Origin of the sequence: Burkholderia sp. A2 (assembly GCF_001729305.1) — a bacterium.
GTDB lineage: Bacteria > Pseudomonadota > Gammaproteobacteria > Burkholderiales > Burkholderiaceae > Burkholderia > Burkholderia sola.
Window position 1 is genome coordinate 124899 of the sequence record NZ_LZXX01000086.1, and the last position, 101003, is coordinate 225901.

Annotated in this window: 85 protein-coding genes and 1 pseudogene (1 of these 86 only partly in view); 45 read left to right on the plus strand and 41 right to left on the minus strand. The window is 65.9% G+C overall.

Features of this window, described 5'->3' with window-relative positions; translation table 11 throughout:
* A protein-coding gene (gene mgtA, locus A9Z05_RS10150; protein WP_084044185.1) for a magnesium-translocating P-type ATPase crosses the window boundary here: on the plus strand, window positions 1-1495 show its 3' portion. The gene continues 1271 nt to the left of window position 1, outside the view; the window shows 1495 of its 2766 coding nt (coding positions 1272-2766); the start codon falls outside the window, past its left edge; the stop codon is at window positions 1493-1495.
* A gap of 114 nt (window positions 1496-1609) precedes the next feature.
* On the opposite strand, the gene A9Z05_RS10155 is transcribed toward mgtA, so the two are convergent.
* Together A9Z05_RS10155 and A9Z05_RS10160 are read right to left on the minus strand one after the other, a co-directional pair.
* Window positions 1610-1894: a transcriptional regulator gene (locus A9Z05_RS10155; protein ID WP_141723395.1), complete on the minus strand. Its 285-nt coding sequence runs from the start codon at window positions 1892-1894 to the stop codon at window positions 1610-1612.
* A 71-nt stretch (window positions 1895-1965) separates the two neighbouring features.
* On the minus strand, window positions 1966-2841 hold the full coding sequence (locus tag A9Z05_RS10160) for a LysR family transcriptional regulator (protein WP_069617970.1): 876 nt from the start codon (window positions 2839-2841) through the stop codon (window positions 1966-1968).
* Between the two features lie 51 nt (window positions 2842-2892).
* Here A9Z05_RS10160 and A9Z05_RS10165 point away from each other — a divergent pair, with 51 nt between their 5' ends.
* The 6 genes from A9Z05_RS10165 (at window position 2893) to A9Z05_RS10190 (ending at window position 7335) form a co-directional block, all read left to right on the plus strand.
* On the plus strand, window positions 2893-3171 hold the full coding sequence (locus tag A9Z05_RS10165) for a hypothetical protein (RefSeq protein WP_069617971.1): 279 nt from the start codon (window positions 2893-2895) through the stop codon (window positions 3169-3171).
* 188 nt (window positions 3172-3359) lie between these two features.
* Window positions 3360-4442 carry a serine hydrolase gene (locus tag A9Z05_RS10170; RefSeq protein WP_069617972.1) on the plus strand — a complete coding sequence of 361 codons (1083 nt, stop codon included), beginning with the start codon at window positions 3360-3362 and terminating at the stop codon, window positions 4440-4442.
* A gap of 44 nt (window positions 4443-4486) precedes the next feature.
* Window positions 4487-4720, plus strand: coding sequence for a hypothetical protein (locus A9Z05_RS10175; protein WP_069617973.1), 234 nt, complete (start codon window positions 4487-4489; stop codon window positions 4718-4720).
* Between the two features lie 86 nt (window positions 4721-4806).
* Entirely contained in the window at window positions 4807-5250 is a 444-nt protein-coding gene (locus A9Z05_RS10180; RefSeq protein WP_069617974.1) for a MarR family winged helix-turn-helix transcriptional regulator, read from the plus strand.
* 67 nt (window positions 5251-5317) lie between these two features.
* Window positions 5318-5881, plus strand: coding sequence for an isochorismatase family protein (locus A9Z05_RS10185; protein WP_069617975.1), 564 nt, complete (start codon window positions 5318-5320; stop codon window positions 5879-5881).
* Complete coding sequence (locus A9Z05_RS10190) at window positions 5878-7335, plus strand: DHA2 family efflux MFS transporter permease subunit (RefSeq protein WP_069617976.1); 1458 nt, start codon at window positions 5878-5880, stop codon at window positions 7333-7335. Before A9Z05_RS10185 ends, A9Z05_RS10190 begins: the two co-directional genes overlap by 4 nt.
* Before the next feature lie 142 nt (window positions 7336-7477).
* Here the strand turns inward: A9Z05_RS10190 and A9Z05_RS10195 are convergent, their stop codons facing one another.
* Complete coding sequence (locus A9Z05_RS10195) at window positions 7478-9535, minus strand: SulP family inorganic anion transporter (protein WP_371090846.1); 2058 nt, start codon at window positions 9533-9535, stop codon at window positions 7478-7480.
* 104 nt (window positions 9536-9639) lie between these two features.
* Here A9Z05_RS10195 and A9Z05_RS10200 point away from each other — a divergent pair, with 104 nt between their 5' ends.
* On the plus strand, window positions 9640-10881 hold the full coding sequence (locus tag A9Z05_RS10200; protein WP_069617978.1) for a mechanosensitive ion channel family protein: 1242 nt from the start codon (window positions 9640-9642) through the stop codon (window positions 10879-10881).
* Window positions 10882-10939: 58 nt separating this feature from the next.
* Here the strand turns inward: A9Z05_RS10200 and A9Z05_RS10205 are convergent, their stop codons facing one another.
* A complete protein-coding gene (locus A9Z05_RS10205) occupies window positions 10940-12361 on the minus strand; it encodes a PLP-dependent aminotransferase family protein (RefSeq protein ID WP_069617979.1) in 1422 nt (473 codons plus the stop codon).
* 152 nt (window positions 12362-12513) lie between these two features.
* On the opposite strand from A9Z05_RS10205, the gene A9Z05_RS10210 reads away from it, so the two are divergent.
* The 4 genes from A9Z05_RS10210 (at window position 12514) to A9Z05_RS10225 (ending at window position 18223) form a co-directional block, all read left to right on the plus strand.
* The gene (locus A9Z05_RS10210) at window positions 12514-14838 is read left to right on the plus strand and encodes an FdhF/YdeP family oxidoreductase (RefSeq protein ID WP_069617980.1); all 2325 of its coding nucleotides are present in this window, start codon (window positions 12514-12516) and stop codon (window positions 14836-14838) included.
* A 12-nt stretch (window positions 14839-14850) separates the two neighbouring features.
* Window positions 14851-15771, plus strand: coding sequence for a bestrophin family protein (locus A9Z05_RS10215; RefSeq protein ID WP_069617981.1), 921 nt, complete (start codon window positions 14851-14853; stop codon window positions 15769-15771).
* A 405-nt stretch (window positions 15772-16176) separates the two neighbouring features.
* The gene (locus tag A9Z05_RS10220; RefSeq protein ID WP_050012816.1) at window positions 16177-16509 is read left to right on the plus strand and encodes a sugar ABC transporter ATPase; all 333 of its coding nucleotides are present in this window, start codon (window positions 16177-16179) and stop codon (window positions 16507-16509) included.
* 124 nt (window positions 16510-16633) lie between these two features.
* Window positions 16634-18223 (plus strand): ABC transporter substrate-binding protein, encoded by a 1590-nt coding sequence (locus A9Z05_RS10225; protein ID WP_069617982.1) that lies wholly within the window; start codon window positions 16634-16636, stop codon window positions 18221-18223.
* A gap of 205 nt (window positions 18224-18428) precedes the next feature.
* On the opposite strand, the gene A9Z05_RS10230 is transcribed toward A9Z05_RS10225, so the two are convergent.
* Together A9Z05_RS10230 and A9Z05_RS10235 are read right to left on the minus strand one after the other, a co-directional pair.
* Window positions 18429-19736 (minus strand): Nramp family divalent metal transporter, encoded by a 1308-nt coding sequence (locus A9Z05_RS10230; RefSeq protein ID WP_069617983.1) that lies wholly within the window; start codon window positions 19734-19736, stop codon window positions 18429-18431.
* A 93-nt stretch (window positions 19737-19829) separates the two neighbouring features.
* Entirely contained in the window at window positions 19830-21062 is a 1233-nt protein-coding gene (locus tag A9Z05_RS10235; RefSeq protein WP_256121949.1) for an oxalate decarboxylase family bicupin, read from the minus strand.
* Here A9Z05_RS10235 and A9Z05_RS37725 point away from each other — a divergent pair.
* Window positions 20950-21201, plus strand: a complete 252-nt coding sequence (locus A9Z05_RS37725) for a hypothetical protein (protein WP_256121950.1) — start codon at window positions 20950-20952, stop codon at window positions 21199-21201. The two genes, A9Z05_RS10235 and A9Z05_RS37725, sit on opposite strands and share 113 nt — an antisense overlap.
* Before the next feature lie 206 nt (window positions 21202-21407).
* On the opposite strand, the gene A9Z05_RS10240 is transcribed toward A9Z05_RS37725, so the two are convergent.
* Together A9Z05_RS10240 and A9Z05_RS10245 are read right to left on the minus strand one after the other, a co-directional pair.
* Window positions 21408-22742 carry a type II toxin-antitoxin system HipA family toxin gene (locus tag A9Z05_RS10240; protein ID WP_069617985.1) on the minus strand — a complete coding sequence of 445 codons (1335 nt, stop codon included), beginning with the start codon at window positions 22740-22742 and terminating at the stop codon, window positions 21408-21410.
* 3 nt (window positions 22743-22745) lie between these two features.
* Window positions 22746-22994 carry a helix-turn-helix transcriptional regulator gene (locus A9Z05_RS10245; RefSeq protein WP_011882387.1) on the minus strand — a complete coding sequence of 83 codons (249 nt, stop codon included), beginning with the start codon at window positions 22992-22994 and terminating at the stop codon, window positions 22746-22748.
* A gap of 258 nt (window positions 22995-23252) precedes the next feature.
* On the opposite strand from A9Z05_RS10245, the gene sapR reads away from it, so the two are divergent.
* The 3 genes from sapR (at window position 23253) to A9Z05_RS10260 (ending at window position 26392) form a co-directional block, all read left to right on the plus strand.
* A complete protein-coding gene (gene sapR / locus A9Z05_RS10250) occupies window positions 23253-24140 on the plus strand; it encodes a sap1 transcriptional regulator SapR (RefSeq protein WP_069617986.1) in 888 nt (295 codons plus the stop codon).
* A gap of 16 nt (window positions 24141-24156) precedes the next feature.
* Window positions 24157-24720 carry a D-alanyl-D-alanine dipeptidase gene (gene ddpX / locus A9Z05_RS10255; RefSeq protein WP_069617987.1) on the plus strand — a complete coding sequence of 188 codons (564 nt, stop codon included), beginning with the start codon at window positions 24157-24159 and terminating at the stop codon, window positions 24718-24720.
* A 70-nt stretch (window positions 24721-24790) separates the two neighbouring features.
* Window positions 24791-26392 carry an ABC transporter substrate-binding protein gene (locus A9Z05_RS10260; protein WP_069617988.1) on the plus strand — a complete coding sequence of 534 codons (1602 nt, stop codon included), beginning with the start codon at window positions 24791-24793 and terminating at the stop codon, window positions 26390-26392.
* Between the two features lie 159 nt (window positions 26393-26551).
* On the opposite strand, the gene A9Z05_RS10265 is transcribed toward A9Z05_RS10260, so the two are convergent.
* The 7 genes from A9Z05_RS10265 to A9Z05_RS38415 all read right to left on the minus strand — a co-directional run bounded on the left by A9Z05_RS10265 (window position 26552) and on the right by A9Z05_RS38415 (window position 37526).
* Window positions 26552-30130 carry an ImcF-related family protein gene (locus tag A9Z05_RS10265; protein ID WP_069617989.1) on the minus strand — a complete coding sequence of 1193 codons (3579 nt, stop codon included), beginning with the start codon at window positions 30128-30130 and terminating at the stop codon, window positions 26552-26554.
* Entirely contained in the window at window positions 30111-31277 is a 1167-nt protein-coding gene (locus A9Z05_RS10270) for a hypothetical protein (RefSeq protein WP_256121945.1), read from the minus strand. Before A9Z05_RS10270 ends, A9Z05_RS10265 begins: the two co-directional genes overlap by 20 nt.
* Window positions 31278-31387: 110 nt before the next feature.
* Entirely contained in the window at window positions 31388-31648 is a 261-nt protein-coding gene (locus A9Z05_RS34470) for a PAAR domain-containing protein (protein ID WP_084044186.1), read from the minus strand.
* Window positions 31649-32001: 353 nt separating this feature from the next.
* Complete coding sequence (locus A9Z05_RS36080) at window positions 32002-32655, minus strand: hypothetical protein (RefSeq protein WP_141723397.1); 654 nt, start codon at window positions 32653-32655, stop codon at window positions 32002-32004.
* A gap of 2 nt (window positions 32656-32657) precedes the next feature.
* The gene (locus A9Z05_RS10275; RefSeq protein ID WP_069617991.1) at window positions 32658-35150 is read right to left on the minus strand and encodes a M23 family metallopeptidase; all 2493 of its coding nucleotides are present in this window, start codon (window positions 35148-35150) and stop codon (window positions 32658-32660) included.
* A gap of 4 nt (window positions 35151-35154) precedes the next feature.
* Window positions 35155-36606, minus strand: coding sequence for a DUF2345 domain-containing protein (locus tag A9Z05_RS38410; protein ID WP_371090850.1), 1452 nt, complete (start codon window positions 36604-36606; stop codon window positions 35155-35157).
* The gene (locus tag A9Z05_RS38415; RefSeq protein ID WP_371090852.1) at window positions 36543-37526 is read right to left on the minus strand and encodes a contractile injection system protein, VgrG/Pvc8 family; all 984 of its coding nucleotides are present in this window, start codon (window positions 37524-37526) and stop codon (window positions 36543-36545) included. The genes A9Z05_RS38410 and A9Z05_RS38415 overlap by 64 nt, the downstream gene beginning before the upstream one ends.
* 333 nt (window positions 37527-37859) lie before the next feature.
* On the opposite strand from A9Z05_RS38415, the gene A9Z05_RS10285 reads away from it, so the two are divergent.
* The 6 genes from A9Z05_RS10285 to A9Z05_RS10310 all read left to right on the plus strand — a co-directional run bounded on the left by A9Z05_RS10285 (window position 37860) and on the right by A9Z05_RS10310 (window position 42683).
* On the plus strand, window positions 37860-38930 hold the full coding sequence (locus tag A9Z05_RS10285) for an ABC transporter permease (RefSeq protein WP_069617992.1): 1071 nt from the start codon (window positions 37860-37862) through the stop codon (window positions 38928-38930).
* A 66-nt stretch (window positions 38931-38996) separates the two neighbouring features.
* Window positions 38997-39911 (plus strand): nickel transporter permease, encoded by a 915-nt coding sequence (gene nikC, locus A9Z05_RS10290; RefSeq protein WP_069617993.1) that lies wholly within the window; start codon window positions 38997-38999, stop codon window positions 39909-39911.
* A gap of 1 nt (window position 39912) precedes the next feature.
* A complete protein-coding gene (locus tag A9Z05_RS10295) occupies window positions 39913-40827 on the plus strand; it encodes an ABC transporter ATP-binding protein (RefSeq protein WP_069617994.1) in 915 nt (304 codons plus the stop codon).
* Window positions 40824-41600 (plus strand): ABC transporter ATP-binding protein, encoded by a 777-nt coding sequence (locus A9Z05_RS10300; RefSeq protein ID WP_069617995.1) that lies wholly within the window; start codon window positions 40824-40826, stop codon window positions 41598-41600. The genes A9Z05_RS10295 and A9Z05_RS10300 overlap by 4 nt, the downstream gene beginning before the upstream one ends.
* 129 nt (window positions 41601-41729) lie before the next feature.
* The gene (locus A9Z05_RS10305) at window positions 41730-41984 is read left to right on the plus strand and encodes a GlsB/YeaQ/YmgE family stress response membrane protein (protein ID WP_069617996.1); all 255 of its coding nucleotides are present in this window, start codon (window positions 41730-41732) and stop codon (window positions 41982-41984) included.
* Window positions 41985-42347: 363 nt separating this feature from the next.
* The gene (locus A9Z05_RS10310) at window positions 42348-42683 is read left to right on the plus strand and encodes a hypothetical protein (protein WP_069617997.1); all 336 of its coding nucleotides are present in this window, start codon (window positions 42348-42350) and stop codon (window positions 42681-42683) included.
* Window positions 42684-42709: 26 nt separating this feature from the next.
* Here A9Z05_RS10310 and A9Z05_RS10315 read toward each other — a convergent pair whose 3' ends face one another.
* The 3 genes from A9Z05_RS10315 to A9Z05_RS10325 all read right to left on the minus strand — a co-directional run bounded on the left by A9Z05_RS10315 (window position 42710) and on the right by A9Z05_RS10325 (window position 45687).
* Window positions 42710-43582, minus strand: a complete 873-nt coding sequence (locus A9Z05_RS10315) for a LysR substrate-binding domain-containing protein (protein WP_069618049.1) — start codon at window positions 43580-43582, stop codon at window positions 42710-42712.
* Between the two features lie 112 nt (window positions 43583-43694).
* A complete protein-coding gene (gene bla / locus A9Z05_RS10320) occupies window positions 43695-44594 on the minus strand; it encodes a class A beta-lactamase (protein WP_069617998.1) in 900 nt (299 codons plus the stop codon).
* Between the two features lie 208 nt (window positions 44595-44802).
* A complete protein-coding gene (locus A9Z05_RS10325) occupies window positions 44803-45687 on the minus strand; it encodes a peptidoglycan DD-metalloendopeptidase family protein (RefSeq protein WP_069617999.1) in 885 nt (294 codons plus the stop codon).
* 501 nt (window positions 45688-46188) lie between these two features.
* Between A9Z05_RS10325 and A9Z05_RS10330 the strand changes: the two genes are divergently transcribed.
* The 3 genes from A9Z05_RS10330 (at window position 46189) to A9Z05_RS10340 (ending at window position 50181) form a co-directional block, all read left to right on the plus strand.
* Window positions 46189-47085, plus strand: a complete 897-nt coding sequence (locus A9Z05_RS10330; protein ID WP_069618000.1) for a LysR substrate-binding domain-containing protein — start codon at window positions 46189-46191, stop codon at window positions 47083-47085.
* Between the two features lie 46 nt (window positions 47086-47131).
* A complete protein-coding gene (locus A9Z05_RS10335) occupies window positions 47132-47518 on the plus strand; it encodes an ester cyclase (protein WP_069618001.1) in 387 nt (128 codons plus the stop codon).
* 500 nt (window positions 47519-48018) lie between these two features.
* On the plus strand, window positions 48019-50181 hold the full coding sequence (locus A9Z05_RS10340; RefSeq protein WP_069618002.1) for a hypothetical protein: 2163 nt from the start codon (window positions 48019-48021) through the stop codon (window positions 50179-50181).
* Between the two features lie 84 nt (window positions 50182-50265).
* On the opposite strand, the gene A9Z05_RS10345 is transcribed toward A9Z05_RS10340, so the two are convergent.
* Window positions 50266-51006 carry a sulfite exporter TauE/SafE family protein gene (locus A9Z05_RS10345; RefSeq protein WP_069618003.1) on the minus strand — a complete coding sequence of 247 codons (741 nt, stop codon included), beginning with the start codon at window positions 51004-51006 and terminating at the stop codon, window positions 50266-50268.
* Window positions 51007-51134: 128 nt separating this feature from the next.
* Entirely contained in the window at window positions 51135-52136 is a 1002-nt protein-coding gene (locus A9Z05_RS10350; protein WP_069618004.1) for an aldo/keto reductase, read from the minus strand.
* 142 nt (window positions 52137-52278) lie between these two features.
* Here A9Z05_RS10350 and A9Z05_RS10355 point away from each other — a divergent pair, with 142 nt between their 5' ends.
* Window positions 52279-53190 (plus strand): LysR family transcriptional regulator, encoded by a 912-nt coding sequence (locus A9Z05_RS10355; protein WP_069618005.1) that lies wholly within the window; start codon window positions 52279-52281, stop codon window positions 53188-53190.
* Between the two features lie 43 nt (window positions 53191-53233).
* Here the strand turns inward: A9Z05_RS10355 and A9Z05_RS10360 are convergent, their stop codons facing one another.
* Complete coding sequence (locus A9Z05_RS10360; RefSeq protein ID WP_069618006.1) at window positions 53234-54388, minus strand: porin; 1155 nt, start codon at window positions 54386-54388, stop codon at window positions 53234-53236.
* Between the two features lie 379 nt (window positions 54389-54767).
* Between A9Z05_RS10360 and A9Z05_RS10365 the strand changes: the two genes are divergently transcribed.
* Both A9Z05_RS10365 and A9Z05_RS10370 read left to right on the plus strand, forming a co-directional pair.
* Window positions 54768-55865 (plus strand): OpgC domain-containing protein, encoded by a 1098-nt coding sequence (locus A9Z05_RS10365; RefSeq protein ID WP_069618007.1) that lies wholly within the window; start codon window positions 54768-54770, stop codon window positions 55863-55865.
* 61 nt (window positions 55866-55926) lie between these two features.
* Complete coding sequence (locus A9Z05_RS10370) at window positions 55927-56874, plus strand: esterase family protein (protein ID WP_069618008.1); 948 nt, start codon at window positions 55927-55929, stop codon at window positions 56872-56874.
* Between the two features lie 84 nt (window positions 56875-56958).
* Here the strand turns inward: A9Z05_RS10370 and A9Z05_RS10375 are convergent, their stop codons facing one another.
* Entirely contained in the window at window positions 56959-58173 is a 1215-nt protein-coding gene (locus A9Z05_RS10375) for an FAD-dependent monooxygenase (protein WP_069618009.1), read from the minus strand.
* Between the two features lie 166 nt (window positions 58174-58339).
* Here A9Z05_RS10375 and A9Z05_RS10380 point away from each other — a divergent pair, with 166 nt between their 5' ends.
* Window positions 58340-59284 carry a LysR family transcriptional regulator gene (locus A9Z05_RS10380; protein WP_069618010.1) on the plus strand — a complete coding sequence of 315 codons (945 nt, stop codon included), beginning with the start codon at window positions 58340-58342 and terminating at the stop codon, window positions 59282-59284.
* Between the two features lie 135 nt (window positions 59285-59419).
* Complete coding sequence (locus tag A9Z05_RS10385; RefSeq protein WP_069618011.1) at window positions 59420-60178, plus strand: SDR family oxidoreductase; 759 nt, start codon at window positions 59420-59422, stop codon at window positions 60176-60178.
* A 102-nt stretch (window positions 60179-60280) separates the two neighbouring features.
* On the opposite strand, the gene A9Z05_RS10390 is transcribed toward A9Z05_RS10385, so the two are convergent.
* Window positions 60281-60655 carry a hypothetical protein gene (locus A9Z05_RS10390; protein WP_069618012.1) on the minus strand — a complete coding sequence of 125 codons (375 nt, stop codon included), beginning with the start codon at window positions 60653-60655 and terminating at the stop codon, window positions 60281-60283.
* Window positions 60656-60706: 51 nt separating this feature from the next.
* On the opposite strand from A9Z05_RS10390, the gene A9Z05_RS36085 reads away from it, so the two are divergent.
* From A9Z05_RS36085 to A9Z05_RS10415, 6 genes are all read left to right on the plus strand, one after another.
* Entirely contained in the window at window positions 60707-60895 is a 189-nt protein-coding gene (locus tag A9Z05_RS36085; RefSeq protein ID WP_141723398.1) for a hypothetical protein, read from the plus strand.
* Window positions 60896-60998: 103 nt separating this feature from the next.
* Complete coding sequence (locus tag A9Z05_RS10395) at window positions 60999-64253, plus strand: efflux RND transporter permease subunit (protein WP_069618013.1); 3255 nt, start codon at window positions 60999-61001, stop codon at window positions 64251-64253.
* Complete coding sequence (locus A9Z05_RS10400) at window positions 64243-65448, plus strand: efflux RND transporter periplasmic adaptor subunit (protein ID WP_069618014.1); 1206 nt, start codon at window positions 64243-64245, stop codon at window positions 65446-65448. Before A9Z05_RS10395 ends, A9Z05_RS10400 begins: the two co-directional genes overlap by 11 nt.
* Window positions 65441-66907, plus strand: a complete 1467-nt coding sequence (locus A9Z05_RS10405) for an efflux transporter outer membrane subunit (RefSeq protein WP_069618015.1) — start codon at window positions 65441-65443, stop codon at window positions 66905-66907. The genes A9Z05_RS10400 and A9Z05_RS10405 overlap by 8 nt, the downstream gene beginning before the upstream one ends.
* A 23-nt stretch (window positions 66908-66930) precedes the next feature.
* The gene (locus A9Z05_RS36870) at window positions 66931-67134 is read left to right on the plus strand and encodes a hypothetical protein (protein ID WP_069618016.1); all 204 of its coding nucleotides are present in this window, start codon (window positions 66931-66933) and stop codon (window positions 67132-67134) included.
* A gap of 92 nt (window positions 67135-67226) precedes the next feature.
* Complete coding sequence (locus A9Z05_RS10415) at window positions 67227-67499, plus strand: DUF4148 domain-containing protein (RefSeq protein ID WP_069618017.1); 273 nt, start codon at window positions 67227-67229, stop codon at window positions 67497-67499.
* 35 nt (window positions 67500-67534) lie between these two features.
* Here A9Z05_RS10415 and A9Z05_RS36875 read toward each other — a convergent pair whose 3' ends face one another.
* Window positions 67535-67810, minus strand: coding sequence for a hypothetical protein (locus A9Z05_RS36875; RefSeq protein ID WP_176730190.1), 276 nt, complete (start codon window positions 67808-67810; stop codon window positions 67535-67537).
* A gap of 101 nt (window positions 67811-67911) precedes the next feature.
* Here A9Z05_RS36875 and A9Z05_RS37730 point away from each other — a divergent pair, with 101 nt between their 5' ends.
* Both A9Z05_RS37730 and A9Z05_RS10430 read left to right on the plus strand, forming a co-directional pair.
* A complete protein-coding gene (locus A9Z05_RS37730; protein WP_256121947.1) occupies window positions 67912-68037 on the plus strand; it encodes a hypothetical protein in 126 nt (41 codons plus the stop codon).
* Between the two features lie 322 nt (window positions 68038-68359).
* Window positions 68360-68665: a DUF4148 domain-containing protein gene (locus tag A9Z05_RS10430; RefSeq protein ID WP_069618019.1), complete on the plus strand. Its 306-nt coding sequence runs from the start codon at window positions 68360-68362 to the stop codon at window positions 68663-68665.
* Between the two features lie 73 nt (window positions 68666-68738).
* Here A9Z05_RS10430 and A9Z05_RS10435 read toward each other — a convergent pair whose 3' ends face one another.
* Window positions 68739-69740 carry a zinc-binding dehydrogenase gene (locus A9Z05_RS10435; RefSeq protein ID WP_069618020.1) on the minus strand — a complete coding sequence of 334 codons (1002 nt, stop codon included), beginning with the start codon at window positions 69738-69740 and terminating at the stop codon, window positions 68739-68741.
* Between the two features lie 135 nt (window positions 69741-69875).
* Between A9Z05_RS10435 and A9Z05_RS10440 the strand changes: the two genes are divergently transcribed.
* Window positions 69876-70769 carry a LysR family transcriptional regulator gene (locus A9Z05_RS10440; protein ID WP_069618021.1) on the plus strand — a complete coding sequence of 298 codons (894 nt, stop codon included), beginning with the start codon at window positions 69876-69878 and terminating at the stop codon, window positions 70767-70769.
* Between the two features lie 39 nt (window positions 70770-70808).
* Here A9Z05_RS10440 and A9Z05_RS37735 read toward each other — a convergent pair.
* From A9Z05_RS37735 to urtA, 9 genes and pseudogenes are all read right to left on the minus strand, one after another.
* Window positions 70809-70979, minus strand: a pseudogene (locus A9Z05_RS37735) (LysR family transcriptional regulator); the annotation flags it as partial.
* Between the two features lie 59 nt (window positions 70980-71038).
* Window positions 71039-72064 carry an aliphatic amidase gene (locus tag A9Z05_RS10445; RefSeq protein WP_069618022.1) on the minus strand — a complete coding sequence of 342 codons (1026 nt, stop codon included), beginning with the start codon at window positions 72062-72064 and terminating at the stop codon, window positions 71039-71041.
* Between the two features lie 77 nt (window positions 72065-72141).
* Window positions 72142-72477: an FmdB family zinc ribbon protein gene (locus A9Z05_RS10450; protein WP_069618023.1), complete on the minus strand. Its 336-nt coding sequence runs from the start codon at window positions 72475-72477 to the stop codon at window positions 72142-72144.
* A 37-nt stretch (window positions 72478-72514) separates the two neighbouring features.
* A complete protein-coding gene (gene fmdA / locus A9Z05_RS10455; protein ID WP_069618024.1) occupies window positions 72515-73753 on the minus strand; it encodes a formamidase in 1239 nt (412 codons plus the stop codon).
* Between the two features lie 60 nt (window positions 73754-73813).
* A complete protein-coding gene (urtE, locus tag A9Z05_RS10460) occupies window positions 73814-74503 on the minus strand; it encodes an urea ABC transporter ATP-binding subunit UrtE (RefSeq protein WP_069618025.1) in 690 nt (229 codons plus the stop codon).
* Between the two features lie 34 nt (window positions 74504-74537).
* Complete coding sequence (urtD, locus tag A9Z05_RS10465) at window positions 74538-75281, minus strand: urea ABC transporter ATP-binding protein UrtD (RefSeq protein WP_069618026.1); 744 nt, start codon at window positions 75279-75281, stop codon at window positions 74538-74540.
* A gap of 3 nt (window positions 75282-75284) precedes the next feature.
* Window positions 75285-76454 (minus strand): urea ABC transporter permease subunit UrtC, encoded by a 1170-nt coding sequence (urtC, locus tag A9Z05_RS10470; RefSeq protein WP_069618027.1) that lies wholly within the window; start codon window positions 76452-76454, stop codon window positions 75285-75287.
* A gap of 55 nt (window positions 76455-76509) precedes the next feature.
* Window positions 76510-77427, minus strand: a complete 918-nt coding sequence (gene urtB / locus A9Z05_RS10475; protein WP_069618050.1) for an urea ABC transporter permease subunit UrtB — start codon at window positions 77425-77427, stop codon at window positions 76510-76512.
* Window positions 77428-77482: 55 nt separating this feature from the next.
* On the minus strand, window positions 77483-78757 hold the full coding sequence (urtA, locus tag A9Z05_RS10480; RefSeq protein WP_069618028.1) for an urea ABC transporter substrate-binding protein: 1275 nt from the start codon (window positions 78755-78757) through the stop codon (window positions 77483-77485).
* Between the two features lie 224 nt (window positions 78758-78981).
* Here urtA and A9Z05_RS10485 point away from each other — a divergent pair, with 224 nt between their 5' ends.
* The 5 genes from A9Z05_RS10485 to A9Z05_RS10505 all read left to right on the plus strand — a co-directional run bounded on the left by A9Z05_RS10485 (window position 78982) and on the right by A9Z05_RS10505 (window position 87800).
* Window positions 78982-82401, plus strand: coding sequence for an ATP-binding protein (locus tag A9Z05_RS10485; protein WP_069618029.1), 3420 nt, complete (start codon window positions 78982-78984; stop codon window positions 82399-82401).
* Between the two features lie 67 nt (window positions 82402-82468).
* Entirely contained in the window at window positions 82469-83404 is a 936-nt protein-coding gene (locus A9Z05_RS10490; RefSeq protein WP_069618051.1) for a response regulator, read from the plus strand.
* A gap of 649 nt (window positions 83405-84053) precedes the next feature.
* Window positions 84054-85469 carry a sugar porter family MFS transporter gene (locus A9Z05_RS10495; protein ID WP_069618030.1) on the plus strand — a complete coding sequence of 472 codons (1416 nt, stop codon included), beginning with the start codon at window positions 84054-84056 and terminating at the stop codon, window positions 85467-85469.
* 57 nt (window positions 85470-85526) lie between these two features.
* The gene (locus A9Z05_RS10500) at window positions 85527-86255 is read left to right on the plus strand and encodes an HAD family phosphatase (RefSeq protein WP_069618031.1); all 729 of its coding nucleotides are present in this window, start codon (window positions 85527-85529) and stop codon (window positions 86253-86255) included.
* A 30-nt stretch (window positions 86256-86285) separates the two neighbouring features.
* Window positions 86286-87800, plus strand: a complete 1515-nt coding sequence (locus A9Z05_RS10505; protein ID WP_069618032.1) for a mannitol dehydrogenase family protein — start codon at window positions 86286-86288, stop codon at window positions 87798-87800.
* On the opposite strand, the gene A9Z05_RS10510 is transcribed toward A9Z05_RS10505, so the two are convergent.
* Together A9Z05_RS10510 and A9Z05_RS10515 are read right to left on the minus strand one after the other, a co-directional pair.
* On the minus strand, window positions 87789-89741 hold the full coding sequence (locus tag A9Z05_RS10510; protein WP_069618033.1) for an FUSC family protein: 1953 nt from the start codon (window positions 89739-89741) through the stop codon (window positions 87789-87791). The two genes, A9Z05_RS10505 and A9Z05_RS10510, sit on opposite strands and share 12 nt — an antisense overlap.
* Before the next feature lie 91 nt (window positions 89742-89832).
* Window positions 89833-90930: a branched-chain amino acid aminotransferase gene (locus A9Z05_RS10515; RefSeq protein ID WP_069618034.1), complete on the minus strand. Its 1098-nt coding sequence runs from the start codon at window positions 90928-90930 to the stop codon at window positions 89833-89835.
* Between the two features lie 183 nt (window positions 90931-91113).
* On the opposite strand from A9Z05_RS10515, the gene A9Z05_RS10520 reads away from it, so the two are divergent.
* Window positions 91114-91572, plus strand: coding sequence for an Lrp/AsnC family transcriptional regulator (locus A9Z05_RS10520; RefSeq protein WP_069618052.1), 459 nt, complete (start codon window positions 91114-91116; stop codon window positions 91570-91572).
* Between the two features lie 150 nt (window positions 91573-91722).
* On the opposite strand, the gene A9Z05_RS10525 is transcribed toward A9Z05_RS10520, so the two are convergent.
* The 5 genes from A9Z05_RS10525 to A9Z05_RS10545 all read right to left on the minus strand — a co-directional run.
* Entirely contained in the window at window positions 91723-92871 is a 1149-nt protein-coding gene (locus tag A9Z05_RS10525; protein WP_069618035.1) for a porin, read from the minus strand.
* A gap of 561 nt (window positions 92872-93432) precedes the next feature.
* Entirely contained in the window at window positions 93433-94668 is a 1236-nt protein-coding gene (locus A9Z05_RS10530; protein WP_069618036.1) for a S53 family peptidase, read from the minus strand.
* A gap of 33 nt (window positions 94669-94701) precedes the next feature.
* Window positions 94702-96834, minus strand: coding sequence for a polysaccharide deacetylase family protein (locus A9Z05_RS10535; protein WP_069618037.1), 2133 nt, complete (start codon window positions 96832-96834; stop codon window positions 94702-94704).
* Between the two features lie 628 nt (window positions 96835-97462).
* Window positions 97463-98110 carry a hypothetical protein gene (locus A9Z05_RS10540; protein ID WP_069618038.1) on the minus strand — a complete coding sequence of 216 codons (648 nt, stop codon included), beginning with the start codon at window positions 98108-98110 and terminating at the stop codon, window positions 97463-97465.
* A gap of 128 nt (window positions 98111-98238) precedes the next feature.
* On the minus strand, window positions 98239-101003 hold a 2765-nt coding region (locus A9Z05_RS10545), incomplete at its 5' end, for an autotransporter domain-containing protein (protein ID WP_141723399.1).

Here is a 101003-nt window from a genome sequence, read left to right on the forward strand (position 1 = left end):
CGGCCAGAAGAACCTGATCGACATCGCGATCGTCGCGCGCGCCGACGAGATCGGCGAACGCGTGAAGCCGCAGGGCTACAAGAAGATCGACGAACTGCCGTTCGACTTCGTGCGGCGCCGCCTGTCGGTCGTCGTCGAGGATACGCGCGGCACGCATCTGCTGATCTGCAAGGGCGCGGTCGAGGAAATGCTGGCGGTATCCACGCACGTGCAGGATGAGGACGGCGTGCGCCCGCTCGACTTCGTGGCCCGCAAGCGGCTGCTCGAACAGGCCACCGCGTACAACGAGGACGGCTTCCGCGTGCTCGTGCTCGCCACGCGCACGATCCCGCGCGGCGACGAACGCGCGCAATACCGCACCGCCGACGAACACGATCTCGTCGTTCGCGGCTTCCTGACCTTTCTCGATCCGCCGAAGGAATCGGCCGCGCCGGCACTCGCCGCGCTGCGCGAGAACGGTGTCGCGGTGAAGGTGCTGACGGGCGACAACCCGACCGTCACGGTGAAGGTGTGCCGCCAGGTCGGCCTCGAACCCGGCAAGCCGATCCTCGGCGCCGAAATCGAGACGCTCGACGACGCAACGCTCGCGCAGGTGGTCGAACGCACGACCGTGTTCGCGAAGCTCACGCCGCTGCAGAAGGCGCGCATCGTCAAGGCGCTGCAGGCGAACGGCCACACGGTCGGCTTCCTCGGCGACGGCATCAACGACGCGCCCGCGCTGCGCGACGCGGACGTCGGCATCTCGGTCGACAGCGGCGCCGACATCGCGAAGGAAACCGCCGACATCATCCTGCTCGAGAAGAGCCTGATGGTGCTCGAGGAAGGCGTGATCAAGGGCCGCGAGACGTTCGGCAACATCCTGAAGTACCTGAACATGACCGCCAGCTCGAACTTCGGCAACGTGTTCTCGGTGCTCGTCGCGAGCGCGTTCCTGCCGTGGGAGCCGATGCTCGCGACGCAGCTGCTCGTGCTGAACCTGATCTACGACACGTCTCAGATGCTGCTGCCGTGGGACAAGATGGACCGCGAGTTCCTGAAGAAGCCGCGCAAGTGGGAGGCCGGCAACATCGGCCGCTTCATGCTGTGGGTCGGGCCGACGTCGTCGGTATTCGACATCACGACGTACGTCCTGATGTGGACCGTGTTCGGTGCGGGCGCGCTGTATCACCTGAACGGCGGTGCGAGCGGCCAGATCGTGATGAATTCGGGCTGGTTCATCGAGAGCCTCGTGTCGCAGACGCTCGTCGTGCATCTGCTGCGCACGCAGAAGATCCCGTTCCTGCAGAGCACGGCGTCGCTGCCGGTGCTGCTGTCGACCTTCACCGCGATCGCGATCGGCTGCTGGCTGCCGTTCTCGCCGTTCGCGCAAGCGCTCGGCTTCATGCACCTGCCAAGCACCTACTGGCTGTGGCTCGCCGCGACGATGGTCGGCTACATCGTGCTCGCGCAGATCGTCAAGACGATCTACGTGCGTCGCTACAAGCAGTGGTTTTGATGGCGCGCGGATGACGATGCGCCGGCCCGTGCTCGCGAGCGACGAACGGGCCGGCGCGACGTCCGCGTCGAGCCACCCCTATGCCTCGGGCCGCATCAGCGGCCCGTTTTTCGTTCATTGGGCATCGTTCGCGCCGAACAGCTGCGCGCACACCGCGCGCCCTTCGTCGGTCAGCACGGCGCTGCCGGTACCGTCCTCGTTCAGCGTCGTCGCGCTCAGGCCCGCGGCGTCCAGCTGCGTCAGCACGCGCCGCAGCGTGCTCATGGGCAATTGCGTGCGCTTTGCGATCTTCGGCAGCGACCACGGCTTTCCGGCCGGATCGCTCGCGGCTTCGTTCAGCGTCGCGAGCGTGGCGACGAGTGCGGGATCGAGCGGGGATTCGTCGGATTCTGAAGTCATCGGTTCGGGTTCGTCGGCCGGCGTCGGGCCGGCATGCATGGAGACAACCATCGCGAGCACTATACGCCGCGTCACGCGCCCTTGAGTGCGGCGCGCATGAACGACACGAAACGCGTGGTGACGGGATCGTCGCGCTCGGCCCGCCATGCGAGCCCCACGCGCCACTTCGCGTCCCGGCCGTCGAGCGGCAGCACCGTCGCGTCGCGCAGCAGGTACTGCGCGCTCGACGGGATGAACGCGACGCCGACGCCGGCCGCGACCGACGTCAGCACCGACTGCACGTCCTCCGCCTGCTGCATCACGTGCGGCACGAAGCGGCGCTCGACGCACCACCGGTCGATCTGCGCGGCCAGCCCGGGGCCGCGCGCCCGCTGCAGCGCGATGAAGCCGATCTCGTTGAGCACGTCGAGGTTGGCCGGCACGCGCTTGAAGCCGAGATGCGGCGGCACCGCGAGCGCGAGCGCTTCGTCGGTCACCTTGAACGACGACAAGCCTTCGTCGGCAGGCAGACGCAGGAAACCGGCGTCGAGCTTGCCGGCGTGCAGCCGGCGCGTCTGTTCGGAGGACGACAGGTCGCTCAGCGTCACCGCAATACCCGGATTGCGACGACGGAATTCGGCGATCAGTTTCGGCACGAGCGTGAGCACGGACAGGCAGATGCCGAGCCGCAAATGCCCGCGCTGGCCGCTCGTCGCTTCCCGCGCACGCGCCAGGATTTCGTCGGCATCGCGTACGAGCGCCTGCGCGTCGGGCAGGAAGCGTTCGCCGAACGGCGTCAGTTCCGCGCCATGCCGGCCGCGCTCGAACAGCTTGCCGCCGAGGCTCGCCTCGAGCGCGCCGATCTGCTTGCTGAGCGCGGGCTGGCTCATGTGCAGCGCGTCGGCCGCACGGCTGAAATGGCACAACTCGGTCACCGTCAGGAACGTGCGAAGCAGCTTCAGTTCCATTCTTTAACGGAATCGTAATGATCGAAAGATTCATTTTACCGATCGAATGCAATGGCGTTCAATACGGACATGCCCTTCCCGGAACGCACTTTCATGTCCCTCGATCCAGCGGCCGACTGCGTGGCCGAGCCGTCATCCGATGTCCCTGATGCAAGCGAATGCGCCGCTGCTGTCGATACCCGCGCACGGAAGCGTCGTGCCGAACGTACCGACGGGCGCAGTCGTCGCTTTCGCTTCGGCGATGCGCTGGAAGACGCGACGCCGCGTGCGATGACCGGTTCGATCGCGATCAGTTTCGCGGTCGTGTCGCGGCGGAACTGGCCGCGCTGAACCGCGTATCTGCCCGCCTTTCACGCCACGCCCACCGCTTGCCCGGCAGCGCAAAAGCGACCGGAACCCTCCCGTATCGCGCGTCATCCAATCGTCATCGCCCCGCGATCGACCGTATAATTTCCCGCACCCGCTGACCGCCCACGCATTGCGCGCAGCCGCATCGCGCGTGAAAAGGAGACTTTCGCTTGACCGGCCTCATCGCGCGCCTGCCTCGCGCCCGGACCACCCTGATCCTCGCCCTGTCGTTCCTGCTGCTCGCATTCGCCGCGAATGCGTCCGCGCAACGCGTGCAGCCGCATCGCACCGCCCATGCGCAACCGCATGCCCATGCGAAGGCCGTCAAGAAGACACCCCATCGCAAGAAAAAGGCCGTCAAGCGTCGTCGCTCGCGCGTGACGCATCAAGCGGCCCAACGCCACGCGGCACCCGCATCGCAGCAGCGGCGCGCGAAACGCACGACCGCCGTGCGACCGCGCGCGCCCGCGAAACCGAAATTGCTCGCCCGTTGCGGCTACACCCCGCGCGCGGTCGGGTCGCTGCATTCACGCGCGGCCTATGTGCTCGACGTCGATTCCGGCACCCCGCTGCTCGCGCGCAACGCACGCACCGTACGGCCGATCGCATCGATCTCGAAACTGATGACGGCCGTCGTCGCGCGCGACGCCGATCGTCCGCTGAACGGCGTGCTGCGCGTGACCGCGCGCGATCGCGACACGATCAAGTTCACCGGCTCGCGCCTGCAGGTCGGCTCGGAACTGTCGCGCCGCGACATGTTCCATATCGCGTTGATGTCGTCGGAGAACCGCGCGGCCGCCGCGCTTAGCCGCGACTATCCGGGCGGGCGCGCGGCGTTCGTGCAGGCGATGAACCGCGAAGCGCGCCGGCTCGGCATGCGGCATACGCACTTTCGCGAGCCGACCGGCCTGTCGCCGCACAACGTGTCGACGGCGGAAGATCTCGCGCGGCTCGTCGGCGCAGCCGCGCAGGATCCGCTGATCCGCTATTTCTCGACCGATCTGTCGACCACCGTGCGCCCCGGCGACGGCGAACTCGTATACGTGAATTCCGACCCGCTCGTGCGCTACCGCCGCCTGCCGATCCGGCTGCAGAAAACCGGCTTCATCAACGAATCGGGGCACGGCGTCGTGATGCGCATGCGCGTGAAAGGCCGCCGCGAAACGGTCGTGCTGCTCGGCGCACCGACGCGTGCCGGCGTATCGAGCGACGCAATCAGAATCCATCGCTGGCTGTCCTGCTCGATCCAGTAAACGCACACGGGCAGCCGGCGCATTCACGCCACGGGAGCGACGCGATGCAGCACGAATACCGCTTCAACGCCTTCGGCCGGCTGCTCGCCGTCGTGCGCACCGACGGCCGCTGGGCCGTGTTCGATCTCGGCGCCGAAGGCAAGCGGCGCCCGGCCAATCTGCAGATTCCGTCGGCGCTCACCGCCGACGAACTCGGCCAGTACCTCGGCGATCTGCTGCACGAAAACGCAACCCCGCGATACAACGAAGTCGTACCGGTCGCGCATCGACGCGCATAGTCGCGCGCCGGACGGTGCGGCCGGGCCGGCGGCTAATTCGACAGTTAAACTTGCAAGTCTAACTGTCTTGTTCTAAGATTCGCCGCATGAACCCGCCACGCAAACCCGGCGTTTCCGCCGAAACCGTCGCCGCCGACCTGACCCTCGCGGTCGGCCAACTCATCCGCCGGCTGCGCTCCGAAATCGATTCCGGTGGACTCGGCATGTCCCAGACGAGCGCGCTCGCGCGGCTCGATCGGCACGGGCCGATGACGACCGCCGATCTCGCGCGCGCCGAAGCGATGAAGCCGCAGTCGATGAAGGCGATCCTCGCAAGCCTCGAGGAAGACGCGCTCGTCGAGCGCGAACCGCATCCGACCGACGGCCGCCAGATCCTGTTCAAACTCACCGCCGCCGGCGTCGACGCGCGGCGCAAGCGCAATGCCGCAAAACACAAGTGGCTCGGCGCGGCGATCGAACAACTCGATCCGGAAGACATCGACACGCTTGCCGCGGCCATCCCGCTGATCCGCCGCATCGGCGAGCAATGAACCCGGCCGGTGCGCCGCGCAGCATGCGCGCGCCCGGCTTTCTTCGCCCTTTCCCCCGGAGCCCATCATGAGCGTAACCCGTCTCGACACGAACACGGCGCTGGTCGTCATCGACCTGCAGAAAGGCATCGTCGCCCTGCCCACCGCGCACCCGGTCGCACCGGTGATCGCCCACGCCCGCGAACTGCTCGACGCATTCCGCGGCCGCGGCCTGCCGGTCGTGCTGGTCAACGTCGCGGGCGGCGCGCCGGGCCGCACCGAGCAGGCGCCGCGCACGGCGCAGCTTCCCGCCGACTGGACCGAACTCGTGCCCGAACTGAACCGCCAGCCAGGCGACCACGTCGTGACGAAGCGGACCTGGGGCGCGTTCACCGGCACCGGTCTCGACGCGCATCTGAAGGCAGCCGGCGTCACGCAGATCGTGCTGACCGGCGTCGCGACGAGCATCGGCGTCGAATCGACCGCGCGACAGGCGCACGAACTCGGCTACAACGTGACGCTCGCCATCGACGCGATGACCGACCTCAACGCGGATGCGCACGTCAACAGCGTCGAGCGGCTGTTCCCGCGCCTCGGCGAGACGGGCACGACGCAGGACATCGTCGCGCTGCTCGACCGGCGCGGCGCGTGAGCGACGAACGCAGACGGCCGGCGCCGGGCCACGCAGCCGGGCGGCTCGATCCGTCGATCTGGAAAGTCAGCGCGGTCGCGACGCTCGGCTCGCTGCTGTCGCAGCTCGATGCGACGATCGTCAACGTGTCGCTGTCGAGCCTCGCGACCGACCTGCATGCGAGCCTGTCGACGATCCAGTGGGTGACGAGCGGCTACCTGCTCGCGCTGACGCTGGTGCTGCCGCTGAGCGGCTGGCTCGTCGATCGCATTGGCGCGAAGGCGCTGTACCTGTGGTGCTTCTCGGCGTTCACGCTTACATCGGCGCTGTGCGGGCTCGCGTGGTCCGCGCCGTCGCTGATTGCGTTCCGCGTGTTGCAAGGCGTCAGCGGCGGCTTGCTCGCGCCGATGGCACAGATGATGATCGCGCGTGTCGCCGGCCAGCAGATGGCGCGCGTGATCGGCTACGCGGCGGTACCGGTGCTGCTCGCGCCGATCCTCGGCCCGGTCGTGGCCGGCGCGATCCTGCAGCACACGTCGTGGCGCTGGCTGTTTCTGGTGAACCTGCCCGTCGGCGCGCTCGCGCTCGCACTGGCCGCGCGGTTCCTGCCCGGCGACCGGGACGATGCGCCGCGGCGCGAACTCGACTGGATCGGCCTCGCGTTGCTGTCGCCGGGCCTCGTGCTGTTCCTGTACGGCGTCGAGCGGATCGGCTCGTTGCCCGGCATCGCGGCGGTCGCAGGCTCCGCGCTATTGCTCGTCGCGTTCCTGTGCTTCGAGCGCCGCCAGGGCGAACGTGCGCTGATCGATCTCGCGCTGTTTCGCTCGCGCGTGTTCGGCGCGGCAGCCGGCACGCAATTCCTGTCGAACGGCGCGCTGTATGCGGGCCAGATGCTGATTCCCGTGTTCCTGATCCAGGCGTGCGGGCGCTCGCCGGGCGAAATGGGCTGGCTGCTCGCGCCGCTCGGCCTCGGCATGCTCGTCACCTATCCGTCGATGGGCGCACTGACGAGCCGGTTCGGCGTACGCCGGCTGGCCGCCGCCGGCGCACTGCTTGCACTCGCCGCCACGCTGCCGTTCGTGTTCGTCGCGCTGACCGGCTACGATCCGCTCGTGCTCGTACCGGCGCTGTTTCTGCGCGGCATGGGCCAGAGTGCGATCGGCGCGCCGTCGATCGCCGCCGCGTATGCATCGGTCGAGCGCCGCGACCTGCCGATGGCGACCACGTCGCTCAATATCGTGCAGCGGCTCGGCGGCCCGACGTTCACGACGCTATGCACGCTGTTTCTTGCGTGGCGGCTGCAGGCCGAAGCGACGTCGGCGGGCGGCACGCAGGCCGTTGCATATGCATGGGCGTTCGGCCTGCTATGCGCGCTGCATGCGGCGAGCTTCGTGACGACGCTGCGGCTACCGTTGCGGTCAGCCGGTGCAGGCGGCGACGGACGGGCCGGCAACGCGCCGGCCGGCTCGCGCTGACTACAGGCCGCGCCGCACCGCACGCGCGGCCCCCCGCTACGGCAGTCACATCCACACGATCGACGCCGCGAGCGGACGGCACTGACCCGCTGCCTGCGCAACGGTTTCGCGCGCGTGCGCGCTCGCGTAGCGCCGCTTCGCGCTACACCGCGCCCGGCTCCTGCGGCGCGGGCGTCGCGCCCGCCGCCTCCAGCGCCTGATGCAGCGTGGCGAAGATGCACGACGCGCCGACCGCCTCGGTGATCCCGTGACGATCCATGTCCGCGCGCAGATAGCGGTTCACGCGCCCGAACAGCACGCCGATTCCGCGCGCATGCAGCGCCCTGACGAGATCGACCAAGGTCCGCGCGGCCGAATAGTCGACGTCGGTAATCGCGCCCGCATCGACGACGAACCAGCGCGGCGGCAGCGGTGCCGCATCGACGAGTTCGGTTACTTCGGCCGCGAACAGGTGATCGTTCGCAAAGAACAGGTCGGCGCCAAACCGGTAGACGATCAGCCCGGGCGCCGTCATCGCGCCTCGCCGGGCGGGCACCGGCTGCCACCGTCCGTTGCCGGCGACGGGTTCGAGCACCATCGTGTGCGGCTGGTAGCTGTGGCGCACGTGCCGCATCAGCGACAACGCGACGGCCAGCAGGATGCCCTGCTCGACGCCGACCGCCACGACGGCCGCGGCCGTGACCAGCGCGAGCATGAATTCACCGGGGCTTTCCCGCCGGATCGCCGCGAGACCACGCATGTTGATCAGCCCGAGCGCGATCGTGAACACGATGCCGGCCAGCACCGCATGCGGCAGATACTGCAGATACGGGCTGAAGAACAGCAGCACGACGGCGACGACCGCGGCGAACGCGAGATGCCCGATCTGGCTGCGCACGCCCGCGCCGTCGGCCATCGCCGTCTGCGTCGGGCTACCGTTGACGACGAACGCGCCGCCGAGCGCCGCCGCCGCGTTCGCGGCCGCGAGGCCGAGGATGTCGGCATTGGTGTCGACGTCCTCGCCGTACTGCTGCGCGAACACGCGCGCGGCGGCCGCGCTCTGCGCGATGATCATCACGAAGCACGAAGCGGCGACCGGCACGAGGTCGAGGAACTGCTGCCACGTGACCGACGGCCAGCGCAGCGTCGGCAACCCGCCCGCCACGGGCCCGAGCACCGCGATGCCGTGCGCGGCGAAACCGAACGCTGCACTCGCGGCGATGCTGCCCGCGACCGCGATCATCGGCATCGGCACGCGCGGCAGGAACCGCTTGCACGCGAGAATCGCGACGACGACGAGCGCCGCGAGCGCGAGCGTCGGCCGGTGCGCGTGAACCACGTGCGTGACGACGTAGTCGAGTTGCGCGAGGCTGCGCGACGCCGGGTACGGCACGGCCAGGCCGAGCATGTCGCCGAGCATCGCGATCGACACCTGCACGCCGACGCCGGCGAGAAAGCCGACCAGCACCGTGCGCGACAGGAAATCGGCGAGAAAGCCGAGCTTGAAGATGCGCGCGAGCAGCAGCATCGCGGCGGTCAGCAACGCGACCATGCCGGCGAGCGCCGCATAGTCGGCGCTGCCGGCCGGCGCCATCGACGACAGCCGGCTCGCGAAAATCGTTGCGGTCGCGGAATCGGCGGCGACCACGAGATGGCGCGACGCGCCGAAGCATACGAACGCAACGAGCGGCAGGAACACCGTGTAGAGCCCCGTGACGGCCGGCATGCCGGCGATGCGCGCGTAGCCGAGCACCTGCGGGATGTCCATCGACGCGAGCGACATGCCCGCGAAGATGTCGCGGACGGCGCCCGCGCGACGAATCGGAAGGAGGCCTTTCAGCAGGCGTACGCGCGACGGACGGCTTTCGTTGGAATCTTGCATGCGTGAAATGCGCGAAGTCGAAGTGACGGGCCACGAACGGGTGCGCGACGAGGTCGCGTGTCGCTCACCGTCGCCGGAGGAGCCGCACGCCAACGCGCGCGGCACACCGACGACGCCTGCATGATTGCATGGATCGCCGACCGCGCGCATCGAAACGCGAGGGCCTGCCGTCATGGCTTCGAGCCGACCGCGTTCCTGTGGACGCCGCATCCGGCAACCGGCTCGCACGCCGGCTTGCGGTGATGCGGATTCCCCCTCTGCCGTCACCTCGATGCAGAGGATACCTGCACAAAGGTGAGCCGATTCGGGAGCCGATCGACCCGCGTTTACGGCACGCATCCGGAACCCGATGGCACAATCACGGTCCCTTTCATGCGCCCTTCACCGGGCGCGCGCCGCGTCGCGGCGCCGATTCAACGCACGAGAAGGCCCCCGTCTGCCCTATGACCCTGAACGAATCCTGGTTGACGCCGCTCGTCGGCATCCTCGTCCTGCTCGCCGCCGCCGGCGCGATCACCGCCGTCGTCCATTTCCTGCTGTTTCGCGTGATCGCGCAGCTCGCGCGGCTGTCCGCCACGCGCATCGACGACGCGCTGTTCGAATTCGGCGCGTTCAAATGGTTGAACCGCATCGTCCCGTTCGTCGTGATCAAGCTCGGGCTCGGCGCAGTACCGGGCATGCCCGGCCTGGTCGCGCAGGTCGCCGACAAGGTGCTGTTCGCGCTGATCGTGTTCCTCGTGACGATGACCATCAGCGCGACGCTGTCCGCACTTGAGCACACGCACCGCACCGCCCAACGCGACCAGCCGCGCCTGTCGCTGAAAGGCGCGATGCAGCTCGTCAAGCTGGTGATGTTCATCACGGCCGCGCTCGTCGTGATCGGCGATGCGACCGGCAAGCAGATCGGCCTGCTGCTGTCCGGCATCGGCGCGATGTCGGCGGTGCTGATGCTGATCTTCAAGGACACGCTGCTCGGCCTCGTCGCCGGCGTGCAACTGTCGTCGAACGACATGCTGCGGATCGGCGACTGGATCACGATGCCGTCGGCCGGCGCGGACGGCACGGTCATCGACATCACGCTGAACACCGTCAAGGTCGCGAACTTCGATCACACGATCATCACGGTGCCGACGTGGAAGCTGATCACCGAGAGCTACCAGAACTGGCGCGGGATGACCGAAGCGGGCGGCCGCCGCATCAAGCGCGCGCTGTTCGTCGATGCGACGAGCGTGCGCTTTCTCACCCATGCCGAGATCGAGCGGCTCGAACGCCTGACGCTGCTGAAGGACTATCTCGAGGACAAGGTCGACGCGATCGAGCAATGGAACGGCATGCTCGGCGCGGCCGGCGACTGCCCGGCGAACCGCCGCCAGTTGACGAATCTCGGCACGTTCCGCGCGTACGTCGCGCACTACCTGAAGAGCCATCCGCGCATCCGCCGCGACATGACGAACATGGCGCGACAACTGCCGCTCACGGCCGAAGGCATTCCGCTCGAACTGTACTGCTTCACCGATACGACGACGTGGGTCGACTATGAGGCCATCCAGGCCGACCTGTTCGACCACCTGATCGCGGTACTGCCGGAGTTCGGGCTACGCGTGTACCAGCATCCGTCGGGCTTCGACATGCGGCAGATGGTCGACGCCGCGCAAGCCGGGCTCCACGCGCCGCGCGCGGCTTGATACCGGCCAGGGCGGCCGACCGCCGGCCGCCGCCTGCCCTGCCGTCGGGCGCCCGCGCTCACCGCGCCGCGCACTCCGACGCGAGCCGCCCCAGCACCTTCAGCGCGTCCTCGATCTGCCGCGACCACGGGTAGCTGTAGTTGAGCCGGATGAAATGCCGGTAATCGGTGCCGGCCGAGAACATATGCCCGGGGCCAACCGTGATCCGCTGCGCGAGCGCGAGCGTATACAGCTTCATCGCATCGACCCGCGGCGGCAGCTCGACCCACAGCACATACCCGCCCTGCGGCTGCGACAGCCGCGTGCCTTCCGGGAAGAAACGCCGCACCATCGCACTCATCAGGCTCGCCTGCTGCGCATACAGCTTGCGCATGCGCCGCAGATGAAAATCGTAGCCGTCGTGTTTCAGGTACTCGGCGATCGCGAGTTGCTCGATCGCGGGCGTCGCGAGCGTGTTCAGGAATTTCAGCTTCTCGACCTGGTCGCGGTAACGGCCCGGCATCGCCCAGCCGATCCGGTAGCGCGGCGACAGGCTCTTCGTGAACGACGCGCAATGCAGCACCAGCCCGTCGCGATCGAACGACTTCAGCGCACTCGGCGCCGTGTCGCCGAAGTGCAGTTCGTGATAAACGTCGCTCTCGATCGCCGGCACGCCGTGCTTCGCGAGCAGTTCGACCAGCGCCCGCTTGCGCGCATCGGGCATCTGGAAGCCGAGCGGATTCTGGAAATTCGGCATCACCATGCACGCGGCGATGCGCTCGCGCGCGAGAACCCGCTCGAGCGCATCGAGATCGATGCCGTCGCCCGGGTGCGTCGCGACTTCCAGTGCACGCATGCCCATTCGCTCGATCGCATGCAGCATCGCGTAGAACGTCGGCGATTCCACCGCGATCGTATCGCCCGGTTTCGCGACAGCCTGCAGGCACAGGTTGATCGCCTCGGTCGCGCCGATCGTCATCACGATCTCGCCCGGCTCGACCGCGACCCCGCGCTCCGCATAGCGCCGCGCGATCTGGCGGATCAGCTCCTGGTTGCCGGGCGGCAGGTCGTCGATCACGCCCCAGCGCGTGCGCCGCCGCCCGATCGCCTGCGCATAGCGCGCGAGGCGCTGCACCGGAAACTGCGATGCGTCGGGATACGGGGAGCCGAGCGGCACCGCGTCGTCGCGCGCGATCGAGCGCAGCGTCGACAGCACGAGCCGGCTCACGTCCACGGCCGACGGCTCGGCGGCCGGTGCGGAAATATGCAGCTCGGCCTCGGCCGGCGCCGCCGCGCGCGCGCGCACGAAGTAGCCCGACTGCGGCCGGCTTTCGATCAGGCCGCGGCTTTCCAGCACGAGGTATGCGCGCAGCACGGTCGTGACGCTGAGCTGCTGTTGCCGGCTCGCGTGCCGCACCGACGGAATCCGCTCGCCGGGCCGGTACACGCCGCGCTCGATCTGCGCCTGGAGATCGTCGGCCAGTTGTTCGTAACGCTTCACGCGCCTCCCTTTCAACTTCCCTTCATCAACACAGTTGCGATCCGCACGGGATGAATGGCCGAAACTGTACTCTTTTTTGAAGTGAACAGGTGTACACACAGCCGCACGGGTGCCGCGCGTACTCTGCACGCATCGACCCCGACATCCGCATCATGAAAAAGAAATCCGCGACCGCGCGCATCGAACCGTACACCCACCCGGCCGCCGGCTGGGGCGCGCTGAAAGCCGTCACGATCAACCTGATCAAGGAAAAGGTCGCCGGCGGCAACTACCGCACGCTGTTGCGCCAGAACCAGCCGGACGGCTTCGACTGCCCGGGCTGTGCGTGGCCGGACCGACAGCACGCGTCGACGTTCGAATTCTGCGAGAACGGCGTGAAGGCGGTGGCCGCGGAAGCGACGAGCAAGCGCGTGACGCCCGAATTCTTCGCCGCGCACACGGTAACCGAGCTGCTCGAACAATCGGATTTCGAGCTCGAACAGCACGGCCGGCTCACCGACCCGATGATCTACGACGCGCGGACCGACCGCTACGTGCCGATCGCGTGGGACGATGCCTTCGCGCTGATCGCGCGCCATCTGCGCGCGCTGCCCGACCCGAACCAGGCCGCGTTCTACACGTCCGGCCGCGCGAGCAACGAAGCGGCGTTCCTCTATCAATTGTTCGTGCGCCTGTACGGCACCAACAACTTCCCCGATTGCTCGAACATGTGCCACGAGGCGACGAGCCGCGGGCTGCCGGCGTCGGTCGGCGTGGGCAAGGGCACGGTCACGCTCGACGATTTCGAGCATGCGGACATGCTGCTGATCTTCGGCCAGAACCCCGCGACCAATCACCCGCGGATGATGGGCGAGCTGCGCGAGTGCGCGAAGCGCGGCGCGACGATCGTGTCGATCAACCCGCTGAAGGAGCGCGGCCTCGAACGCTTCGCCGATCCGCAAAGCCCGCTCGACATGCTGACGATGTCGGGCACGAAGATCGCGTCGACGTTCATCCAGCCGACCATCGGCGGCGATTTCGCGCTGATCAAGGGGATGGCCAAGCGCGTGCTCGAACTCGACGACGCCGCGCGCGCCGCCGGTGCGCCGCGCGTGCTCGACACCGCGTTCATCGACGAGCACACGGCGGGCTTCGACGCGTTCGCCGACGATCTGCGCGCCGAAAGCTGGTCCGCGCTGACGGCCGAAAGCGGCGTGCCGTACGAGCAGATCGACGCGCTCGCCGAGCGCTATGCGCGCAGCGAACGCGTGATCGCGACGTGGGGCATGGGCATCACGCAGCACAAGCATTCGGTTGCCACGGTGCAGATGCTGACCAACCTGATGCTGATGCGCGGCAACATCGGCCGCCCCGGCGCCGGCCTGTGCCCGGTGCGCGGCCACTCGAACGTGCAGGGCAACCGCACGGTCGGCATCGAGGAAAAGCCGTCGCAGGCGTTCCTCGACCGGCTCGGCCACGTGTTCGATTTCGAACCGCCGCGCGATCACGGCTACGACGTCGTCGAGACGATCGAAGGCATGCTCGACGGCCGCGTGAAGGTGCTGATCGGTCTCGGCGGCAACTTCGCGATGGCGACGCCGGACACGCCGCGCACGTGGGAAGGGATGCGCCGCTGCGCGCTTTCCGTGCACATCACGACGAAACTGAACCGCAGCCATCTGATCCACGGCCGCGACGCGCTGATCCTGCCGACGCTCGGCCGCACCGAGATCGACCTGCAGGACAACGTCGCGCAGGGCGTGACGGTCGAGGATTCGATGAGCATGGTCCACGTGTCGTACGGGATGAACAAGCCGGCGTCCGCGAACCTGATGTCGGAACCGGCGATCGTCGCGCACATGGGCCATGCGCTGTTCGGCAGCGGCAAGATCGACTGGCTCGCGTACAAGGACGACTACGCGAAGATCCGCGATGCGATCGAGGCGACGCTCGACGGCTTCTACGACTACAACACGCGGATCGCGCGGCCCGGCGGCTTTCACCTGCGCGTCGCGTCGCGCGATCGCGAATGGCTGACGCCGACGGGCAAGGCGAACTTCATCGCGCACGCGCTACCGACCGACACGCCGATCCAGCGCGCCCGCGCGCTGCACGGCGACCGGCTGATGACGCTGATGACGACGCGCTCGCACGACCAGTACAACACGACCGTGTACGGGCTCGACGACCGCTATCGCGGCGTGTTCGGCCAGCGCCGCGTGGTGTTCGTCAACCGCGACGATCTCGCGATGCTGGGCCTCGCGGCCGGCGAATGGGTCGACATGGAAACCGTATGGCACGACGGCATCGAGCGGCGCGCGGCAGGCTTCCTGCTCGTCGAGTACGACATCCCGCGCGGCTGCATCGGCGCGTACTACCCGGAAACCAACCCGCTCGTGCCGCTCGACAGCGTCGGCGACGTGTGCAACACGCCGACGTCGAAGTCGGTGCCCGTGCTGCTGCATCGCGCGGCCGCGCCGGCCCCGATCGCCGCCTGACGGAGCACGACGATGATCGTTCGTCCGCGCGAGCACTGGCTGCGGATGCTGCTCGTCTGGAACGGCTCGGTGCTGCCGACCATCCTGCCGCAGCTCGTGCTGACGCTTGCGATCAGCCTCGTCGCCGTGTGGGGCGGCGGCCGAGTGCTCGGCGAAAAGGTGCCGCTGAACCCGACGCCGTTCACGCTGATCGGCCTGACGCTCGCGATCTTCGCCGGGTTTCGCAACAACGCCAGCTACGAACGCTATCGCGAGGGCCGACAACTGTGGGGCGGCGTGCTGACCGCCACGCGCACGCTGGTGTCGCAGGCGCTCTGCTACGGCGCGGTCGACCGTGACGACGCCTCGCGCCGCGCGTTCGTGCGCACGGTCGTCGCGTTCGTCTATGCGCTCAAGCATCAACTGCGCGGCACCGATCCGGCCGCGGACCTGCGCGGGCTGCTCGACGGCGCCGCCCATGCGCGCGTCGCCGCGTCGCGGTTTCGCCCGGTCGTCATCGTGCACGCGCTGCGCGAAGCATTCGCCGCCCGCGCCGACGCCGGCCAGCTCGCCGATACGCGGCTGTGGATGCTCGATGCGCGCCTCGACGAGCTCGTCGCGACGGTGAGCGGCTGCGAACGCATCGCGTCGACGCCGATTCCGTTTTCCTACGACGTGCTGCTGCACCGGACCATCTATGCGTATTGCGTGCTGCTGCCGTTCGGTCTCGTCGATTCGATCGGCGCGGCGACACCCTTCGTCACGGTATTCGTCGCCTATACGCTGATCGCGCTCGACGCGATCGCGCATGCGATCGCCGAGCCGTTCGGCGACGGGCCGAACCATCTCGCGCTCGATGCGATGACGCGGCAAATCGAGCGCACGCTGCTCGAACTGAACCGCGAGCCGCTGCCGGCCGAGGTGACGCCCGGCCCGTCGTACCGCCTCACCTGATCCGCTTCGACTGACTCGCCCCGCTCAATCGCGGCGGCCACGCAGGAAGTCGCGATGCTCGGCGACCGCGTCCGCGATCCGCCGCGGCAGGACCACGCCGCTCAGCAATGCATGCGCGGCGGCGCTGTCGCGCGGGTGCGCATGCGCGCCGGCAGCGCGACGGCCGGGGCAATCCGCCGGTCACGACGACAACCGAAGCAAGCGCCCGTCCGACAGCGGGCGCCGGTTGTATCGAATCGTTTCAACGCGCCAACGGCGTCAAATGCTGCGGGTATACTCCGTCGTCAGCCGCCTGCCGTGTCGTCGTCCGTCAAAAACGGCCCGATTCCGGGCGGTTTCGTCGCGAAGCTTCGCGTTTCGCTCCCCCGCGCCCCAGCCTCGATACGAGACACCCGACGACCGACCATGAAACGATTCCTGCTGCTCCTTCCCGCCGCCCTGCTCGCCGCCTGCGGCTCCGCACCCTCGTCCGATTCGGCCGGCTCGGGCGCCGCGCCGATGATCTACGTGTCGTCGCAACGTCCGGCCTACGCGGTCGCGAACTGCCTCGACAGCCGCCTGTCGGGCACCGAGCAATCGCAGCACAACGGCGTGACCGACATCGCCGTCGGCTCGAATTCGTACTTCGTCACGCTGACGCCATCGGGCAACGGCTCCGTCATCAAGGTCGTGCGCGGCTCGGGCAACGAACCGGCCGAGGAAGCGATGCGCTTCGCGGTCGCGCGCTGCGCGATCTGACGTCCTGCCGCGCCGGGTGTTCGCCCGGCCGCCGCTGCGCCACCCGGCGCGTCTGCCGAATATTTTCATCCGGGTACCCGTCGATGAGAGAATCGCACCACGATTCCCTTTCGATGGAGCCCGCATGAAGCACCTGCTGTCCCGACTGTTCGTCAGCGCCGCGCTCGTCGCGCTTGTTCCGGCGCTGCCGGCGCAGGCAGCCACGCCGCCCGGCATCTTCGTCGTCGCCACGCAACTCGGCGAATTCACGACCCTCGACCCGAGCGGGATCTACGAGCTGGTGCCGTCCGAATACGTCGCGAACACCTACGAGCGGCTGGTGCGCGTCGACCTGAAGGACCCGACGCGCTTCGATGGACAGATCGCGCAATCGTGGACGGTCGGCGCCGACGGCGTGACCTACACGTTCAAGCTGCGCTCGGGCCTCACGTTCCACTCCGGCAACCCGGTCACCGCCGACGACGTCGCGTGGTCGCTGCAGCGCACCATCCTGCTCGACAAGGGGCCGGCCGGCGTGCTCGCCGATCTCGGCCTCACGAAGGCGAACGTGACACAGAAGGTGCGCGTGGTCGATCCGCAGACCGTCGTGCTCGAAACCGACCGCAAGTACGCGCCGAGCTTCGTGCTCAACGTGCTGAGCGCGTGCCCGGCCTCGGTCTTCGACAAGAAGCTGCTGCTGTCGCACCAGCAAGGCAACGATTTCGGCAGCGGCTGGCTGCGGACCAACGACGCGGGCTCCGGCCCGTACCAGCTCGTCAAGTGGACGCCCAACGAGAGCATCGTGCTGCAGCGCTTCGACAAATACCGCACGCCGTACCCGATGAAGCGCGTGGTGCTGCGCCACGTGCCCGAAGCGTCCGCGCAACGGCTGCTGCTGGAGAACGGCGACGCCGACGCCGCACGCAACCTGAGCCCCGACAGCCTCGCCGCGCTGTCGAAGGCCGGCAAGATCAAGATCGCGTCGTGGCCGGTGTCGGCACTGCTGTACCTGAGCCTGAACACGAAGAACCCGAACCTCGCGAAGCCCGAGGTGCAGCAGGCGATGAAGTGGCTCGTCGATTACGACGGCATCCAGCGCAACATCGTCAGCACGACCTACAAGGTGCATCAGACCTTCCTGCCCGAAGGCTTCCTCGGCGCCTCGAACGCACGGCCGTACAAGCAGGACGTCGCGAAGGCGAAGGCGCTGCTCGCGAAGGCCGGCTTGCCGAACGGTTTCGACGTGACGATGGACATGCCGAACGACTATCCGTACCTCGAGATCGCGCAGGCGCTGCAGGCGAACTTCGCGCAGGGCGGCATCCGCGTGAAGCTGATCCCCGGCGACGCAAAGCAGGCGATCGGCAAGTATCGCGCGCGCCAGCACGACATCTTCGTCGGCGAATGGTCGCCCGACTACATGGACCCGAACAGCAACGCGCGCGGTTTCGCGTGGAATCCGGACAACTCGGACCAGTCGCCGACCAAGATGCTCGCGTGGCGCAACAGCTGGGACATTCCGCAACTGACGAAGGACACCGAGGCCGCGCTCGTCGAGCCGTCGCCCGCGAAGCGCGCGCAGCGTTACGAAGCGCTGCAGAAGGCCGTGCTCGCGAACTCGCCGTTCATCATCATGTTCGAGAAGGTCGTGCAGGTCGCCACGCGCCCCGGCGCGACCGGACCGGAAATCGGGCCGATCAACGACCTCGTGTCGTACCGCACGCTCGCGAAGTAACCGCGGCCGCCCGTGCGCGTGGCCACGCCGCCGCGCGGGCAATCGCCTCGCGGCGCGCACACGTCACGGGACGAGCACACGCATTTCGATGCGAGCACGCGGTGTGCGTGGCGATCGGCGACGGCAACCGCGCGTGGTGCGAAATGCGCATGCCGTTCCCGCGAAGCGCCGGACACGCCGCAGCAAGCGGCAGGCCCGCACCCGTTCAATTGAATGCCGCCCATACCAGGTACGCATTCAGCCCGACGATCACGACCGTCGCCGCACCGGCGACGATCCGCAGCGGCATCCGCATCGCGTAAGCGCCCATCACGTCCGCGCGCGCCGACAGCATCAGCAGCGCGATCATCGGCATCGGCAGCACGAAGCTCAGCACGACCTGACTGGCCACCATCGCCCGCGTGACGTCGCAGCCGAGCGCGACCACCACGAACGCGGGCGCGATCGTCACCGCGCGCCGCACCCAGATCGACATGCGGCGGCGGATGAAGCCCTGCATCACCACCTGCCCCGCCATCGTGCCGACCACCGAGCTCGACACGCCGGAGGTCAGCAGCGCGACGAGAAACAGCGCGCCGGCCGCCGGCCCGAGCACCGGGATCAGCGTGTGATAGGCGTCGCCGATGTCGGTCATGCCCGGCGCGGCCGCGTGAAACGCCGACGACGCCATCATCACCATCGCGAGATTCACGAACCCGGCGAGCCCCAGCGCGATCACGACCTCGCGGTTGGAGAAACGCACGAGCCTTCGCCGCTCTCCGTCGTCGCGCGGGGCGGTGCGATCCTGCGTGAGGCCCGAATGCAGATACAGCGTGTGCGGCATGATCGTCGCGCCGATGATGCCGACTGCGATCGTCAGCGCCGCATGATCCGGAATCTGCGGGACTACCAGATGGAACGCGGCCGCATGCCAGTCCTGCGGCGCGATCAGCAGTTCGCCGAGATAGCACGCGCCGATCACGCCGACCAGCGCCGCGATCGCCGCTTCCAGCGGCCGGAAGCCGCGTTTTTCGAGCGCGAGGATCGCGCAGGTCGCGAACGCGGTCGCGATCATCCCCGCGAACAGCGACAGGTGGCACAACAACCCGAACGCAAGCGCGCCGCCGAGGAATTCGGCGAGATCGGTTGCCATCGCCGCGATCTCCGACGCGATCCACATGCTCCACACGACCGGCACGGGGAAGCGGTCGCGGCACAGCTCGGCGAGATTGCGGCCGGTCACGATGCCGAGCTTCGCCGACATCGCCTGGAACAGCATCGCGATCGCGTTTGCGGCCAGCACGACCCACAGCAGCCGGTAGCCGTACGCGGCGCCGGCCTGGATATTGGTCGCGAAGTTGCCGGGATCCATGTAGCCGATCGACGCGATCACGGCCGGGCCGACGAACGGCAGCAGCGCGGCGACGCCGGTGCGGCGCCCTTCCAGCGCGGCGCGCGCCGCGCCGTCGGTAGGCTCGATAGACCGGCCCGGCAGCGCGAAGCCGCCGGCAGGTTTGCTCGGGACGGGAATCATGTGAGTGTTCCGTTCGAATAAGACGGCTGATTGCGGATCGCGTCCGCCACGGCCAGCAAGCCGCATGCCGGCCACGGCAGGACGCCGGCGGCGTTACAGCGGCACGACGTCGGGACGATTGCGCGGAAACTGCGCGATCACGTCCGGCGCGATGTTCAGGTGCGCTTCGACGAGCTTCGGCGGCGTGTGCGCGAGCCAGTCGGACAACGACACCTCCGCGTAGCGGTCGGTCTTGAAGATCTCGAGGAACACGAGGTCGGTCCGGCCGGTGTTCTGCACGTAGTGACCGAGGCTCTTCTTCACATAGCCGACGTCGCCCGCGCGGAAGTCGGCCGTCTGCGCCTTCGGCCCCGTGTCGAACACGGTCATCCGCGCCTCGCCCTGCAGGTAGTACTGCCATTCGTCGGCGTTCGGGTGCCAGTGGAGCTCGCGCATGCCGCCCGGATGCACGGTGACGAGCGCCGCCGCGACGGTCGTCGACACGTTGAAGTTGGTGCTGTCCGCGATCCGCACCTCGCCGCCGCGCGTCTTCCTGACCGGCTTCATGTCGCCGAGCGAAAAGACGAACGGATGCGGCGGCGCACCGGCCGACGCCGCCGACGCGCGCTGCGCATCCGCGAGCGGGCCCGGTTCGTCGCCCTGGAAGATCCACAGGTTGTCGAGCGGCACGTTCCTGAACGCGTCGGCCGGCACGCCGAAGTTCAGCGCGAGCACGTCGGGTGGCGTATGCGCGATCCAGTCGGTCAGCAACAGCGTATTGAATTCCGACGCGCGACCGTTATCGAAGGCGAGCAGGAATTCTGCGCCGTCGCTGCCGAGGCCCTGCAGCGAATGCGGCAGGCCGGGCGGGAAATACCAGAGATCGCCGGTCTTGACGTCCTGCACCGACGGCCGCCCGAGTTCGTCGAGCACCGTGATCCGGCAGCGGCCGTCCAGCATGATTGCCCACTCGGCCTGCTGGTGCCAGTGCATCTCGCGAATGCCGCCGCGCGTCAACCGCATGTTGACGCCGGAAATGGTTTCGGAAATCGCGAAATCGTCCTGCGTCACTTCGCGCGCCCATCCGCCATTCTGAATGCGTTTATGCGCATTATTGAAAGACGCCCAGAATAACGGCATCCCGTTGATATCGGTGGCCGGCGGATCCTGAAAAGACGGGAATTGATTGGCGATGGCCGGATTTTTAGGCCCCGGGTCGGTCAGGCTCTGACGGTTGCGCGCATTCACCGCGCCTTCCGGCGGGCTGTCCGGGTTACCGAACGAAGCGGCCTTCGCCGTTACCGCAATGCCCGCGGCGGCAATGGCGCCGGCCGTACTCGTCAACATCCTGCGTCGAGAAAGATTCGTCATGATTTCCTCTTCATTTTTTGCAATCGAGAGAATTTCCATTACGGAACACTTGCCGTTTTTCGAATTACCGAAAATCGAACATCCCGTGACGCAAGTTAAATCCATATTCATCTAAAAATTAAATGAATTATTAACCTGAATTAATGACTAAAACTGATCGACTTTAATTTTGTAATTGTTGCGATGCAGCAAGGGATGAATGGCGAAGAGAAGAGAAGAGAAGAGATCGATAGGCGCGCCGCGCGATGGCGACTCAATGCGATCGCCGGGAACAGGAAAATGCGGATGCGCGTGCTTTCACCTGCCCGGACCGGGACCGCGTCACTCCCCCGGCATGTCGGCAAGCCGTTGCGCGGCGAAGCGCAATCCGCCGAGAATGCGTTCGGCGGTCCTTACCGGAAACCCGGCCGGCAGCGCCGCGCCGACCGATTCGATCACGTGCGGCGTCATCGCAATCAGTCGTTCGACGATCGGCGTAGCGATATCGCCAAGCAGGCAATACTCCGCCATCGCAGTGAAGTGCCGGCGCGTGATGTCGCGCATCGCGTAATGCTTGCGCTTGCCGTGCACGGCCATCGCGAGCTTCGCCTTGTGCCACGACCACTGGTTCGCGCCATCCCCCTCGACCGGCCAGATCGACATCACGTCGTAGAGCGGCGTCAGGCGGAAGCGACCGCCCGGCAGCAGGCGCAGGCTGAAGTTCTTCGCATGCCCGTCCGGTGCGGCGAGCATCCAGAACACCACCAACGCGGTGAACAGCGTGTCGAGGTCGGCCTGCGCCGTTTCCGACCGGCGCAGGATGCCGGCCAGATCGGGCACGCCGGGGCCACCCTGCGATTCGTATTTCAGATGCGGCGGCACGCCGAGCGCCTGGCAAAAATCCTCTTGCGGCAAGCGCAACAGCCATCCGCCATCACGATGCAGCGCGCGATCGAAGCGCGCGACCGACAGCACCTTGTGTTCGCCGAAACGCAGGATGTCGGCATCCGCCGTCGGCAAGCCGAACGCGCGCAGGATCGCGAGGCACAGCCACTCGTTTTCGACGGATGTCGTCAGGTCCGCACGCTTGTTGCCGACCAGCCCGAGCGGCAACTTGAGGATATGCGTGGTCGGCGTCGCGCCATGCGGACGCATCCACCGCCCGTCGTGAAACAGCAGCGCGGTCTTTTCCTGCGCGCCGGCCAGCGACAGGCGGAAGTCGTCGTCGTCCTGCGCACCGCCCGCCGCCCCGCTCGCCTGATCGAGTACGCGCGCCACGTCATCGTCGGACAACGGCGTACCGTCGATCCGGTCATGGCCGGTCGGGGCTTCATCCTCGCCGAGCAACTGCACCGCGCCGACGCAGTCCCGGCCGAGCGCGGCGAGCAGATCGAACGGCTCGGTCGTCGCCGTGCCGAACCGCGATGCAAGCCGGCGCCGAATCGCGTCGCTGTCGGGCAGCAGATTATCGAAGTAGTGGTTCACGCGCTCGCCGCGCAACGGCGCAGGGCCGATGCCGAACGGCAGCGACAGCGACAGCGGGCGGCCGGCATCCGACTGTTTCCAGCCGATGTCGTACAGCAGCTCCATGTCGCCGCGCGCGGGAATCCGCCAGATGCCGACCCGCACGCCGTTGGCCCAGATCGATAGCGCGCGGCTGTGCGATTTGCGTCCCATCGATCACCACTCGACGTCGGCAGCGTCGCGCCCGTCCTTCGTGCGGATGCTGAGCTCGAGACCGTACAGCGCGGTCAGTTCGAGCAACTGCTTGAGCGACAGGCTTTCGGTGCGGATCGTTTCCAGCGACGACAGGCGCGATTGGCCGACGCCGATGCGTGCCGCCGCCTCGGCTTGCGTCAGCCCCTTGGCCTGACGCGCGGACGACAGGATTTCGCCCAGTTGAGCAGGGGTATTGACGATGAGATTCACGGCGCGGGTCCTGTATGCAATCTATGCAGTATATCTCTGACAGGCATAAACGCAAATTATCCCTGACACAAATAAACGCGAAATATTCCTGCCAGGAATATTTTCACACTACAGGGCGTTGCTGCCCCCGACATTGCGCGCACGCGCACGCCCTATCGCCCGCTGTCAACCCATAGTTTTTATTCGCTGGCGCCAATGATTTTGGTTTTGTCAGATAGATGACATCGAATCATCAAATGACAACGATCTAACAGCCCGATGACCTGCGCGTTCGCCCATACCGTCGAATCCCGCTTTGCCGAGCTGACGCCGACCGCGAAACGCATCGCCAGCTACATGCTCGCGAACCTCGATCGGCTCGGCCTCGAAACCGCCGACCAGATCGCGCAGCAGACCGGCACCAGCGGCATTTCGGTCGGGCGTTTCCTGCGCAGCGTCGGTTACCGGAATCTCGACGACCTGAAACGCGAACTGCGCGGCGGCGGCGACCGCCCGTGGATGATCACCGACCGGCTCGACGAATACCGCCGCGCCACCACGACGCCCACGACCGCCCACGCGCGCGCCGGCGATCGCAGCGGCGGCACGCTCGCCGCATCGCTCGACCGCGAACTCGACGCGATCCGCCACGTGTACCGGCTCGCCGAAGAACCGGTGTTCGCGCAGGTCGCGGACCGGATCGCGCATGCCGATGCCGTCTTCATCCTCGGCATCCAGTCGACGCGCGGCATCAGCAACGCATTCAGCAGCTACCTCGAATACCTGCGCCCGCGCGTGTTCTATTCCGACGGCCAGTCGGGCTCGTACGTCGATTCGCTGAATTCCGAGTCCGAACGGCCGTACTGCATCGTCACCGACACGCGCGCCTATTCGCGCAGCGCGCGCCGCTATTGCCAGGCCGCCGCCGAGCGCGGCCAGCCGTTCGCGCTGGTCACCGATCTGTATTGCCCGTGGGCGCGCGAGTGGCCGGCCGACCTGCTGCAGGTGAAGACCGACGTCGGCCAGTTCTGGGATTCGCTCGCGCCGCTCACCTGCCTGTTCAACCTGCTGATCACCGCCGTGGTCGACCGCCTCGGTCCCGCGATCGACCGGCGCGTCGCGCGCAACCGCGAACTGCAGCGCACGTTCGACCAATTCGAATCCTGAGCGAACCGGACCGCCGATGAACCCTCACCGCCTCGTCGAAATCACGCCCGCCACGCATCGCGTCGAGATCGATCTCGTCTACGCAACCGAGCGCAACCTGACCGGCAAACCGATCTACCGCCACGCGCACTGTCTGCTGCTCGAGCCGGCCGAAGCCGCGCTGCGCCGCGCGGTCGACGTCGCCGCGCAAGCCGGCTTCACGCTGCGCATCTACGACGCGTACCGGCCGCCGCAGGCGCAGCAGGTGCTGTGGGATTTCCTGCCCGACCCGAACTTCGTCGCCGATCTCGGCCGCGGGTCGAACCACAGCCGCGGCACCGCCATCGACCTGACGCTCGTCGGCGCGAATGGCGCGCCGCTCGACATGGGCACCGGCTTCGACGAGATGGTGGCCGCGTCGGGGCACTTTCACGCGGGGCTGCCCGAGCCCGTGCAACGCAACCGGCTGCTGCTGCTCGGCGTGATGCATGCGGGCGGCTTCGCGCACATCGACAGCGAATGGTGGCACTACGAGTTGCCGGGTTCGCACGCGCTGCCGCCGATCGACAACGCGGCGAGCGGCCCGTGGCGCCTGATGTGACGACGCCGCACGCCCTCTTTTTCATGCACGTTCACGTTCAACGACTCAAACGACAGATGGAGAAGCGCCCATGAAATTCCCGACCTCCCCGCTCGTCGCGGCGCTGGCCGCCGCGTCCCTGCTCGCCGCCGTTCCGTTTTCCGCCGCCCGCGCGGAAACGCCGAAAGACATGTTCGTGATGGCCACGCTGCTCGACGAATTCACGACGCTCGACCCGGGCGAGATCTACGAGTTGGTGCCCGAGGAATACGTCGCGAACACGTACGACCGGCTCGTGCGCGTCGACCTGCGCGATCCGTCGAAATTCAACGGCGACGTCGCGCAATCGTGGACGGTGAGCCCGGACGGGCTGACCTATACGTTCAAGCTGCGCGCGGGCCTCAAGTTCCACTCGGGCAACCCGCTGACGGCCGACGACGTCGCGTGGTCGATCCAGCGCACGGTGCTGCTCGACAAGGGCCCGGCCGCGGTGCTGGCCGGCATCGGGCTCACGAAGGCCAACGTCGCGGCGAACGTGAAGAAGCTGGACGACCAGACGGTGTCGATCACGACCGACCGCAAATACGCGCCGACCTTCGTGCTGAACGTGCTCGGCTCGTGGCCCGCGTCGGTGCTCGACAAGAAGCTGCTGCTGTCGTACCAGCAGGGCAACGACTTCGGCAACGCGTGGCTGAAGACCAACGAGGCCGGCTCCGGCGGCTACAAGCTCGTCAAGTGGGCGGCCGGCGACAGCATCGTGTTGCAACGCTTCGACGGCTACCGGCTGCCGCTCGCGATGAAACGCATCGTGCTGCGCCACGTGCCCGAAGCCGCGAGCCAGCGACTACTGCTGGAAAACGGCGACGTCGACGCGGCGCGCGACCTGAGCCCCGACGATCTCGCGTCGGTCGTGAAATCGGGCAAGGCGAAGGTATCGGCCTCGCCGCAGGCGACGCTGCTGTATCTCGGCCTGAACACGAAGAACCCGACGCTCGCGAAGCCCGACGTGCAGGAGGCGCTGAAGTGGCTGGTCGACTATTCGGGCATCCAGTCCAACGTCGTGAAGACGACCTACAAGGTGCACCAGACCTTCCTGCCCGAAGGTTTCCTCGGCACGCTGAATTCGAATCCGTACAAGCTCGACGTCGCGAAGGCGAAGGCGCTGCTCGCGAAGGCCGGCGTGCCGAACGGCTTCTCGGTGACGATGGACGTGCGCAACGATTATCCGTACACGGAGATCGCACAGGCCGTGCAGGCGAATTTCGCGCAGGCGGGCGTCAAGGTGCAGTTGATCCCCGGCGACAACAAGCAGACGCTCGCGAAATACCGCGCACGCCAGCACGACATCTACATCGGCGAATGGTCGGCCGACTACATCGACCCGCACAGCAACGCGCAGGGTTTCGCATGGAATCCGGACAACGGCGACAAATCGAGCTATAAGATGCTGGCCTGGCGCAACAGCTGGGACATTCCGCAACTGACGAAGGAAACCGACGCCGCGCTCGCCGAGCCGACCGCCGCGCAACGCGCGCAGCGGTACCAGGCGATGCAGAAGGAGATGCTCGCGCGCTCGCCGTTCGTGATCATGTTCGAGAAGGTCGCGCAGGTCGCGACGCGGCCCGGCGTGAGCGGGCTCGAAGTCGGGCCGATCAACGATCTCGTGTCGTACCGTAACCTGAAGAAGCAATAAGCATTGGGAGAATGTGCGGCGCGGCGAACACCGTCGGCACGCGGCTTCGGGATGGGCGCGGGAAAATTCATCCGCCGCCGCACGCAGGTAGCGCATTTCCGCATCGAAATACTTGAGGAACGGCTTCTCGTTCTCTGGGGGATCGTTTCCACGGGCCGTTCATGGTTGCATCTCCGGCGGCAAAGGTGGTGGCGGCAGGAATGCCGGCTGGCTGCCGCCCTTGCCGACGACAAAAATTCGCTCCGGCATCCGGAAGCCTCGCAGCTTCAGCAGATCCAGCGGTCCGGCACCTACCTGTGCTCGCAGCACATAGCGCAGCGGTTCGTCGTGTGGCGCGTTCCACGTGAGTTGATAACGGGTGCTGTCGAGCGGCTTCACGTCGGCCTTGCCCAACAAACGCAGGAATGCCCAGTCGCCCGTCGCATCGAATGCCTGCCGCAATCCCGCACCGACCGTCTGCCACGTCAGCCCCGCGTGCCCGTTCAGGCCATTGCCGGGCCATGCGAGCGGTGTCCAGCTTTCCCGTTGGTTGAAGTAGACGATCTGCTTGCCGTCCACCGACAGTTCCGAACGCGTCACGTTTGGCGTCGGCAGCGCCATCATCTCGAAGCGCTCGCCCGCATCGCCCTGCAGATACAACTGGGCACCCACGGTCGACAACTGGCGCAGGCCGGAGAGGAACTTCGGATCGAACTGCAGTGCCTGGGGCGCCAATTCGTCCGGCACCCAGTGGTCGCCCTCCATCGTCAGCACGCCAGCCAGTTGCGTCGAGACGAAGCGCGCGATCAGGCCGGTGTCGGGGCGCACGTAGCGCCCGAGTTCGGCAAACGACGCATCGGTGTTTGTATCGAAGAACGGATACCGGCCGTTCATGGCCGCGTTGAACGGCATGGCGACGCTTGAGCGCCACGCCCCGTTCAGGCTCGCGGCGGCCGGCTGCAAGATGGTCTGCCACGCTCCCTCGAGCGGCTGAGCGAATGCAGCACTGCCGAAGCCCGACCATGCAGCGCCTAGGCTTGCGGCGGTGAGCGCGGCATCGTCGCGGGCCTGCGAGAGATCCGACAGCTTGCCCTGGAATACCGCCTGCGCGAGCGAGCGGGCCATCGCTTGCGCATCGGCGCTGCCCGCGATCTGCTGTAGCTTCAGGCGCATCGTCGTCACGGCCGTCAGATAGCGCGATAGACTCACGCCGTTCAGCGCGATATTGGCGGGCATGTTGCCCTCGCCGTTGCCGCCGGCTGGTGCGGCGCCGACGTCGCCCATCAGCGCAAGCAGTGGGCCGAATGGCTTGTCGAGAGGATGGACGGCCCGCGCGTCCAACTGCTCGTCGCTGCCGATCAGGCTTTGCGCCTTGCGCACCAACGTGTCGCTCAACGCCTGCGACGGGCGGCCCGCCTGCGCCTGATCTTGCACCGCCTTCATCAGCGCGATCAGCGGCGAGGTCTGCGTATCCGCGAGGCGGGACAACTGATCGATCGCACCATTCAGATTCGCCGCCGGTTGCCACTGGATGCTGTTGAGCATGTGCTGCCACGCAGCCGCATACTCGGCGAAGTAGCGCGCAGTCAGGCGTTGTTTCAACTCCTCGGCCACGCGCTTCTCATCGATTGCCGCCACTGTCTTGATGGTGCCCACCGAAAGCACATTGCCGATAGTCTGCGCCGACTGTGCACCGGTCAGCACCCAATCACCGCTCACGCGACGTTCGCGCGACGCCTTGTCGATCGCCGCTGCGACCATGCCGTCCCACGCAGCACGGGTATAGATCCCCGGCACCGTCTGCGCGGTCGTAAAAAGACCATGTGCATCCGCACCGGCGAGCAGCGTCGCCAGCGACGCATCCGCATACTTGCCGCGTGCTGCATCGAGGATGCCCTGATACAGCATGTCGTCGCTGCCTGCCAGCCCGATCTGATTGACGAGCGTCGAGCGCATCTGTGCGACAAGCGGCATCGATGCGTCGATCCGCCAGACCGGGTGCGCCTGGAGGTGTGTCGCCCAAAACCCGGCCAGTTGCTGCGAGATATCAAGCCATTCGCCCGCACGCATGCCGGCAGGCGCGGGCCATACGTCGAGCAGTTGGGTCTTGAGGAAGGGCGCATCGGTCCGCGACGGCTCGGCCAGCATCAGATAGGCCTTGAGGCGGTTATACGCGCGCGCCCGCGCGTCGCGGCTCTGCTGTTCGTCGTCACGAACCTGAGAGAGCTGGGTAAGCTGGCCTTCCAGCGCCTGCACGACTGGTTGCCGCAAATTGCGTGCGGCGATCGTCCGATATGGCAACCACAGCGCGTCGAGCAGTTCATCGTTGCGCGACAGGCCCGCGCGCAAGTACCACGGCACCCCATGCAGCTGGCGGTATTCCAGCAGGCTGATCTGCTTCTGCAGCGCGAGTTGCGCGTGCAACGCCTGCGGCGTGCCGGGCGGAGCGGTTAGCGCCACGTCGGCCACTGCTTGCACTTCGCGAACCAGTACACGGTTACCGATGCCGGACATCACCAGCATTACCAACCACGCAATCGCCCCGAACAGCGCGCACCCCGCCAACACGTTCGGCCAGTAAAGCTTCGTGCGGCGGCCCCGGTAGTGGCACACACCGGCGGCGATCTTCCGCCAGACGGGGAGCAGCGCAACCGGTTGTTCGCGCGTGACCGCTTCCACCGGTATCGCCGGGGCGGACGGATCTTGCACGTCATCGGCGACTTCCGGGATCGGCACCGGGACAGTGGATGCCCCCGGAAGGACTGGCACGAACATGATCCCCGTCAGCGGTACGCGCAGCCACTTCGATGCAGCGAGCGCTTGCCAGCCTTCGATCATCCGCTCGCGTTGGTCGCCAATGTATTGCGAAATCTCCAGCAGCCACGTGTACCAGTGCGGCTGGCCGCCCATGCGTACTCCAGCATCTGCAGTCTTGTATTCGAGGTCACGCAATCTGTCCAGCAGGAAGGCTCCGGCGGTTTGCATCTCCTTGCGCGAACTGCTTGGCATGAATGTCCCAACCGGATCGAACCGTTCGGGTAGATTGCCGCCTTTAGCCTCGACCGGATGTAGAAACGTGATCGGAGCGGCCCGGCCCAAAGCGATGGCAATCGTCGAGAGCGTACGAGGCAGCTCGGGATCGGCATCGCTCGCGCAGGCCACCTGTACCAAGCCGTCAACCGGGTTGCGGCGACGCAACTCCCGGATCTGGCCGAGCCACTTCGTCGACTCAATCCCGTCAGGCGATGCGTGTACCAGCACCGTTTCGTCCACGTGCATGATGCCGGCCTGCTTGAGGCCGGGCGCGACCTGATCGATCCGGTCATCCGTGCCGTTCACCAATAGCCAGCACAGGCGGCGGCGCCAGAACCAACCGTGCGCGACGCGTAATTCCTCATAAAGACATTGCAGCCGGGCGTCACGCTTCGGCGGCTTCAGCCTCGTGGACGTTGTTCTCATCTCACCCGTTTCAAGACGAAATAATCGGGCAGCGCTCGCATAGGCGCCCGTGGAGATCGAATACAGATGAGTGGTCACGACGGCGACGAGTAACACCGGAATGCCGGTCATTATCTGCATACGATGCATACCGTCTGCAATGCCGAGATGATCGCCATAAAACCAGATCAGCCAGAGCGCTACGACGGCAAGCACCAACGCGGCGAGAGGCAAGCCCCAGATCGCCGCGCGGCTCGGAGTCGCCTTCTCGGCGGAAACTTGGCGCTCGATGTGCTGCAGGTTATTTTTGGATATCGACATGCGCGGAAATCATTTGATCTTCGGATATGACATGGAGAATGGCCGACTGAAGACCATCGACGACAAGTTGAGGTCCGTCATCGGTGGGCGCTTCGATGGCAGCGGCAATCGACAACAAGCTATTGCCCGCGCAGGCGTCGCCGACAATCCGATCCAGCCTGCACTGCGCAGCGTCTTTTGCCGCAGCCAGAAATCCGGCGGCACGCAAAACCTCGTCGCACCTTTCGATTGGACGGGTGATCCACGCGCTCTTCACCGCCCCGGGTTCAGTCTTGCCGCAGATTGCGGCATCGGCGAAACCGTATTCGGGTTCGGCGGCATCACATGCGATGGGCCTGCACAGCTTCGCTTTCAGGCTGACTTCTGACGGAAACTTGAAATAGCCAGCATCAAGCAATACGGCGGCACATCCCTCGGAGAAGCCTTCGTCAATGTCATCGTCGTACCACGCTGCAGCAATGACGAGAAGCGGACGACGCTCGTGCGCATCGAGCCACGCATCGGCCACCAGCAATCCGTCGCTAGCTGGCGCTGGCTGAACCGCCAGCGGGGGGAGTCCTGCCAGACGCATCGCATCGCGAACCTGGGCGAGACGCTGGTTCGCCACTTTCGATTCGACCAGTACGCGTACTTGGGGCCAATAGGTCGCTCCGTATCGAGTCAGCGCGCGGATACTCTCGATCAACGGTTCAAGCGCCAAACGAAGCATCTGAACGGCGGGTGCGATCTTCACCGGTTCGGATGGATCATCTGTCTGGTCGTCTTCTCCACTCGTCGTGAACGCGGTAGCAAGTAACGGATCGTCGTCCGCAAATCGGTTGCATAAAACCTTGCCTGGACCGTGCCGAGGGGCTTGCATTTTCAGGATCGGCCTTTTCGCTTCCAGAACTTCGGACAAGGATTTGCCCGCCAGCGGCAAGCAATAGCCTGCACCGAGTACGTGTAGCGGGCGCTGTGCGAATCTGATTTTCTCCGCGAGCCAGCGATCACGATGATGGTTGCGCCAGTACGCGCGATACCACAGCACTTCGTAGCCGGCGCGGCCGAAACCGAGCAGCACCAGGAACAATCCGTTCGGCACGCCAACGATCCAGCTCCAGAACTTGAGGCCGCTTGCTGGCTCGCCTTTGGGCCATGCCAGCAACACGAACGCCGGGCCGAATACGTTGCAGACGAGCCACGTACACGCCCATGGCCAGAAACGCATTCGATGGGGGTACGCGCTGGGGCGTCCGGCGGGAGAAAAGTCGACCGGCATCAGACAATATTGACGTTCTGTAGCGACGAAATCAGCCGGCACCCGCAGGCACATCGATGGTGATGCATGGCGATGAACCTGCCGTCGCGATCGGGAAAACGCTCGTAGCCTTCGTCAATGGTGGTCGGTCCGTGCCGGTCACAGATTGCGCCGTCGCCCTTGCGGGCGAGTGGCTTGCCCATGAATACGGTCCACGGGGAGCCGCTGGTGACTTCGCCACCGTGTTCGAGTTTGTCGCCCTTTCGGATGGGAGATTTCATTTTTGGAATGCCATTTCTGTGGTGTTTAAAAGACCGCACTTGTGTCATCTGTCGTCACGACGCGTCGATTGCCCTGAATTGCCCACACTTGGACAGGCTCCGTCCGTGCAATCCATTTTCCCTTTTGACGTGTTGCGCGACATTCATTCAACGAGGGGTGTCGCTGCATTGATCCGAGACCGTCAAAAGTTGACACTTAATTGCACCATGATCGAAGACGGAAATATCCGGACAATACATGATCGTGCCGCCCGCAACTGGGGTTTTCTTCCAGCGCCATCGTTCCGTTCGGACTAGCTTCGTCGACGGCGAGTGGCCGTTCTTCTTTCTGAAGATCGTGGAGTGATATCGGATCATTGCGCGACAGGGACACTTGCTGCCACGGGTTTTGATCCTGAAGTATCAACGAATTCGACGCTGCGAAGGACTTCAATAACATATGAGAGCAGACTGCCATTCGGATCACTAAGGTACATGACAGGTTCACCACCACATACGGCCATACCTTCGTGAAAAATACAGAATGACAAGTAGCGCTCGCGCTGACCTGGATCACCATCCTTATCGTCCTGGATCAAATAGAATCCGTTCCCGTTGACCGCTTCCAGGTTGTAAACATTGGTGAATGCACCCAGAAGCTCTTTATCTCTCGCGCTCTCGAAATAAGGGATCCACTTTTTTCCGTATTCATCATAGAGAGCACCATATTGGCGCGCGACTTCGTTTTTCGATTTTTTGACAAAATTAACGCATGCAAAATTAATACCGAACTTCGAAAATGCATTTTTAATTTGCTGATTTTCCGTCCAGTAAGACGCATTTAATGGCATCCCGCTGACCAAGTGGCCATTGAAATAGTCAACAATACTAATTACACATTGCTCGCCCATATCAACTACAAGCCTCGATGGTTTATCGTCTAAGAAAGTTCCACCTTTGGCGTACGATCCAAATTGGACGAATACGAAAATTATCTCAATCAAAATTGCACTCAATTTGTCACGCATACTCAATCTCTCCGGGGAATGCGCCCCTCAGGAAACTCGTGTGAGGGAGCGCCTGATTCGTCTGGAAATTTGACTTCCGCCAGCACCGCTAGCGCTTGCGCGAATGCCACGCACCGGGCGATATAGCCATTAAATGGTTTATGGAGACGGCCTACGGCAGCAGGAAGGTTCACAGCAGCCGACGCGTCCCGAAAATTCATGCTGTGATAATAGATCTTGCTGACTGGTGGGTTCGGACGGGGACGTTGACGGTCCGGCGGTCGCGTAGCAGTTACTGCACGCCGCTCCAAGATGATTGGCCTATCAGCGTAACGCCCCATACCCATTTTTGCCCAGTAGTACCCGGCACTATCGGCAGGAGCAAAGGTGTCTTCGGGCGTTACAGGCTGGCCCTCAGCACCGACTTGCTCGCGCCACGTTAGCATTACAGGCGTTACGCCACTGACTGGATCCGCTAAATAAGTTCGGGCCTGTGCTCGATGCCCATCGGCTCGGGCCTGCGCGTGTGCCAAGTTGTTGCGTGTGGTTTGCGAGATCAGAGCGTTGCGTCCACGAAAATCCCAGTAGCCGATGTAATTTGACGAATGTGTAAGCTGCAGAAATCCGCGACCATCCCACGGGTAGTACCACTCGTTACGATTGTTCTCGTGCAATTTTTCAAGCCATTGGGTTTCCTGCAAAGAATTTCCAAAGAACGTCGCCATGCGACCAGGCGAAGAAACAGTGTATTTTCGCAAAGCACAATTCAACGGAACCCGATGAGCGTTAGAGATATCTGATCGGCGCCTCGAATAGGCCACTTCTTCGTAATACAACCGGTGGGTTCCTGCTTCGCGCAGGACCTCTATTGGCAACAACTGTTTGAATTCGCTCGCGCTCAACCATGCACACTTCCTGAAATGCCGAATAAACGCCAAGGGATGAAAAAACCAGACCTTCTGTCCAGCAAGCGGCGTCTTATCCAGAAATTGGAACTTGCTCAAGAATTCAATGAACTTCTCGTACCCGTCCGGATTGGCATCTTTCTGCTTACCGAAGAATCCATCCGGCTCGTTCAATCCCTGATACCGCTCGTCGTTGTCGGACGGGTCCCACTCGCTGCGCGCCTTGCACACCAGTCCCCTAAGTTTTTCGCGCGCGCCCGCTGCGTTCCGCACGTAGCCTGCGAGTTGCAGGTTGACGCTATCGTCATTGTTCCTGTCGTATTCGAGCGGCGAGATCATGCCGGACGCGGCTTGCGGATCCGCGACGCCAGTCAGACGGCAAAGCTCATCGTAGCCGCAGAGTCCATCGTGATTGAATGGCGTATTGTCGTCATCGACCTTTTGCCAATCCTTGAAGAACGGGAAATCCGCATCAGAAAGCTTGACGATCGCGTCTGATGCGATGTTGATATATCCCTGGCTTCCGTTCTCATCGACTGGCACCGCGACCCAAGTATCACAAGCCGCACCCGAGAGCGTCGGATCGTCCGAGAGAATGCGCCCAAACCGAAGCATTTCGTAGCCATCGCTCGGGCAATCGGAATAGAGCGCCATCGAACGCTGATACAGGTCGTACTCGTATTGCTTCGTGTCGTTGTCGTACGGGTCAGCGACCGGGGCAGGCGTGAGCAAGGTGACGCTACCACTGTTGCCGCGGTCGATCCACGCCTGCGTATAGCGCCGTCCCTTGTTGAACCAGGCTTCGACATAGAGCGTGTCGTTTTCACCAATTGAACCGCCCTGCACTGGAGGAAACCAGGCGTCACTCATACCCGCCGGCTGAGGCACGAAATCCATCGGGCCGGGAATGACAAAATACGTATGTCCCCAATAGTCGCCCGACGTAGGCTGAACGGGGTTCTTTTCACCTAGCTGAACCTTGTGGCCGTCCTGCTCGAACCAGGCCGTGAAATCATCGTCTGCCATGAAGATTTCAAAGTGCAGATGCCGAACACCCTGATGCCAGCCGACATAACCAAGTATGTCCTTGCGATACACCTTTTTCGTACCGCCCGGCTGAACCACGCCATCCTTGCCCTCTGCCGTATCGAGCCGCCATTTCGGCAGGGCGTTCGCCGATCCGGTCGCTGGCGGATCGTTCGGTTGAGGCGCGACATCTTGCTGCCCGGTCATGTCCAGCAGGTGCATATAGAGCGAGTAATACGTGATCGTGCGCCCGTCTCCCGTGTCGGTCGTGTGCCTGAGCAGGACGAAACCGGCATTCGAGTTCCGTTCCAGCTGCCCTGTCGTCGGATCGATCCTGCCATCGGACAGGGCGTTCTTGCAGATCCGATAGGCCACCACGTCACCGTCGGCAATCGCGCGCACGGGTTCGTGCTGCTCGCTCGGCGCCAGATGAATGCCGCCGTGAAAACGCCGGTCGAAGGCGACCGGGTAGACCCCGTGATGGCCGATCTCGAACTGGTCGACGGCGTCCATCATGGGGTCCGGCCTCGACGCATCATTGGACGACAGACCCGATGCGGGCAAAAAAGGAGGGCTGATGATCATGGCTTCAATGCGACGACGAGTAATGGTCGGAAATTTTCAGGCCGATTTTTGGCAGGAGTGGCAATGGCGCTGCAACGTTGTCCGGCCCTTCGAAGGTGAACGACGCCGCCTTGATAACGAACGCACCGGGACAGTGGAACGTCATGTTGCCGTTTTCGATGACCAGCGACGCCCCGCCGCTGTTGAGCGTGATTTTCGACTTTGCCGCCAGTTGGACGTCCGCACTCTCGCTCGCGACACGCAACTGTTTCTGCGCGAACAGATCCATCCCGTCCGTCAGGGCCATAGCCGTCAATTTCCCCTTCGAGGCGGTCAGATTGATGCCTAGCTTGTGGGCACACAGCGAAATCAATTCGCCCGCCATCATCCGCAGCCGCTTGGTGACGCTGACGTCCATGTGCTTGCCCGCCGTGACGATCACGTTCTCGCCCGCCGAGTGCTGGGCAGATTTAGGCGTCACGAACGCCATGCCGCCGGGCGCGCTCGCGAGCAGCCCCGCGTCACGAAGCTGGTTCAATCCGTCCAGCAGTGCCGCCTGCGTGGCCCGGTCGGCCGGTTCTACCTTCGCCTGCCGTGTAGCATCGGCCAGTTCCGTTACGTGCTGCAGCGCTGCCTTCAGCTGCTGGATGGCAGCGGGCATGTCGAGGTGCGGCGTGTCAGCACCACCTGTCGAGTCCGCGGAAAAATACAGCCCCTTCTCCGCACGCATCGTGCCCCACGCACGAGTCGTGACGTCGATTCCCTCTCCGCGCTTGAATTTCTTGCTGTCGAGCAGATAACCGAGATTCACCGCCGACTGGCCGTAGACCGTGGCGATGCGCGCGCTTTCCTTCTCTCGCAGGTCGTTGAACACGATCTCCGCGCCCCGCAGCGGCGAGCGCCAGATTGCGTAGCTGAACATCGCCTGCGCACCATGCACCAGGTCCGGGTTCGAATAGTCGTGCAGCGCGCCCGATATAAGCAAGCGATCGACGTCGTTGTGTTCCCCCTGCAGCAGCACCTCCGTCTGCGGCAGCAATGGCGAATGGAAGCCGGCCTGATACGACGACGACGGACGCACAAGGCGCAGATTCAGCAACTGCTTGTCGGCGCTGTCCGACCCCTGCAGGAACTTGGGCAGGACGGGATAGCGCCCGTGCTCGTCTATACACGCATAGGGTGCGCGGTCAAACGTCGCTACAACGCCGGCGACTGGCCCTTCCAGAAAACGCCAATGCTTTTCGTAGTCGAATTTCGGCCGGTAACCGAGATGTCCGGGCATCGCCTTGAAGGTATTGTGCGCCGGCTTGGTGCGCCCGCCCTTCATCTCCATCGATGTGGTCACGAACCCGTATTCGGCGCCGCGCATCTTCGTGTTGCCAAGTTTCACCACCACACCCGGCATGAGGCCCTTCACGTTGCTGGTACCGAACAGAGTGACCTGACGGGCGATCTGCTCGTCGCGTCGCGTTTGCACCAGCGCCTCGCCCCTTGCTGCGTCAGGTGAAATTCCGCGCTACGGTTGATCCGGCCGAACACCGAGCGGTCACCGCTCTCGTCCGAAACGGTCGCCGTCGCGCACAGCGGATCCTCCGGCGTGCGATAGTTGCGCTCCCACACCTCGATCTCGGCCGGCACCAACGTGCGTTCGCCATTCAGTGAAAGCACCGCCTCGTGCCAGTTACCCGTGAGGCCGGAATCCGGCATCAGCGGCACTTCGATCGAACGCACGTAGGCGCGCGGATTGTCCGCAAATACAACGGTGTCGAGCTGCCCCTGCTTGCCGCGTCCCTGTTTGTAGAACCAGAAAATGCCTTTTCGGCGGCAATGACGTGCGATGAAGTTCCAGACGGACTCCTCGTACATAACCACCTGCTCAAGCTTCTCCTTCACGCCTTCCAGGTTGAATTCGATATCGAACGCGTCGAAGTTCCGCCGATCGACAACCAGTTCGGTGATGATCTCCTGCAGGCTCTTGTCGCGAAATACCCGCGAGCCATGCACGCGCTTGAGCAGAGCGGCAAACCTGGGCTCGATGCGCAACTGGTAAGCCGCCTCGTCGCGACTCGTACGGATACGCTTCCAGCGCGTGACGATGCCATTGAAGGTGGCTGCGGCATGCTCGACCGGATCGACGTAATTGACCGACGGGACAGCCACCCGCTCGTCAATTTGCAAGCCTGCGCGCCGTCCGACGCACTGCTTGCCATCGATATCGAGATGTGGCGAGGTAACCGTGACATCGACCTTGTAGTCCCTGCAAAACCCGGCGCGTACCTTGAAGTCGAGCACGTCGAGCCCGAGGTCGAGCGTGCCGATCCATATTCCAAGACGCTGGCTAAGGCGTGCGCTCGGATGGCGCAGTGCATCCACAAGGGTTTTCGTCACCGCATTCATATGCCATTCCTATCCGATTGAAGAAGAAACGATGTAATACCGTTGCACCAGCAACTTTGATCGAAAGGGCGCAGAAGCTGCAACGCGAAAAATCCAGCTTCCGTTACTACGTATACGAGGCCTTCAATAAAATTGTTAAATAGAGTGACTTTTGATTCTCTGGTCCGCCCAAAATCAATATCGAATGATTCGACCGCACCAGTTTCGTTTTCTTGATTCGAACGGCGGCGAGCGGTCCATTTCGACCGCGGGTTGCGTCGAGGGCATCAGCGCGCTTCGAATATATGGATACTGTGTGGCGCCGCCTCCCGAAGAAGCGCTAAGATTCACCGCATGTCGACTCCCGCCTCCTCCCTCGAAGCCCTGCGCACGCTGCCCGCGCGGCGCCCGGCCGTACGCTGGACGCTGCGCGTGCTGCGCTGGGCGCTCACGCTCGCCGTCACGTTCGCGGGGCTGCTCGCGCTGACGTTCGTGATCGGCCGCAAGGTACCGATCGATCCCGTGCTCGCGATCCTCGGCGATCGCGCGTCGGCCGACGCGTACGCGGCCGAGCGCATCGCACTCGGCCTCGACAAGCCGCTCGCCACGCAGTTCCTGATCTACGCACGCGACGTGCTGCACGGCAATCTCGGCATGTCGCTGCTGACCGCGAACCCGGTGCTCGACGACATCAGGCGCGTGTTTCCGGCCACGCTCGAACTCGCGACGATCGCGACGCTGATCGGCATCGCGATCGGCGTGCCGCTCGGCGTCGCGGCCGCGGTGAAACACAACCGGCCGATCGATCACGTCGCACGCTTCGTCGGGCTGATCGGCAATTCGGTACCCGTGTTCTGGCTTGGGCTGATGGGGTTGCTGCTGTTCTATGCGCGGCTGCACTGGGTCGGCGGGCCCGGCCGGCTCGATCCCGTGTACGACGGAATGGTCGACCCGCGCACGGGGAGCCTGCTGATCGACGCGGTGCTCGCCGGCGAATGGGACGTGTTCCGCAACGCGATGTCGCACATCGCGCTGCCGGCCGCGATCCTCGGCTACTACTCGGTCGCATACCTGAGCCGGATGACGCGCTCTTTCATGCTCGACCAGTTGAGCCAGGAATACATCGTCACCGCGCGCGCGAAGGGTTTGTCCGAGCGCCGCGTGATCTGGCAGCATGCGTTCGGCAACATCGCGGTGCCGCTGCTCACCGTGATCGCGCTCACGTACAGCAACCTGCTCGAAGGCTCGGTGCTGACCGAGATCGTGTTCGCGTGGCCGGGGCTCGGCTCGTACCTGACCGGCGCGCTGCTGAACGCCGACATGAACGCGGTGCTCGGCGCGACGCTCGTGATCGGCGCGATGTTCATCACCGTCAACCTGCTGACCGACGCGCTGTACCGCGTGTTCGATCCGCGTGCGCGCTGAGGGCCGCTTCGATATGACCGTTTTCATCCTGCTTCCTGTTGCACCCATGCCGAAGGCCACCCGATCATGAATGCCGAGCGTCTCACCCTGCGCGCGTGGCTGCTGTCCGATGCGCCCGCGTCGCGCTCGCAGGCCGCGTTCGGCCTCGCGTACCGCCGCTGGCGCCGGTTCGCCACGAATCCGCTCAACCTGTTCGGGCTCGCGATCCTGGTCGCACTGATCGTCGTCGCGATCATCGGCCCGCTGATCATGCCGCACGATCCGCTGCGCCAGGTGCTGTCCGACCGGCTGCTGCCGCCCGGCTCGCCGTCGCACTGGTTCGGCACCGACCAGCTCGGCCGCGACATCCTCTCGCGGCTGATCGCCGGATCGCGCCTGACGCTCGGCATCGCCTTGCTCGTCGTCGTGATCGTCGTGCCGATCGGCCTGCTGATCGGCACGACGGCCGGCTATTGCGGCGGGTTCGTCGACAGCGTGCTGATGCGCATCACCGACATCGCGCTCGCGTTCCCGAAGATCGTGCTCGCGCTCGCCTTCGCGGCCGCGCTCGGCCCCGGCGTGATCAACGCGGTCGTCGCGATCTCGATCACCGCGTGGCCCGCGTATGCTCGGCTCGCGCGCGCGGAGACGATCCGCATCGCGCAGGCCGATTACATTCATGCGGCGCGGCTGCAAGGCGCGTCGGGCCCGCGCATCCTGCTGCGCTACATCATGCCGCTGTGCATGTCGTCGGTGATCGTGCGCGCGACGCTCGACATGGCCGGCATCATCCTGACCGTCGCGGGCCTCGGCTTTCTCGGCCTCGGTGCGCAGCCGCCGAGCCCGGAATGGGGCTTCATGGTCGCGTCGGGCCGCAACGTGCTCCTCGACGCATGGTGGGTCGCGACGCTGCCCGGTATCGCGATCCTGCTCGTCAGCCTCGCGTTCAACCTGCTCGGCGACGGGCTGCGCGACGTCTTCGATCCGCGTCATGGAGCGTGACATGTCATTGAATTCCATCGCCACCCCGGCACCGCTCTGCGAGATCGACGGGCTGAAGATCGGTTTTCGCGGGCACGACGGCGTCGTCACCGACGCGGTGCGCGACCTGTCGCTGACGCTCGCGCCCGGCGAGCGGCTCGGCATCGTCGGCGAATCGGGCTCCGGCAAATCGCTGACCGGCCGCGCGCTGCTCGGCCTGCTGCCCGACGCCGCGCGCTGGTCGGCGCGCACGATGCGCTTCGCGGGCCACGACCTGCTCGCGATGTCGCCGCGCGAACGCCGGCGCCTGTGCGGCAGCCAGATGGGGATGATCCTGCAGGACCCGAAATATTCGCTGAACCCGGTGATGACGGTCGCGAAGCAGATGGGCGAAGCGTTCCGGCGGCATGAGCCCGGCTTGCGCGGCCGCGCGCTGCGCGAGCGGATCGTCGACGCGCTCGCGGCCGTGCAGATCCGCGATCCGGCGCGCGTCGCCGATGCGTATCCGCACGAGCTGTCGGGCGGCATGGGCCAGCGCGTGATGATCGCGATGATGGTGTCGACGGGCCCGCGCCTCCTGATCGCCGACGAGCCGACGTCCGCGCTCGACGTCGCGGTGTCGATGCAGGTGCTCGCGGTGCTCGACGCGATGATCGCGCGGCACGACACGGGCCTGATGTTCATCAGCCACGACCTGCCGCTCGTGATGTCGTTCTGCGACCGCGTCGCGGTGATGTATGCGGGCCGCGTGGTCGAAACCTGCGCCGCGCGCGATCTGCGCGACGCGTCGCATCCCTATACGCGCGGGCTGCTCGCGGCGAATCCGCCGCTCGCGAACCCGCCCGACGAACTGCCGGTGCTGCGGCGTGACCCGGCATGGCTCGAAGCAATGCCGCCGACCGCCGCGCTCGCCGGTCCCCAGGAGGCCTCGAGATGATCGACGTCGATCACGTATCGATCCGTTTCCCGACCCGCACGGGTCACGTCGACGCGGTGCGCGACGCGAGCTTCGCGGTGCGCGACGGCGAAGTGTTCGGGCTCGTCGGCGAATCGGGCTCCGGCAAGTCGACGCTGCTGCGCGCGCTGACCGGCCTCGTGCCGCTCGCGGGCGGCAGCCTGTCGATCGATGGCCGGCCTGTCGGCGGCACGCCCGATCGCGCATTCCGCCGGCACGTGCAGATGGTGTTCCAGGATCCGTACGCTTCGCTGCATCCGCGCTTCACGGTCGACCAGACGCTGCGCGAGCCGCTGTCGATCCATGCGATCGGCGACGCCGACGCGCGGATCGCCCGCGCGCTGTCCGAGGTCGGCCTCGGCCCGTCGTTCCGCTTCCGCTATCCGCACCAATTGTCGGGCGGCCAGCGGCAGCGCGTTGCGATCGCGCGTGCGCTGATCGTCGAGCCGCGCGTGCTGCTGCTCGACGAGCCGACGTCCGCGCTCGACGTATCGGTGCAGGCGGAAATCCTGAACCTGCTGCGCCGCCTGCATCGCGAACGCAACCTGACGATGATCCTCGTCAGCCACAACCTCGCGGTGATCGGCTTCCTGTGCCAGCGCGTCGCGGTGATGCAGCACGGCGAGATCGTCGAACAGCTGCGGATCGAGGACGTGCGGGCCGGGCAGGTTGCACGCGACTACACGCGCACGCTGCTGAATGCGACCGAAGGGTATCGCCGGCTCGATCCGGCAGCCGGTGTGCCGGCAGCCTGACATCCGCACGACGCGCCGGCATGCGATACTCGGCACGCCACGCGGCGGCCGGCCGTCGTGTGGAACCCTTGCGCACTGCAAGGGTCAACTTCCTTTCGTCAACAGCGCAACAGCCATAGGGAGGCGTTCATGCTGCAATTCATCGAAACCCTGGTCGTCGGGCTCATCGTCGGCCTCCTCGCCCGCGCGTTCAAGCCGGGCGACGACAAGATGGGCATCCTGATGACCATCGTGCTCGGCGTCATCGGCTCGCTGGTCGCCGGCTACGTCGGCCGCGCGGCCGGCTGGTATGCGCCGGGCCAGGGCGCGGGCTGGATCGCGTCGATCATCGGCGCGATCGTGCTGCTCGTCGTCGTGGGTGCGATCCGCAAGCGCGCGGGCTGAACACCGCACACCGCGCTCCGACGCAAACGGCCGCTCGTCTCACGCGAGCGGCCGTTTTCTTTTGGTGAATCGTCCTCCTCAGGATTGCCGATTCGTTGAGCCCTCAACGATTCACCTGCGAATCCCGCATCCATCGACGCGTGTCACCCGAGCTTACGTCATCGGCAATACCCTGACTTGCGGCCGCACAAATTTGAGATAAATTGATTGAAGGAACGCGGCGTCGTTTGCTCGTCGTCGCTATTTCCGGTTTCTCACTCAAGAGGTTCGATGAAATTGCCGTTTACGCATACAGCACCGCAGCGTTGACGGACTGCCATTCGAGCGGCCTCGCTGCGACGCGCTTCCTCTCTGGAGCCTGTCATGAAGCATCGCCTGTTTGCCGCCTCGTTTGCCCTGGCTGCCTCGCTTCTGGTCTCGTCCTCGTCATTTGCCGCCGGCGCGTCCGGCATCATCCACTTCACCGGCATGATCGTCGAGCCGCCGTGCTCGTTCGCGCTCGACACGACCGACGCCGCGCATGCGCACGTGCGCCCCGACTGCCCGCGCCCGGCGAGCGGGCAAGTCGCGTTCGTCGACGCGGCCAGCCTGCGCCCGATCAAGACCACGACCTTTACGCAGGCCTCCCGCGCAATCGTTTTACCTGATCGTCCGGGCAACGCGAACGCGCCGATGATCGCCGTCGTCACCTACCAGTAACGCTCGCTGCGGGAGAACGTCGCGCGTCAGTCGCGATGGCGCGCGATCCAGTCGCTGAACGCGCGGATCTTCTGCTGGCTGCCGAGGTTCTCGGGATAGACGAAGAAGTAGCGTGCGCCCGTTTCGAGCACGATGTCGAACGGCCGTTCGAGCCGGCGCGCGCTGACGTCGTCATCGACGAGCGTCACGTCGCCGATCGCGACGCCGAAGCCCTGCATCGCCGCATTCGTCGCGAGATCGAGCGTGTCGAACGTCGGCCCGCGCGCGGGATCGACGCCGCGCTCGCCCGCATGGTCGAGCCATGCGCGCCAGTCGCGGTGGTCGCGCGTCGGATGCAGCAGCGTATGGCGCGCGAGATCGCCGACCGCGCCGAGCGGCGACGCCTGCCGCAGCTCGGGCGCGCAAACGGGCGTCAGCCGCTCGTCGAACAGCGGCAGCGCGACGACGCCCGGGCCCGGCGACGTCCCGTAGACGATCGCCGCATCGAACGGCTCGCTCGAGAAATCGACGACGTGCTGCCACGCGGTCGTGATCTGCACGTGGAGATCGGGATGTTCGCCCTGGAAGCGCATGATGCGCGGCAGCATCCAGCGCATCACGCAGGTCGGCACCTTCAGCGCGAGATCGGTGCGCTGCCGCGTGAGCTTCATCGAGATGTCCTCGATCCGCGCGAAGCTCTCTTCGACCACCGGCAACAACTGCTCGCCCTCGGCCGTCAACGTGAGGCCCTTCGCATGCCGCCTGAACAGCGGAAAACCGTAGTGCACCTCGAGCGTCTGGATCTGCCGGCTCACCGCGCCCTGCGTGATGCACAGCTGCTCGGCCGCGCGCGTGAAGCTGCGGTGGCGAGCCACCGTCGAGAAGATCTGCAGCGCGTGCAGGGGCGGAAGTCGGCGCATGGCGAACGGGAAACGGGAACGGAAAACGACGCGGAAGGACCGCGCGCCGACGCCGGCGCGCACTGACCGACACGATAAGCCAAACGCCGGCTTCGCGCGAGACGCCGAAGGTTCAGGCCGTCGCGGTCAGCGCGCCCGCCGCGATGCGCGCCGCCGATGCGACGACGTCCGCGCGCGCCGCGGCAGCGGCATCCGGCTGCGTGAACGACACGGCCATCACGATCGGCGCGTGCGACGGCGGCCACAGCACCGCGACGTCGGTCGTCGTGCCGAAGCCGCCGGTGCCGGCCTTGTCGGCAACGCGCCAGCCGGGCGACACGCCCGCCGCGATGCCGGTCGCGCCGCGTGCGCCGCCGACCATCCATTCGGTCAGTTGCGCGCGCTGCGGTTCGCGCAGCACGTCGCCGAGCAGCAGCCGCTGCAGCGTGTCGACCATCGCGACCGGCGTCGACGTGTCGCGCTCGTCGCCGGGCGCGGCCTTGTTGAGTTCGGGTTCCCAATGATCGAGGCGGAAGGTGGTGTCGCCGCATTCGCGCGCGAACGCCGTGACGGCCTGTGGGCCGCCGAGCACGCTCATCAGCAGGTTGCCCGCGCCCTTGTCGCCGGACTGCAACATCGCCGCGCACAGCTGCGCGATCGTCATGCCGGTGTCGACGTGGCTCTCCGTCACCGGCGAGCCGGATACGATTTCATAGCGGCGGTACAGGATGCGGCGCGGCAGCAGCGATGCGTCGAGCGCGCCGCGCGCGAGCATCGCGGCGGCCGCCACGACTGCGTACGTGCCGCACAGCGGGAAGCGCTCGCGCGCATGGTGCGCGATGCGCACGCCGTTCGACGTATCGAGCGCGGCGACGCCGAGCCGCCCGTTCGAGGCTTTTTCGAGCGCGGCGAGTTCGGCTTGTGCGGTATGGGCGCGCCCCTGGTCGGCGACCGGCGCGGACGTGCACGCGGCGACGAACGGTGCGGCAACGGCGGCAAGCAACAGCGAGCGGCGTGTCGGAGAGTGTTCCATGAATGAGGTCTGTTCTGTCGGAAACGGTGGCGCGAAGCGACACTGCCGCGCGTCGGCGACGCGCGACCGTTCACGCCGACGGCCGGCCCACGACGACATTCGCCGCGCATCCCCGAAAGACGTCCGTCGGCCCCGCGCGCTGGCGGGATTCGCATGAACGCCTAGCGTAGCAGCGACCGCCGTCGCGTTCCAGCGAAACGGCCCGACTTCACCCTTGCGACGAAGGCAGGTACGGCATCGGATTCACCGGCTTGCCGTCGCGTCGCACCTCGAACAGCAGCGCGACGCGCGAATTGTCAAGGTCGCCCATCTCGGCGATCGCATCGCCTTGATGCACGATGTCGCCCGTCTTCACGAGCAGCTTGCGGTTGTGCGCATAGGCGGTCAGGAAATCCGCGTTGTGCTGGACGATGATCAGGCTGCCGTAATCGTTCAGGCCGGTGCCCGCATACATCACGCGCCCGTCGGCCGCGGCGCGGACCGGGTCGCCCGGCCGGCCAGCGATCTGGATGCCGCGGTTCTGCCCGGGCCGGAACCCTTCGACGATCTTGCCGTTTGCGGGCCACTTGAGCGCGACGCCGCCCGCGTGGCGCTTCGTTTCCTTGACGACCTGACGGTCGCTCGCGGCCGACGCGCTGGCCGGCGAAGTGGCTTGCGACGCTATCTGCGCAGTCGCCTGCGCGGTGGCCTGATTACCCGCCGCGCCATTGCCCGCGACGGCCTGCGTGCCGGCCGCGCCCGCGGGCGGCAGCGGCTGCTGCTTGACGATCCGCAGCACCTGCCCCGTGCGCAGCCTGCCGTTCCCGGCCAGCTTGTTCCAGGTACGCAAGTCGGCCACGCTGCAATCGTTCGCGGAGGCGATGCCCGTCAGCGTGTCGCCGCGTTTCACGACGTACTTCCGCGCGACGAGAATCGGCGCGGCCGGCATCGTGGCGGCCGGCGGCGCCGCGGCGGACGGGCTCGAATCAGAGGGCTGCGCCGCCAGCGTGTTGCTGGGCGGAACGGACTGCGTATTTGCACAACCGGCCATGACGAGCACGGCGGCCAGGCCCGACAGCCACGCCGCCTTGCGGTGAATCTCGCGCGTTTTCATGGACGATCCGACTCCGGTTTGACAATCTTTCAAGCATCTCAAAAACGGAACGGCCGACGTGTAACCGGATGCAAACAATGATGACAAACGATCACGGACCGGATGCCGGCCGGCATTCGCTACCGGTAATACGGTCCGATTCGGAAAAACTTGATGGCGCTTGCGCCGAAAAACGGAAGAATTTTCGTCGCAAAAAACTATGGCCGGTTCGTTTGGATAGTCTCGCCCGACGACATTTACCGCAACCATGCGACGAATTCGGCACCGGCCCACGCGACACCGATGCACAGGAACAGCAGATGCAGCGCGATCTTGAACGACACGCCCCATGACGAATCGATCTGCATGACGGGCTCCCCGGTTGATGTGCGTCCATGATCGGCCGTCGGTCGCGCCCCGAAAATGCGGAAGCGGCGAACCGGGTCTCAGGCTACCCCTGAGACCGGCGCCGCGGTTCCTGCTAACTTATCGGCCATTCCCCCACCCATCGCTCCGCCCATCATGCGCTTCGACCTGACCGACCTGCGGCTCTTCCTGAACATCTGCGAAGCCGGCACGATCACGGGCGGCGCCGAACGCACGCACATCACGCTGCAGGCCGCGAGCGAGCGTATTCGCGGGATGGAGGACGAGCTTGGCGTGCCGCTGCTGCACCGGACCAAGTCGGGCGCGCAGGCAACCGACGCGGGCCGCGCGCTCGAACATCACGCGCGCACCGTGCTGCAGCAGATCGATCACATGCGCGGCGAACTGCAGCAATACGGCCAGGGGCTGCGCGGCCATATCCGGCTGCTGTGCAACACCGCGTCGCTGAGCGAATACCTGCCCGATGCACTGGCCGATTACCTGCCGCGCCATCCGAAGCTGTCGATCAGCGTCGAGGAACGCTCGAGCCAGGAGATCGTGCATGCGATCCGCAACAAGACGGCCGAGGTCGGCATCGTCGCCGATTCGGTCGGGCTCGGCGGGCTCGAACAGAAACCGTTCCGCGAAGACTGGCTGATCGTCGTCGTGCCGGCCGCGCATCCGCTCGCGTCGCACGACAAGGTCGCGTTCGACGACATCGCCGGCGAAGACTTCATCGGCCTCACCGACGGCAGCGCGCTGCAGGTGCATCTCGCCGATCAGGCGCGCGCGCTCGGCAAGCGGATCCGCTATCGCGTGCAGTTGAAGAGCTTCGACGCGATCTGCCGCGTGATCGCGAGCGGCGTGGGCATCGGCATCGTGTCGCGGCATGCGGCCGAGCGCGCGATGCAAACGATGGACGTGCGGCTCGTCGAGTTGTCCGATCCGTGGAGCCATCGGAAACTGACGCTCTGCGCGCGGTCGTTCGACGCGCTGCCGAAGTACACGCGCGAGTTCGTCGCGTTCCTGTCGGGCGACGCACCGCCCCCGTAACGCGCACCGCGCCCGGCTCGCCCCATCGACATACGGAGACTTGACCATGACCGATATCGATCTCGCCACCCGCTATCGCGCGTATATCGACTGCCTGAACCGACAGGACTGGACGGCGCTCGGCGAGTACGTGTCCGACGACGTGATCCACAACGACCGGCCGCTCGGCCTCGCCGGTTACCGCGCGATGCTGGAACAGGACTTCCGCGACATTCCCGATCTGCGCTTCGACATTCGGCTGCTCGTGTGCGAGCCGCCGCGGGTCGCGTGCCGCCTTCGCTTCGCGTGTTCGCCGAAAGGGACGTTCATGGGGCTCGCCGTCGACGGCCGCAAGGTCACGTTCGCCGAGAACGTGTTCTACGAGTTTCACGAAGGCAAGATCCGCCAGGTGTGGTCGGTGATCGACAAGGCGGCGATCGAGAAGCAGCTTTGAACGTCGTCGAAACGGCGGCTCGTCGCGTGCGGCGGCGGGTGGCCGTGAGCGGTTCGCTGCAGTTCGAGTCTTGTGGATAACGTTTTCTCTCTTCATGCAGCGAGAACCCGTTTCCCGCCCCATCTTCCGCCCGTTGCCTCAAAGCTTCGCTCCCGCGCTGACCATGCGATCATCGAGATAAAAATCCCGGCGATTGACGCGTAATTCCGGTTCTTCTCCCGTACGCCCCGACCTCCCCCATTCGGGTTTCTACCGGCGCATCCGATGTGAAAGTTCATTGACATCACGCGGATCGATGCCTAAATTTGGAAAACGTTTTCCAACGCGCGAGCGAGGGATCCGTCATGGCCCGCGCAGGGGAACGCTTGCCTGCTCGATTCGCGATTCAGGCGTCCGTCTTCAGGGATCAGGGTTGGCGAGGCGGACGCCGGGTACGGGCACCGAGCGCGGCATCGGCGACACGTGCCCGTGCTTCACCACTATTCAAAATTGGAGACACCATGCATCCGCGCAGCAGATTCACGCTCGGCGCCGCGCTCAGCGCCCTTTCCGTCGTGCTCGTGAGCGCGTGCGGCGGCAACGACGTGACCGACACGCCGTCGTCGCCCCCGACCTCCACCCCGCCCGCGCTCGCAGCGAACTCGCTGCAGGCGCTCGTCTACGGCGCGCCCGACACCAGCGTGCCGGCCGGCACGAACATCCCGGTCACGATGATGGGCCAGATGCGCGCGCTGTTCGACCTGATCCGCAAATCGCCCGATTTCACGCAGGTCGTGATGGATCTCGGCGACGGCACGCCCGTCCATGTGCTCGACACGAACACCGGCGACAAATTCCTGCCCGGCAAGCTCGCGCTCGGCCTGTCGTACATCCTGATCGACATGAAGTCGAAGAACGACCCGCAATACGCGAGCTACCTCGCGACGTACCAGACGATCACGACCGCGATGATGGCGCAGTCGGGCGGCAACTATGCGTATGCGAACACGTCGTGGGGCGAGTACTACTACCTCGTCGCGCTGAACAACCTGAAGGCGCACGGGATGCTCAACGAAGTCTTCAGCGACACGATGCTCGCGACGCTGCAGCAGCGGCTCACGTTCTGCGACATGTTCGGCCCCGATTCGAGCGGCAAGACCACGACGTGTCCGGCCGCCGGCACGCCGATCGACATCGCGTCGCTGAACACCGCGCAGAACTACTATGCGGTGTCCTACGGCATTGCCGGGCTGCGCCAGAAGCTTGGCTGGAGCAGCCCGTCCTTCGCATCGAAGACCGATCCGGCGGTCGCGACGATGAGCGCACGCGACGCGCTGCTGTACACGCTGACGAACCACATCCGCCACGATTCGTCGGGCGGGTTCTCCGACGAAGCGTCGAACACGCACACGACCTACTACGACCAGGCGCGCTTCGACCGCTACAGCACGCTGCTGATCGGCGAGGTGGTCGAGCGCACGTTCGAGATGGGCAACGAAGCGAACCTGACGCCGGAGCTGAAGGGCTATCTGCGCAAGTCGGTCGACCTGATCCTGCCGCAGCTGAACGCCGACGGCCAGGGCTTCAACTACGGCCGCTCGATCGGCCCGTACGGCGATTCCGCGTTCATGGAAGTGCTGACGGCCGCAGCCAATGCAGGCGTGCTGACCGACCGCGAGAAACAGGTTGCGTATGCATTCATCTACCAGGCCGCGCGTCGTTTCGACACGTACTGGTACGACCCGTCGCTGCCGACGCCGTCCGTGAACATGTGGGTCAAGGGCCGCGGCACCGACACGTATCGCGGCAAGCCGCGCGTGATGGGCGAGAACTTCAGCCTGCTGCACCAGTACCTGTATGTGAACGCATGGTGGAACAAGCTCGGCTTCGGCGGCCAGGCGCCGATGGCCGATGCGGACTACCGCGCATGGCTCGACGCGCTGCCGCGCTACACGCTCACCTGGTACAACGAGCCGGGCGATGCCGCGCATCCGTACAGCGCCGCGCTGCTCACCGTGCGCGACGGCCGACGCGTGATCAACCTGAACCTCAGCCAGGCACCCGACTACAACGCGTACACGCCGTATTACCCGGTGCCGTTCTCCGACAAGCTGATCTACGGCACGACCGACCTCGGCTATGCGCTGCTGCTGCCGCAGGTGACGTACAACGCGAAGACCTACATTCCCGTCACTTACTACAAGAACCTGAACGTGCAGCAAAGCAACGGCGAGGTGATCGTGTCGTTCGATACGACGAAGTTCCGCCTCGCGTCGAAGAATGCCGCGTACACGACGGATCTCGACCTGCAGGTGCACACGGTGCTGACGTTCGCGCACGGCACGGTCTCGCGCAGCGATACGCTGAGTTCGGGCACGCTCGCGGGCAACCTCGCGGTCGAGACGGACTTCACGTCGTTCGCGGATTTCGCATCGACGCAGGCCAACGGCGACGGCGTGTCGGTGACGTACGCGAACAGCGCCGCGACCGGCTATGCGGCATCCGGGTTCGACAACTGCGCGCTGTCCGCCTTCGACACGGCGAACGGCGCGACGAATCCGCTGTCGACGACGCCGATCGGGCAACTGCATTCGAACTTCGCGTGCACGACGAAACCGTTCGCGCTCGGTGCGGGCGCGACCCGCACGGTCGGGTGGACGCTGAGGTATGCCGATCCGGCGTAAGCGGCACGACCGCGCTCCCGCGACCGTTCCCGAAGCCGGTTGCCGAAACCGGCTTCGGGATCATTCAGCGCCCGGGAGACGCGTTCACCACCATCCCGATCCCGCCATATACGCACCGAGCGCAATCAGTCCGACGAAGAAGCAACGCTTGAACGTCTTCTCGCTCATCACGCGCCGCGCATATTGCCCGCCGGCCATCCCTGCCAGCGCGGGCACGAGCGCGAGCGCCGACACGCCGAGATCGACCGCCTGCAGTGCGCCCGTGACGCGCAACTGCAGCGCGAGCACGATCGTCGATGCGGTAAACGACAGTCCGAGCGCCTGGATCAGATCGTCCTTCGACAGCCGCAGCGCCTGCAGGTACGGCACGGCCGGTACGACGAACACGCCGGTCGCGGCCGTCACGACGCCCGTCAGGTAGCCGACCACGGCCGACAGCCATGTTTCATGGCGGCCCGGCGCGGGCAGCCGCGCCGCCGCCAGCCCCCACAGCCCGTAAAGCACCAGCACGACGCCGAGCGCCGTGTGCGTCCACGTGCTGCCGGCCGCGAGCGCCGGCAGCCCGCCCGTCAGCGTACCGACCGTCAGGCCGGCGAGCAGCGGCCACAGCCGGCGCAGCAGCGCGCCAAACGACGGGCCGAGCCACAACTGCCACACGTTGGTGATGAACGACGGCACGAGCAGCAGGCTCGCCGCGGCCGACGGCGGCATCGCGAGCGTCAGCAGTCCCATCGCGATCGTCGGCAACCCGAGCCCGATCATGCCCTTGACCGCGCCGGCCAGCAGGAAAACCAGCACGATGATCGTCAGCGTATGAATTTGCATGGCGGCATTCCGTCCGTTGAGTACGGCGCCGATGGTGCCTGCCCGCCATGCCGCCCGCCATCTGGCTTTGCCTGAGGCTGGCTCGGGCCCGCCGGACGGCGCTCGCGGCCTTGATCCGGCCCCATGGATCACCCTCGGCCCTGCTCGCTGTCGAGGTGCACCATTTGCGCGGCCGGATAGCGGTCGCCGGCAGCCGCCCCGGCGGGAACCGCCGCTTCGATGCGTGCGAGATCTTCGACCGTTAGTTGCAATTCCGTCGCCAGCAAACCGTCCTGCAGTTGGGTGCGCTTGCGCGCGCCGACCAGCGGCACGATGTCGGCGCCGCGCGACAGCGCCCACGCGATCGCGACCTGCGCCGGATTGCTCCCCTTCTCGTCGGCGATCGCGCGCAGCGCGTCGACGAGCGCGAGGTTGTGCGCGAGGTTGTCGCCCTGGAAGCGCGGACTCGCCGCGCGGAAATCGCGCTCGCCCTGCCGCGCCGCGCTCCAGCGCCCGCCCAGCAGCCCGCGCGACAGCACGCCGTAGGCCGTCACGCCAATGCCGAGCGCGCGGCAGACGGGGAGGATTTCGGCCTCGATCCCGCGTGACAGCAACGAATATTCGATCTGCAGATCGGCGATCGGCGCGACGGCGGCCGCGCGGCGGATCGTGTCCGCGCCGGCTTCCGACAGCCCGATATGACGCACGTACCCGGCCTTCACGAGATCGGCGATCGCGCCGACCGTTTCCTCGATCGGCACCGCCGGATCGACGCGTGCCGGCCGGTAGATGTCGAGGTAGTCGGTGCCGAGCCGCTTCAACGAATACGCGACGAAGTTCCGGATCGCCGCGGGCCGCGCGTCGTAGCCGGCGAACCCGCCGGCCGGATCGCGCAGCGCGCCGAATTTCACGCTGATGCGCACCTGGTCGCGCGCCCGGCCGCGCAGCGCGTCGCGGATCAGCATCTCGTTGTCGCCCATGCCGTAGAAGTCGCCCGTATCGAGCAGCGTGACGCCGTTGTCGAGCGCCGCATGCAGCGTCGCGATGCTTTCGTCCCGGTCGGCCGGCCCGTAGAAATCCGACATCCCCATGCAGCCGAGCCCGATCGCCGAAACCTGCGGGCCCGTGCGGCCCAGTTGACGCATGTCCATGTCCGTTTCCTTCAAAGGGTGAGTGGATGAAACGGATTCTGGCCGCACGACGCCGCGCGATAAACGCGAAACGCGCCACCAAACCATTCGACGCTGATTAACAATGGAGCCTGTTCCCGTTCCCACCAAGGTTCTCGCCCGCATGGACCATCTGCAAGCAATGCGCGTCTTCGCGCGCGTCGCCCATCTCGGCAGCTTCACGAAAGCGGCCGAGCAGCTCCAGCTGCCGCGCCCGACGGTCAGCAACGCCGTCCAGTATCTGGAAAAGCACCTGAAGATCCGCCTGCTGCAACGCACGACGCGGCGCGTCGCGCTGACCGCCGAGGGCGCGACCTACTACGAGCGCTGCGTGCAGTTGCTCGCCGACCTCGACGACGCGGAAACGCTGTTCGAGGATGCCGGCGCGTCGCCGCGCGGCGTGATCCGCGTCGACCTGCCCGAACGGTTCGCGCTGAACCAGGTGATTCCGGCGCTGCCGGATTTCCACGCGCGCTACCCCGACCTGCGCATCGTGATCAGCACGACCGACCGCTTCGTCGATCTCGTGGCCGACGGCATCGACTGCGCGGTGCGGGTCGGCGTGCTGTCCGACACGTCGCTCGTCGCGCGGCGCGTCGGCGAGATGGCCCAGATCAACTGCGCGTCGCCCGCCTATCTCGCGCGCCACGGCACGCCGCGCTCGCCGGACGACCTGCCGGACCACGTCGCGGTCGGCTATTTCTCGAGCCGCACGGGCCGCGAACTGGACTGGGAATATGCGGACATGGATTCGGGCGAGATGCACACGGTGAAGATGCACAGCGTCGTGTCGGTCAACAGCTCGCAGGCGTATCTCGCGTGCTGCCTCGCGGGCCTCGGGCTGATCCAGGCGCCGCGCGACGGGCTCGCGCCGCTGCTCGCCGACGGCTCGCTGGTCGAGGTGCTGCCGGAATGGAACGCGGGGCCGCTGCCCGTATCGGTGGTGTTTCCGACCGGCCGGCATCTCGCGCCGCGCGTGCGGATCTTCGTCGACTGGCTCGCGGAAACGCTCGGCAGCGCGCGCCGGGCGGACTGACGACGGCCGTGCCGGGGCCGTTCGCCCCGGCGCCGGCGCCCGGTCAGAACTTGTGGCGGATCGCGGCGCGCACCGCGAACTGATTCGACGATGCCGACGGGCCGTCCGTGCCGACGACATAGCCGCCGTCGGCCGCCGTGCCCGTCTTGTCGCCGCCCACCTTCTGCCACGCGCCCTGCAGGTACACGTCGGTGCGCTTCGACAGGCTGTAGTCGGCCATCAGGCCGACCGTGTGGTACTTCGGCTTGAACGAGCCGGCCGCGGCATCGTACTTGCCGTCCGTATACACGTACTGCGCGCCCAGGTAGAAATCGGGCGTGAGCTGGTACTTCCCGTTGATCTCGAAGTTCTGGAACTTCGTCGCGGTCAGCCCGAGGCCGGCGAACGTCGACGCCGGCAGGTAGACCGTCGATACCGGGTTCTTCACGTCGGTCTTCGTATAGACGACGCCGACCGTCGCCGCGCCGAACGTGTAGTTGACGCCGCCGCCGAAAATGCGCAGCCGGTCGGCGACGAAGTTCGCGTCGTCGGCCGCGATCGCGCCCGCGTTGCCGATGCCCGGGTTGTTCGCCTGCAGGTACGCGGCCGCGACCTGCAGCCCGGCCAGCGAATACTGCGCGCCGATACTGTACTGGCGGTTGTTCGAGAAGCCCGTGCTGTTGCTGAAGCTGTACGTGCCGCCGAACGTCAGGCCGTTCCAGTCGGCGCTCGCGTACTTGACCGTGTTGTTGACGCGGAACGAGTTGTCCGTGTTGTCGTTGTCGAACGGGTGCGAGAACAGCGTGCCGCCCCAGTTGCCGTTCGCGGTCAGCGGCGCGAGATAGTCGACGACGGCATCGTACTGACGGCCGAACGTCAGCGTGCCGAAGCGCGACTCGGACAACCCGACGAACGCCTGACGGCCGAACATGCGGCCGCCCTGGCCGAGCCGGCCGTTGTTCACGTCGAAACCGTTTTCCAGCGTGAAGACCGCCTTCAGCCCGCCGCCGAGATCCTCGCTGCCCTTCAGGCCCCACCGGCTGCCCTGCGCATAGCCGCTCGCGAGCTGGTAATTGGTCTTTCCGACCCCATTGACGTTGACGTTGTTCGTGTAATTGAAGCCTTCGTCGATCACGCCGTACAGCGTCACGCTGGTCTCGGCAAAGGCCGGCGCGGCGAAGGCAGCGAGCGCGGCGGCAAAAATGACGTGCTTCCTCATGACGAATCTCCGGAGCCGGGGGCCGGGCTGGCCGAACGCCCGGCGAATGTTTGGTCTGTTGTATGTGGCCCGCAGGGCGGACGACGCGGTGTGCGGCCGCGTGAGGACAAAATGGTGTCACGACGCAAATCGTCCGTCCATCGGGTGCGGGTGGTCGCGCGCAAAGCGTTGCGCTCGTCCAACTGCCCCGTCGCGCGGACAGCCCGACCGGGCTTGTCGGCAGCGGCCGGCCGGCCCGCCATCCGCGTAAACCCGGAAGGCTTCGCATCGGTGGCACAATGCGCATCCGTTCGCCATTTCTTCACGAAGTCATGCTTCACCCCGATTCATGCGCGGCGCGTGCCGGCCGTGCCCGCGGCCCGCGCCGGAAGGCGCTCCGATGACCGCGCCGGCCCGGGCCGGCCGCTACGCCGAGCTCGATTTCTTCCGCGGCCTCGTGCTGCTCGTCATCGTCGTCGACCACATCGGCGGCAGCATCCTGTCGCGCGTCACGCTGCACGCGTACGCGCTGTGCGACGCGGCCGAGGTGTTCGTGTTCCTCGGCGGCTTCGCGACCGCCATTGCGTACAACTCGCTCGCCGAGCGGCACGACGAGGCCGCCGCGCGCCAGCGTTTCATCCGGCGCGCGTTCGAGATCTACCGCGCGTTCCTCGTGACGGCCGGCCTGATGCTGCTGATCACCGCCGCGCTGAACGCGTTCGCGATCGACGGCCCGAACATGCCGACCAACGATCTCGACGGGCTGCTGCACAAGCCGCTCGCCGCGCTGCGCGACATCCTGCTGTTCCGCCGCCAGCCGTACCTCGCGTCGGTGCTGCCGATGTACGCGTTCTTCGCGCTGCTCGTCCCGCTCGCGCTGCCGCTCGCGCGCACGCAGCCGTGGCTGATGCTCGCGTTCAGCGGATCGCTGTGGTACGCGGCGCCGCACGTCGCACGCTTCTTGCCGACCGTCGAAGGGGCGCCGTGGGATTTCAACCCGTTCGCCTGGCAGTTCCTGTTCGTGCTCGGCGTGATCGCGCGCTGCCAACCCGTCTACCAGACCCTCGCGCCGAAGCCGCAGGGCTGGCTGCTGACGGCCGCGGCGCTCGCGATCGTCGCCGCCGGCGCGTACTACCGGCTGCGCATCGAGCCGTTCCCGACCGATCCGTCGATCAAGCAGAACCTCGGTGCGCTGCGGCTCGTGAACTTCCTCGCGATCGCGTGGCTCGCGGCCAAGCTCGTGCACCTCGGCTGGATGAAGAAGGTCGCGCACGCGATGCCGTGGATCGGCACGATCGGCCGGCAGGGGCTGCTGTGCTTCGTCGCGGGCACCGGTATTTCGCTCGCGGTCGATTCGCTGCTCTATCAGGCGACCGAAGGCTATCTCGACGTGCCGCTCGGCCTCACCGCCGACGCCGTCGCGATCGGGCTGCTGTATCTCGTGGCCAAACTCTACGGGCCGCTCGTCGCGCGGCTGCCGTTCCGTTCGCGGCCGTGACGCGCCGCGCCGTCATGCGCCGCTGCTACGATAGCCGGCGCCACTCCTGAAACGATTCGTCATGCGCCGACTCGCCCTCCCGTTCGCCCTCGCCCTAATCGCCGGCGCGATCGCCACCGCCCATGCCACGCCGCCGTCGGCGGCGCCGGCCGCCACGCCGGGGGTATCGCCCGCGCCGCCGGCCGTCCAGACCGCGACGACGCCGTCGACCGCGCAGGAGCCGCCCGTCAATCCGGGCAGCAGCGTCGTGCTGCGCACGTTCCGGTCGGCGTCGCTGAAGCGCGACTGGTCGTACACGGTCTACCTGCCGCCCGGCTACAACCCGGAAGGCGCGCGCTACCCGGTGATGTACCTGCTGCACGGCAACGCGGGCAACGCGAACGACTGGGTCACGCAGGGCCGGCTGCAGGCCACCGCCGACACGCTGATCGAGCGCCGCGACATTCCGCCGGTCGTGATCGTGATGCCGCAGGGCGGCACCGACTGGTACGTCGACCGCAAGGAGAAGATGCAGAGCGCGTTCCTCAACGACCTGCTGCCCGAAGTCGAGGCGCACTTCGCGGTGTCGAACCAGCGCGCGGGCCGCGCGATCGGCGGCGTGTCGATGGGCGGCTTCGGCGCGCTGCGCTTCTCGCTGCTCGAACCGGGGCTGTTCTGCGGCGCGATGCTGCTGAGCCCCGCGATCTATGCGAACGAGCCGCCGCTCAATTCCGCCGCGCGCTACGTCGGCGTGTTCGGCGACCGGCAGTTCGATTCGCGCGTGTGGCACGAGCTGAACTACCCGGCGCTGCTGCGCGGCTATTTCGCGCGCAACTGGCGCGTGCCGATGTTCATCGCGGCCGGCGACGACGACCTGACGATCCAGGCGGAATCGAGCGTGCTGTATACGCACTTGCGCCGCGCGCAGAATCCGGCCGAGCTGCGCATCGTCGACGGCGGGCATACGTGGGACGTCTGGCGCGGGTTGCTCGGGCAGGGGTTGAAGTATGCGCTGGAGTGCGTGAAGTGACGGCCGGCGGCCGTTGCGCCGACCGTTTCGGGCTGGCGGGTCGGTAATCGGCCGACCGCCGTCGAGGGCCGCCGTGCCCGCCGCTCAAAGCCACGTCCCGCCCTGCCGCTCGCTCGGCTCCGTATCGAGCGCATCGAAATCGTGGATCCAGTCCAGGTGATGCAGCACGCGATCGCGGTCGGCCAGACGCGCGTTGCGTGCCTGCGCGGCCGGCCCGTCGGGAAGATGCAGCACGTCGGCTGCCGAGATCGATGCGTATTGCACCTTGCGCGTCCGGCCGCGACGCAGCCGCTCGTAGGCTTCCTGCGCTTCGCGCCAATTGCCCGGGCCGGCCTTCGCCAATTGCGCGGCCAACACCACCGCATCCTCGATCGACTGATTCGCGCCCTGCCCATGATGCGGCACCAGCGCATGCGCGGCATCACCGATCAACGTCACGCGCCCGCGGCTCCATCGGCCGAGCGGCGGACGATGAAACAGCCCCCAGCGCTGGCTGATCGGCACGGCCGTGATCATCTGCACCACCGCCGGATGCCAATTCCGGAACGCACGCAGTTGCTCGCCTTCCTCGGCCGGCATGACCCAGTCGCGCGACGGCCACGGTGACGGATGCCGCTCGACCAGCAGGAAATTCTGGTCGCCGTCGTCGCCGATCGGATAGTGCAACAGATGCCCGTGCGGCCCGATCCAGAACTGGATCGTGTCGGGATCGGGCAGCAGGTCCATGCGCGCGGCCGGCACCACGCCGCGAAAACCCGAACAGCCCGAATACAGCGCATCGTCGTAGCCGAGCATCCAGCGTCGCGTGATCGAACGCGCGCCGTCCGCGCCGATCACGAGATCGGCGTCGACCTGCGTGCCGTTGTCGAACGACAGCGTCACGCGATCGGGGTGTTGCGCGAGGTCGACCAGACGATGGCCGAGATGGATGCGCTCGGGGCCGACCGCCGTCGACAGCACGGCCTGCAGATCCGCGCGATGCACGCCCCAGTACGCGCCGCCGAATTGCCGGCGGTAGTCGGGGGCACCGCGATGACGGCCGATCACCGCGCCGCTGCGCCCGTCGCGATAGACGAGCGCCGGGATGTCCGCGCATACCGCATCGAAGGCCGCGCGCAAGCCCATGCGTTCGTAGAAGCGCGTCGCATTGGCCGACAGCGCGACCGCCGCGCCGACTTCGCGCAATTCAGGGGTCTGCTCGTAGAGTTGCGCGTCGATGCCATGCTCGCGCAAGGCGAGCGCGAGGGTCAGGCCGCCGATGCCGGCGCCGACGATCGCAATCTTCAGGTTCGTCCGCATGATGAAGGTGTCTCCGATAGGCGTATATGAGGTGTGCGACGGGCGCGGCGGTCATGTCGAATGCATGCGCCGTATCGGTATTTTCAGGAGTGGACTTTTATCCTGCAATAAAATGAAATGAATCTGCTTCATCACTGAATGCAATGAACCGGGCCACGCACAACCGATGGAACTGAGCGAGATCGACCTCAACCTGCTGCTGCTTTTCCAGCGGCTGATGCAGGAACGGCGCGTATCGAGCGTCGCCGAGCAAATGAACATGAGCCAGCCGGGCGTCAGCAACGCGCTCGCGAAGCTGCGCCGCCGGCTCGGCGATCCGCTGTTCGTGCGCGGGCCCGGCGGCGTCGTGCCGACGCCGTTCGCGCTGCGTCTCGCGGAACCGGTGTCGCAGGCGCTCGCGACGCTGCACGCGGCGCTGAACCCCGACACCGGCTTCGATCCGCTGCGCGCCACGCGTACGCTGACGATCGGCATGACCGATATCGGCGAAGTCGTGTTCCTGCCCGCGCTGCTCGAACACCTGTCGCATGCGGCGCCGGGCATCGCGCTGAACACCGTGCGCAACACGAGCGTCAACCTCGGCGACGAAATGGCCGACGGCCGCGTCGATCTCGCGATCGGCCTGTTGCCGCAACTGAAGGGCGGGTTCTATCAGCGCCGGCTGTTCGATCAGCGCTACGTATGCCTGTTCCGGCGCGGGCACCCGCTCGAGGGGGCGCCGCTGACGGTCGACGCGTGGCGCGACGCCGAACATCTGGTCGTGGTGTCGGCCGGCACCGGGCATGGGCAAGTGGACGAATGGCTGACGCGGCGCCGCGTGAAACGCCAGGTGCGGCTGACGGTGCCGCATTTCATGAGCGTGGGCTACATCCTGCAGCGCACCGACCTGATCGCGACGGTGCCCGAGCATCTCGCGCTGCAGCTCGCCGCGCCGTTCTCGCTCGGCTGGCGTGCGCTGCCCGTCACGCTGCCCGGCGCGCCGATCCATATGCTGTGGCACACGCGGGTCAATCAGGACGAAGGGAACCGCTGGCTGCGGGATGTGGTGGTGGCGCTGTTCGCGGACACCGGCGCGCGAAGCCGGAAAATCGCGCCTGGTCGGAAGAAATAGTCGCCGTCGCGGCGAGCGCGTTTCACGATGCCGCCCAAATCCGGGCATCATGCATTTCGACTACATTGCCGGAGTGGCGACGGCATCGACGATCGGCCACCTCCCCCCGTCATTCAACCCGCAGGAAATCACGCCATGTCCGTCTCGAACAAATTCGCCGCCGTCACCGGTGCCGGCTCCGGCATCGGTCGCGCCGCGGCCATCGCACTCGCCCAGGCAGGCTTCACCGTCGCGCTGCTCGGGCGTACGGAGGCGTCGCTGCGCGACACGCAGGACGCGATCCGCGCCGCCGGCAGCGACGCCGACGTGTTTCCCGTCGACGTCACCGACGAAGCGTCGGTCGACCACGCGTTCGCGCGGATCGCGCAACGGTTCGGCCGGCTCGATGTGCTGTTCAACAATGCCGGGCGCAACGCCCCGGTCGTGTCCCTCGACGAATACGAACTCGACGTGTGGAACAGCGTCGTCGCGACGAACCTGACCGGCGTCTTCCTGTGCGCGCGGGCTGCGTGGCGGCTGATGAAAACGCAAACGCCGCAGGGCGGCCGAATCATCAACAACGGCTCAATCTCGGCGCACGCGCCGCGCCCCGACACGATCGCGTACACGGCCACCAAGCACGCGGTGACCGGGATCACGAAGTCGCTGGCGCTGGACGGCCGCCGGTACAACATCGCGTGCGGCCAGATCGACATCGGCAACGCCGCGACGTCGCTCACGGAACGGATGACGCAAGGCGTCCCGCAAGCGGACGGCAGCCTGGCGCCCGAGGCGCGGATGGACGTGGTGCATGTCGCGAATGCGGTCGTCCAGATGGCGAATCTGCCGCTCGATACCAACATCCTCAACATGACGATCATGGCGACTGCGATGCCGTTCGTCGGGCGCGGATAGCGCGCATGGCAGCCAGTGCCGGGAGACGGCGTTCACACACTGGCTGCTACCCGATCACTCCGTCGCAACGACGCCGCATGCAAGCCCATTCACGACGCAGATTCAGTGCGGCAGGCTGATCGCCTGCCGCTCGTCCTCGAGCAGTTGCGTCAGCGAAGCGTGCAACCGTTCGAGGCTGCGCGGCGGTAGTGCGAAGCTTGCCCAGCCAAGCCCGCTATGACGCAGTAACAGCACCACGCCGCCCTGCATCGGATGGCGCTCGGCGTACCAGCAAGGGTCCATTTCCGTCACGAATTGCTGCGTGTGCGGCGCACGTTCCGGCACGGCAGGCTGCATCGACGCGCGCAGCAAGCTCAAGTACTGGATGACTGCATCCACATCTTCCGGATCGAGCACGGCCGCGCCCCGTTCGATCGACATCAGCACCACGAGCTTGCCGCGCTCCTCGATCATCTTGATGCTCAACGGTTGTGTCATTTTTGTCGTCCTTGCCGGAATTACGCGATCCAATTATCGATCTCGGTACACGTGAACCGGCTGAAGATTCGTGATCCGCGCATGAATCTTTTTTTAGAAAACGCTAGAAGAGCGCGCCGCTTCATCGATTACTTCATCGATTACGTGGTCGGCTTCTGTCGCATGCCCGGCCGCGCCGCCACGCAGCTTGTCCGGCCGGCTATTAAAACTTGTTTCATCTTTTTTGCGACCGGCTGTTAGTAGCCGCTCCGCAGAATGCGCTCATCGGTTGCGCATCGGGTTTTTCCCGACGACACGCACATCCGGCTCTTCTTCACGACGATATTGAACGGAGCAGCACCTCATGCTGAAAATTGTCCGGCTCGCGCTCGCCCGGCCCTATACGTTCGTCGTACTGGCGCTGCTGATCCTGATCGCGGGCCCGCTCGCGGCCGTTCGAACGCCGATCGACATCTTCCCGGACATCCGCATCCCGGTAATCAGCGTCGTCTGGAACTACGCGGGCCTGCAGCCGGACGACATGTCCGGACGTGTGATCACGTACTACGAGCGCACGCTCGGCACGACGGTCAACGATGTCCAGCATATCGAGTCGCAATCGTTCCGCGGCTACGGCATCGTGAAGATCTTCTTCCAGCCGACCGTCGATATCCGCACGGCGACCGCGCAGGTCACGTCGATCTCGCAGACCGTGCTCAAGCAGATGCCGCCCGGCACCACGCCGCCGCAGATCCTCAACTACAACGCGTCGACCGTGCCCGTGCTGCAGATCGCGCTGACCAGCAACACGCTCGACGAACAAAAGCTCGAGGATTACGCGGTCAACTTCATTCGACCGCAACTGCTGTCGGTGCCGGGTGTCGCGATTCCGACGCCGTACGGCGGCAAGGCGCGCGAAGTGCAGATCGACCTCGACCCGCAGGCGCTGCAATCGAAGGGGTTGTCCGCGCAGGACGTCGCGCACGCGCTCGCGCAGCAGAACCAGATCATCCCGGCCGGCACGCAGAAGATCGGCCGCTTCGAATACAACATCAAGCTCAACAACAGCCCGCTCTCGCTCGACGCGTTGAACGACCTACCGATCAAGTCGGTCGACGGCACGACGATTTACATCCGCGACGTCGCGCACGTGCGCGATGGCTACCCGCCGCAGGGCAACATCGTGCGCGTGGACGGCCACCGCGCGGTGCTGATGAGTATCCTGAAGAACGGCTCGGCATCGACGCTCGACATCATCGCCGGCGTGAAGGCGAAGCTGCCGCTGGTCGAACAGACGCTGCCGCCGGGCCTGAAGCTCGTCACGATGGGCGACCAGTCGACCTTCGTGAACGGCGCCGTCAGCGGCGTGGCGCGCGAGGGCATCATCGCCGCCGCGCTGACCTCGCTGATGATCCTGCTGTTCCTCGGCTCGTGGCGCTCGACGCTGATCATCGCCGCGTCGATCCCGCTGGCCGTGCTCTCGGCAATCGCGCTGCTGGCGGCCACCGGCGAAACGCTCAACGTGATGACGCTCGGCGGCCTCGCGCTCGCGGTCGGGATCCTGGTCGACGATGCGACGGTGACGATCGAGAACGTGAACTGGCACCTCGAACAGGGCAAGGACACGCGCACCGCGATCGTCGACGGCGCGAAGCAGATCGTGATGCCCGCGCTCGTCTCGCTGCTGTGCATCTGCATCGTGTTCGTGCCGATGCTGATGCTCGACGGCATCTCGCGCTTTCTGTTCGTGCCGATGGCCAAGGCGGTGATCTTCTCGATGGCGTCGTCGTTCGTGCTGTCGCGCACCTTCGTGCCGATGCTCGCGCAATACCTGCTCAAGCCGCACGCATCGGCCGGTCACGCGTCGGGCGAACTGGCCGCGATCATGGATCCGCACGCGGGCCATGCCGGCGCGCACGACGTCCCGACGTCGCGCAATCCGCTGGTGCGCTTCCAGCGCGCCTTCGAGCGCCGCTTCGAATCCGTGCGCGCGTCGTACCGGATCCTGCTCGGCCTCGCGCTCACGCGCCGCAAGCCGTTCGTCGTCGCCTTCCTCGGCATCGTGGCGGCGTCCTTCCTGCTCGCGCCGTGGCTCGGCCGCAATTTCTTTCCGACCATCGATTCCGGCGAGATCGCGCTGCACGTGCGTGCGCCGGTCGGCACGCGTGTCGAGGAAACCGCCGCCGAGCTCGACCGCATCGAGAACACGATTCGCGGCGTGATCCCGCCCGCGCAGTTGCGCGAAGTGATCGACAACATCGGCTTGCCGAACAGCGGGATCAACCTGACCTACAACAACAGCGGCACGCTCGGGCCGCAGGACGGCGACATCCTGATCTCGCTGTCGCACGATCACGCGCCGACCGCCGACTACGTGCACACGCTGCGCGAACGCCTGCCGCGCGCCTATCCGGGCACCACGTTCTCGTTCCTGCCCGCCGACATCGTCAGCCAGATCCTCAACTTCGGCGCACCGGCGCCGGTCGACCTGCAGGTGGCCGGCCCGAACCAGCAGGCCAATCTCGCTTATGCGCGCGAGCTGTACCGCAAGCTGCGGCTGATCGCCGGCATCGCCGATCCGCGCATCCAGCAGGCCAGCACCTATCCGCAGTTCACGGTGACGGTCGATCGCACGCGCGCCGACCAGCTCGGCATCACCGAGCAGGACGTGACGAACTCGGTGGTCGCGACGCTGGCCGGCACCAGCCAGGTCGACCCGACCTACTGGCTCAACCCGCACAACGGCGTGTCCTATCCGATCGTCGCGCAAACGCCGCAGTACAGGATGACCACGCTGTCGGCGCTGCAGAACCTGCCGGTCACGGGCGCGAACGGCCAGTCCCAGTTGCTGGGCGGTCTGGCCACGATCACGCGTGGCGTCGGCAACGCGGTGGTGTCGCACTACAACATCGAACCGCTGTTCGACATCTACGCGACCACCCAGGGCCGCGACCTCGGCGCGGTCGCGGCCGACATCGACGGCATCGTCAAGGCCACCGCGAAGGATCTGCCCAAGGGCTCGACCGTCACGCTGCGCGGCCAGGTGCAGACCATGAACGGCGCGTTCGCCGGCCTGCTGCTCGGCCTCGTGGGCGCGATCGTGCTGATCTACCTGCTGATCGTCGTGAACTTCCATTCGTGGGCCGACGCATTCGTGATCGTCTCGGCGCTGCCGGCGGCGCTGGCCGGCATCGTCTGGATGCTGTTCACCACGCATACGCCGCTGTCGGTGCCGGCGCTGACCGGTGCGATCCTGTGCATGGGCGTGGCCACCGCCAACTCGATTCTCGTCGTCAGTTTCGCGCGCGAACGGCTGGCCGACACCGGTAACGCGCTGGCGTCCGCGCTCGAAGCCGGTTTCACGCGTTTCCGCCCGGTGCTGATGACCGCGCTCGCGATGATCATCGGCATGGCGCCGATGGCGCTCGGCCTCGGCGACGGCGGCGAACAGAACGCGCCGCTCGGCCGCGCGGTGATCGGCGGCCTCGCGTGCGCGACGATCGCGACGCTGTTCTTCGTTCCCGTCGTGTTCAGCCTCGTGCATCGGCGCGACGCGCTGAAGCACGACGCTTCCCGCGCTTCCTCCCTTTCCGCGTCCGGAGCTTCCCATGTCCACTGAGATCGATATCAAGTCGCCGAAACGGCTGCCCAACCTCAAGCTCGTCGCCACGCTCACCGCGCTGATCGCGGTCGGCGTCGTGGCGACCGGCATCGTCGGCCGCGCGCACGCGAAACAGGACATGACGACCTGGTCCGCCGAACAGGCGGTGCCGACCGTGGTCGCGTATCCGCCGTCGGCCGGCCGCGACGGCGCGACGCTCGTGCTGCCCGGCCATCTGTCCGCATTCGAGAGCGCGCCGATCCATGCACGGGTGTCGGGCTACCTGCATGCGTGGTACACCGATATCGGCGCGCACGTGAAGTCGGGGCAATTGCTCGCGCTGATCGATACGCCCGAACTCGACCAGCAACTGCAGCAGGCGCGTGCCGACCTGCAAAGCTCGCTCGCCAACGAGAAGCTGGCCGCGTCCACGGCCGCGCGCTGGACCAGGATGCTCGCGCAGGATTCGGTATCGCAGCAGGAAACCGACGAGAAGACCAGCGACCTCGCGGCCAAGCAGGCGATCGTCGCGGCCAACGAGGCCAACGTGCGGCGCCTCGACGCGCTGGAGGCGTTCAAGCGCATCGTCGCGCCGTTCGACGGCGTCGTCACCGCGCGCAAGACCGACATCGGCCAGTTGATCTCGGCCGGCGGCGGCGCCGGTCCGGAGCTGTTTGCGGTGTCCGACGTCCACCGGATGCGCGTCTACGTGAGCGTGCCGCAGAACGAGGCCGCCGCGATCCGGCCCGGCATGACGGCCACGCTGACCGTGCCCGAGCATCCGGGCGAGACCTTCCGGGCGACGCTCGCCGACACCGACGATTCGATCGCCGATTCGACCGGCACGCTGCTCGTCCAGCTGATGGTCGACAACCGCGACGGCAAGCTGATCCCCGGCGAATACACCGAAGTACATTTCGCGCTGCCGGCCGGCAGCACCCACGTGCTGACGATTCCGGCCAGCTCGTTGATCTTCCGGCAGGCCGGCCTGCAGGTCGCCGTGGTCGGCAAGGACGATCGCGCGGTATTCAAGCCCGTGACGATCGCGACCGATCTCGGCACGCACGTGCAGATCGCGACCGGCCTCGCGCCGGACGATCGCGTGATCGACAACCCGCCCGATTCGCTGGCCGACGGCGACCCGGTCAGGCTCGCGACGCCGGCCCGCACCGTTGCGTCGGCCGCGCGCGATACGGAGCGTACGCATGGCTAACCGGCTTCGGCTTTGCGCGATGCTCGCCGGCGTCGCGTTCCTCTGCGCGTGCTCGTTCGCGCCCGCCTATCACGCGCCGCAAACGGCGCTGCCGGACAGCTTCAAGGAAGCCGGCGGCTGGCAGGCCGCGAGGCCGTCCGACCGCATCGCGCGCGACGGCTGGTGGAAGGCGTTCCGCGATCCCGTGCTCGACCGGCTCGAAGCACGGGTAGCCGCGGCCAATCCCGACGTGGCCGCGGCCGTGGCCCGTCACGACGAAGCGGCCGCGCTGTTCGATCAGGCGCGCTCGGGGCTGTTCCCGACCATCGGCCTCGGCGCGCAGGTCTCGAGCAACCGCCAATCGGCCACGCGGCCGCTGCGCGGCGCGAATCAGCCGAACGTCTATGGCGACAACACACTCGACGCCGGCTTCGACTACGACCTCGACTTGTGGGGGAAAGTCCGCAACGAAGTCGCGGCCGGGCGCGCCGACGCACAGGCCAGCGCCGACGATCTCGCGTCGGTGCGGCTGAGCCTGCAGGCCAGCCTCGCCAGCGCGTACTTCAGCCTGCGCGGGCTCGACCAGCAGCAACAGCTGCTGGCCGACACGATCGATACCTACCGGCGCGCGCTGCGCCTGACGATGAGCCGGCACGCGGGCGGCATCGCGTCCGATCTCGACGTGTCGCGCGCGCAGACGCAGCTCGATTCGGCCCGCGCGTCGGCCGAGGACGTACGGGCGCGTCGCGCGCTTGACGAGCACGCGATCGCGACGCTCACGGGTGTACCCGCGTCGTCGTTCTCATTGACGCCGGACGTCAACGCCGTGTATCTGCCGACGATCCCGACCGGTATTCCCGCGACGCTGCTGCAGCGGCGTCCCGACGTCGCGGCCGCCGAGCGGCGCATGGCCGCCGCCAACGCGAAGATCGGCGTGGTGCGCGCGGCGTTCTTCCCCGACGTCACGCTCGGGCTGGTCGGCGGGTACCAGAGCTCTGGCCTCGGCCACTGGCTCCGCGCGCCGAACGAGATCTGGTCGATCGGGCCCAGCCTCGCGCTGACGCTGTTCGACGGCGGCCGGCGCCAGGCGCTCACCGACCAGGCGCGCGCACAGCTTGCCGAGAACGGCGCGAAATACCGCGCGGTGGTGCTCGATGCATGCCGGCAGGTAGAAGACAACCTCGCACTCACGCACCACCTCGGCGACGAAGCCGATCGCGAGCAGGAAGCACTCGACGCGGCCGAACGCACGTTGCAGTTGTCGATGTCGCGCTATCGGGACGGCGTCGTCAGCTATCTCGACGTCGTGACGGCGCAGGCCACCGAACTCGATACGAAGATCGCGATGCTGGCGTTGAACACGCGCCGGCAACTGGCGGCGGTGGGATTGATCGCCGCGCTGGGCGGCGGATGGTCGACCGATGAAGCCGCATCCGGTACGCAAGCACTGGCCGCGACGCCGGCCCGTTCAGCGAACTGATTCCCTTGCGACACGGACGAGGCGTGTCGTATTTCAAGGCACCCGTCGCGATGACGGGTGCCGTTTTTTTGCGTCGGCCCGACCGCTCGGAACCTGTGACGGATGCCGGCCGCAATCACGGCCCGACGATCATTGCCCAATGCGGCCAGGTTGAAGATTCCCGCGTGGCCGAGCACCGCGCGCCGATGCATGAATTTCTTTTCACGTTGCGTATGCCGATCCGCTAATGTCCATGCCCCATGCTTGTCCTCAACCGTGCGCGACGCCGACGCGCCGCGCCGGTGGATGACCCCGTTCAATCATCATGAGGACTCCAGAAATGAAAACCGCCAACGTCATCGCCGCCGCGTTGCTCGCCGCAATCGGCATGCTGTCCGTTCCCGCGTTTGCACTGACCGGCAGCCGGCCGATGCAGATCTCCCCGGCCGCCACCAAGGACGGCGTGCCAGGCACTCAGGCTGCCGGCCAGTGGGTGCCACCCTACGGCCAGCCGATCCACGAAAAGACCCGCGCCGAGGTCGATGCCGAGCTCGTGCACGCCGAACAGGACGGGCAGCTCAAGTACCTGAACTCGACGCTCTATTCGCATTGATGCGCGCGACCGTGCGGCCGGGCGTGGTGCCCGGCTCACGCCGGCAGCGCCGCCGCCCGTCCACCGAACTGCTCACCCTCCATGAAACTTCGTCCGTTTCTCGCTCGTTCCGCCCGTATCGCACTCGTCGCGATGGCTGTCAGCGTCATGTTGTCCGGGTGCGCCTCCGCGCGGCCCGACGGCCCCGGCGATTGTGTCGGCCCGCCCGACTTCTGCGTGCCGTTCTTCGGCTCGTAAACGAACATGACGAGCGCGCTGCCATCGGCAAGGCGCCCGTCATGCTCATTGCGCGGTGGGAACCGCGCGTTCATGCATCCGGCGGCGTCACGTGGTGCCGTAGCGGCTCACCGTATCGATTCGAACGTCGGTCAGATCAGTCATGGTGCGATTGTGTGCTGGATCTGTCCGCGCGATGCGACGCGAGATTGTGCTCGGCATCGATCGCACGATCACTATGTTCGGCTTTGGCGTGCGCGAGCGTCACATCGGCGATCGCAAGCCCGGTTCCCTGCACCTTCGCGAACGCCGGCAGCGATGAACACGCCAGCGCGATCAGTCCAGCCGTCATGATGGTCGATTTCATTGCCTTACCCCAGTGCGCACCGCGCGGTGCGCGGCATCGAATGATCCATCGCTCGACGATACGCCGCTACGCCTAACCATCCGGGAGCACGCGCATGAAGGATTCTTTAACTTTCAATGCACGCGGCAGCCCATGCATGGGCCGATCCGGGTTTGCCTAAAACATGTTTCATCCTCGCGCTGCTGTTTGGATAGTCCGCTGTCCCCAATCTTCATCTTGCGGCCGACGCAGGCATCCTGCCGTGCGGCCCCTATTCAACGCTATCCAGGAGCCGAAGATGCATCATCCCGCCCGTTACCTCGTCTGCGCCGCCATGCTCGCATCGAGCGTATCCGCGCATGCCGAGACGAAGCTCACGTCGGCGCAATGCCATGACTATCCGTTCGTGCACACGAATGGTCAGGTCTCCCACCGACAGCTCGTCAACGAACTGAATGAGCTGGAATCCGTCGGCTACAACCCGTCGTCCGGAGACGAGAGCAGCTATCCCGACGATATCGATTCGGCGCAGGCGCGCCTGATGCAGAAGTACCGGCACGATTGTGCCGGGGCGGCCAATACCGTCGCGTCGAGCGGTAACTGAATTGTCCCGGGGAAACCCTTCTGCGAGTTTGCGCGCGGGCCATGCGGCCGCGCGCGTTTTTGGGGTTGATGCTTCACGACCGGCTCGCCAGTATCGCCTTTCGTCCGTCGACGGACTCGTACGCCATGGCGTCCTCGATCAGATCGAAGCTGAATTCCTGACCGACACGCGTTCTGAACACGAGATTGCCGATCACGCTCTCGAGCGCATTCAGCGCAGCCACCAGCCTTTCATGTTCTCTCACCGTGCGGCTCTCGAAATTGCTGAAACGCTGCATCGATAGATCTTTCATCATGAAGAGCGGCGCCGACACGGGAAACGGAACGGATCCGGCCATCGTGCCGTAAAAATATACCGACGAGCGCATCGGCAGACAGGTTGCCAACTGGCCGGTCAGTGCACCGCCCACCCCATCGAATACGGCCGTCGTTCCAAGCTCCAATGACAGCTTTCCAAGTGTGTCGGTAAAGTCTTCATCGGCGCGCACGATATGCTCGACACCATCGCGTTGCAGAGCCTCCTGCGCAGCCTGGCTCCTCACCATGGAGATGACCGGCATATTTCGCTGACGAGCGAATGCCGCGAGCGCCAGCCCGGTTGCCGAGTTCCCCGCCGTGACAATCACGCCGTGGTGCCCGGCCTCGCTAATCGTGTCGAGAAACGCGTAGGCCGTGATCACGTTCACGAGCGATCCGCAATAGTCCCGTGCGCTGACGTGTTCGGGCAAGATCAGGCAACTCGTATACGGCACCTGGGCTTTTTCGCACCAAAGGCCGATGTTGTACGCGCTACGGTTCAGCGAGCGGTAGACAGCGACGCGTCTACCCATATAACGCTCTGGTACGCCGACACCCGTCGCCACCACCGTCCCCGCGCCGGAAGCGCCCCATACGCCGTGCTGGCTTGCGGGCAGCGCTCTGCCATCCTCGGCCCGCATACGCAAAAATATCTTGTCGCCATGGTTGATTGCAGATGCCTCCATGTCGATCAGCACATGGCCTGATTCCGGCCGGCTCGGCGGCCGGATATCGCGAACTTCCAACGAGCGCTCAGCGGTAACACAAATCGCTTTCATGACGCGTTTCTCCAGCGGTAAACAGCGATGACGGTAACTGCACAGGCGGTAACTTAAACAAGTCCGCCTGTTGCCGAAACGCAGTCTGCCGGCATACCATCGATTCCAATACAGAATGGATCGATACGAACACTCATGGATCGTCTGGATGCAATTCGCCTGTTTGTTCGACTCGTCGAATGTGGCAGTTTTTCCGCCGTAGGGCGAGAGGAAGGCATTGGACAACCAACCGTAAGCAAGCAGATTGCCGCGCTGGAGCAGTATCTCGGCGCTCAGCTGGTGTTGCGAACGTCGCGTCAGGTGGTGATCACCGCGGCGGGCCAGGCGTTCTATGAGTCGGCCAAGCGATGGATGGACGACTTCGATTCGCTGGAGTCATCGGTGGGGACGCGACAGCAATCCCCACAAGGACTGGTCAGATTGACGACGGCGCCTGCCTACGGCCGCCTATGCGTGACGCCACTACTTCCCGGCTTCTTTCGACAATATCCGGGCGTTGCGCTCGAATTATCCGTATCCGAGCGACCGGTCGACCTGGTCGGGGAAGGACTGGATCTGGCGATCCGCCATGGGCCATTGGTGGATTCCTCGCTGACAGCGAGAAAACTATCGGAGACGGAATCGCTGCTCGTGGCCAGTCCGGGCTATATCGCGGCGAAAGGCAGGCCTGACCGGCTGGCCGATCTGGACGGACATACAGGCGTCGTCTTCGCTCGAAACCATCAGCGCCGCCCTTGGCGCTTCAAGGTCGGGCAGGAAACCGTTCATCGCGTTCCGCAGGGGTCTTTCTTTACGGGTGACGCAGAGCAGGTGCGCGCCGCGGTACTGCACGGGCTCGGCATTGCCCAGGCGCCACGATGGCTTTTCGGAGCGGAAATCGATACCGGACAAGTCGAGGTCCTCCTGCCCGAGTTTCAGCCTGAACGCATGGCAACCCACCTCGTCTATCCCGCCGGTCGACGCGTACCGACGCGAGTCAGGGTGGTGATCGATTATCTGATGTCGGCACTCGGCCCCCCCTCTACCTGAACCGGGCGCAACCGGTCGCGCGTAACGGCTTGTCACTACCTACCTCTTCATACCTCGATCCCAAGGCGTCTCGTTGCCGAACGCTGCAGTCAGGTAGTCAACGAACCGTCGAACTTTGAGCGGGATGCGCCGAGCACTCGGGTAGACCGCCTGTATCGTCAACTCGGTTGCTCGGTAATTTGGCAGTAGCGCGACGAGCTCGCCACGTCGAGCCGCCGTGCATGAAGCAGATCACGCGGCTTACGCGGCATTCCATGCCGCGCGCATACTCACTCTTCGTGCGGAATGCCTTCGATCGGACACTCCGGCGTGCCGGGGGTGGCGCGCGTGAGCGATTCGACACGGCGACGCGTGGCGTCGGGATCCGCAATCCAGTCGCGATAGAAGCCGAACGGACATTCGGCGACGCCATTCGCGCCGTCACCGGAATTGATCGTGCCGGTATAACCGCGATGCAGCAGCTTGTACAGATGGTTCTGCGACTGCATGTTACGCCGCGCATCGCGAATCATGCCGAGCGACAGCTCCGCATACTGCACGCCCATTTCCTCCTCGCCGCACTCGCCGAGCGTGCGCCCGTCGAACCCGACGATCGCCGAATGGCCGAAGTACGAATACACGCCGTCCCAGCCCGTGGCGTTGGCCACGGCCACGTAAGTGTTGTTCATCCACGCCATGGCCTTCGCGACCATCACCTGCTGCTCTTTCGCCGGATACATATAGCCCTGGCAGCGCACGATCAGCTCCGCGCCATTCATCGCGCAGTCGCGCCAGATCTCCGGATAATTGCCGTCATCGCAGATGATGAGGCTGATCTTGATGCCCTTCGGCCCGTCCGTCACATAGGTGCGGTCGCCCGGATACCAGCCTTCGATCGGCGTCCACGGCATGATCTTGCGATACTTCTGCACGATCTCGCCACGATTGTCGATCAGCACGAGCGTGTTGTACGGCACCTTGCGCGGATGCGCTTCATGGCGCTCGCCCGTGATCGAGAACACGCCCCACACGTTGGCCTTGCGGCACGCCGCCGCGAAAATGTCCGTCTCTTCGCCGGGAATCGCGGACGCCGTGTCGAACATCTCCTGGCGGTCGTACATGATGCCGTGCGTGGAATACTCGGGAAACACCACGAGATCCATGCCCGGCAAACCCTGCTTCATGCCGACCACCATGTCGGCGATACGGCGCGCGTTGTCGAGCACCTCCGCCTTCGTGTGCAGACGCGGCATCTTGTAGTTGACCACCGCGACGCCCACGCAGTCGCGGCTACTCGAAATATCACCATGTCGCATGACGTATCCTCCTTGAACGCGTTGACGCCACGCGCGACGGCCGCTGCTTCCGCGCATCGGCTCGCGCGCGGCACACCTTAGTGGCTGATCATCCACGGCCGTCCCGCCGGCCGCTTGAGGCCGTCCGACGCCGTGCCTGCGCGCGTCGCCGCGCCGCCCGAGCAGCAACTGCAACCCGCGCGATGGCGCAGCGGCGGCCCGTCGCCGGACTGACGCGGCGCGTGCGCGGCACGCTCGTTGGTCGCGTGTGCGGCGCGGCGCGCGCCCCCCATCAGCGCCAGTGACGGCGCGCTGATGACGCGCCCGCCTTCGGCGCCGCAGTCGGGACAGCGGCACGGCTTCTCGCGGTCCGCGATGCGACGCATGACGGAGAACGGCCCGCAGCTCGCGCATTCGAAGTCGTAGATTGGCATGACGGCCTCCTTTTCCTGCGTTATTTCAGTGTGTCGGTCACGCGTTCGCGAGATCCGGCGAACACGGCAGATCCACGCCGCCCTGGATGTGCCGGATCGGGCCGTCAGCATTCGGGCGAATGTCGAAGTCGAAGATCTGCGTGGGCAGCCACAAGGTCGCACACGCGTTCGGAATGTCCACCACGCCGCTGATATGCCCCTGCACCGGCGCACAGCCAAGCAGCGAATACGCTTGCGCGCCCGAATAGCCGAATTTCTTCAGATACTCGATGGCGTTCAGACACGCCTGGCGATACGCGGTGGTGACGTCGAGATAATGCTGGCCACCCTGCTCGTCGACGGAAATGCCCTCGAAAATGAGGTAATCGTTATAGGTCGGCGTGATCGGGCTCGGCTGAAAGACGGGATTGCGAATACCGTATTTCGCCATGCCGCCCTTGATCAGATTCACGCGCATATGCACCCAGCCGGCCATTTCGATCGCGCCGCAGAACGTGATCTCGCCGTCGCCCTGGCTGAAGTGCAGGTCGCCGACCGACAGGCCTGCGCCATCCACATAGACCGGGAAAAAAACCTTCGAGCCGCGCGACAGATCCTTGATGTCGCAATTGCCGCCATGCTCGCGCGGCGGCACCGTGCGTGCGCCCTGCGCGGCGGCCTGGTCGCGCGCGTCGCCCGCGAGCTTGCCCATGTGCGCGGTGGCCGCGAACGGCGGATTCGCGAGCGGCGGCACGCGATCGGGCGCGGTGGCGATCAGGCCGGTTTCGCGCGCGTTCCAGGTCTCCAGCAGTGTCGGGTCGGGCAGGCAGCCGATCAGGCCCGGGTGAATCAGGCCCGCGAAATTCACGCCGGGAATATGGCGCGAGCGCGTATAGACGCCGTGAAAATCCCAGATCGATTTTTGCGCGCTGGGGAAATGATCGGTGAGAAACCCGCCGCCGTTGGTCTTCGAAAAGAAGCCGTTGAAGCCCCACTGACTATCGGCCTTCGCGCCGATGTCGAGCAGGTCGACCACCAGCAGGTCGCCGGGCTCCGCGCCGTGCACGCCTACCGGGCCGGACAGAAAGTGCACGATCGACAGGTCGATGTCGCGCACGTCGTCGGCGCTGTCGTCGTTCTTGATGAAGCCGCCGGTCCAGTCGTAGGTTTCGAGGATGAAATCGTCGCCGGGCTTGACCCAGCAGGCCATCGGAATGTCGGGGTGCCAGCGGTTGTGCACCTGTTCGTTTTCGTAGGCGGACTGGTTCAGATCGACCTTGATGAGAGTCTCGGGCATGGCGTTCACTCCTGGTTCGCGGATTGACATACGGCGCGGCGCGCGAACGCCGCGTCGCGCTCAGACGGACAGATATTCGCGGATGCGGTCGGTGTCGCCCGCATCGCGCGTACTTTGGTGCACGAAGCGCCCGCCCTCGATCACGAACAGGCGGTCGGCCACATCGAGCGCGAAGCTCAACACCTGCTCCGACACGACGATGGCGATATTGCGGCTCGTGCGAATCTGGTTGAGCGCCTTGGCGATGTCCTTGATGACGGACGGCTGGATGCCTTCGGTCGGCTCGTCGAGCAGCAGCACTTTCGGGTCGGTCGCGAGCGCGCGCGCAATCGCGAGTTGCTGTTGCTGACCGCCCGACAGATTGCCGCCCTTGCGCTTTCTCATGTCGAACAGCACGGGAAACAACGCGTAAAGTTCGTCGGGCACGCGCTGGCTCTGCGCGTTTTCGAGGCCCGTCCGAATGTTTTCCTCGACGGTCAGCGACGCGAAAATCTGCCGCCCTTGCGGCACGTAGCCGATGCCTTTCGATACGCGGCGGTAGCTCTCGTCCTTCGAGACGTCCGCGCCGGCCACGCGCACCGTGCCGCGATGGGCGGGCAGCATGCCGATCAGCGCCTTGAACAGCGTGGTCTTGCCCATGCCGTTGCGGCCCATCACGGCCACGCTTTCGCCTTGCGCAACGGAAAAGCCGATGCCGTGCAGCACCTCGCTCTGGCCGTAGCTGACGACGAGATCGTCGACTTCCAGCATGATGTGTTCTCCGTGTTGTCGTTCGGTTGCCGGCTCAGTGGCCCAGGTAGACGTCGATCACGCGCGGATCGGCCTGCACCTGCGCCATCGGTCCTTCCGCGAGGATCTTCCCCTGATGCATGACCGTGACCTTGTGCGCGATGCGCTCCACGAAAGCCATGTCGTGTTCGATCACGATCATTGAGCGGTTGCGGCAGATGCGGTCGAGCAGATCGGCGGTCAGCTCGCGCTCGCGCACGCTCATGCCTGCGATCGGTTCGTCGAGCATCAGCAGCTCGGGGTCCTGCATCAGCAGCATCCCGATTTCCAGCCACTGTTTCTGGCCGTGCGAAAGCAGCCCCGCTTCCAGATGGAGCGCGCCGGCGAGGCCGATTTCATCGGCCACGTCGCGCACGCGATCGGCCACGTCGGCATCCTCGCGATACGCGAGCGCGCCGAACACGCTGCGTCCGCGCGGAAACGACACTTCGAGGTTCTGCGCCACGCTCAGGTTTTCGTAAATCGACGGCGTCTGGAACTTGCGGCCAATCCCTTTACGCACGCGGCGGAATTCCGCGAGATTCGTGATTTCCTCGTTGCGGAACTTGATGCTGCCCGCCGTTTCCTTCGTCTTGCCGCAGATGAGATCGAGCAGCGTGGTCTTGCCCGCGCCGTTCGGGCCGATCACCACGCGCAGCTCGCCGCGCTCGAGATAGAGATTCAGCGAATCGATCGCCTTGAAGCCGTCGAACGACACGGTCAGGTCTTCGATCGCGAGCAGAAAGTCGGTATTGCTCATGCTTCACGCCTCCTCGTTCGCCGCGCCGAGCAGCCGCCGCACGCGCGGGCGCACATGCTCGTCGTAGAGACCCGCCAGCCCGTTCGGAAACACCATCACCACGCCGATGAACATCGCCGCCATCAGATAGAGCCAGAGGTTCGGAAAGCTCTCCGAAAACCAGCTCTTGCCGAGATTGACGAGAATCGCGCCGTATACCGCGCCGACCAGCGACATGCGCCCGCCGACGGCCGCATAGATCACCATCTCGATCGACGGCACGATGCCGACGAACGACGGCGACATGAAGCCCACCTGCAGCGTGAACATCGCACCGCCGATGGCCGCGAGCATCGCCGCGAGACAGAACGCGAACACCTTGAACATGGCGACGTCGTAGCCCGAGAAGCGCACGCGGTCTTCCTTGTCGCGCATCGCGAGCAGCAGCGTGCCGAGCTTGCTGCGCTGAACCCAGCGGCACGCGAGCAACGCGCCGATCAGCAACGCGGCGTTCACGAAATACAGCACGAGCTTCGCGTGATCGGTGCGGATGTCCCAGCCGAGCAGCGTGCGCAGGTCGGTGATGCCGTTCACGCCGCCCGTATAGCCTTGCTGGCCGATGATCAGCACCGAGAGAATCAGCGCGACCGCCTGCGTGATGATCGCGAAGTACACGCCGCCCACGCGCCGCTTGAACATCGCGTAGCCGATCACGAAGGCGAGCGCGGTCGGCACGACGAGCACCGCGAGTATCGAGAACGGCAACGAGTGAAACGGCTTCCACCATGCGGGCAGCGCGGTGAGCTGGTTCCAGTCCATGAAATCGGGAATGCCCGGCGTGGTCTGCGTGCGCGTGGCGGCCGGATCGGACGCCTCGAGCTTGAGAAACATCGCCATCGCGTAACCGCCGAGGCCGAAGAACACGCCCTGGCCGAGACTGAGCACACCGCCGTAACCCCACGCGATCACGAGGCCGATCGCCACGAACGCGTAGGTCAGGTACTTGCCCATCAGGTTCAGGCGGAACGTGTCGAGCGCGAGCGGAAACACGACCACGATCAGCAGCGCGAGCAGCACGATGCCCGCGTAGCCTGACGCATCGAGTCGCGCCGCGCGCACGCGCCAGCCGGCCGGCGGCACGCCCGGGCCGGATCGCGGGGATACGCCGCCCGCCGCGGATTGGATGGGTTCCATGTCCGTCTCTCCAGTCGAATGAAGCTGTAAATGAGGCGTGGGGATGAACGCGCGCTTAAACTCGCCGCACCTTCGACGCAAACAGGCCCTGAGGACGCAGCATCAGAATCACCACGACGGTGAGTAGCGTGAGCACGCGCGCAATCGAGCCCGACAGAAAGAACTCGCTGATCGACTGCATCTGCGCGATGCCGAACGCCGACGCGACGGTACCGAGCAGGCTCGCCGCGCCGCCAAACGTCACGACGAGAAACGAATCGACGATATAGAGCGAGCCGCTCGTCGGTCCCGTCGAGCCGATCGCCGTGAAGGCCGCGCCCGCGACGCCCGCGATCCCGCAGCCGATCGCAAACGTCATGCGGTCGGTGCGCCGCGTGTTGATGCCCGCCGCGTTCGCCATCGGCCGGTTCGCGACCGTGGCGCGCACGCGCAAGCCCCAGCGCGACCGATAGAGCGCGAGCAGCAGGCCGCCCGTCATCAGCAGCGCGAGGCCCATCACGAACATGCCGCTTACCGGAATGTCGAGGCCGGGCGTGGGCTCCCACGAACCCATCAGCCAGTCGGGCAGCGCCGGGCTCACTTCCTTCGGCCCGAAGGTCGAGCGGAACACCTGCTGCATGCCGAGGCTCAGGCCCCACGTGGCGAGCAGCGTGTCGAGCGGGCGCTTGTAGAGATGGCGGATCAGCGCCCATTCGGCGAGCCAGCCCGCCGCGAAGGCCAGCGCGAACGCCGCGAGAATCGCGAAGAAGAAATACACGGGCGTGAGCGCGTGCCAGACGTTCTGCGACAACCACGAAAACAGGTAGACCGTATACGCGCCGATCGTCATGAATTCGCCGTGCGCCATGTTGATCACGCCCATCTGGCCGAAGATCACGGCGAGCCCGAGCCCCATCAGGAGCAGGACGCTGAAGAGGCTCAGACCGGCGAAGCCCTGCATCAGCGTGATGTTGAAAATATCGGTAGCGGACATCGAACGCTCCTCGCGCGGCGGCGTCATCGGCCGCCGCGCCGCTGCGGTTGACGGATTACATGTAGCCCTTCGGGAACGGATTCGGCTGGATCGGCTGCTCCGACTGCGCGACGACCTTGAACTGGCCGTCCGCCTGGCCCTGCCCGATCAGCGAGCGGCTCCACAGGTGATGGTTCGCATCGACCTTCGCGTAGCCTTGCGGCGCGTTCGCCACCTCGATACCGGCCGAATGCGCGACCACCTTGTCGACGTCGAAGCTGCCGGCGCGCTCGCACGCGGCCTTCCAGATCCACGGGCCGAGATAGGCGGCTTGCGTCACGTCGCCGATCACCGACTTCTGGCCGTAGCGCGCCTTGAATGCCGCGACGAACTTCTTGTTGTTGTCGTTATCGAGCGACTGGAAGTACTTCATCGACGAATAGAAGCCCGCGAAGTTGTCGCCGCCGATGCCGAGCACTTCGTCCTCGGTCACCGACAGCGTCAGCAGGAACTGCTTCTGCGGCGTGATGCCCGCGGCCTTGAGCTGCTTGTAGAACGCCACGTTCGAGCCGCCCACCACGGTCGCGAAGATGCAGTCCGGGCGTGCGAGCTTGATCTTGTTCATCAGCGACGCGAACTCGGTCGTGCCGAGCGGGTAGTACTCCTCGCCCACCACTTTCGCGTGCAGATGCTGCTCGATATGGCGCCGCGCGATCTTGTTGGACGTGCGCGGCCAGATGTAGTCGGAACCGATGAGGAAGAAAGTCTTGGCCTTCTTCGTGTTCGACGCCCAGTCGAGCGCCCAGACAATCTGCTGGGTCGCTTCCTGACCCGTGTAGAACACGTTCTTCGACTGTTCGAGGCCTTCGTAGAAGGTCGGGTAATACAGCAGGCCGTTGTCCTTCTCGAACACCGGCAGCACCGCCTTGCGCGAGGCCGAGGTCCAGCAGCCGAACACGGCCGCGACGTGGTCGTTCTCCAGCAGCTTCTTCGACTTTTCGGCGAAGGTCGGCCAGTCGGACGCGCCGTCTTCCTGAATGATCCGCACCTTGCGGCCGAGCACGCCGCCCATCGCGTTGATCTGCTCGATCGCGAGGCGCTCGGCCTGGATCGAGCCGGTTTCGGAAATCGCCATCGTGCCCGTGGCCGAGTGGAGCTGGCCGACCGTCACCGTCGTATCCGTGACCGCGAGGCCCGTGGTGTTGACCTTCGCCGTGGGCGGCGTTTGAGCAAATGCGCCGCGCGGCAGGCCCAACGCCATCAGCGGCGCGGCGGCGAGACCGCCGAGCATTTTCCGGCGCAGCGGCGAAGGCATCCGGGCTTCGTCATCGAGTCGATCGTCTGCGGACATCACGTTCTCCTTATCGGGCGCCCGGCGCGGGTCGCTGCGGGCTGGGTCGAGGTTGGACGCAATGTAGAAAGCCAATTTGAGGATCGGAATACGTCAATCGACGTATTCCCGGCGTGCGTACTGGAATGTAATTTGCATTGCAGGGCGATCCTGAGCGGTGTGGTCCGCCGTTGCGCCGTTCGCGCCCCGCTCGTGCCGCTTTCGCACCATTTCGGATCATCTTCATGTCCCAGAGTCACCCGTCAGTGGGCGCGCCCGGTACGCAACGCATCGTCAAGGTGCGTCGCGACTACAACGCCTGGGTCGGCGACGAAACCCTCGAGGACTACGCGCTGCGCTTCACGCCGCGCTCGTTCCGGCGCTGGTCGGAGCTGCGCGTCGCCAATACGGCGATCGGCGCCGTGTCGTTTCTGGTGCTGGAGGCGATCGGCGGCAGTCTCGTCGTCAACTACGGCTTCACGAACGCGGTCTGGGCCATTGCGGCCGTCTCCGTGCTGATCTGGCTCACCAGTTTGCCCATCAGCTATTACGCGGCGCGCTACGGCGTCGACATGGACCTGCTCACGCGCGGCGCGGGCTTCGGCTATATCGGCTCGACGGTCACGTCGCTGCTGTACGCGGTGTTCACGTTCATTTTTTTCGCGCTCGAAGCGGCCATCATGTCGCTTGCGCTGCAGCTGTATTTCCATATTTCGCTGGCGATCGCCTACGTCGTGAGTTCGCTCGTGGTGATCCCGATCGTCATGTTCGGCATCACGCTGATCAACCGCCTGCAAAGCTGGACGCAGCCGCTGTGGCTCGCCTTGTTCGTACTGCCCTACGCCGCCGTGCTGTGGCGCCATCCCGACCTGATCGCGCAATGGACCACCTTCGCGGGCTTCGCGCCGCAGGGCCGCGCGTTCAGCCTGATCGCCTTCGGTCAAGCGTCGACGGTCGTGTTCGCGCTGATCGTGCAGGTGGGTGAACAGGTCGACTATCTGCGTTTCCTGCCGCCGCTCACTGCGAAGAACCGCACGCGCTGGTGGTTCGCGTTGCTCTCGACGGGGCCAGGCTGGATCGTGCCGGGCGCGCTCAAGATGCTGGGCGGCGCATTGCTCGCCTTCATCGCGCTCCAGTACGAAGTCGATGCCGGCCACGCCACCCAGCCTACGCAGATGTACCTCGTCGCCTATCATCTGCTGCTCGATCCGTTGGGGCTCGCGAGTTGGGCGCTGCCCGCGATGACGCTGTTCGTGATCGTTTCTCAGTTGAAGATCAACGTGACCAACGCCTATGCGGGCTCGCTCGCGTGGTCCAATTTTTTCGCCCGGCTCACGCACAGCCATCCGGGCCGCGTGGTATGGCTCGTCTTCAACGTCATGATCGCGTTGCTGCTCGTGGAAATGGGCGTGTTCGATGCGATCGCCAAGGTGCTGTCGCTCTACGCGAACATCGCGATCGCGTGGATCGGCGCGCTGTTCGCCGATCTCGTCATCAACAAGCCGCTCGGCTACAGCCCGCGACATATCGAGTTCAAGCGCGCGCACCTCTACGATGTGAACCCGGTGGGCGTCGGCGCGATGCTGATCGCGGCCGCCGTCGCGATGCTCGCGCATAGCGGCCTGTTCGGCGCGCTCGCCCAGGCGATGTCGTCGTTCATCGCGTTCGGCGTGGCGTTCGCGTGCGCGCCGGTGCTCGCGGTACTCACGCGCGGTCGCTATTACATTGCCCGCGCCGCGCAACCGACCGGCGACGCCACCTCGCTACGCTGCGCGATCTGCGAAAACACCTTCGAACCCGACGATACGGCGTACTGCCCGGCCTATGGCGGCACGATCTGCTCGCTGTGCTGCTCGCTCGACTCGCGCTGCCACGACCGCTGCAAACCGCACGCGCGCTTCGCGTCGCAGGCCGACCGCGCGCTGCATCGCGTGCTGCCCGGCGCGCGACTCGGTCCCGCCGCGCTACGCCTGATTCATTATGCGAGCCTCGTGTTCGCGATGCTCGCGGTGCTGGGCAGCGTGCTCTACCTGATCTGGTCGCAGAGTGCGACGTCGATGAGCGCCGCCGGGCCGTCGATCGGCCATGCGCTCTCGGGCAGTTTCCTGAATATCTTTCTCGCACTCTCGCTGGTGGGCTGCATCGCGGCCTGGTGGTTCGTGCTCGAGCGCGAAAACCGCCGTGTCACGCAGGAAGAGTCGCAGCGGCAAAACGAATTGCTGATGCTCGAAATCGACGCGCATCAGAAAACCGACGCGGCGCTCAAGCGCGCGACCGCCGCCGCGGAATCGGCCAATCGGGCCAAGAGCCGTTATGTGTCCGGCTTGAGCCACGAGTTGCGCACGCCGCTGAACAGCATTCTCGGCTACACGCAATTGCTGCTGCAGGCGAAGGAAGAACTCTCGCCCACGCGCTACAACGCCGTGCGCACGATCCATCGCAGCGGCGAGCACTTGCTCGCGCTCGTCGACGGTCTGCTCGACATCGCGCGCATCGAGGCGGGCAAGCTTCAGTTGAACATCGCCAAGGTATCGCTCGCCGATTTCGTCGCGCATCTGACGTCGATGCTCCGTCCGCAGGCGCTCGAAAAGGCGCTCGCCTTCGACGTGCGGACGGTCGGCCGGCTGCCCGCCACCGTGCGCACCGACCAGAAGTGCATGAGTCAGATCCTCACGAACCTGATCGGCAATGCGATCCGCTTCACGTCGAGCGGCACGATCACGCTGCGCGTGAGTCACGTGCTCGATACGCTCAAATTCGAGGTGATCGATACCGGCCCCGGCATCCCGCCCGCCGAAATGGAGCGCCTGTTCCTGCCGTTCGAACGCGGCGAAGCGGCCCATGCGTACGATCACGGCGCCGGCCTCGGACTCACGATCTGCCGCCTGCTCACGCAAGCGCTCGGCGGCAGCCTCGAAGTGGACAGCGAAGTCGGGCACGGCACGCGCTTCGTGGTGCGCCTGTTCGCCCCGGCCGTCGACGCGGCGGCCGAAACCCCCACCGAACTCGCGTCGATTCGCGGCTATACGGGGGCGCGCCGCACCATTCTCGTGGTCGACGACCTCGACGACCAGCGCGACATCGTCGTGCAATTGCTCACGCCGCTCGGCTTCGACGTCGCCGAAGCGGCCAGCGGCACCGATGCGCTGCGCTGGCTGGCGATGCACACGGCGGATGCGATCATCATGGACATTTCGATGCCGTTGATGGACGGCTACGAAACCAGCCGCCTGATCTCCGAGAATCAGTTGTCGAGCGCGCCCATCGTGCTGCTCTCCGCCAACGCGTTCGCCGACGACCGCGATCGCGCGAACGCGACCGGATGCAAGGGTTATCTGGTGAAACCGCTGCAGGTGAATCTGCTGCTCGACAAGCTTGCCCAACTGCTTGCACTCGACTGGATTGCATCCGAGACAGGCGCGAGCGCGCCGGCCGCGCCGCCGCCGCTCACACCCGCCGTGTGGCCGCGCGGGCTCATCGAGCATCTGCATGCGCATCTCGAAGTCGGCTACGTACAGGGCGTGATCGAGCAGCTCGACGCCGCCCGTGAGGCGTGGCCCGCGCTGCGGGATCAAATCGACGCGTTGCGCGCGTTGGCGGAACGTTTTCAGCTAAGGGAACTCGAGCATGAGCTTGACCGACTCGCGCGCGGCGCAAACGCGTGACGCGCACACCACGATCGCGGCCTCCCCGATCGTCGACGCCCCGGCCGCGTGGCTGCGCGAACGGCCGATGATCCTGATCGTCGACGACACGCCGGAGAACCTCGCCTTTCTGTCCGACACGCTGCAGGCGAACGGATACGCGGTGATCGTCGCGCTGTCCGGCGAGGACGCGCTCAAACGCCTCGCGCGCGTGACGCCCGACGTGGTGTTGCTCGACGCAATGATGCCCGGCATGGACGGCTTCGAAACATGTGTGCGCATCAAGCAGGACGGACGGCACGAGCATCTGCCCGTCATCTTCATGACTGCCTTGACGGAGAGCGAGCACGTCGTACGCGGCTTTCGCGTGGGCGGCATCGATTACGTGACCAAGCCGGTGCAGCCGGAGGAGTTGTGCGCGCGCATCGGCGCCCACGTGCGGCGTTCACGCGCGCAGTTGTACGCGGAGGCCGCACTGTCGCTCGACACGCGCGCGGCGCTGATCGTCGGCGCGGACGGCACGATTCGGTGGCAAAGTCCGCAGGCGGCGCATCGCATCGCTGCATACGCGACTGCGCATGACGCCCCCGATGCCCGGCAAACCGCGAACGCACGCGATACCGATGCGCCGCCGAAGCTGCCTGCGCTGCTGCGCGCCTGGTTCATCGACTGGCTCGCGCGCGGCGCCCCAGGCGACGCCGTGCACGAATTCGGCTCGGGCCAGATACGCCGCTCGGCCAGTGCGACACTCGGTCCGGAGCCGGGCGAATGGATCGTGATCCTCAAGGAGCGGGACGACACCGTGCATTGCAATGCGCTCGCCGAACGCTTCGGCCTGACGATGCGGGAGGCCGAAGTGTTGCTCTGGGTGTCGCACGGCAAGACCAACCGCGATATCGGCGACATTCTCGGCATCGCCCCGCGCACGGTGAACAAGCATCTCGAGCACCTGTTCCGCAAATTGCATGTCGAGACCCGCGCGGGGGCCGCCGCCGCGGCGATCAAGATGCTCGAGCGCACGTGAAAGGCGCGGGCCGCGGAATGGTCCGTTTTCGCAGCCCTTATCGGGCCGCTCGCCGGGACATCATTTCGTAAACTTGATCTTTTGCTCCGATTCTGGATAATTGTTCATGCCTTGAGCGCCATGTGCCTTGTCGCTCGCGCCACGAGGCCGTAGCCCGCCAGCCCCTCTTGGCTGGCATCCCCTGTTTCGGCGCCTGACCAACCGGTCCGCCGAAATACCGTCACGATTCCCCCGGCAACGGCGGAATCGTTCGCCTGCAACGCAGGCCGTGAAGCGCCAGAGGAGACACTGGCGCCTTGCTCCAAAGTGCGGCTCCAGATCGTGCTCAACCAGAGGAATCGTCGCGCCCTCGATCCAAACCGGTTTGGACGGGCCGTGAGCGAGTTCCCTACTCGGTGACCGACATGACGAAGCAATCAACCCGCGTACCAACCGGACGTCCCTCCTATCGGCGCGTTCCATTTGCCCGACGCGGCGGCACGCCGCCCGGCCACGTCCCCGCGCTCGCCTGAGCGCCGGTCCGCGCCGTCCCGCTCCGCGGCTTGATCGAGGCGTTACCGCACGTGCGGCGGCGCCTTTTACCGGAGCGGACGCATGCCGCCACGTTTCGTTCGCCCGTGCGACGAACCGCATCACAAGGAAAACCGTCATGGCTTCTGACTCCGCCCTTCCCGACACACCCGCGGCCCGCCCCGGGCCCACTCCCTCCGCCTACATGCGTACCGTCGCATCGATCGCGGCGATCGCCGGCGGACTCTACGGATACGACACCGGCATCATTTCGGGCGCGCTGCCCCTCATCGCGCGCGAGTTCGCGCTCGACTACCGCGCGCAGGAGCTCGTCGCCGCCGCGATCCTGCTCGGCGCGGTGATCGGCGCGCTGGCCGGCACCCGCATGTCGGCTGCGCTGGGACGCCGCAAGACCATTACGATCGTCTCGGCGATCTATGCGGCCGGCGTGCTGGCTGCCGCCCTCTCGCCCGACGTCTGGTCCCTTGCCGCTTCCCGGCTCGTGCTCGGATTCGCGGTCGGCGGCTCGACGCAGATCGTGCCGACCTACATCGCGGAACTCGCGGAGCCGGACAAGCGTGGCCGCCTGGTCACCTACTTCAACGTATCGATCGGCATCGGCATCCTGCTCGCGGCATTGATCGGCGTCGCGGGTAACGACCTGTTTTCCTGGCGCGCGATGATCGGCATCGCGGTCGTCCCGTCCGTGATCCTGATGGTCGGCATGACCCGACTGCCGCGCAGCCCGCGCTGGCTCGTCGAGCAGGATCGCATCGCCGACGCGCATGGCGAGTTGTCGAAGGTGCGGGCATCCCAGGCGGCCGTCCGGCACGAGATTGCCGATATTCGGGACGTGGTCGAGCGGCAGCAGGACAGCGCGACATCGGGCTGGCGCACGATGCGCGAGCGCTGGGTACGCCCCGCGCTCGTTGCCGGCCTCGGCGTCGCCGCGTTCACCCAGCTGAGCGGCATCGAGATGATGATCTATTACACGCCGACGTTCCTTCGCGACGCGGGATTCGGCGCGTCGGCATCGCTGTGGGCCGCACTCGGCGTCGCCATCACGTATCTCGTGATGACCTTCATCGGCAAGCTGATCGTCGACCATGTCGGCCGCCGTGCGCTCAGCCTGGCGACGCTGCCCGTCGCGGCTGCCAGCCTCGTGCTGCTTGGCTGCCTGCTGCGCGGCGACTTCGTTTGGCCCATGCAGCAACTGTGGATCGTCATCTGCCTGATCGCGTTCATGGTGTTCAACGCCGGCGGTATCCAGGTCATCGGCTGGCTGACGGGCGCCGAAATCTACCCCGTCGCGATTCGCAACCAAGCCACCGGCGCGCACGCGGCGATGCTGTGGGGCTCGAACCTCCTGCTGACCGGCACCGCGCTGACCGTGACCAAATGGCTCGGTGTCGGCGGGGCGATGTGGGCGTACGCGTGTCTCAACGCGCTCGCCTGGGTGTTCATCTTCTTCATGGTGCCGGAAACGCGCGGTCGCAGTCTCGAGGACATCGAACGCGCATTGAAGCGCGGAACCTTCGGGCCGCGCCATTCCTGATCGCCCCCCCGGTCAAGCCAGTTACGTCCATCCCGCCTTCTCGTCACGGAAACCGACATGAACGAACTCACCGACATGCGTCGACTTTCTGACCTCGCGCTGATCAGCGATTGCGACGGCGTGCTCGTCAACAGCGAGGCCATCGCCGAACGCATCATCGTGACGCGCCTCGAGCACCTCTGGGGACTCGCCGGCCTTCGCGACGTCGTGCGCCCCCTGCTCGGCATGCGCGCCGAGCAACTGCTGCGCACGGTCGCAACCATCGTCGATCGGCCGCTCGCCGACGACACGCTGGTGGCGATTCGCGCGGACGTCCACGCAAACGCGGTCAATGCACCGGCCATCGACGGCGTGCGCGACGCGTTCGCCGCCATCCCGCTCGTCAAGGCATGCGCAAGCAACAGCGATCTTGCGTACGTGCGCAGCGTGGTCGACCGGATCGGCCTGGCCGACATGTTCGGCGAACGCTTGTTCACGGCCGACCAGGTGCCCTCGCCCAAGCCCGCCCCCGATGTCTATCTGGCCGCTGCCCGTCGCATGCATGTCGCGCCCGAACGGTGCATCGTCGTCGAGGACAGCGCGACCGGGACGGCAGCCGCGATTGCCGCCGGCATGACCGTACTCGGTTTCGTGGGCGCCGCGCATGCGGCACGAACCCAGGCGGACAAGTTGCGCGCCGCCGGTGCGTACGTCGTCTTCGACGACATGGCCGCGCTGCCGTCGCTCGTCGAGCGCTGGCTGCAACACATGCACGGCACGACGCCCGCTTTGCGCATGCGCGCCTGACCTTCCTCGAACCCGACATACCCCGCGATCATGAACGACAACGCCTTCCCTCCGGCGCCCGAAGACGGCGCGCCCCATCCGCTCTCCGATGCGACGCTCGGACGCGTGGCACCGCACGTCGCCGTTCCCGCCTACGACCGTCTTCGCCTGAGCGCAGGCGTCGGCAACTTCCATCGCGCTCATCAGGCGCGCTACATCGATCACGTGCTGCATCTGCCCGGTCACGAAAAATGGGCGATATGCGGAATCGGACTGGGTAACGGCCCGGCCTCGGTCGCAAAGGCCGACGCGCTCCGCGCACAGGATTGCCTCTATACGCTGACGGAGTTCGCGAGCGACGGCACGACGACGGTGCGCGTCATCGGTGCAATGATCGAGTATCTGCACGCACCGGGCGATCCGGAGGCCGTACTGACCCGCCTTGCCGACCCGGCGATCCGGATCGTCTCGCTGACCATCACGGAAGGCGGTTACAACCTCGACGAGACGACCGGCGCATTTCGCTTCGACACGCCCGACGTCGCGCACGATCTGCTGGGGGGACCGCCCCGTACCGCGTTCGGGTTCATCGTCGAAGCGCTCAGACGGCGCCGAGCCGCCAACGTACTGCCCTTCACCGTGATGTCCTGCGACAACCTGCGCAGTAACGGCGATACCGCGCGACGCGCCGTACTCGACTTCGCACGTGCGGTCGACGTCGATCTCGCTGCCTGGATCGAGCGTTACGTGGCGTTCCCGAACAGCATGGTCGATCGAATCGCGCCGCAGGTGACGGACGCGGTCCGCGTGCGCGCCAACCGATCGTCAGGCATCGACGACACGGCACCCGTCGTTGCCGAATCGTTCTCGCAATGGGTGATCGAGGACAGTTTCAGCGCCGGACGTCCGGCATTCGACGCCGCGGGCGTCGAATTGCGCGACGACGTCCATACGTACGAGGCCATGAAGGGGCGCATGCTGAATGCTTCTCACATGTTGCTCGCTTACCCGGCGATTCTGTTGGGGCATCGTTTCGTCCATGACGCAATGGCTGATCGCGATCTCGCCGCGCTGCTCGACACCTTCCTGACCCGGGACGTCGCTCCGATCCTCACGCTACCGCACGGCGTGTCCGCGCACGCCTATGCTCAAAGCACGCTCGCGCGCTTTCGCAACGCCGCACTCGGCGACCAGTTGCTGCGCGTCGCGCACGACGGCGCATCGAAGATCCCGGTGTTTCATGCAAAGACCATCGGAGCACTGGTCGCGCGCAACGGCGACCTGCGCCGCGAAGCCCTGCTGCTGGCTTGCTTTCAGCAGTACCTGAAGGGTGTCGACGATCGTGGCGCCCCCTTCGCCGTCAGTGAACCGCAGTTCGACGCAGCGGATCTCGATCGTGTGCGAAGCGGCAATCCGCTCGCGATCCTCGACTCAAAACCGTTCGCCGCACTGGGCCTCGATGCCGACGCGGAATTCGTCGCGCTGTTCCGCACGATGCAGGCAGCCGTGGCGGCACGCAGGACGCGCGATGCCATCCGGCTGGCGCTCGATGCTTCAGATGCCTGAACAACGTAGCGCTTCCCGAACATCGGTGGCGCGAACGCCGCTGTCGGAGCGATGCGACCGTTCCTCGCCCGTCGTTTTTCCGAACAGCGCATCCTCGAATGCGCGGTTGAGTTCGATCAGCTTCGCGTCGAGCCGAGCCAGTTCCCGAGGCGTCGGCAACGGAGGATCGCCGGCTATCGCGAGCGTTCCGTGCCCGACGCTCGCAGCCGCCTCGAGTGGCATCGAACGGCCGCGATCCAGATCGCTCATCAATGCATCGATTCGCGTGACGATGGCTGCGCGCGCATGTCGCTCGAATGCGACAGCCGACTCACCGAATTCAACAGGCAGGCGTGTCGCCACGATTCGTCCGTACAGCCAGCAGACCAGCAGCGTGTCCAGCAACCGTCGGGCATCGCCGGATGCACGGAGCAGGCGCCACGCGGCCAACGGCCTGATTGCCATCCGCACGTCGTGCAAACGACGATCGGCCATGCGCGTCTGCGGCGCCGCCGGGCGCGTGCCGTCGTCGCGTTCATGCACGAGTTCGCGCAGCGCCGCCAACAGGCCGTGCGAGCGCGTCGCGATGTGGCGCGACGCCGCCAGCGGCATCACCAGCATCGCCGCCGCGAGCGAGACCGCGCAGCCGATCAACACCTCGCCGATACGCAGTTCCGCAAGCGCGCCGATCTCGAACCCCAGTTGCGCATAGACGACGCCGATCAGCACCGTCAGAAAGAATACGCCGCGCCCGTAGGCATGCAGGATGTGATACGCCCAGGCAAACACACACACGCCCATGACGATGACCACGACTGCATTCGCATGATGAACGGCGCTGACGACGAGTACGCTCGCGAGCGCGCCGGCCAGCGTGCCGGCGACGCGTTGCGCGCCGCGATAGATCGTGTCGGCGCACGAATAGGTGCCGAAGAACACGACGAACGTGCTGAGCACCGCCCACATCCACCGCTCCGACGACAGCGTCTGGCCGATCAACATGGCGGCGCACGCGGCCGCCGCGGCGCGGGTCGCCGGCAACCATGCAAGCGTGCGCCAGTCGGTGGTCCACGGCAGCGCGCGTGCGTGCCGCGGCGTCGCGGGCGGACGTGCGGCGGCCATGCGCGCCGCCACTTCGCCGGCGACGGTTTCGAAGCGCGCAATCGCCGCGCGTAGCGCCGCGGCGGCGGCGTCCGTCCGGTCGTGGTTCAGCACGCGCCGGGCCGCCGCGATCTCCAATGCGACGAGCGCGGCGTGCAATGCACGCGCGTCGCGTTCATCGAGTGTCGACGCGTGATTCTCGAGCGCGATGGCGGCTTCGTTCAACGCGAGCAGATGCGCCATCGCACCCCACTCGCCCGCGTCCGGTACGTCGCTTCGTGCGATGCATGCCGCTTGCAGCGATACCGAGCGCGCGATGAGCCGGGGCGTGTGCGCCGCATGCGTCGGCAACAGCATCCGGCAAACGAGCACGACGCCCGCCGGGCCCGCGATCGACATCGCCAGCATGCGGCCGACCTGTAGCGCGGCCGGATGCAGATAGAGGCCGAGGTAGTACATGGCGATCGCCAGGAACGCACATCCGATCGTGCGCGGCCCTTGGGTCTGGCACAGCATCGAACAGAACAGGACCATCACGAAACCCGCCTTGCCGACGGCCGGCCACGCGCTCGCGACGGCGGCCGCGGCGAAGCTCGCGCATGCGACGCCGTACTGCCACGCAAGCGATTCATACCAGTCCAGCCGGCGAGCATCGCGCAGGAAGAGTGGCGCGATCATCGCGAACAGTATGCCGACGGCGCCCGTGGTGATCGCGAGACCGAGATGAAGCGCCGGCGCAATGCCGAGCGCGCCGGCAAGCACGCTCGCCAGTGCGGCGCGCGCCCCGCCCAGCAGCCGATGAAGACCGGGGTCGACGATAAACAGGCGGTCAATGGCGCGTGACAACGAAACAGCGGACATGATCGGAGCATTCCAGGAGGCGGTGCGGCCGGCATGCCGGCCGCGGCTTTCGAGGCGACCGTCACGAGACGTGACGGCCGCCGTGCCGAACTCAAAACACGCGGTCCACCCAGCCGTGGCGATCGGCTTCGCGACCGTTCTGGATATCGAGCAGCGCCGCCTTCAGCCGCGACGTGACCGGCCCCGCGCCGCCTTCGCCGATCGTGAAGTCGTACGCGCGGCCCTTCACCCGGCCGATCGCCGTCACGACCGCCGCCGTGCCGCACGCGAACGCCTCGACCAGCCGACCGCTGCGCGCGTCCGCCTGCCACTGCTCGATCGTGTAGCCCTCCTCCCGCACCGTGTAATTCAGTTCCCGGGCCAGCGTGATCAACGACGCGCGCGTGATGCCCGGCAGAATCGTCCCGTTCAGCGGCGGCGTCTGGATCGACCCGTCGTCGAACACGAAGAACACGTTCATCCCGCCCAGTTCCTCGATCCAGCGACGTTCGACCGCATCGAGAAACACCACCTGCTCGCAGCCTTCGCGAGTCGCCTCCGCCTGTGCGGCCAGGCTCGCCGCGTAGTTGCCGCCGCATTTCGCGTCGCCCGTGCCGCCCGGCGCCGCCCGCGTGTACTGCTCGGACACCCACAGCGTCACCCCCGACGCTCCGCTCTTGAAGTACGCGCCGACCGGCGTCGCGATCACGCAGTACAGATACTCCGGCGACGGCTTCACGCCGAGCACGGCCTCCGTCGCGATCATGAACGGCCGCAAATACAGCGCCGCGCCGTCGAACGCCGGAATCCAGTCGCGATCGGCCCGCACCAGCGCACGTACCGATTCGACGAACATCGCCTCCGGCAACGGCGCCATCGAGAGCCGCTCGGCCGAATGACGAAAGCGCCGCGCATTCGCATCGGGGCGGAACAACGCCGCGCCGCCGTCCGGCAGCCGGAAGGCTTTCAAGCCTTCGAAAATTTCCTGCGCGTAGTGCAGCACGAGCGTCGCCGGATCGAACCGGAACGGTTCGCGCGGCCCGATTTTCGCGTGATGCCACCCTTCATCTGCCGAGTACCGGATCGTCACCATGTGATCCGTGAACACACGGCCGAAACCGGGATTGTCGAGCAGCGCGGCGCGCTCGGCCGCCGCGACGGGGTGAGGATTGGGTTCGAATTCGAAGTGCTGGACGGAATCGGTGCTCATCGTTTGCCCCTTGATCGGCAGCGGGACCGTCCCGGCTGCTACGGGCAAAAATTTATCGTAGAAAAAATAATTTCAGGTTGCGTGTTCGCCTTAAGATGGACGCGGTTTGGCAATTCCATGCTGCAAAACTCGAAAACCCGGGCACCGCGTGCCTCAACCGAATAGGTCGGACCCATGGCCGTCATCGAACTGGACGAAATCGACCGTCGCATTCTGAAAGTGCTTCAGGAAGACGGGCGAATCCAGAACGTGGAACTGGCGCAGAAGGTGGGGCTGTCGCCGTCACCGTGCCTGCGTCGCGTCAAGCAGCTGGAACAGGCGGGCGTCATCGAGCGCTACGCGGCGCTGCTCGACGCATCGAAGATCGGCGCGGGGTTGACCGTCTTCGTCCGCATCTGGCTGACGAGCCAGGACGCGAAAACCGTCGACCGTTTCACCGAGGCGGTTCAACGTCTTCCACAGGTTCTCGAGTGCCACTTGATGGCGGGCGATTGCGATTGCCTGCTGCGTGTCGTCACCGCCGATATCGACGCCTATCGGCAACTCCAGATCGACCACCTGACCCGGATCGAAGGGGTGCAGAGCGTGAAGACCGAGATTCCGATGCAGAAGATCAAGCAGACTTCCGTGCTTCCGCTTTGATCGCGCCCGGCGCCCAGGAAACGTCGGCGCGTCGTGTCGAACCGGGACTCGCGTCAGCGATCGGGGGACAGGTATCGAACCCTCACGCGCGACCGGATGAATGCGCGTATCGTTCGCGGCGCCACGCAGCCTCCGCGAACGGCATTGGCGTCAGAAGTGATGCAGCAGCGCGATACGCGCGACATATTGATTCGGGCCCGACGAGATATCGGCGGCGCCCGGAATGTACGCGTAGTCGAAGTCGGTTCCCGTGTGCGCGTTCATCGCATGCTGATAGACGCCCTCGACGAATACCGACGTACGTTTCGACACGTCGTAATTCACCTTCGTGCTCAGTTGATGCCACTTCGGATTGAACGCGCCGACCGTCGATGCGACGCGGGCTTGCGTGTACGTGTATGCCGCGCCGACGTAAAACGCAGTCGTGAAGTGATAGAGGCCGTTCACCTCGAAGTTGTCGAATTTCCACGATTTCCACGCACCGCCCGCCGGCTGCGTCGTACCGGTAAAATACGCGTTCGAAGTCGGGTCGTAGACGTCGACGTGCGAATACGTGAATCCCACGAGCGCATTCGAGAACGCATAGTTCACGCCGATGCCGATGTTCTGCTGCGACGACGCATCGAACGTGTTGTCGCCGGTGATCGCCCCGCTCGAATCGGCATTGCGTGCGTGATTGATCTTCAGATACGACGCGCCGACCGTCAGCCCGCCCTGCTGGTATTGCAGCGCGGCGCCATACAGGCGGTTGTTCGCGAAGCCGCCCGCCTGATTGCTGAACCCGTACATCGCCTCCGCGGTCATGCCGTGCCACACCGGCGACACGTACTTGACCGCGTTATTCACGCGGAACGAGTAGTCGGTGTTGTCGTTGTCGTACGGATGCGAGAACAGGTAGCCGGTCCAGTTGCCATTCGCGGTGAGCGGCGAGAAGAGATCGACGCTCGGGTCGTACTGGCGACCGAACGTCAGCGTGCCGTATCGATCCGACGCGATGCCGACGAAGGCCTGGCGGCCGAACTCCCGACCACCCTGGTTCATTTTGCCGGTGTTGACGTCGAAACCGCTCTCGAGCGTGAAAATCGCCTGGTAGCCCGCGCCAAGGTCTTCCGTGCCCTTGATGCCCCAGCGGCTGCCGTAGTCATAGCCGCTTTGCAGTTGCACGGTTCCGTGCCCGCGTGCGTTGCTCGTGTAGTTGATACCGTCCTCGATCTTGCCATACAGCGTCACGCTGCTCTGCGCATGTGCGGCCGCAGCAAGCAACGCGGCGGGCGCGACGATCCCCCAACGCTTGTTCATGACGATTTACCCCCCAGTCTTTCGTTTGCCGGTCGTAACGCTTCCGCGCTGCGTATGTGCCGCGTCGAGGCTGCTCGGCGATGCGACGGGCGCAGTGTAATGAGCCGATTTTCTGCTGTTAGCCCCTCTCGGCAGGAAGGTGCTCTTCAAAATGGGGGATGTTTGTCAGCGAGGAAAACGGCTAAGGGGCGGTTGAAAAGCACACCGGCCCGCATTCCATCGACAGTCGCGAGCCGTTTGGCGCGTGGCCCGGATCGCTGCATGGACGCACGACGGCATGGATTTTCCGTCACGCAGCGCCGCGGCCTGGCATTGAATTTCAGCGGGACGCTGCGGCGGACTGGAGCAGCATGGCCGGAACGGAGATCCGGGGATCCGTCCGTGTCGATCGAAGGCTATGACAAGGTGCGAGATGGATCGTCGATTCGCGCTAACGGCGCTATCGACCCGCCGTCGATCCGCATGGCGGTTGGCAACGAAAACACTTGCGATTTGTTCCGCACTCGCGAGTTGAAGCACGCGCAGATCGTGCGGGCACCCACCTCCGCGACCTTACCCATGTCACGGCGCGGCGATCAACGCCTGGACCAGATTCGCGGCGATCGGGCGCCCGAGGCCGGTCACGTAGTCGTATCCGGTTGCCGCCGTGCAAAGCGTGCCGCATGCGCCGTTCGAGCCGCTGACGATGTCGCGGAAGTTCGTCGCGTAGGCGCTCGACGCGAGCCCGTACAGCACACTCTGGATCGCGCTCACCGCGTTCAGCGTCGTCTTGCCACGCGCGATGCGCGCGCTGTTCGCGATCGCGATCAACGCGGACCATTGCGGTGCGCCCGCGCTCGTGCCGCCGACGACGAACCACCCGCTCTGCCCCGCATAGCCGTACGAATCGTAGACCGCGAAGCCGGACGCCGGGTCGGCATCATAGGCGACGTCGGGAAGGCCGCGCAGCCCGAGGCTATCCGACGGCATCCCGAAGTTCGACTGATACGTCGGCACCGTCTCGACGGCGCTCTGCCCGCCGCCGCTGCCGGCCCACGCCGTTTCGTCGGCATATGCGCCGCTCGCATCGGTTGCGATCGACGTGCCGCCGACGCTCAGCACATACGGCGACGCGGCCGGGTAGTCGATCCCGTTGCCGCCGTCGCCTGATGCCGCGACGAACGACACACCGTTCGCGCTGGCGAACTGCCCGTCGAATTGCGTTTCGGCCAGGAACTCGGCGCTCCCCCAGCTGATCGACACGACCTTCGCACCGACCCCGCCCGGTGCCGGCCGCGTCGCGAGTGCGACCGCGCTCATCAGGTCATCGAGCGAACTCGATGCGGCTTCGACCAGCACGATCCGCGCATTCGGTGCGATCGCGTGCGCCCACTGCACGTCGAGCGAACTCTCGAGTGCCCACAAGGCATCGGGCGGCGGAGGACGCTTGTCGGCCGTCGCGTACACCTTCGTGAAGCAGTGCGGCGACGCGCACGGCGGCAGGCCGAACGTGCGGCTGAACAATCGCAGATCGGCCTCGACGTTCGGATTGTCGTACGCATCGACGATCGCGATGATCTGATCGTCGCCACCGTAGCCGCGCGCCGGCAACGGGTCGAACCCGTAGAAACGGCGAATCTGCTGCGGCGACAGGCCCGCCGGATTCCGTTTCGCGGCCCCATGCAGATGGAGCGGCGGCCGTGCAAACCCGCTCGGCGCGCGATGCGCAGACTGTGCGAACGACACGCCGGACATCAGCGCGATGCTCGCCGATACGGCCAGCATGCACAGCGCACGCGCAAACGAAGCTCGCTTCATGGTGTTCCCCGTTGGCAAAGGAGCCGGCGCGCGTCAGTGCACCTTCGCGCTCGTGAACGACAGCGACTTGCCCGCGCCCGCGATGACCAGCCAGTTGACCGGATCGGTGATCACGACCGTCGCGCTGCCGCTTTTCACGCTCGGCAACTGGTACGTGCTCTTCGGCAACAGCCACGTCATGTCCTGCAGACTGGTCGGCTGCGTCGCGCTGAACGTCCAGCTGGCGCCGGTATCGGTCGCCGTCCAGTTCACGAGCAGACGGCGCCGGTCGAACTGCGTGAGCTGATCCATCGTGAACCACTTGAACTGGCCGGTCGTCGCCAGCGACGACGCGTAGCCGAGAATCGCCGTGACGACGTTCGGATACCATGACGCGCCCAGCGGGTGCATGTAGATCAGCCGGCTCGTGCGGTTCGCGACGACGAAATCCATCAGCGACGTGTACCAGTTCAGGACGTCCGTTGTCGGCACCGCGAACTCCTGGAACTCCTCGAACGTCGCATACTTGCCGAACGGCATCACCGGGAACGCCCAGATGCCCGGATTCAGCAGCGAACCGTTGCGATACGCACGCGTTTGCGCATTGCCGGTATGGCCGGTGAAGTAGTAGCCGGAGTAGCCGTTCGATTCGAGCCAGTTCACCGCCCATGTCGGCGTATTGCCTTCCGGGGCCGCCCACTCGACGTCCGGCTTGCCCGTCACCGACTGGACCGCATTGTGGTTCAGCACCAGATACTGCGTGAACGTGCTCGCGTTGGCTTCGCTCGCGTTCGCCCCCCAGTAGTCGTGCGCCCAGCCGCCGTGGCTGCCGACCTTGTGTCCTCGCTTGAGCAGGAACGCGACCAGTTGCTTCGCCTGCGTATTGTTCGTCAGGTTGATGCCGAGACCGTCGCCGATCGTCACGTCGTCGGGGCCGGCCGTCATCACGATCGAATACGGGCCGCTGTTCCAGACGCCGTAGTTCTTCAGGGACTGCGCGGGCTGAATCTGATCTCGCGCACAGAAGTGCCAGTTCAGGACCATCCCGGCCTGCGCACGCGGCTGCAGCGACAGGTGCGGCATCGACAGGATGTTCGTCGTGAAGTAATGCAGGAAGCCGTGGATCGGCATGCTGTCGGTTTGCCCGCCGAGATACGCGAGCGGCAGGTTGACGAACATCACGCCGCCGTTTCCATACGCCTGATAGCCGGCCACGAGCCCGAAGTTCGGCGACGTCAGCAGCGTCGTGCCCGTATACGTGCCTTGCGTGACGTAGCTCGGATAGGTGAGGAAGCCGTATACGTAGCCGGAAATGCCTTCGAGCACGTCGGTCGCCGCGGCGGGCGACGCGCTCGCGAGCGACGTCGCGCCATTCACCGCCGTCGATGCCGACGACAGCCTCGTCGAGGTCGGCGAGTACGATCCGGCTCCGACCTTTGCGCCGGCCGACACGCGCCCGAGATTCAGCGGCACGCCGGTCATGCGCCCGTTCACCGTCTTGTACGTGAAATACGCCTGATGGTTGTAACCGGCAAGCCCGCCGGGGTTCGACGTGCTCGGCTGCAGGTAGAGCAGCGGGTTCGTCGTCGAGCCGGTCGACGGAGTCGACGTGGTTGCGGTCAGCGCGGTCGCGGCCGTCGTCGAGCCCGGCCACGGCATCGACTTCCCCGGCGGAATCTGTAGCGCGCGCAACGTGCTGCCCATGCCGGTCACGTTGCCGAGGCCGATCATGTTTCCACCGAGCGTGTCGTAGAGCACGTAGTTGACGCCGGCCATCGAGCTGAAGCGCGACTGCCCGGCCGGATAGAAACCCGTCGCGTTCAGTACGCCGAAATCATAGACGAGCATCACGCGCCCGCCGTTCAACGCGTAGCTCTGGATAGCGGTCACGAGCGTATCGTCGGCGACCGTATGCACCTGGTCCGGCAGGATGAGTCCCTGGTACTGCTGCAGCGACGTGCCGCCCTGCTTGAATTGCGTGTCGCTGATCAGCGAGATCTGCAGCCCCTCCTCCGCCGCGGAATCGAGCCACGCGGACACACGCGGGTCCGGCAGCGTGAAGTTGTCCGGCAGCAGCAACAGCAACTGGTTCGACAGCGCGCTCGCCCGCCCGGGTGCCAACGTCATCAGGCAAACGGAGAAGACGATCAGAAAGGCTCGTAGGGTCCGGATTGACTTGGCCGACATTTTTTCTCTCCCCGTAGGAGGTGGGATGACAGCCGATGCTTCACTCGTCACTGCGTGCGCGTTGCGCTCATCGTGATCGAGCGGTCCGCGTCCGGATCGGGGCGCGCCATCGGCTGGCGGCGCAGAGCGAGCGTGCCGTGTTTCGGACGCCCCGCGACGCATGCGCGTCGATTTGTCGGACGATCAGGAGTGCATGGCGACTATCGTTCCTACCGCCCCCGGGTGAAGCGAACAACGTGCCAGTCTCGCGACTGCGTTGTCGGGACGGCCCGCGGCGACGTCAAGCATCCGGCACGGGAAAACCGGGCCAAAAACGTTACAGCGCCGATACGGCACACGTGGCAGGTAATGGAGCGAAGCCGGCGGGAACCGTCGCGATAGATGTGAGGCTGTTCGGTGCTGCGTCGGATGGCGCTCCCGATCGCTGCCCGCCTTGTCGGGCATCGGCAAGCGCGCGGGGAATCAACGGAAAATGATTCTGCCGTGCAACACCGGCACGGCACGCGTGTGGCTCGTGCCGTGCTCGCCTGCACGGCGTGCGGTTTTGCCTGCAAAGTTCAGCCGAGCTGCTCCCACGGCTGCGGAGCCGTGATCGCTGGAAGCGCCCGCATGAAGCAAACCGCCGGCCCTATCGCACCAGCACCATTTTTACGCAGGTCGGGCCGAGTGGTTCGCCGTTGCCGGCAGAAGCCCTGAGCGGGGACACCTCCACGGACATGCCCTGCCGTTCGAAGGCATCGAAAATCCAGCGACCGTGCTCGCCATAGCGGGATTGACGGCTGAATCCCATGGACTCCAGCGCCCGCGTGAACTGCGCGAAATCCGGCTCGCATGTCGTCGGCAGCGGGGAAGCCTGGGTTCCTGGAATCGGGTCAAAGATCAGATCCACTCGCGGACCTGTATCATCGCGCGCCCACCGTTGGAGGCTGAACGCCCAGTTGCCCTGCAGGCGTTGGCCGTAGCCGAATCCATCTTCACTCGACACTTCGGTCTGCACGCCAACGATGCGGCGCACCGTTTCGGGCGTAATGTCGGTCACGCGATTGCTGGCCTGAATCAGCTCGAGCATGCGTTGTAGCGCCTGCGTTGCAGTCAGGCCAGCCGGGGATCGGGACTCGACGCGCGAACCCGATGCCGCTTCGTCCGCGGACTGCCCATGCACGCTGCCGAATGGCGGGCATAGACTCAATACGGTCAGGATGGCGAAATAGGCCGACAGCTGGCGACCGGCGTGCGCACCTGAAATCGTGCGATTTCTGATTGCTGTCTTTGTCATAGGAAATTGACGATGGTTTTATCAATCGACTGAAAACGATGGACAACCCGACGGCGTCGCCGGCGTTTTGCTGGCCCGCTCCTTCGCTTCAGATCACGACCGGTTCCACAATCACGGTTCCCCCGCGCTCAGAACCTGGCATTGACCCGCACATATGCCGACTGCGCCGACACATGGCCCGTATTGATCGTCGCATCCAGCCCGAGCGATACCGTGGTCGTCTTGGCGGCCTGCAGCGTGACGCTCGCGCCCGTGGTCAGGAACGAGCGCGGCAGGTCTGTACCCGGCGCCGCGAACACGGTCCCGTCCTGGCTCTGCACCTGGACGACGCGGCTGCCGCGCAGGACCTCGTGCGCATAGCCGACGCGAAGCTGGACGTCGACCGGACGCACCGCGTCGCCGAACGCCTTGTCGAGCGACACACCCACGTACGGCTGGAGGCTCCTCGCGCTGTCGGAGCCGACGTGCAGGCTCTGGCCGTTGGCGCCGTCCTCGCTGAAGCCGTTGCCGCGTACGTATGCATACCGCAGCCCGACGTGCGGCGCGAACCGGAAGCGGCCGGCCGCCATCGGCAGGCTGGCCTGCGTAGCGGCGGTGAATTCGTGGCCGAGATGGTCGCCTTCGGCGGTACCCACGCTACCGAATGGCCGCTTCTGCGACAGGAAATCGAGACCGTAGCCGAGCGCGGCCGACAGGTTGACCGCGCCGATCGGCTGCGCGCCGTACAGCGCGACGCGCAGCGTGTCGATGGCGCCCGATGCGCCTGTCGTGTCTTCGGACAGCGCGGTGTGCGTGTAGCCGCCGGCCGCACCGACCGTGGCGTCGCCGAGCCGTCCCTGCGCGCCCGCCAGAAACCCGTACGCATGCGTGAGGAAGCCCGGCGCGCCGCGTGTGCCGCCCACCTTGGTGCTGGAACCGCTGGCAACGGCCCACACGTTGCCGGAGCCGGCCGCGTTATCGTCCGGGCCCGCCAGACGCCCGAGCAGCGTCGAACTGGCGCTCTGCGCCTGCAGCAAGGCTGTCGTGCCGAGCGCCGTGTAGATCGACGTCCGGGTCGGCGCGATGATCGTCGGGCCGGCCGGCGTACTGGGCCCGGTCGGCTCGGCGAGCAGCAGGTCGACCGCGTTGGCGCCGTAGTCCACCGACGATTGCAACGCGCCGAGATTCGCGCCGGCCGTGGTGGTGCCGACGTTCGCGAAATGGCCGGTCACGCCGTTGGCCGCGCTCAGTACGGTGTAGCGGCGGGCGGTATAGGTGCCGGGATCGAACAGGACGGCCAACGCGCCGCCGAGCGTCGCGGCGCCGCCTACGCGCAGTTGCGATGCTTCGGTCGGGCTGACCTCGATCGACAGCGTGCCGCCGGCCGTCTGCGTATAGTTGCCGCCCACCGACAGCGTTCCGATCGAGCCGCCCGGCGCGACCACGCCGCTGCTGCTGACGTCGCCCGATATCGTGCCGTGGCCACGCAACGCGCCGAGCGGATTCACCACGACATTGCCACCCAGCACCGCAGCGGCATTCGCCGCGTCGCCGACGGCCAACGTGCCGCCCGCCACCGTCGTCGTTCCGGAGAACGCGTTGCTGACACCGTTCAGCGTCAGCATGCCCGCGCCCTGTTTGATCAGGCCGCCGGTGCCGACGAGACTGCCGCCGAATGTTTGCGACGAGTCGTCGGACAGCGTGAGCGCGCCGCCGCCCAGCACCACGCGGCTGCCTGCCACTCCGGACAGATGCGCGACCGTCTGGCTACCGGCCGCGGACAGGTCGAGCGCGGCCACGGGGCCGGCGAGCGTGACCGACGTGGACGACGCCAGCCGACCGGCGCCCGACAACGCGAGCGTGCCCGCGTTGACCGTCGTCGCCCCTGTATAGGTGTTCACGCCGGACAGCGTCTGCGTACCGCCCGCAACCGTCAGCCCGCCGCTGCCGCTGACGGTTCCGCCAAACGTGCCGGCCGCATTGGCGAGCGTCAGCGTGCGGCTGCCCAGCGCGACCGTGCCGCTGCCGGTGAGCGCGTTGATCGTGGCGCCGAAGGGGGTTGCCGAGATGTCCAGCGTGCCGTTGTTGACGACGCTGCTCGAGGCGGAAATGCTGCCGGCGCCGGTCAGCGCCAGCGTGCCGGCATTGAGCGTGGTGGTGCCCGTATAGGCATTCGCCGCCGACAGCGTTTGCGTACCGCCCGCCACCGTCAGCCCGCCACTGCCATTGACGGTCCCGGCGAACGTGCCGGCCGCATCGGCGAGCGTCAGCGTGCGGCTGCCCAGCGCGACCGTGCCCGTGCCGGTGAGCGCATTGATCGTCGCCCCGGCGGTCGTCCCCGAGATGTCGAAGGTACCGTTGTCGACGACGCTGCTGGACGCGGCAATGCTGCCCGCCCCGGTCAGCGCAAGCGTGCCGGCATTGACCGTGGTGGTGCCCGTGTAGGCATTCGCCCCCGACAGCGTTTGCGTACCACCCGCCACCGTCAGCCCGCCGCCGCCATGGACGGTCCCGGCGAACGTACCGGCCGCATTGGCCAGCGTCAGCGTGCGGCCGCCGAGCGCAACGGCGCCCGTACCGGTGAGCGAGCTGATCGTGGCCCCGGCGGCGGTCCCCGAGATGTCGAACGTGCCGTTGTTGGCGATTCCGCTGGAGGCGGCGACGCTACCCGAGCCGCTTAATGCCAGCGTGCCGGCGTTGATCGACGTTGCACCGGTAAAGCCGTTGGCGCCCGAAAGGATCTGCGTGCCGCCCGCCACGGTAAGCCCGCCGCTGCCGCCAATCGCGCCGCTGAACGTGCCGGCCGCATTGGCCAGCGTCAGCGTCCGGCCGCCCAGCACGACCGTGCCCGTGCCGGTCAACGCATTGATCGTCGCTCCGGCGGTCGTCCCCGAGATGTCGAACGTGCCGTTGT

Coding starts and splice junctions, on each gene's coding strand:
- A9Z05_RS10155 (WP_141723395.1), bottom strand. CDS start 1,894: ATGACTTCAGAATCCGACGAATCCCCGCTCGATCCCGCACTCGTCGCC.
- A9Z05_RS10160 (WP_069617970.1), bottom strand. CDS start 2,841: ATGGAACTGAAGCTGCTTCGCACGTTCCTGACGGTGACCGAGTTGTGC.
- A9Z05_RS10165 (WP_069617971.1), top strand. CDS start 2,893: ATGGCGTTCAATACGGACATGCCCTTCCCGGAACGCACTTTCATGTCC.
- A9Z05_RS10175 (WP_069617973.1), top strand. CDS start 4,487: ATGCAGCACGAATACCGCTTCAACGCCTTCGGCCGGCTGCTCGCCGTC.
- A9Z05_RS10180 (WP_069617974.1), top strand. CDS start 4,807: ATGAACCCGCCACGCAAACCCGGCGTTTCCGCCGAAACCGTCGCCGCC.
- A9Z05_RS10185 (WP_069617975.1), top strand. CDS start 5,318: ATGAGCGTAACCCGTCTCGACACGAACACGGCGCTGGTCGTCATCGAC.
- A9Z05_RS10195 (WP_371090846.1), bottom strand. CDS start 9,535: ATGCGTGCCGTAAACGCGGGTCGATCGGCTCCCGAATCGGCTCACCTT.
- A9Z05_RS10200 (WP_069617978.1), top strand. CDS start 9,640: ATGACCCTGAACGAATCCTGGTTGACGCCGCTCGTCGGCATCCTCGTC.
- A9Z05_RS10210 (WP_069617980.1), top strand. CDS start 12,514: ATGAAAAAGAAATCCGCGACCGCGCGCATCGAACCGTACACCCACCCG.
- A9Z05_RS10215 (WP_069617981.1), top strand. CDS start 14,851: ATGATCGTTCGTCCGCGCGAGCACTGGCTGCGGATGCTGCTCGTCTGG.
- A9Z05_RS10220 (WP_050012816.1), top strand. CDS start 16,177: ATGAAACGATTCCTGCTGCTCCTTCCCGCCGCCCTGCTCGCCGCCTGC.
- A9Z05_RS10225 (WP_069617982.1), top strand. CDS start 16,634: ATGAAGCACCTGCTGTCCCGACTGTTCGTCAGCGCCGCGCTCGTCGCG.
- A9Z05_RS10230 (WP_069617983.1), bottom strand. CDS start 19,736: ATGATTCCCGTCCCGAGCAAACCTGCCGGCGGCTTCGCGCTGCCGGGC.
- A9Z05_RS10235 (WP_256121949.1), bottom strand. CDS start 21,062: ATGTTGACGAGTACGGCCGGCGCCATTGCCGCCGCGGGCATTGCGGTA.
- A9Z05_RS10240 (WP_069617985.1), bottom strand. CDS start 22,742: ATGGGACGCAAATCGCACAGCCGCGCGCTATCGATCTGGGCCAACGGC.
- sapR (WP_069617986.1), top strand. CDS start 23,253: ATGACCTGCGCGTTCGCCCATACCGTCGAATCCCGCTTTGCCGAGCTG.
- ddpX (WP_069617987.1), top strand. CDS start 24,157: ATGAACCCTCACCGCCTCGTCGAAATCACGCCCGCCACGCATCGCGTC.
- A9Z05_RS10260 (WP_069617988.1), top strand. CDS start 24,791: ATGAAATTCCCGACCTCCCCGCTCGTCGCGGCGCTGGCCGCCGCGTCC.
- A9Z05_RS10265 (WP_069617989.1), bottom strand. CDS start 30,130: ATGTCGATATCCAAAAATAACCTGCAGCACATCGAGCGCCAAGTTTCC.
- A9Z05_RS34470 (WP_084044186.1), bottom strand. CDS start 31,648: ATGAAATCTCCCATCCGAAAGGGCGACAAACTCGAACACGGTGGCGAA.
- A9Z05_RS36080 (WP_141723397.1), bottom strand. CDS start 32,655: ATGCGTGACAAATTGAGTGCAATTTTGATTGAGATAATTTTCGTATTC.
- A9Z05_RS10275 (WP_069617991.1), bottom strand. CDS start 35,150: ATGATCATCAGCCCTCCTTTTTTGCCCGCATCGGGTCTGTCGTCCAAT.
- A9Z05_RS38415 (WP_371090852.1), bottom strand. CDS start 37,526: ATGAATGCGGTGACGAAAACCCTTGTGGATGCACTGCGCCATCCGAGC.
- A9Z05_RS10285 (WP_069617992.1), top strand. CDS start 37,860: ATGTCGACTCCCGCCTCCTCCCTCGAAGCCCTGCGCACGCTGCCCGCG.
- nikC (WP_069617993.1), top strand. CDS start 38,997: ATGAATGCCGAGCGTCTCACCCTGCGCGCGTGGCTGCTGTCCGATGCG.
- A9Z05_RS10295 (WP_069617994.1), top strand. CDS start 39,913: ATGTCATTGAATTCCATCGCCACCCCGGCACCGCTCTGCGAGATCGAC.
- A9Z05_RS10300 (WP_069617995.1), top strand. CDS start 40,824: ATGATCGACGTCGATCACGTATCGATCCGTTTCCCGACCCGCACGGGT.
- A9Z05_RS10305 (WP_069617996.1), top strand. CDS start 41,730: ATGCTGCAATTCATCGAAACCCTGGTCGTCGGGCTCATCGTCGGCCTC.
- A9Z05_RS10310 (WP_069617997.1), top strand. CDS start 42,348: ATGAAGCATCGCCTGTTTGCCGCCTCGTTTGCCCTGGCTGCCTCGCTT.
- A9Z05_RS10315 (WP_069618049.1), bottom strand. CDS start 43,582: ATGCGCCGACTTCCGCCCCTGCACGCGCTGCAGATCTTCTCGACGGTG.
- bla (WP_069617998.1), bottom strand. CDS start 44,594: ATGGAACACTCTCCGACACGCCGCTCGCTGTTGCTTGCCGCCGTTGCC.
- A9Z05_RS10325 (WP_069617999.1), bottom strand. CDS start 45,687: ATGAAAACGCGCGAGATTCACCGCAAGGCGGCGTGGCTGTCGGGCCTG.
- A9Z05_RS10330 (WP_069618000.1), top strand. CDS start 46,189: ATGCGCTTCGACCTGACCGACCTGCGGCTCTTCCTGAACATCTGCGAA.
- A9Z05_RS10335 (WP_069618001.1), top strand. CDS start 47,132: ATGACCGATATCGATCTCGCCACCCGCTATCGCGCGTATATCGACTGC.
- A9Z05_RS10340 (WP_069618002.1), top strand. CDS start 48,019: ATGCATCCGCGCAGCAGATTCACGCTCGGCGCCGCGCTCAGCGCCCTT.
- A9Z05_RS10345 (WP_069618003.1), bottom strand. CDS start 51,006: ATGCAAATTCATACGCTGACGATCATCGTGCTGGTTTTCCTGCTGGCC.
- A9Z05_RS10350 (WP_069618004.1), bottom strand. CDS start 52,136: ATGGACATGCGTCAACTGGGCCGCACGGGCCCGCAGGTTTCGGCGATC.
- A9Z05_RS10355 (WP_069618005.1), top strand. CDS start 52,279: ATGGACCATCTGCAAGCAATGCGCGTCTTCGCGCGCGTCGCCCATCTC.
- A9Z05_RS10360 (WP_069618006.1), bottom strand. CDS start 54,388: ATGAGGAAGCACGTCATTTTTGCCGCCGCGCTCGCTGCCTTCGCCGCG.
- A9Z05_RS10365 (WP_069618007.1), top strand. CDS start 54,768: ATGACCGCGCCGGCCCGGGCCGGCCGCTACGCCGAGCTCGATTTCTTC.
- A9Z05_RS10370 (WP_069618008.1), top strand. CDS start 55,927: ATGCGCCGACTCGCCCTCCCGTTCGCCCTCGCCCTAATCGCCGGCGCG.
- A9Z05_RS10375 (WP_069618009.1), bottom strand. CDS start 58,173: ATGCGGACGAACCTGAAGATTGCGATCGTCGGCGCCGGCATCGGCGGC.
- A9Z05_RS10380 (WP_069618010.1), top strand. CDS start 58,340: ATGGAACTGAGCGAGATCGACCTCAACCTGCTGCTGCTTTTCCAGCGG.
- A9Z05_RS10385 (WP_069618011.1), top strand. CDS start 59,420: ATGTCCGTCTCGAACAAATTCGCCGCCGTCACCGGTGCCGGCTCCGGC.
- A9Z05_RS10390 (WP_069618012.1), bottom strand. CDS start 60,655: ATGACACAACCGTTGAGCATCAAGATGATCGAGGAGCGCGGCAAGCTC.
- A9Z05_RS10395 (WP_069618013.1), top strand. CDS start 60,999: ATGCTGAAAATTGTCCGGCTCGCGCTCGCCCGGCCCTATACGTTCGTC.
- A9Z05_RS10400 (WP_069618014.1), top strand. CDS start 64,243: ATGTCCACTGAGATCGATATCAAGTCGCCGAAACGGCTGCCCAACCTC.
- A9Z05_RS10405 (WP_069618015.1), top strand. CDS start 65,441: ATGGCTAACCGGCTTCGGCTTTGCGCGATGCTCGCCGGCGTCGCGTTC.
- A9Z05_RS10415 (WP_069618017.1), top strand. CDS start 67,227: ATGAAAACCGCCAACGTCATCGCCGCCGCGTTGCTCGCCGCAATCGGC.
- A9Z05_RS36875 (WP_176730190.1), bottom strand. CDS start 67,810: ATGAACGCGCGGTTCCCACCGCGCAATGAGCATGACGGGCGCCTTGCC.
- A9Z05_RS37730 (WP_256121947.1), top strand. CDS start 67,912: ATGCGACGCGAGATTGTGCTCGGCATCGATCGCACGATCACTATGTTC.
- A9Z05_RS10430 (WP_069618019.1), top strand. CDS start 68,360: ATGCATCATCCCGCCCGTTACCTCGTCTGCGCCGCCATGCTCGCATCG.
- A9Z05_RS10435 (WP_069618020.1), bottom strand. CDS start 69,740: ATGAAAGCGATTTGTGTTACCGCTGAGCGCTCGTTGGAAGTTCGCGAT.
- A9Z05_RS10440 (WP_069618021.1), top strand. CDS start 69,876: ATGGATCGTCTGGATGCAATTCGCCTGTTTGTTCGACTCGTCGAATGT.
- A9Z05_RS10445 (WP_069618022.1), bottom strand. CDS start 72,064: ATGCGACATGGTGATATTTCGAGTAGCCGCGACTGCGTGGGCGTCGCG.
- A9Z05_RS10450 (WP_069618023.1), bottom strand. CDS start 72,477: ATGCCAATCTACGACTTCGAATGCGCGAGCTGCGGGCCGTTCTCCGTC.
- fmdA (WP_069618024.1), bottom strand. CDS start 73,753: ATGCCCGAGACTCTCATCAAGGTCGATCTGAACCAGTCCGCCTACGAA.
- urtE (WP_069618025.1), bottom strand. CDS start 74,503: ATGCTGGAAGTCGACGATCTCGTCGTCAGCTACGGCCAGAGCGAGGTG.
- urtD (WP_069618026.1), bottom strand. CDS start 75,281: ATGAGCAATACCGACTTTCTGCTCGCGATCGAAGACCTGACCGTGTCG.
- urtC (WP_069618027.1), bottom strand. CDS start 76,454: ATGGAACCCATCCAATCCGCGGCGGGCGGCGTATCCCCGCGATCCGGC.
- urtB (WP_069618050.1), bottom strand. CDS start 77,427: ATGTCCGCTACCGATATTTTCAACATCACGCTGATGCAGGGCTTCGCC.
- urtA (WP_069618028.1), bottom strand. CDS start 78,757: ATGTCCGCAGACGATCGACTCGATGACGAAGCCCGGATGCCTTCGCCG.
- A9Z05_RS10485 (WP_069618029.1), top strand. CDS start 78,982: ATGTCCCAGAGTCACCCGTCAGTGGGCGCGCCCGGTACGCAACGCATC.
- A9Z05_RS10490 (WP_069618051.1), top strand. CDS start 82,469: ATGATCCTGATCGTCGACGACACGCCGGAGAACCTCGCCTTTCTGTCC.
- A9Z05_RS10495 (WP_069618030.1), top strand. CDS start 84,054: ATGGCTTCTGACTCCGCCCTTCCCGACACACCCGCGGCCCGCCCCGGG.
- A9Z05_RS10500 (WP_069618031.1), top strand. CDS start 85,527: ATGAACGAACTCACCGACATGCGTCGACTTTCTGACCTCGCGCTGATC.
- A9Z05_RS10505 (WP_069618032.1), top strand. CDS start 86,286: ATGAACGACAACGCCTTCCCTCCGGCGCCCGAAGACGGCGCGCCCCAT.
- A9Z05_RS10510 (WP_069618033.1), bottom strand. CDS start 89,741: ATGTCCGCTGTTTCGTTGTCACGCGCCATTGACCGCCTGTTTATCGTC.
- A9Z05_RS10515 (WP_069618034.1), bottom strand. CDS start 90,930: ATGAGCACCGATTCCGTCCAGCACTTCGAATTCGAACCCAATCCTCAC.
- A9Z05_RS10525 (WP_069618035.1), bottom strand. CDS start 92,871: ATGAACAAGCGTTGGGGGATCGTCGCGCCCGCCGCGTTGCTTGCTGCG.
- A9Z05_RS10530 (WP_069618036.1), bottom strand. CDS start 94,668: ATGAAGCGAGCTTCGTTTGCGCGTGCGCTGTGCATGCTGGCCGTATCG.
- A9Z05_RS10535 (WP_069618037.1), bottom strand. CDS start 96,834: ATGTCGGCCAAGTCAATCCGGACCCTACGAGCCTTTCTGATCGTCTTC.
- A9Z05_RS10540 (WP_069618038.1), bottom strand. CDS start 98,110: ATGACAAAGACAGCAATCAGAAATCGCACGATTTCAGGTGCGCACGCC.